This is a genomic window from Streptomyces sp. NPDC050388, assembly GCF_040655635.1.
Classification (GTDB): domain Bacteria; phylum Actinomycetota; class Actinomycetes; order Streptomycetales; family Streptomycetaceae; genus Streptomyces.
Window position 1 is genome coordinate 1 of the sequence record NZ_JBFAKH010000022.1, and the last position, 111,222, is coordinate 111,222.

The following is a 111,222-nucleotide window of genomic DNA, read 5'->3' on the forward strand; positions in this document are numbered from 1 at the left end:
TTGGGAGCGCCGGGACGACATCCATGACGCCTTCCTGCAGTTGGCTGTCTGCCTCATCCTGCACCGGCGCGTCCGAGCACTCTGTTAGGACCTCTAAGCGGTGTGCTCCACGAACCGCCTCGCCGTCTCAGCGAGGACCTCGCGGCCGTCCCGGGCCCACAGGACGTCGTTGAACAGCTCGACCTCGATGGGCCCGGTGTAGCCGGCCGCCTCCACGTACCCCTGCCACTCGCGCATGTCGATCGAGCCGTCGCCGATCTGGCCGCGGCCGTTGAGGACGCCCTCGGGCAGCGGGGTGGTCCAGTCGGCGAGCTGGAAGGTGTGGATGCGGTCCTGGGCGCCGGCCCGGGCGATCTGGGCGGGCGCCGTGTCGTCCCACCAGACGTGGTACGTGTCGACGGTGACGCCGACCTGCCGGGCCGGGAACCGTTCGGCGAGGTCGAGGGCCTGGGCGAGGGTGGAGACCACGCAGCGGTCGGAAGCGTACATGGGGTGGAGGGGCTCGATGGCCAGCCGTACGCCGTGCTGCTCCGCGTACGGGCCGAGTTCGGCGAGGGCGTCCGCGATGCGTTCACGGGCGCCGCGCAGGTCCCTGGAACCGGCCGGGAGGCCGCCGGAGACCAGGACCAGGGTGTCGGTGCCGAGCGTGGCCGCCTCGTCGACGGCGCGGCGGTTGTCGGCGAGGGCGGCGGCCCGCTCGGCGGGGTCGAGCGCGGTGAGGAAGCCGCCCCGGCACAGGGTCGTCACCGTCAGGCCGGCGTCCCGGACCAGTTTCGCGGCCGCGTCGAGCCCGTACGCCCGGACGGGCTCGCGCCACAGGCCCACGCCCGGCACGCCCAGGTCGCGGCAGGCGTCGACGAGTTCCGGCAGGGAGAGCTGCTTGACCGTCATCTGGTTGATGCTGAAGCGCGCGAGGTCGGCTGTCATGGGGTCACCCCGTACAGGTGCAGCAGGGTCCTCATCCGTTCCTCGGCGAGCTTGGGGTCGGGGAACAGGCCGAGGCCGTCGGCGAGTTCGTAGGCGCGGGCGAAGTGCGGCAGGGAGCGGGCCGACTGCAGGCCGCCGACCATGGTGAAGTGGCTCTGGTGGCCGGCCAGCCAGGCCAGGAAGACCACGCCCGTCTTGTAGAAGCGGGTGGGGGCCCGGAAGAGGTGGCGGGAGAGTTCGACGGTGGGGTCGAGGAGGGCGCGGAAGCCGTCCGTGCTGTCCGGGGTCCCCGTGTCGAGGACCCGGACCGCTTCCGCCGCCAGCGGGCCCAGCGGGTCGAAGATGCCGAGCAGGGCGTGGCTGAAGCCCTGGTCGTCACCGGCGATCAGCTCGGGGTAGTGGAAGTCGTCGCCGGTGTAGCAGCGCACCCCCTGCGGCAGGCGGCGGCGCAGGTCGACCTCGCGCCGGGCGTCCAGCAGCGAGACCTTGATGCCGTCGACCTTGTCGGGGTGCGCGGCGATGACCTCCAGGAAGGTGTCGGTGGCCGCGTCGAGGTCCGAGGAGCCCCAGTAGCCCTCCAGCGCCGGGTCGAACATGGGGCCGAGCCAGTGCAGGATCACCGGTTCGGCGGCCTGGCGCAGCAGGTGGCCGTACACCTCCAGGTAGTCCTCCGGGCCGCGGGCGGCGGCGGCCAGCGCGCGGGAGGCCATCAGGATGGCCTGCGCGCCGGACTCCTCGACGAGCGCGAGCTGTTCCTCGTAGGCCGCCCGCACCTCGGCGAGGGCGCCCGAGGCGAGCTGGTCGGTGCCGACGCCGCAGGCGATCCGGCCGCCGACGGTCTTCGCCTCGGCGGCGGAGCGGCGGATCAGTTCGGCCGCGCCCGCCCAGTCCAGGCCCATGCCGCGCTGGGCGGTGTCCATCGCCTCGGCGACGCCGAGCCCGTGCGACCACAGGTGGCGGCGGAAGGCGAGGGTGGCGTCCCAGTCGACGGCGGCGGGCGAGTCGGGGGTGGTGTCGGCGTACGGGTCGGCGACGACGTGCGCCGCGGAGAAGACCGTGCGGGAGGTGAAGGGTGCTCCGGGGGTGAGGGAGAGGGGTTCGGCGCGGGGTTCGTACGTCCGCAACGACCCGTCCGGCGCGGGGAGTCGGATGCTCACAGGGCGATCTCCGGTACGTCGAGCCGGCGTCCCTCGGCCGAGGACTTCAGTCCCAGCTCGGCGAGCTGGACGCCGCGGGCGCCGGCCGGCAGGTCCCAGTGGTAGGGGGCGTCGGCGTAGACGTGCTTGAGGAACAGCTCCCATTGGGCCTTGAAGCCGTTGTCGAACTCGCCGTTGTCCGGGACCTCCTGCCACTGGTCGCGGAAGGTCTCGGTGGTGGGGATGTCCGGGTTCCACACGGGCTTCGGGGTGGCGGAGCGGTGCTGGACGCGGCAGTTCCGCAGCCCGGCCACCGCGGAGCCCTCGGTGCCGTCGACCTGGAACTCGACGAGTTCGTCGCGGTTGACGCGGACCGCCCAGGAGGAGTTGATCTGGGCGATCACGCCGCCGTCGAGCTCGAAGACGCCGTAGGCGGCGTCGTCGGCGGTGGCGTCGTAGGGCTTGCCGTTCTCGTCCCAGCGCTGCGGGACGTGGGTGGCGGCCAGGGCCTGGACGGAGCGCACGCGGCCGAACAGCCCGTGCAGGACGTACTCCCAGTGCGGGAACATGTCGACGACGATGCCGCCGCCGTCCTCGGCGCGGTAGTTCCAGGAGGGGCGCTGCGCCTCCTGCCAGTCGCCCTCGAAGACCCAGTAGCCGAACTCGCCGCGCACGGACAGGATGCGGCCGAAGAAACCGCCGTCGATGAGGCGCTTCAGCTTGAGCAGGCCGGGGAGGAAGAGCTTGTCCTGGACGACGCCGTGCCTGATGCCGGCCGCGTTCGCCAGCCGGGCCAGCTCCAGGGCGCCGTCGAGGCCGGTGGCGGTCGGCTTCTCGGTGTAGATGTGCTTGCCGGCCGCGATCGCCTTCTTGAGGGCCTCCTCGCGGGCGGAGGTGACCTGGGCGTCGAAGTAGACGTCGACGCCCTCGTCGGCGAGCACGGCGTCCAGGTCGGTGGAGACGTGCTCCAGGCCGTGCCGTTCGGCCAGCGCCCTCAGCGCGTGCTCGCGGCGGCCGACCAGGATCGGTTCCGGCCACAGCACGGTGCCGTCACCGAGGTCGAGGCCGCCCTGCTCGCGCAGGGCCAGGATGGAGCGGACGAGGTGCTGCCGGTAGCCCATCCGCCCCGTCACACCGTTCATGGCGATACGCACCGTCTTGCGTGTCACGTCGTTCCCTTCGTACGCGGTCCCCGCGCGCCGCGTACGCCCCACCCGTCACGCGCCGGCCGCCGCCGGCCGGCAGGGGCCGACGGCGGGCGACCGATGACTGGTGAACGTCACAGCAAGCGCTTTCTATGTAGCTAGAAGCTAGCCTCTGAACGGCGGTCCGGACAAGACCATGGCGAATCCGACTTGTTCGAGGGGGCGAACAACGGAGCGTGGAGCCGTAGGGTCTGCTCGACGGGCGGCCCCGGGAACCGCGGCGCGGGGGCCCGGCGTGGACGACGACGAGACGACCTGCGCGACCGGAGGACGAGACATGACGGTGACCCTGGCGGACGTGGCGGCCCGCGCGCAGGTCTCCCCCGCGACGGTGTCGCGCGTGCTGAACGGGAACTATCCCGTCGCCGCCTCCACCCGCGAGCGGGTGCTGAGGGCCGTGGACGAACTGGACTACGTGCTCAACGGCCCCGCGAGCTCCCTGGCCGCCGCCACCTCCGACCTGGTGGGCATCCTGGTGAACGACATCGCCGACCCGTTCTTCGGGATCATGGCGAGCGCGATCCAGTCCGAGATCGGGGGTCCGGGCGGGCGTGCGGGCGGGGAGAGGCTCGCGGTCGTGTGCAACACGGGCGGCACCCCGGAGCGCGAGCTGACGTACCTGACGCTGCTGCAGCGGCAGCGGGCCGCGGCGGTGGTGCTGACCGGCGGCGCCATCGAGGACGCCCCGCACCGGGCGGCCGTGGACGCGAAGCTGCGCAAGCTGGCGGACGCCGGGACCCGGGTGGTGCTGTGCGGCCGGCCGCCGGCGCCGGACACCGGGGCGACCGCGCTGACCTTCGACAACCGCGGCGGCGGCCGTGAGCTCACCGAGCACCTGATCGGGCTCGGCCACCGCCGCCTCGGCTACATCGCCGGCCCGCGGGAGCGCACCACCACGCGCCACCGCCTCGAGGGACACCGGGCCGCGCTCGCCGCGCACGGGATCGAGGAGGACCCCCGCTGGACCGTCCACGGCCGCTACGACCGCCGGTCCGGCTACGAGGCCACTCTCGAACTCCTGCGCAGGGATCCCGGGTTGACCGCCGTGGTCGCCGCGAACGACTCCGTCGCGCTGGGCGCGTGCGCGGCGCTGCGGGACTCCGGCCGGAAGATCCCCGACGACGTCTCGGTCGCCGGTTTCGACGACCTGCCGTTCAGCATCGACGCGGTACCGGCCCTGACGACGGTACGGCTGCCGCTCGCCGAGGCGGGGGCACGGGCCGGCCGGATCGCGATGGGCCGCGAGGAGCCGCCGCCCGGGGGCATCGCGTCCGTCCGGGGCGAGCTGATGGTACGGGGGTCCTCCGGTGCCCCCAGGGGGTGAGCGGGGCGCAGGGTCACACGGCCGCTCGATACGAAGCCCCGGTCACCGCGACGCCGGCGCGCGGGGCCCGTCGGACGCGGGACGCCCAGCCATACAGGACGCGCCGGCCGCGTGAAAGCGCGTCGGCCGGACCGTGGCGGGCGCGGGACGCGTCGGGCGCGTCGGGCGCGTCGGGCACGCGGTGCTTCGGCCCCGCGGGCCGTCGGCCGCAGTGGGCGCGTCGACCGTGCGCGTCGACCGTGCGCGTCGGGCGCGTCGCGGAGTTTCCGGTGGGAGCGATGAGTTCCGTCGGCGGTGCCGGTCTGCACCTCCGTCATCGCCCGAGCGAGCAGAGCGCGCAGGACGCGCAAGAGGAGCGGCAGCAGCCATGCGTATCGTGATCACCGAGTTCATCAGTCTCGACGGTGTCGTGCAGGCCCCCGGCGGCCCCGAGGAGGACACCGACGGCGGCTTCCGGCACGGCGGGTGGTCGCACGCGTACTTCGACCCGGAGGTCCTCGGCGGCGCCTTCGACGCCTCGCTGGAGAAGGCCGACGCGCTGCTGTACGGGCGCCGCACCTGGCAGACGATGGCCGGGGCGTGGCCCCAGCAGGCCGGGGACCCCTTCGCCGACCGGATCAACAGCCTGCCGAAGTACGTCGTCTCCGGCACCCTGACCGAGTCCGACCTGACCTGGAACAACAGCCGGCTCATCCCCGCCGGGGAGGCCGTCGCCCGCGTCCGGGAGCTGCGTGCCGCCGAGGGCGGCGACCTCGCGATGATGGGCAGCCCCACCCTCGTCCGCACCCTGCTGGGTGAGGACCTGGTGGACGAGCTGCAGCTCGTCGTCATGCCGGTGGTCCTGGGCGGCGGCAAGTCGATCTTCCCCGTCGACGGTGTGAAGCGCCCGTTCGAGCTGGTCCGGACGGCCACCGCGAAGTCGGGCGCCCAGGTGTGCGTCTACCGCAGGGCCGGCGAGGCCTGACACGGACCCGCGCGGGGGATCGGGGTGCCGAGGGGGAGTCGCCGGCGGGTGTCGCGGGTAGGTCCGTGGACATGAAGCTGGCGTTCTCCACCCTCGGTGTCCCCGGCCTGCCCGTGACCGACGTGCTCCGCCTCGCGACCACGCACGGCTACCACGGCGTCGAACTGCGCGCCCACCCCGAGGAACCGGTCAACCCGGGCCTCACCCCCGACGAACGGACCGAGGTCGCCGCCCGGTTCAAGGCGGCCGGCATCGAGGTCCTGAGTGTCGCGGGGTACGCCAGGGTCGCCGCGCCGGGCGAGGACGGCCCCGTCGTCGACGAGATCCGCGCCCTCCTCGGCCTCGCCCGCGACCTCGGCGCCCCCTACGTCCGGGTCTTCCCCGGCGGCACCCCCGAGCAGACCCCCGAGGAGGCCGACGCGACGGCCGCCCGGCGCCTGGGCACGGCCGCCCGGTACGCCGGTGACGTCGGCGTCCGCATCCTGCTGGAGACCCACGACTCCCACCGCACCGGCGCCGACGCGATGAGGATCCTCGGCCTCGTGGGCCACCGTCAGGTGGGCGCCCTCTGGGACGTGATGCACACCTGGCTGGGCGGCGAGCAGCCCGCGGAGAGCTTCGCGGCCCTCTCCCCCCACCTCGGCTACGTCCAGGTCAAGGACATCGCCTCCGCCGACGACACGACGCCGCTCCCCCTCGGCGAGGGCATCCTGCCGCTGGCCGACTGCGTGGAGATCCTCTCCCGCCACGGCTGGGACGGCTGGCTCTGCTGGGAGTACGAGAAGCGCTGGTACGAGCGGGCCGCCGACCTCCCCGCCCTGCTCGGCCCCGGCCACGCCCACCTCTCCCGCCTCCTCAACGACTCGGCCTGACCGACTCCCGGTCGGCGGATCCGCTGCCCCGGCCGACGGGTTCCTCCCGTCGGCCGCCCGGCGCCCCGGCGCCCTGCTTCGCGCCCCGCCCCCGCCGTGTGACCGACGCGAGCGCCACGCCTCCCACCAGCAGCACCGCCGCGCACCACCGCAGCGGCGTCACCGCCTCGCCGAGGAACAGGGCCGCCGACGACATCCCGAAGACCGGCACCAGCAGGGAGAACGGCGCCACCGTCGAAGCGGGGTGACGGCGCAGCAGCCACCCCCAGGTCCCGAAGCCGAACACGGTGGCGACCCAGGCCACGAACAGCAGTGCGCCCGCTCCCCGCCAGTCCAGTGAGCCCAGCGCCGCCAGGTCCCGCGAGGGGCCCTCCAGGAACAGCGACAACGCCAGCAGCGGCAGCACCGGCACCGTGCTCACCCAGACCATGAAGTTCAGGGCGTCGTCGGGCGCGGCCCTGCGGGTCAGCACGTTCGAGACGCCCCAGCAGGCGGCCGCCGCGACGACCAGGGCGAACGCGCCCAGGGGTCCCGAGGCGCCCTCGTCGACGGCGGCGACGGCGATTCCGGCCAGTGCCACCGCCATGCCCACGAGCCGGACGCCCGCGGGCCGTTCGCCGAGGACCAGGAAGGCGATGACAGCGGTGAACACCGCCTGGATCTGCAGGACCAGGGAGGACAGCCCGGCCGGCATGCCCGCGTCCATGCCGACGAACAGCAGCCCGAACTTGGCCACCCCGAGGGCGAGCCCCACCCCCGCGATCCACTTCCACGCCACCTTGGGGCGCCCGACGAAGAACACGGCCGGCAGTGCCGCCGCGAGGAAGCGCAGGGCGGAGAAGAGCAGCGGCGGGAAGTGGTCCAGACCGATCTCGATGACGACGAAGTTCACGCCCCAGACGGCGGTGACGAGAACGGCGAGCAGGACGTGGGAAGGTCGCATACGTCGAGGATCACCGCCGGAACACTTCAGCACCAGCGACGATTCCTGCATGGTTGGATGAAGCACCGCTTACCGGTCGCACCGCCCGCCGACCACACCGCCCACCGGTCAGGGAGCCGTCATGCTCGACCTCCAGCGCCTGCGCGCCCTGCACGCCGTCTCCGTCCACGGCACCGTCGGAGCCGCCGCCGTGGCGCTCGGGTACACCTCCTCGGCCGTCTCCCAGCAGATCGCCAAGCTGGAGCGGGAGACCAGGACGGTGCTGCTGGAGCGGGAGGGCCGGGGGGTGCGGCTGACCGACGCGGCACACCAGCTCGTCGCCACCGCACAGGAGCTGCTGGCGATCGTGGAGCGGGCGGAGACCGAGCTGGAGGAGCGGCGCGGGGTGCCGTCCGGGCGGCTGACCGTCGCGGCCTTCCCGTCGGCGGCGCGCGGACTGATGCCGTCCGTACTGGCCGATCTGGCCGTGCGCCATCCCGCGCTCGACACCCGGCTGACCGAGGTCGACCCGCACCTGTCCGTGGACCTGGTGGCCAAGGGGGCAGTCGATCTCGTCGTCGCGCACGACTGGGACATCGCGCCGCTGCCCGCCCCGGCGGGCGTGGACCAGGCGGCCGTCGGGGACGACCTGTGCGACCTGCTGGTGCCGAGCGGGCATCCGTTCGCGGGGCGCGGCGCGGTGCGGCGGGAGGAGCTGGGCGGTGAGCGGTGGATCTGCCAGCCGCCGGGGCGGGTCTGCCACGAGTGGCTGGTGCGCACCCTCCGGGCCGCCGGGCACGAGCCGGAGATCGTGCACCAGGCGGACGAGAACCCGACCCTGGTCGCCCTGGTCGCGGCCGGGCTCGGGATCGCGCTGATCCCCCGGCTCGGGCGCGGTCCGCTGCCCGAGGGGGTGGTGGAGGTGCCGCTCGACCCGGTGCCGGTACGGCACCTGTACGCGCTGTGGCGCACCGGCGCGGCCCGCCGCCCGGCGATCGCGGAGACCGTCCGCACCCTGCGCGCCCACTGGCCCGACGTCGCGGCCCGCCGGTCCCCCGCGCCGCCCCCGTCCCCGGCGGCCCGGGCCCGTTCGGCCGTCCCTCCGTCACCGGCGGCCGCTCGCACACCGTCCTCCCCGACCTGAGATTTCCGCCCGCACCCTGGAACCCCCGACCGCTCCGTCCCGTCCAATGCTCGGACTGCCGGACGAGTCTCCGTGGTGCGGTGTCGGCCTCGTTGCTGGCTGCGATCGCCGACCTACCCTCTCCGCCGTGCCGTGGCCGGCAGCACCGCCGCCATCGGCGCGCGCCCCCTCCCAGCGCGCCGGTGGCGGCCCCTCCCTCGCAGCACCCGCTCCCCCCGTGCCGCGCACTCCCTTGACTGGCAGAAACTTCCCGGATATTGGTGGCGTCCTGGAAGTTACCTTCAGCGGATTCCGTCGCGTATCACCTCCCAAAGGAGCGCACGTGCCCGACAGCAGCACGGGAAACACGGGAAACACGGGGAACACGGGGAACACGGAGAACACGGGAAGCACAGCAGGCACGGAAAGCACGGCGGGCACCGCACGTCCGTCCAGACGTACCGTCCTCGCCGCGACCGCGGGCGTCACCACCGCCCTCGCGGCCGGCGGCACCGCGCACGCGGCCGGAGCGTCCGCCGCCTCTCCCGGTTCCCCCGCCTCCCCCGACGACAGAAAGCTCCGCGCCCTCATCTCCCGGATGACCCTGGAGGAGAAGGTCGGCCAGCTGTTCGTGATGCGCGTCTACGGCCACTCCGCCACCGACCCCGACCAGGCGGACATCGACGCCAACCTCAAGGAGATCGGCGTGCGCACGGCCGCCGAGCTGCTCGAGAAGTACCGGGTCGGCGGCATCATCTACTTCGCCTGGGCGCACAACACCCGCGATCCGCACCAGATCGCCGGACTCTCCAACGGCATCCAGAAGGCGTCCCTCGGCCTGCCTCGCGGGCTGCCGGTGCTCATCTCCACCGACCAGGAGCACGGCATCGTCGCCCGCGTCGGCGAGCCGGCGACCCTGTTCCCGGGGGCGATGGCCATCGGCGCGGGCGGTTCCCGCTCCGACGCGCGCACCCTGGGCCGGATCGCCGGGCGGGAACTGCGCGCCCTGGGCATCCGTCAGGACTACGCCCCGGTGGCCGACGTGAACGTCAACCCGGCCAACCCGGTGATCGGCGTACGGTCCTTCGGCTCCGAGCCGGGCGCGGTGGCGGCGATGGTCGCGGCCGAGGTCTCCGGGTTCCAGCAGTCGGGGGTCGCGGCGACCGCCAAGCACTTCCCCGGGCACGGCGACACCGCCGTCGACAGCCACACCGGCTTCCCGGTGATCACCCACAGCCGTGAGCAGTGGGAGCGGCTGGACGCGCCGCCGTTCCGGGCGGCGATCGCCGCGGGCATCGACTCGATCATGACGGCCCATCTGATGGTCCCGGCGCTCGACGGCTCCGAGGACCCGGCCACCCTCTCCCACCCGATCCTCACCGGCATCCTGCGCGAGGAACTGGGCTACGACGGGGTCGTGGTCACCGACTCCCTCGGCATGGAGGGCGTACGGACCAAGTACGGCGACGACCGGGTGCCGGTGCTGGCGCTGAAGGCGGGCGTGGACCAGCTGCTCAACCCGCCGTCCCTGGACGTGGCCTGGAACGCCGTCCTGAAGGCCGTCCAGGACGGCGAGCTCACCGAGGAGCGGCTCGACGAATCGATCCTGCGGGTGCTGCGGCTGAAGGCGAAGCTGGGCCTGTTCAAGGACCCGTACGTGTCCCCGGGCGGCGTCGACCGCACCGTCGGCACCCGGGCGCACCTGGCCGCGGCCGACCGGATCGCCGAGCGGACCACCACCCTGCTGGTCAACGAGGGGCGCCTGCTGCCGCTGTCCCGGCGCAGCCGGCCGAAGCTGCTGGTGGTCGGCGCCGACCCGGCCTCCCCGTCCGGTACGACGGGGCCGCCGACCGGGGTGCTCGCCCGGGCGCTGACCGAGCTGGGCTTCACGGCCACCGCCCTGTCCACCGGGACCGCACCGTCCGCGGCGACGATCGCCGGGGCCGTGGCCGCCGCGCGGGACGCGGACGCCGTGGTCGTCGGGACGTACAACGTCTCGGCGGCCAGTAGCCAGCGGACCCTGGTCGAGCAGCTCCTGGCGACCGGCCGGCCGGTGGTCGCGGTGGCGATCCGCAACCCGTACGACGTGGCCCACCTGCCCGCCGTACCGGCGTGTCTGGCGACGTACTCCTGGACCGACGTCGAACTGCGGGCGGCGGCCCGGGTGATCGCGGGCAAGGCGGAGCCGCGCGGGAAGCTGCCGGTGCCGGTGCAGCGCGCGGACGACCCGGCGACGGTGCTGTACCCCGTCGGGCACGGGCTGACGTACTGACCGGCCGGCCCGTACGGACGCGTCCGGGCGCATGGACGTAGCGCCTGTACGCCACACACCCGACACACCGTCACCGACGCGCGCAAACTATCCCGTATGTCTGGCGTGACCCGCCCCGGCGGGTCACGCTGGACGGGGTTTTTCGGGGGATGGTGACGCGCATGAGGAGTTCCCTGGGAGCGGTGTGCGCGCTCGCCGCCCTTGCCACGGTGCTGTCGACCGGATGTCAGAGCGCGCTCGGCGGTGGCGGGGAGGACGGCCGCCCGGGCGAGCGGCGGACGGCGACGGAATCGCCCACGCCGACCCGGACCTCCGGGTACGGGGCGGTGTTCCTCGACGTCGACGAGTGCAGTTCGTTCGGCCGGACCAGTTTCACCGAGGTGTCCTGCGACGGCGAACGGGCGGCGGCCCGGGTCGTCGCCCGCCACGACGGGACCGTGCGCGACGGGCCGCGCTGCCCGGCCACCACGGACTTCGTGCTGCACATCAGCGAGCAGCACCCCTCCTTCGACGAGGACGGCGACGGGGCGGTGCCGCGCGGCTACGCCTGCATGCGCAACCTCCAGCCGCCGCACCCGGGCGATCCCGGCGGCGGGGGCGGCCCGCGCACCATCGTCGGCGACTGCGTCTACGGCCTGCCCGGCGGAAAGGTCCGCGAGACGGCCTGCGACGGCGAGGGGAAGCACAAGCCGGAGTACAAGGTGACCGAGGCCGTGGACGCCAAGTCGCGGTGCCCGGCGTCCACGGTCCTCTTCGTCCGGCTCGGCGGCGCCGCACCGGTGGGCTGCGCCCGCCCGGTGTGAGCCGCCCGGTGTGAGCCGCCCGGTGTGAGCGTCCGGCGCGTCCCCTACGGGCGCAGGGCCGGCTCCCGCTCGACGTCCCGCCGGTCCAGCTTGGCGTCGAACGCCGCCAGCGGCTTCGCCTCGGCCGGGTCCTCCCGGACCGCGGCCGGCGCGACGCCCGCCCAGTCGAGGATGCGGGCCGTCGCCAGCGCCTTCTCCTCACCGGCCAGACCGGCCACGTTGGCGCCGTGGTTCATGCCGGGAGCGGTCAGCACGTAGGAGTCGCGCGCGCCGTGCCCGAGCCGGAACGGCTCGGCGCCCCACGGGTCGTTCTCGCCGTAGACGAACAGCATGTGCCGGGCGTTGTGCCGCACCCAGGTGTCGACGTCCCGCATGGCCCGGTGCTCGAACTTCATCGGGATCGAGCGGGGGACGAAGGTGCGGGGCGGCTGGTAGCCGTGACGGACGTACTTCTTCTCGATGTGCGGGAAGCGGATGGTCGGTGCACCGAGCTGCGTACCGGCCTGGTAGTAGTACGGCGTGTACGGGCTGAGGCCCTGGTCGGTGTAGAACGAGAAGCCGGAGATCGTGTCGATCGAGGTCCAGATCTCGTCGTCGGTGGCGTTCTTCGCGTCCGCCGGGATCTGCTCGCAGTCCGCCACCGTGCTGTACTGCCAGAAGCCCCAGACGTAGTCGAGGACGACCGCCTCGTAGGCGCGGTCCAGGCTGCCGACGGTGTCGAAGGTGTAGCCGTCCTCGGCGGCGAGGGCCGCGTACCTCTTCAGCAGCGGCGCCCGGCGCACCAGCGCCTCGCGCTGCACCGCGTTCAGCCGGTCGCGGCACTCCTTGGTGCCGACCTTCGCGAAGAAGCGGTCGTAGGCGGAATCCTCCTTGTCCACCACGTCGTTGGGGGCGACGTAGGCGACGACACCGTCCATGTCACGCGGGTAGAAACGCTCGTAGTAGGTGGCGGTCATGCCGCCCTTGGAGCCGCCGGTGGAGATCCACTTCTTGGAGTAGATCCCCTTCAGCGCCTCGAAGAGGCGGTGCTGGTCACTGGCGGCCTGCCAGATGTCCAGCTTGGACCAGTCGGCCGGCTCGGGACGGGACGGGGTGAAGAAACGGTACTCCAGGGAGACCTGGTTGCCGTCCACGATCTGGGTGGGCTCGCTGCGGCGGGGCGTCGGCGAGACGTTGTAGCCCCCGGTGAAGAAGACGGTCGGCCGCGCGACGTCCTTGTGCAGCACGGTGATCCGCTGCTGGAACGTGCCCCGGGAGGGCCTGCGGTGGTCGACCGGCTGGGTGTAGTTGAGGACGAAGAAGCGGTACCCGGTGTACGGCTTCTCCTCGACCAGGCTCATGCCCGGTACGGAGAGCAGTCTCTCCTTGATGTCAGTGGTGCCGGTGGCCTCCGGCTCGGCGGCGGTGGCCGCCCCGGCCGTGCTCAGCGTGCCTATGAGCACCGTGAGCGCCAGCAGCCATCTGAGCGCCTTGCGCATGCGCACTCCCCTGTGAGACAGATGTGCGCCGGAAGCTATCGGACCAACTCCCCGCAGCAACAGGGGACATAGGGATATCCCTCGGTCAGGAGTTTCCTTGGGTCAGGTATGCCCCTGGGCCAGATGTGTCCCTGGGCCGGGTGTGTCCCTGGCTCAGCACAGGATCCAGCCGGAGCTGACCGAGCCGCCGCCCACCCGTCCCTTCACCCAGACGCACCGGCGGCCGGCGTGCACGGTGACCGGGCCGGCGTAGCGCGTGTAGCGGCCCTCGTCGACGACCGGCCGGCCGCCGCGCGCCCGGATGCTCACCGACATCGTCCGCCGGGTGCCGGGCTTCGCGGCGAGGGTGACGGCGCAGAGGTAGCCGCCGCGCTTGTGGACGACCACGGTGCCGGTGGAGAACGGCAGGGTGCGCACCTTGCGTCCCGCGCAGTGCCCCGCGGCCTGCGCGCCGCCCGGTGCTGCGGCGACGAGCAGCCCCGACGCGGTCAGCACCGCCAGACCGAACGCGAGCCGCCGCCGTATCGCTCCACTGCCCACTGCCGTTCCTCCCCCGAACCGCATCGCACCTGTCGCATCCGCCGCGCACAACGGCGTATGCGGATACGGACGCCTGGCGTACCGCGGATGGTTGCGCGGTCAGCGGCCGGCGCCGACCGGCTCCTCCGGTTCGGCCTGCCCGATGAAGGTCCGCCACAGCTCGGCGTACCGCCCGTCGCGGGCCAGCAGCTCCTCGTGGGTGCCGTCCTCCGCGACCCTGCCGTGGTCCATGACGACAACCCGGTCGGCGCGGGCGGCGGTGGTCAGCCGGTGCGCGACGACCAGCGTCGTACGCCGCCCCGCCAGCCGGTCCGTCGCCTGGTTGACCTGCGCCTCGGTGGCCAGGTCGAGCGCGGCGGTGGCCTCGTCGAGCAGCAGGACGTCCGGGTCGACCAGTTCGGCGCGGGCCAGGGCGATCAGCTGGCGCTGTCCGGCGGAGAGGTTCCGGCCGCGTTCGGCGACCTCGTGCAGGTAGCCGCCCTCCAGGGTGGCGATCATCTCGTGCGCCCCGACCGCGCGGGCCGCCGCCTCCACCTCGGCGTCGGTGGCGTCCGGGCGGCCGTAGGCGATGGCGTCGCGGACGGTGCCCGGGAAGAGGTAGGCCTCCTGCGGGACCACGCCGAGCCGGTGCCGGTACGCGGTGATGTCGAGGTCCCTGAGGTCGGTGCCGTCGACGGTGACCCTGCCCCCGGTGGGGTCGTAGAACCGGGCCACCAGCTTGACCAGGGTGGACTTCCCGGCGCCGGTCTCGCCGACGAACGCGACGGTCTGCCCGGCGGGGATGCGCAGGTCGATGCCGCTGAGCGCCTCCTCCTCGTCCCCGTAGGCGAAGTGCACGTCCTCGAAGGCGATCTGCCCGCGCAGGGAGGGCACGTCGAGGGGTTTCTCGGCGTCCTCGGTGGACGTCGGCTCCCGGAGCAGTTCCTGGATGCGGCCCAGGGAGACGGTCGCCTGCTGGTAGCCGTCGAAGACCTGGGAGAGCTGCTGCACCGGGGCGAAGAACAGGTCGATGTAGAGCAGGTACGCCACCAGCGCGCCGGTCGTCAGCGTCCCGTTGTCGACCCTGGCCCCGCCCACGATCAGCACCGCCGCCGCGGCCGACGACGCCAGGAACTGCACGAACGGGAAGTACACCGAGATCAGCCACTGTCCCCGGATCCGGGCGGCGCGGTAGTCGGCGCTGCGCTCGGTGAACCGCCGGTTGCCGTGCCGCTCGCGCCCGAAGGCCTGCACGATCCGCAGCCCGGACACCGACTCCTGGAGGTCGGCGTTGACCGTCGACACCCGTTCCCGGGCCAGTTCGTACGCCTTCACGCTGGCCCGGCGGAAGTAGAACGTGGCGACGATCAGCGGGGGCAGGGTGGCGAAGACGACCAGGGCGAGCTGGATGTCGATCACCAGCAGGACGCCCATGATGCCGAAGAAGGTGACCACCGAGACGAACGCGGTGACCAGGCCCGTCTGCAGGAACGTCGACAGGGCGTCGATGTCGGTGGTCATCCGGGTCATGATCCGGCCGGTCAGCTCGCGCTCGTAGTAGTCGAGGCCGAGCCGCTGGAGCTGGGCGAAGACCTTCAGCCGCAGCGAGTACAGCACGCGTTCGCCGGTGCGTCCGGTCATCCGGATCTCACCGATCTGCGCGGCCCACTGGACGACCACGGCGAGCAGGCCGAGCAGGGCGGCCGCCCAGACCGCGCCGAGGGCGGCCCGGGTGACGCCGTCGTCGATGCCGTGCCGGATCAGCACCGGCAGCAGCAGGCCCATGGCCGCGTCCACGGCGACCAGCCCGAGGCTGATCAGCAGGGGCAGGCCGAAGCCGCGCAGCAGGCGGCGCAGGCCGTAGGACTCCTCCCGCTGGACGGCCCGGCTCTCGTCGACGTCGGGGACGTCGTTCGCCGGGGGCAGGGCCGCGACCTGGGCGAGCAGCTCGGGGGTGGCCGGGCTGTCGGCCAGGGCGGTGTCCTTGGGCTCGCGGTCGCCGGTCCACAGGTGGGGGGTGACCCCGCGTTCGGCGTCGAACTCGGCGTCCAGCTCCGCGCGGACCGAGGTGTCCTCCGGGTGGGTCTCCTGCGGCGCGGCGGACGGGGTGTGGCCCGGGGAGACGCCGCCCAGCTCGTCGGGGTCGGTGAGCAGTCGGCGGTAGCGGGCGGAGCGCCGCTGGAGCTCGTCGTGGGTGCCGATGTCGGCGAGCCGGCCGCCGTCGAGGACGGCGATGCGGTCGGCGAGGTTGAGGGTGGAGCGGCGGTGGGCGATCAGCAGGGTGGTGCGGCCGCGCATGACCTGTGCCAGCGCCTCGTGGATCTCGTGCTCGACGCGGGCGTCCACGGCGGAGGTGGCGTCGTCGAGGACCAGCAGGCGCGGGTCGGTGAGGATCGCGCGGGCGAGTGCGACGCGCTGGCGCTGGCCGCCGGAGAGGGTCAGGCCGTGCTCGCCGACCGTGGTGTCGTAGCCCTCGGGCAGTTCCGTGATGAACCCGTCGGCCTGGGCCGCGCGGGCGGCGGCCACGATCTGCTCCTCGGTCGCGTCCGGGCGTCCGTAGGCGATGTTGGCGCGGACGGTGTCGGAGAAGAGGAAGGAGTCCTCCGGGACCAGTCCGATGGCGGCGCGCAGGGACTCGGTGGTCAGCTCCCGCACGTCGTGCCCGCCGACGAGGACGGCGCCGCCGGTGACGTCGTAGAAGCGTGGCAGGAGCAGGGAGACGGTGGACTTGCCGGAGCCGGAGGCGCCGACGACGGCGAGGGTCTCGCCGGGGCGGATCGCGAAGGAGAGGCCGCTGAGGACGGGGTGCCTGGGCTCGTAGCCGAAGGAGACGTCGTCGAACTCGACGGTCGCGGGGGCGTCGGCGGGGAGCTCCTTGGTGCCGTCGGTGAGGGACGGCTCGGTGTCGATCAGCTCCAGGACGCGCTCGGTGCCGGCGCGGGCCTGCTGGCCGACGGTGAGGACGACGGCGAGCATCCTGACCGGGCCGACGAGCTGGGCGAGGTAGGTGGAGAACGCGACGAACGTGCCCAGGGTGATGCTGCCGCGCACGGCGAGCCAGCCGCCGAGCGCGAGCATCGCCACCTGGCCGAGGGCGGGGACGGCCTGGAGGGCCGGGGTGTACCTGGAGTTCAGGCGGATGGTGCGCAGCCGCCCGGCGAACAGCCGCCGGCCGACCTCGCGCAGCTTCCCCGTCTCCTGCTCCTCCTGTCCGAAGCCCTTCACCACGCGGACGCCGCCGACGGCACCGTCGACCACGCCGGCGACGGCGGCGGCCTGGGCCTGGGCGTACCAGGTGGAGGGGTGCAGCCGGGTGCGGCTGCGTTTGGCGATCCACCACAGGGCGGGCGCGACGGCGAGGGCGACGGCCGTGAGCGGCAGCGACAGCGCCGCCATGATCCCGAGGGAGATCAGGAACAGCAGGATGTTGCCGATGGTCATCGGCAACATGAAGAGCAGACCCTGGATCAGCTGGAGGTCGCTGGTCGCCCGCCCGACGACCTGCCCGGTGGACAGCTCGTCCTGGCGGCGGCCGTCGAGCCGGGTGATCGACCGGTACATCTCGGTGCGCAGGTCGTGCTGCACGTCGAGGGCGAGCCGGCCGCCGTAGTAGCGGCGGATGTAGGTGAGGACGTAGACGAGGAGCGCGGCACCGATCAGGGCGCCCGCCCAGGGGGCCATGGCGCGGCTGTGGTCGCCGATCACGTCGTCGATGATCACCTTGGTGATCAGCGGGACCAGCGCCATCACGGCCATGCCGCCGAGGGAGGCACCCAGGGCCAGGAGGACGTCCTTGGGATAGCGCCAGGCGTATCCGGTCAGTCGTCGTGCCCATCCCTGTTGCGGTGTCACGCGGGTGCCCTCCGGTTCGGTCCTACGATCCGATCGTCCTGATCTTCCGGAAGGCTCCAACGCGTTCCGCGGCGGTTTTCATCCCCGCGCCCCCGGCGTCGGGGCTACCGAAGGGCGTCACGCAATCGCCACGTCACGTACATTCCCTTGACTGCATGCCCATGTCACGATGCCCGTACCGCCATTCAACCCGCGTAGATCGGACACCCCACATGCTCGCGATACGCATGCGCGCCCGGCGTCGGAAAGCGGTGGCGTTCGCCACGGCCGCCGTCCTCACGGCCCTCGCCGCCCCCGCCCTGGCCGTCACCCCTGCCACGGCGACGACCACCGGGACGACCGTGGCGACGGCCACGGCCGGCTCAACCACGGACTACGACTCGACGTACTACAAGAACGCGATCGGCAAGACGGGGACGTCCCTCAAGTCCTCCCTGCACACGATCATCAGCAGCCAGACGAAGCTGTCCTACTCGGCCGTCTGGGACGCCCTGAAGGTCACCGACCAGGACCCGAACAACAGCAACAACGTGATCCTGCTGTACTCAGGCATCTCCCGCAGCAAGTCCCTCAACGGCGGGAACGTGGGCAACTGGAACCGCGAGCACGTGTGGGCCAAGTCGCACGGCGATTTCGGTACCGCCACGGGGCCCGGCACCGACATCCACCACCTGCGCCCCGAGGACGTCCAGGTCAACTCCATCCGCGGCAACAAGGACTTCGACAACGGCGGCAGCACCGTCACCAACGGCGGCGGCAGCCGCACCGACTCCGCCTCCTTCGAGCCGCGCGACGCCGTCAAGGGCGACGTGGCACGCATGATCCTTTACATGGCCGTCCGCTACGAGGGCACCGACGGCTGGCCCGACCTGGAGCCCAACGGCAACGTCAACAACGGCAGCGCCCCGTACCACGGCCGCCTCTCGGTCCTGAAGCAGTGGAACGAGCAGGACCCGCCGGACGCCTTCGAGAAGCGCCGCAACCAGGTCATCCACGACTCCTACCAGCACAACCGCAACCCGTTCATCGACCACCCGGAGTGGGTCGAGTCGATCTGGTGACCCACCGTTCCGGCGACCCACCGTTTCCCGTGGTGCCCGGCGACACCGCCCCGGGCACCACGGGTGCCCGCCGTCCGTGCCGACCCAGTCGCCATCACTGCTCGGCCGCGCCGGCGCGGGCACCGCGGCTCTCGGCGATGCGGCGGACGTCCGTCAGCGCCTCGTGCATGCATCCGAGCAGGTACCGGAGCTGGTCGGCGGTCGCACGCCGGTCGGCCAGCAGGTCGGCGGCGTGCTCCAGGAGGTCATCGGCCATCCCGAGCTGCACGCGCTCGATGCCGTCGGCCACGCGGGACAGCGGACCGGTCCCGTCGGTGAGGAGGTAGCAGGGCTTGCCCTCCGTCCCCGCCCAGGGCAGCAGGCGCATCTCGCCGCTCCCCCTGCTCACGCCGCCGCCTCCACCCCGTGCACGGCGAGCCACAGCACACGGCGTCGCGCCCGGCGCTCATGAGCCACGAGGTAGGGGCGGACCATGGCGTTGTCCTCGCCCCGGAGGGTGCAGGAGCCGTCATGTTCCACGGCCGGCGATGCGGTGACGGCAGCGGGTGTCCGCGGGACGGCAAGGCAGGCGGTCCGCCGGTGCCGCCCTCGGCCGGGCATCAGAAGGTGGAGCGACGGCTCGACGAGCCGGGCGATGCGGTGGTTCATGTCGTCAACACCTCGGGTTCCGTGAAGGCGTCGCCATGTGTAGCGACCCGATCACAGTGTGAGACGGATGCCGTCAGGCTCGCCAGAGGTGAGCTGGTGACAGAGCTTTTGTCACAGGGAGGCTGACGGAGCAGAGCAGCTCATCCACCTCGTGCGCCTCGCCGAGACCGGACGTATCCGCGTGCACGTGATGCCGTTCGGCGTAGGGCTTCATCCGCTGATGGACAGCATGCTCACCCTGATGTGGTTCGAGGACCAGCCGCCGATGGCATACAGCGAGGGCCTACGGATGGGGCGACTGCACGACTCCCCGTCCGCTGTCCGCGAGTTGCAGCATCGCTACGATCTCGCGCTGAGCGACGCACTGTCGCTGAAGGAATCACTCGCCCTGCTCAGGGCCACTGCGAAGGAGTGCGGACACCATGACTGACCGGACCGCGGCAGGCACCCCGACGATGAGCGGCTGGCGCAAGTCCTCCTACAGCGACCCCAATGGTGGCAGCTGCCTTGAGGTACTCGATGGTCACCGCTGCGGCGTGCCGGTGCGGGACTCCAAGGTTCCGGACGGGCCGGTGCTGGTCTTCTCCGCAGCGGGGTGGGCGTCGTTCATCACCGCACTCCAGCAGTGACCCACCCCGCGAAAACCGTGAGCACATCAGCCCCCACTGTCCAGATGTCACTCATTTGAGCGCCCAAGGGACACTTCCCTGCCAACTGCTCACGGTTTTCGGCAAGGTGGCGGCCATGAGCCCACCCTTCAGGCACGACCCCGAGCTCCACGGCACGAGGCGGGTGATCAGCACCGTACGCACTCTCATGCGCACCGAGGGCCTGAACGTCCCCCTGGCCTCCGTCGCCCGGGACTGCGGGACGACCCGCAACTTCCTCTACCAGAACTGGAAATCCGTCACCGCGCTGCACCTGCACGCGCTGCAGGCCGAGCTTGCGGACGCCTTCGTCACGGCGGACCGTGCCTGCCCGAGCGACGGCACGGTCCCGGGAATCACCCGGCACCTGGTGGAGGTGGTCCGCACCATCCGCCGTCATCCGACCACGGCTGCCCTCGCCCGGTCCTCCCCCAAGGAGTTCGCGGCTGCGCACACGGCGCTCGACGGCCCGCTGGTGGGGATCGCGACGGACCGCATCGGCGATCTGCTCCATCCCCTCTGCCCGCACGGCGGGATCTGGGGCGGCCGCGCACTGTCCTCCAGACCCTGGAAGATCCTCTGGATCGCCCGCCCCGTCGCCCTCTGCCCCGAAGCCGCCGGCGACCGGCTCCGGGAAAACACCCTGGACAACGCCTTCACCGACCTGCTCAGCGACCTGCTGGAGCCCTGGGCGTCCGAGTGAGAACCCTGTAGACCCTCTCGGCCGGGAGCCACGAGGGGCAACGGCTGCCTGGTGAGCAGCCGCTTCAGGGGGTCGGCCGATTGCCGCCACCGGGTGCCCGGCTCAGGTCGACGACGCAGAAGATGTTGTCGTCCGGGTCGGCGAGGACCACGAAGTCGGGGTCGGGCGGGTAGAGGTCCCAGTCGACGGCCTGTGCACCGAGGCCGATCAGTCGTTGGACCTCGGCTTGCTGTTCCTCCGTCGTATCGGTGAAAAGGTCCAGGTGGAGGCGGGGGTACGGCTCCGCGGGCGACGTGCTGCGAAGCAGGCCGAGAGCCTGGCCGGAGCCGTCGGCATGGTCGAGTGTCCGCCACGTCTCACTCTTCCATTCCTCAGCGACCACCAGGTCCAGGGCCTGCGTCCAGAAGGCCACTGCGCGGGGAAGGTCCGTGACACCGATGACAGGAATTCCGATCTTCAGCATGCGGGCAGCCTAAGGTCTGCCAACGCTCCATCTTCGTGCGGAAGTTCCGGGCGGGCGCCGGCAAGGTATCGGCCACACCATCCTGGAGCGGGCCGACCAGATCCGCACTCGTCTCCGGAACCTAGGAGCGGCGCGCCGCGACAACCGCCGAACTGGCCGGCGTGGTGAGTACTTCGGTGGCGTCCAGGGCTGGATGGGTGAGGTAGAACAGGCGGAGTTCGTCCACCTCGCCGCCGAAACGAGGAGGCCAATGGGGCGAGGGGGTGAAGTCGTCCAGGATGAGCAGGCCACCGGGAGCGAGTAACCCGATGACCCCCTCGGGGTCGTCACGCTTGCCTCCGCCGTCGCAGAAGAAGACGTCGAAGGGGGCCTGCTGCTCGAGCAGCCGCCAGTCCCCGGTGAGAACGCTGACACGGTCGTCGTCCGCGAAGACACCGGCCGCTCGACGGGCCAGTTCCCCGTCACGCTCCACGGTGACCAGGCGGGCACCGGCGCCGAGGCCACTGTGCAGCCAGGCGGTGCCCACTCCCGAACCGGTGCCGCTCTCGGCAATGACCCCCTGGGGCTTCGCGACAGCGGCCAGCCTGAGCAATTTGCCCACCTCGGGGATGCAACTCTTCTTGAATCCCGCCTCGGAGGCGATCCGCTCCGCGGTCACCACGCGAGGCGGAATCGGACGGACTGTCATGCGGCCACGCCCCTTCACAGTGAACAGCACGCTATCCACCGGCAGAGACCTCCGCAGCCGATCGAACGACCAACATTCTGCAGGCAGCGAAAGGTCGACCACCCGGAGTGGGGAGAGGCGATCCGGTGGCGGACGGACCGCTGATGCGGGCGGCGACGGGCACCGGCCGCCCGGCTCCGCGCAGGTGCGCCGCGGAGCGTAAGGGTCGGCACCGGCCCGTCCGGCAGCCGTTCGGAACGTCTCAGACCTTCGGCTGGGTGAAGCGGATGCGGTTGCCGAAGGGGTCACGCAGACCGCAGTCGATTCCGTACGGGCGCTCGGTGGGTTCCTCGGTGAACTCCACGCCCTTCTCCAGCAACCTCTCGTAGGTCTTGCGGCAGTCGTCCGTGGTGAGGATGAACCAACCGCCCATGGCGCCCTTGGTCACCAGCTCGCGGACCTGCTCCGCCGTCTCCTCCGACATCGCCGGAGCGCCCGGCTTCTCCAGCAGGATCTGCCGCTCGGGGTGGCCGGGGACGCCGACGGTCAGCCAGCGCATGAAGCCCATGTCGACGTCCGCGGTGACCTCCAGACCGAGCTTGCCGACGTAGAAGTCGAGGGCCTCGTCCTGGTCGAGGACGTACATCTGTGAGTGTGTGATGACGTTGAACATGACGCTCACGCTATCCAGTCGGCGGGCAGAAAACTTATCCAAAACTGCTCGGTTCCCGGGCGCCGAGCGCCTGCCGGAAGATCAGGCACTCGGCCGGGTCCACGCCATCGTGAAGCACGTCGGCACGCTCACGGCCGTCGCCTCCTTGCGGTACGTGCGCGGTGACCGGCCGACGATGTCGCGGAACGTGCGGCTGAAGGTACCCGGGCTGCCGAAGCCGACCTCGAAGCCGATGGCCGTCACGCTGCGGTCGGTCTCCCGCAGCAGGAACATCGCCCGTTCCACCCGGCGGCGCTGGAGGTAGCGGTGCGGTGTCTCACCGAACGTGGCCCGGAAGGTCCGCGTGAAGTGCGCCGGTGACACATGCGCGATGCGCGCCAGGGCGGGGACGTCCATCGGCTGCGCGTAGTCGCGGTCCATCACGTCCCGCGCCCGGAGCATGCGGCGGTTGGTCTCTTCGGTGGCACGGCTCACGCCGCCATCCCATCACGGTCCACCGCACCCTGTCCGGGCCGGCCACGGCCGGCACACCGCCGACGTGCGCCGACGCGATGCTCCGGCAACTGTCCGCGCCGTAGACGTAGATGCCCTCGTACGCCCATCGGCAGGTGTCGCCCGTGCTGCGGCTGTCGCCGCAGCCGCGCGTCCCGGTCCGCGAGCCGGATGCGGCCGGCGAGGGGAGGGATCCCTCCTTGTCGGCGGCGTCGAGAACGAACAGGCCCAGGAAGCGGGGCCGGGTCCCTGACGGACACGGCCCCGCTGATCCGACGGGGCGTCAGCCCGCCCAGACCTCGGCCTCGTCGGCCGGGACGGTGGTGACCAGGCCCAGCTCCTTGCGGGCGGCCACCGACTCGTTCGGGTCGATGTCGGTGAACGCCGGGTCGTAGGCGGTGTAGAACGCGTCGACGTCGGCGGCGTTCGCGGCCTTCTTCCAGTTCCCGGCCGCCTTCGTCAGCGTCGCGCGGAGCTTGCCGACCTCGGTGCCCTCGATGCCGCCCAGGCCCTCGACGTGCGCGTCGAGGGCAGCCGCGACGGCCTTGGCCTGCGCCTTGTAGCCGGCCAGGTCCTCCTCGACGTCCTCCTCGGGCTGGTTCGCCCACAGGGCCTCGTAGACCGCGTTCGAACCCTCGAGGTACGTGGTCTGCTCGGGCTTGAGGGACTTCGCGGTGTCCAGCGAGCCCTCGAACGTGCCCTTCTCCGCGGTGTAGGTGCAGCTCACCGCGCGGTCACCCGTCGCCCAGCTCTCCTTGGTCGGGGTGTAGTAGGAGAGGCCGACGCCCTCGGGGAGCGCCCAGGTGTCCGGGGCGTACTTCTGCGCCTCGACCGAGCAGCGCTCGTCCGCGATCGCCGAGACCTCGTCGTCGCCGGGGTACTCCTTGCCCTCGTCGATCTTGAACTCGCCGACGACCTGGCCCTCGTGCGCCTCTTCGCAGGGCACGATCTCGATGGCGTACGCCTCCCCCTCGGCCTTGCCGTTCGGGTTGTAGCAGTCGCCGACGTCCAGCGAGAACACCGAGCGCTGGCGGGCCACCTTCTTCGCGCCGTCCTTGGCGCTGTCGACGGCGTCGGAGACGTCCGAGCATCCCACCGCGCCGATCGCGAGCAGGGCGACAACGGCGGATATGCCGCGAAGGGAACGGTACGAAGCACGGATTGTCATGACGTGTACATCCTCTTATGTGATCTTTATGAGGGGCGCACGCATCGTATGCCATTCCCATGGCCCGGCCGCACGGAAGCCCTCACCTCATCGCAACGTCTCTGACTCGCGACGGGCCGCGAGGGTTGTACCCGCACTTTTCGCAGGTGGGAGCCGGGAGGGCCCTGTGAACACTTCTGGGGAGCCGGGCGCTGTCGAGCGTGGAGGGACGTGCGCGAGGGCGGGCGTACCGCGAGGTACGGATCCGTCACGAACCGCTGGAGCCGTCGGCGACCAGCTGCTGTGGCTGAGCACCACAATGGTTGATGGGGTTTCAGGGACGTCAGGTGGACCCGGTGTTGCCGTGATCAGCTGACGGCGGGGAGCTGCCGGGCGAAGCGGCGGACGGCATCGGTGAAGGCATCTGGATCGTCGAAGTTCGCGAGATGCCTGGCCCGCGGGATCAACTCGACGCGAGCGTGGGGATGCGCGCGGGCGAAGTCCGCCTCGCCGGACCGGAAGACGACGTCCTTCTCGCCGTTCAGGATCAGGACCGGAGCCTTCACGGAACGCATCGCATCCGCCTCGAAGCGCCCCAGTACCTCGCTCCAGGCTGCCGGCAGGGTATGGAAGGCGTAGCCGGATCGGATGGTCGCCTCCACCACCTCTGGCGGATAGAGCCGCCGCAGCAACCGGTCGTTCCACCGGGCCAGCCGGTCTTCCGGTACACGGGGGACCAGTCCGGCGACCCACCTGTACGGCAATGCCCTGAGGCCGCGGGTGGAGGCGCTGGCTCCCGCGAGGATCAGCCCGCGCAGTCGTTCCGGACGGCACCGCGCGAACTCCAGCGCGGCGTATCCGCCGAGCGAGTGCCCGACGACCAGAGCCGGCCCTCGGCCGAGCGAGTCGACCGCGGAAGCGATGATCTCGGTCGCACTGCTCAGGCTCCAGGGTTGAGCCGAGCGTTTCCCATGGCCGGGCAGGTCGACGGCGACCACCGGGAATTCGTCCTGGAGCGCGGCGAGCTGCACGCTCCACTGTCCCGCGCTGAAGCGCGTCCCGTGGACGAAGACCACGGGCACCGCATCTGCTGCCGTCATCGCTCTCCCGAGGTGGTACCGCCCGTCTGACTATCCCGACGCGGTGGCGGCCCACCGGGTTGCTCAGGCACACGAGTTCCCTGCCACAGGGACGGCCGGTGCTCGAGCGTGCAAGCACTCTGCCGCAACCAGGAGCGGGCGGAGAAGCATTCTTCCGGTTCCTCGTTGCCAACGGTCCACGTTCTGCGGGTGTCGGAGGGTCGGCCACCCGGAGCGGGTCGAGTCGGTCCGGTGACGCCGGGCGCCGGTGCCCCGGGCCCGCGCGCCCCCGCGCGTGCGGGTCCGCCGCTCGGCGGGGAGCACGCTGCCGGGCCTCCGGTTCACTCCATCCGGTGGTGTGGGCGGCGTCCCGGGCCGGCCGGTCCCGCCCCGCCAGGAGCATGGGATCGCCCCGGCACGTCCGCCGGGGCGATCCGGTTCCACGACGTCCTGATGGAGAGTGCTGTGAAGATTCGCTCCTGGTCCCTCGCCGCCGCCCTCGCCCTGACCGCGGTCCTGTTGCCGGCCCACGCGGCGTCCGCCGCGCCGGCCGCGCCCCCGTCCTGCCCCGACGGGTCGGTGTGCTTCTGGAGCAAGGAGGGCTTCGGCGGCGACTACTGGGAGTGGACCGCGCGCAGCGGCTACCGCGACATGCCGCCGCGCCTGCACGACCGCGTCGGCTCGTTCGTGGCCAGTACCCGGGCCTGTTTCGTGAACTGGCAGCCGGTCGAGAAGCGGAACGTCTTCAACGGCGACTGGCGCTCGCGCTACCTCGGCGACTTCGGCGGGCGGATCGACGGGGTGGGCCCGGGCGGCTGCTGATCCGCCGGACTCAGTCCAGGTGGGTCGGGGCGAACATGCGCAGGAGGGCCGGGAGGACGACCACGGACGGGCCCGGGGTCGACAGGGCCTGGGCCAGGTCGTGCTCCAGGGTCTCGGGGGTGGTGCGTACGGCCGGGACGGCGAAGGACTCGGCCAGGGCGACGTAGTCCGGGCGGGTCAGTTCCGTGGCCGTGGGCTCGCCGAAGGTGTCGGTCATGTACTCGCGCAGGATGCCGTAGCCGCCGTCGTCGACGATCAGCCAGGTGACGTCGAGGTCGTACTGGCGGGCGGTGGCCAGTTCGGCGAGGGAGTACAGGGCGCCGCCGTCCCCGGAGACCGCCAGGACCGGGCGGGTGGGGTCGGCGACCGCGGCGCCGAGGGCGGCCGGGAAGCCGTAGCCGAGGCCACCGGCGCCCTGGGCGGAGTGCAGGTGGTTGGGACCCTGGGCGTCGAAGGCGGACCAGGCCCAGTAGGCCAGGATCGTCATGTCCCAGAAGGAGGGCGAGGTGGCGGGAAGGGCGCGGCGGACCGCCGTCAACACCTTCTGTTCCAGGGTCAGTTCCTGAGCGGCGATGCGTTCGGTGACCTTCGACAGCAGGGTGCGGACGCGTTCCGGTGCCGTGGTGTCCTCGCGTGGCTCCGCCGTCTCCAGCAGGGCCTGGAGGGCGAGGCGGGCGTCCGCGTGGATGCCGAGCGCCGGGTGGTTGGACTCCAGCTTGCCGAGGTCGGCCTCGATCTGGACGATCCGGCCGCGCGGCTTGAACGTGTGGTAGTTGGAGGAGAGTTCGCCCAGGCCGGAACCCACCACCAGGAGGACGTCGGCGTCCTCCAGGAAGTCCGTCGTGTGGCGGTCCTCCAGCCAGGACTGGAGCGAGAGCGGGTGCGTCCAGGGGAAGGCTCCCTTGCCTCCGGGGGTGGTGACCACCGGCGCCTGGATCAGCTCGGCGAGCTGCCGCAGCTTGCCCGAGGCGTCCGCGCGGACCACTCCCCCGCCCGCGATGATCGCCGGGCGGACGGCGTTCGACAGCAAGTGGGCGGCCACCGCGGTCAGTTCGGGGCGCGGGGGCAGCTCGTCGGGGGTGGCGTCCATGGCCGTCACCACCGGCAGGGTCGTCTCCGCGAGCAGGACGTCCTGCGGGATCTCCACCCACACCGGGCCGTGCGGCACCGTCAGGGCCGACTTCCAGGCCGCCGTGATCGCCGACGGGATCTGGGACGCGGTGCGCACCGTGTGGACGGACTTGACCACGCCCCGGAACGAGGCCGACTGGTCGGGCAGTTCGTGCAGGTAGCCGTGGCGTCCGCCGCCGAGCCCGGCCGTCGGGATCTGGCTGCTGATCGCCAGGACGGGGGCGGAGGCGGCGGCCGCCTCCTGGAGCGCGGGCAGCGAGGTCAGCGCACCCGGGCCCGTCGAGAGCAGCAGGGGCGCCGCCTCGCCGGTGATCCGGCCGTACGCGTCCGCCGCGAAACCGGCGTTGTTCTCCACCCGCAGGCCGATGTACCTCAGGTCGGAGCGGCGCAGGGCGTCGAACATGCCGAGGGCGTGCTGGCCGGGCAGGCCGAAGACGGTGGTCGCGCCGAGCCCGGCCAGGGTCTCCACGACCAGGTCGCCGCCGTTGCGGCCGGGGGGAGGGGTGAGCGCGGCCTCCGTCTGGGCCGGCGTCGGGCGCAGCACCAGGTCGTGGTCGTGGGTCACTTGGCCGTGTCCTCCTTGCGCGCCTCGGCGATCTGGCGGGACATGATCGTGGTCAGTTCGTACGCCGTGTGGGAGGCGGCGATCGAGGTGATCTCCGCGTGGTCGTACGCGGGGGCCACCTCGACGAGGTCCGCCGAGACCAGGTTGCAGGAGGCCAGGCCGCGCAGGATCTCCAGGAGTTCGCGGGAGGTCAGTCCGCCGGCCTCGGGGGTGCCGGTGCCGGGGGCGTGGGCCGGGTCCAGGCAGTCGATGTCGATGGAGATGTACAGCGGGCGGTCGCCGATGCGCTGGCGCAGCTGGTCGGCGACCTCGTCGGCGCCGCGGCGGTAGACGTCCGCGGAGGTGACGATGCCGAAGCCCATCTTCTCGTCGTCGGTGAGGTCCTGCTTGCCGTAGAGCGGGCCGCGGATGCCGACGTGGGAGAGGGCGGAGGTGTCGAGGATGCCCTCCTCCACCGCACGGCGGAACGGGGTGCCGTGGGTGTACTCGGCGCCGAAGTAGGTGTCCCAGGTGTCCAGGTGGGCGTCGAAGTGGAGCAGGGCCACCGGGCCGTGCTTCTTGGCGACCGAGCGGAGCAGCGGCAGCGCGATGGTGTGGTCGCCGCCCAGGGTCATCAGGCGGGCGCCGGTGCCGAGGAGGTCGTCGGCGGCGGCCTCGACGGTCTCCACGGCCTCGTTGATGTTGAACGGGTTGACGGCGATGTCACCGCCGTCCGCGACCTGGGCGAGGGCGAAGGGGGAGGCGTCCTGCGCGGGGTTGTAGGGGCGCAGCAGCCGGGACGCCTCGCGGATGGCGTTGCCGCCGAAGCGGGCGCCCGGCCGGTAGGAGACGCCCGAGTCGAACGGCACGCCCACCACGGCGACATCGGTGCGGCCGACCTCGTCCAGACGGGGCAGCCGGGCGAAGGTCGCGGGGCCCGCGTACCGGGGGACGCGGGAGGAGTCGACGGGTCCGCGGGGCGTCTCGTTGCTGCTCATGGGAAGCTGCCTTCTTTCCTACGTTTCGTCGCGTATGTACCTGCCTGCCCTGTGACTCTACTGGGCGACGGGGACCTCTTCGGACACGGGTTCGGGGGTGCGGCCGGCGAGGCGTTCCCGCCAGGCGGCGAGTACGGCCTCGTCGGTGGGCCTGGTCGCCAGGGAGACGACGACGTAGACCGCGAGGGACGACAACAGGCCGTAGAGGATGGGCTCGTTGGCCAGGATGCCGTAGGTCGCCATCAGGCCGACGACCGCGAGGCCGCCGACGGTGACGGCGGCGAGGGCGCCCTGCGCGGTGCCGCGCTTCCACAGCAGTCCGCCGAGGATGGGCACGAGGAGGCCGCCGACGAGCAGGTTGTACGCCACGGTGAGCGCCTCGACGACGTTGTTCAGCGCGATCGCCGTGCCGATCACGGCGAGGCCCATGAGGAGGATGAAGGCGCGGTTGCCCTTGACCTCGTCACGCTCGGCCCCCGGGCCCGTGGTGAGCCCGCGCAGCCGCGACCAGATGTCGTTGTTGGCGACGGTGGCGCAGGCGATCAGCGCGCCGGAGGAGGTCGACATCACGGCGGCGAGCGCCGCGGCCAGCACCAGTCCGCGCACCCCCATGGGCAGTTCGTCCTTGACGATGGTGGCGAAGGCGTCGTCGGCGTTGCCGAGGTCGGGGTAGAGCACCTTGGCCGCGGTGCCGATGACGGCGCCGGCGAGGGCGTAGACGAGGCAGTAGGTGCCGGCGACGGTGCCGCCCCACCGGGCGGTGCGGTCGCCGCGGGCGGTGAACACGCGCTGCCAGATGTCCTGGCCGATCAGCATGCCGAACGTGTAGATCAGCACGTAGGTGAAGATGGTCTCGCCGCCGATGCCCAGCGGGTCGAAGTACTCGGTGGGCAGCTGCGCCTTCATCTCGCTGAAGCCGCCCGCCTTGACCACCGCGATCGGCAGCAGCAGGAGCAGCACACCGATCGTCTTGACGACGAACTGCACCATGTCGGTCAGGGTGATCGACCACATGCCGCCCAGCGTCGAGTAGGCGACCACGACGGAACCGCCGAGGACGATCGCGAGGGTGCGGTTCATGTCGAACAGGACGTCGAAGATCGTGGCGTAGGCGATGGTCGAGGTGACCGCGAGCATCAGGGTGTACGCCCACATGACGACACCGGAGATGACGCCGGCCCGGCCGCCGTAGCGCAGGTCGAGCATCTCGGAGACGGTGTAGACCTTCAGGCGGGCGATGCGGGCGGAGAAGAAGATGCTCAGGGCCAGCAGGCCGAGGCCGATGGTGAAGACCATCCAGGCGCCGGAGAGGCCGTACTTGTAGCCGAGGCCCACGCCGCCGATGGTGGAGGCGCCGCCGAGGACGATGGCGGCCATGGTGCCCGAGTACATGGCGGGGCCCAGGCGGCGGCCGGCCACCAGGAACTCGCTCTTGGACTTGGCGCGACGCATGCCCCACCAGCCCATGGCCAGCATGGCGGCCAGATAGAAGACGATGACCAGGTAGTCGACGGCCATGTGGGCCTCCTTCGCGCACTGTCGTCGGTGTGTCGTGCAGCTGGAAGTTGTCCGGTGGCTCGTCGCACGGTGCGTCGCGGGGACGTCCGCCCGTGCCCGAGGGCTGCCGGTCGGACCCGACACTAGGTGGCTGGAAAGCGACTGCGAAGTGTACGTTTCATCCATTCCGAACGAACGGGATGGAGGAAACGTCCATCATGCCGGACCCCATGGTTCCGCCCACGCCCCCGGTGTCCCTGGAGGCGCTCCTGGCCCGGGAGGACCTGGGCCTGCGCCGGGTCGCCGGGCCGTCGGACCCGGGCATCGCCGTGCACTGGGTGCACACCTCGGAGATGGCGGACCCGTACCCGTATCTGCTGGGCGGGGAGCTGCTGCTGTCGGCGGGCATGCACATCCCGGACGGGGCGGGTCCGGGGTACTTCGACGCGTACGTCTCCCGGATCGCGGCGGCGGGCGGGGTGGCCCTGGGCTTCGGTCTGGCGCCGGTGCACGACACGGTGCCGGAGGCTCTGGCCGCCGCCTGCGAGCTCCACGGGCTGCCGCTGCTGGAGGTGCCACCGCGGACCACGTTCTCCGGGGTGGCCCGCGCGGTGTGGCAGCTGATGGCGCAGGCCCGGCTGGCGGAGCTGCGCCGGGTGACGGAGGCCCACCAGAGCCTCGCGTCCGCCGCCGCCCGCCCGAACCCGGTACCGGCCGTGCTGCACCAGCTCTCCCGCCGGCTGGGCGGCCGGGCCGTGCTGTTCGGCCCGGAGGGCACGGAACTCGCCGCGGCGGGCCGTGACCAGGGCGCGGAGATCGGGGCGGCGCTGGCACGGCTGGCCCGGGTGGTACGGCCGACGGGTACGGACCGACGGCCCGCCCCGGCGCCCGGCGGCGGCCCCGGCCGCCCCGTGCCCGCCTCCGCCACCGACACGCTCGCCGGTGTCCGGCTGACCGCGTACGCGCTCGGCGCCGGTCACGGGTTCGTGCTCGGCGTCGCGGCCGGGCGGCCGGACTCGGGAGACCACACCATCGCGTCCGTGGCCGCCGTCCTGCTCGCCCTGCTCACCGGTGAGCAGCAGAGCGGTACCGGCACGGCCCGCTCCGCCGCGCTCGTACGGCTGCTGCTGGGGAGCGAGCCGGAGGACGTGGCGCCGCTGCTCGGCGGGGAGCGGTGGCGGGTCGTGCACGCGCGCCCGGAGGCGCAGGCCCCGGACGCCCTGGCGGCCTCCGCCCTGGGCGCCGCCCTCGGGTCGGCGCTGGTGGATCCGGCGGACGAGGTCGTGCGGGTGCTCGTCCCCGCCGGACGGGAGCCTCAGGCGCCGCCCGGCTGGACCCTGGGGGTCAGCGCCGCCGTCGGCCCGCGGGACTGGCCCGCGGCCGACACCCAGGCGGCCCGCGCCCTGGCCCGGGCCCGCGCCACCCGGGCGCCGCTCGTCACGCACGGCGCCCGGCCCGCGCTGGACGACCTGGTCCCCCCGGCGGACGCGGACACCCACGCCCGCCTGCTGCTCGCCCCCCTCGAAGGCACGCCCGCCCTCGTGGACACCCTGCGCACCTGGCTCTCCCTGCACGGCAGTTGGGACCGCACCGCGGTGGCCCTGTCCGTGCACCGCAACACCGTGCGGCAGCGGATCGCACGGTGCGCGGCCCTGTTGGAGACGGACCTGGACGACCCGGACGTACGCATGGAGCTGTGGTTCGCCCTGCGCCGTACCTGAGTACCCGGCACCACCGCCCCGGACCGGGCACCCTGAGTACCCGTACGGAGTCGTCCGAGTACGTGACGCACGTCCCAGGGGGCGATACCCCGAAGACGCCCGTAGGGCGCTGCTCCACAATGGAGGCATGCCGATATCCGGGACACCCAGCCGCGCCGAACTCCTCCTCCACCTCACCGCCACGCGCATCGCGGGCGAGGTCGCCACGCCGCGCGAGAACAACCTCTCCCACTACCGCAAGCTGGCGAACGGCGACCGCCATTTCTGGCTCGGCCTGGAACTCGGCGACCGCTGGAGCGACGAGCAGGACGTGCTCGCGGTGATGGCGGAACGGGCCGGGGTCAGCGACGACGCCGAGCACCGGTACGGCCAGGACACCATCGACCCGGAGCTGACCGTGGCCGCCCTGGAGCGGATGGCGGGGCGGCTGCGCAAGGCGGCGGACGGCCGGCAGCGGGTGCTGTTCGCCACCGGTCACCCCGGCGGCCTGCTCGACGTGCACCGCGCCACGGCCGCCGCGCTGCGGGCCGCCGGCTGCGAGATCGTGGTGATCCCGGACGGGCTGGCCACGGAGGAGGGGTACGTGATGCAGTTCGCGGACGTGGCGGTGCTGGAGCACGGTGCCACGCTGTGGCACACCCACTCCGGTGAGCCGATGAAGGCCATCCTCACCGCCCTGGAGCGGGAGGGCCGCCCGCTGCCCGACCTGGTCGTCGCCGACCACGGCTGGGCGGGGTACGCGGGACAGCACGGCGTCGACTCCGTCGGCTACGCCGACTGCAACGACCCGGCGCTGTTCCTCGCGGAGGCCGAGGGCACCGTCCAGGTGACGGTTCCCCTCGACGACCATGTGGTCAGCCCCCGCCACTACGACCCGATGACGGCGTACCTGCTGGCGGAGGCGGGGCTGGACCAGAACGCCCGCTAAGCACGGGGAACGCGGACCATGCCCTCCTGGACGACCGAGACCGCGAGGTGGCCGTCCCGGGTGTACATACGGGCCTGGCCGAGGCCCCGGCCGCCGTGCGCCGACGGGGAGTGCTGGTCGTACAGCAGCCACTCGTCGGCGCGGAACGGGCGGTGGAACCACATGGCGTGGTCGAGGGAGGCCCCGACCACGTCACCCACCGCCCAGCCGCCCCGGCCGTGGGCGAGCAGCACCGAGTCCAGGAGCGTCATGTCGGAGACGTACGTGGCGAGGACGACGTGCAGCAGGGGGTCGTCGGTCAGTTTGCCGTTGGTGCGGAACCACACCTGGGAGTGGGGTTCGCGGGGCTCGCCGAAGCGGCCGTAGGGCGGCTCGTCGACGTAGCGCAGGTCGACCGCGGCGCGGGCCTCCAGGAAGCGCTCGACGACGTGGGGGTCGAGGTGGCCGTAGTCGCGGAGCCGTTCCTCGGAGGTGGGCAGCGTGGCCGGGTCCGGGGCGGGCGGCATCGGCTCCTGGTGGTCCAGGCCCTCCTCGTACGTCTGGAAGGACGCGGAGAGGTGGAAGATCGGCTTGCCGTGCTGGACCGCGACCACCCGGCGGGTGGTGAAGGAGCGGCCGTCGCGGATCCGGTCGACGGTGTAGACGATGGGCGCGCCGGGGTCGCCGGGGCGCAGGAAGTACGCGTGCAGGGAGTGCGCGGGCCGGTCCGCGGGGACGGTCCGCCCCGCGGCGACCACGGCCTGCGCGGCGACCTGCCCGCCGAAGACACGGGGGACGACGACGGAGCGGGACCGGCCGCGGAAGATGTTCTCCTCGATCTGCTCGAGGTCGAGCAGATCGAGGAGTTCCTGTAGTGCCTGACTCATGGGGTCAGTAGTTGTATCCGTCGGGATGTCGCGCGTCTTACAGGCCCATGTCCTTGGCGATGATCGACTTCATGATCTCGCTGGTGCCGCCGTAGATGCGGTTGACGCGGTTGTCCGCGTACAGGCGGGCTATCGGGTACTCGTTCATGTAGCCGTAGCCGCCGTGCAGCTGGAGGCAGCGGTCGATGACGCGGTGCGCGACCTCGGTGCAGAACAGCTTGGCGGAGGCGGCCTCGGCGGGGGTCAGCTCGCCGGCGTCCAGGGCCTCCGTGGCGCGGTCGGCGACCGCCTCGGCGGCGTCCACCTCGGCCTGGCAGGCGGCCAGTTCGAACTTGGTGTTCTGGAAGTGGGCGACCGGCTTGCCGAAGACGGTGCGCTCCTGCACGTACTGCTTGGCGAACCGGACGGCCGCCTTGGCCTGCGCGTAGGCGCCGAAGGCGATGCCCCAGCGCTCGGAGGCCAGGTTGTGGCCGAGGTAGGAGAAGCCCTTGTTCTCCTCGCCGAGCAGGTCCTCGGCGGGGACCTTGACGTCGACGAACGCCAGCTCGGCGGTGTCGGAGGTCCGCAGGCCGAGCTTGTCCAGCTTGCGGCCGACGGAGTAGCCCTCGGACTTGGTGTCGACGGCGAAGAGGGAGATGCCGAAGCGGCGGTCCTCGGCGGTCGGGGCGGCGGTCCGGGCGCAGACGATGACCTTGTCGGCGTGGACGCCGCCGGTGATGAAGGTCTTGGCGCCGTTGAGGACGTAGTGGGTGCCGTCCTCGCTCAGCTTGGCGGTGGTCTTCATGCCCGCGAGGTCGGAGCCGGTGCCCGGCTCGGTCATCGCGATGGCCCACATCTCCTCGCCGGTGGCGAACTTGGGCAGGTAGCGCTTCTTCTGCTCGTCGGTGGCGAGCATCTTGATGTAGGGCAGGGCGAGCAGCACGTGCACGCCGGAACCGCCGAACTGGACGCCCGCGCGGGCGGTCTCCTCGTAGAGGACGGCCTCGAACTTGTGGCTGTCCAGGCCCGCGCCGCCGAACTCCTCGGGGACGTTGATGCCGAAAATGCCCAGCTCACCGAGCTTGTAGTAGAAGTCGCGGGGTGCCTGGCCCGCCGCGAACCACTCGTCGTAGACCGGGACGACCTCGGCCTCGATGAAGTCGCGGATGGTCTCCCGGAAAGCCTCGTGGTCCTCGTTGAACACCGTACGGCGCACCGCCGCCATCCCTTCCTGCGCCTAAGCCGGCGCCGCTCTCGCGTATGTGGTTGCTCGCCGTGGGGGTTCCTCAATGGATGGTTGCGGTCCCACGTGGCTAAGCGCTTGCTCAGACAGTGAAGATACCGGCGAGTAGTCACAGCCGTCCAGAGCGGAGGGTTCGTAACGCTCGTCACTCCGCCGGAGTCATGGGGCGCCCGCCGCCGCGAAGGCGCCGCGCGCCATCCGGTGCAGCAGGGCGGCCGTGGTGGCGCGGCCGGGCAGGGCGCCGGGGCGGCCGAGGTGCGGGGTGGAGTTGAGCAGGCCGAACACCGAGTGCACGGCCGAACGGGCGGCCGGTTCGGCCAGGTCCGGATAGAGCTCGCGCACCACCCCGACCCACAGCTCGACGTACTGCCGCTGCAGCTGCCGGACCAGCTTGCGGTCGGTGTCCCGCAGGCGGTCCAGTTCACGGTCGTGCAGGGTGATGAGGGGACGGTCGTCGAGCGCGAAGTCGATGTGGCTCTCGATCAGCGAGTCCAGGACCGCCTCGGGAGTCGTCCCCTCGACCCCGCCGACCTCGCCGACTTCCTGGAGCCGCTGTTTCGCGCCGGTCAGCAGCTGGCCGCTGATCCCCACCAGCAGTTCCGCGAGCATCGCGTCCTTGCCCGGGAAGTGCCGGTACAGGCCGGGCCCGCTGATGCCGACCGCGGCGCCTATCTCGTCGACCCCGACGCCGTGGAACCCGCGCTCGGCGAAGAGCCGCGCGGCCTCCTTGAGGATCTGCTCGCGGCGGGTCGGGGCGTCGGTTCTGGTGGCCATGGAGACGATTCTAGACAGCGGGGGTTAGCGGTCGTTAACCTGAGGGGAACGCGTTAACGCTCATTAACCAGTGAGGGGACCGCAGGATGCACGAGGCACCGGAGCTTCACAGCGCGGCCGATCCCGCGTCGGAGTCCTTTCGGGCCAACGAGGAGGCGCACCGCGCCCTCGTCGAGGAGCTGCGCGCCAAGCTGGCCGCGGCCGCGCTCGGCGGCGGCGAGCGGGCGCGGGCCAGGCACACGGCACGCGGGAAGCTGCTCCCGCGCGAGCGCGTGGACACGCTCCTCGACCCCGGTTCGCCCTTCCTGGAGCTGGCCCCGCTGGCGGCCGACGGGATGTACGAGGGGCAGGCCCCGGCGGCCGGTGTGATCGCCGGGATCGGGCGGGTCGGCGGGCGCGAGTGCGTGGTCGTCGCCAACGACGCGACCGTCAAGGGCGGCACGTACTACCCGATGACGGTGAAGAAGCACCTGCGCGCGCAGGAGGTGGCCCTGGACAACCGCCTGCCCTGTGTCTACCTGGTGGACTCCGGCGGGGCGTTCCTGCCGATGCAGGACGAGGTGTTCCCGGACCGGGACCACTTCGGGCGGATCTTCTACAACCAGGCCCGGATGTCCGGCGCCGGCATCCCGCAGATCGCGGCCGTGATGGGCTCGTGCACCGCGGGCGGGGCGTACGTCCCGGCGATGAGCGACGAGGCGGTGATCGTCCGCAACCAGGGCACGATCTTCCTCGGCGGCCCGCCCCTGGTGAAGGCGGCCACCGGCGAGGTGGTCACGGCGGAGGAGCTGGGCGGCGGCGAGGTCCACTCACGGGTGTCGGGCGTCACCGACCACCTCGCCGAGGACGACGCGCACGCGCTCAGGATCGTCCGCACCATCGTCTCCACGCTCCCGGCGCGGGGCGGGTTCCCCTGGCGGGTGGAGCAGGCCGTCGAGCCCAAGGTGGACCCCGCCGGGCTGTACGGCGCGGTGCCGGTGGACTCCCGCACGCCCTACGACGTGCGCGAGATCATCGCGCGGGTCGTGGACGGCTCCCGGTTCGCCGAGTTCAAGTCGGAGTTCGGGCAGACCCTGGTCACCGGCTTCGCCCGGATCCACGGCCACCCGGTGGGGATCGTCGCCAACAACGGCATCCTGTTCTCCGAGTCCGCCCAGAAGGGCGCCCACTTCATCGAGCTGTGCGACCAGCGCGGCATCCCGCTGGTCTTCCTGCAGAACATCTCCGGCTTCATGGTCGGCAAGGACTACGAGGCGGGCGGCATCGCCAAGCACGGCGCCAAGATGGTGACGGCGGTGGCGTGCACCCGCGTGCCGAAGCTGACGGTGGTGGTCGGCGGGTCGTACGGCGCGGGCAACTACTCGATGTGCGGACGGGCGTACTCCCCCCGCTTCCTGTGGATGTGGCCGAACGCCAAGATCTCGGTCATGGGCGGCGAGCAGGCCGCCTCCGTCCTCGCGACCGTCAAGCGGGACCAGCTGGAGGCGCGCGGGGAGAGCTGGCCCACCGAGGACGAGGACGCCTTCAAGGCCCCGATCCGCGCGCAGTACGAGCACCAGGGGAACGCCTACTACGCGACGGCCCGCCTCTGGGACGACGGGGTGATCGACCCGCTGGAGACCCGGCAGGTCCTGGGCCTGGCCCTGACCGCGTGCGCCAACGCGCCACTGGGCGAGCCCCAGTTCGGCGTCTTCCGGATGTGAGGGGACCCCTGACGATGGCAGATCAGATGTTCGAGACGGTACTGGTGGCCAACCGGGGCGAGATCGCCGTCCGGGTCATCCGCACCCTGCGGTCGATGGGCGTGCGCTCGGTGGCCGTGTACTCCGACGCGGACGCCGACGCCCGGCACGTCCGGGAGGCCGACACGGCGGTACGGATCGGTCCGGCGCCGGCCGCGGAGAGCTATCTGTCGGTGGAGCGGCTGCTGGCGGCCGCAGCCCGCACCGGCGCGCAGGCCGTCCACCCCGGATACGGGTTCCTCGCCGAGAACGCCGGTTTCGCGCGCGCCTGCGCCGAGGCGGGGCTGGTCTTCATCGGGCCGGGCGCCGACGCGATCGCCCTGATGGGCGACAAGATCCGCGCGAAGGAGACGGTGAAGGCGGCGGGCGTGCCGGTCGTGCCCGGCTCCAGCGGCAGCGGCCTCACCGACGAACAGCTCGCCGACGCGGCCCGCGGGATCGGCATGCCGGTGCTGCTGAAGCCGTCGGCGGGCGGCGGCGGCAAGGGCATGCGCCTGGTGCGGGACGCTTCGACGCTGGCCGACGAGATCGCCGCCGCGCGGCGCGAGGCCCGCGCCTCCTTCGGCGACGACACGCTGCTGGTCGAGCGGTGGATCGACCGCCCCCGGCACATCGAGATCCAGGTCCTGGCCGACGGTCACGGGGGCGTCGTCCACCTCGGCGAGCGCGAGTGCTCCCTCCAGCGCCGGCACCAGAAGATCATCGAGGAGGCGCCCAGTGTGCTCCTCGACGAGAAGACCCGGGCCGCGATGGGCGAGGCGGCCGTGCAGGCGGCCCGCTCCTGCGGCTACCGGGGTGCGGGCACGGTGGAGTTCATCGTCCCGGGCGACGACCCGGCCGCGTACTGCTTCATGGAGATGAACACCCGCCTCCAGGTGGAGCACCCGGTCACCGAGCTGGCTGTGTCCATCGGTGCGGCCGGCGCCGCGGGCGGCCTGGACCTGGTGGAGTGGCAGCTGCGGGTGGCGGCGGGCGAGCCGCTGGCGTTCGGGCAGGACGACGTCCGGCTCACCGGCCACGCGGTGGAGGCCCGCATCTGCGCCGAAGACCCCGCGCGGGGCTTCCTCCCCTCCGGCGGCACGGTCCTGACACTGCGCGAACCGCAGGGCGAGGGCGTCCGCACGGACTCCGGCCTCACCGAGGGCACGGAGGTCGGCAGCCTCTACGACCCGATGCTGTCCAAGGTGATCGCGTACGGCCCCGACCGCGCGACCGCGCTGCGCAGGCTCCGGGCGGCGCTGGCGGAGACGGTCACGCTGGGCGTGCAGACGAACGCCGGGTTCCTGCGGCGGCTGCTCGCACACCCGGCGGTGGTGTCGGGCGAGTTGGACACGGGACTGGTCGAGCGCGAGGTGGAAGGTCTCGTACCGGACGAGGTCCCCGCGGAGGCGTACGCGGCGGCGGCGCTGCTGCGCCAGGCCTCCCTCGCGCCCGCCGACGGCTCCGGCTGGGCCGATCCGTTCGCCGCCGCCGACGGCTGGCGCATGGGCGGTGAGCGGGCGTGGACGGCGCACCACCTGCGCGTGCCGGGCCACGACCCGGTGACCGTGCGCGTGCGCAGCACCCCGGACGGAGGCACGGAACTGCTGCTGCCGGGGACGGACACGCCCCTGCGGGGGTCCGGGGGCGTGCCCCCGCGGCCGGGGGACGGGCACCGGTTCACGTTCCTGCTCGACGGCGTCGCCCACACCTTCGCCGCCCTGCCGGACGGCACCTGGCTCGGCCGGGACGGCGACGCCTGGCACGTGCGCGACCACGACCCGGTGGCCGCGTCACTGAACCGCGCGGCGCGTTCCGGCGCCGACTCGCTGACCGCGCCGATGCCCGGCACGGTGACGGTGGTGAAGGTCGCCGTCGGCGACGAGGTGAGCGCGGGCCAGAGCCTGCTGGTGGTGGAGGCGATGAAGATGGAGCACGTCATCTCCGCCCCGCACGCCGGCACGGTCACCGAGCTGGACGTGGTCCCGGGCACGACGGTCGCGATGGACCAGGTGCTGGCGGTCATCGCGCCCGCGGAGACACCCGTGGAGGCACCCACGGGGGAGGAGGCGGCATGAACGCCCCGGAACTGGGCCTGCCCATGGCCGTACCGGCCGAGGGACTGCCCGCCCGCGTGCGGATCCACGAGGTCGGCGCACGCGACGGACTGCAGAACGAGAAGGCGACCGTCCCGACGGTGGTGAAGGCGGAGTTCATCCGCCGCCTGGCCGGCACGGGCCTGACCACGATCGAGGCGACGAGCTTCGTCCACCCCGAGTGGGTGCCCCAGTTGGCGGACGCCGAGGAGCTGTTCCCGGCGGTCGCCGACCTGCCGGTGTCGCTGCCGGTCCTGGTGCCGAACGAGCGGGGCCTGGACCGCGCGCTGGCGCTGGGCGCCCGCCGGGTGGCGGTGTTCGCCAGTGCCACGGAGTCCTTCGCCCGGGCCAACCTCAACCGCACGGTGGACGAGGCGCTGACGATGTTCGAGCCGGTGGTGAGCCGGGCCAAGGCCGAGGGCGTCCACGTCCGCGGCTACCTGTCGATGTGCTTCGGCGACCCCTGGGAGGGCGCCGTACCCGTCCACCAAGTGGTGCGGGTCTGCCGGGCCCTGCTCGACATGGGCTGCGACGAACTGAGCCTGGGCGACACCATCGGGGTGGCGACCCCGGGCCATGTGACGGCCCTGATCACCGCGCTCACCGGAGCGGCCGTACCCGTGTCCTCCCTGGGCGTCCACTTCCACGACACCTACGGCCAGGCCCTGTCCAACACGCTGGCCGCGCTCCAGCAGGGCGTCACCACGGTCGACGCCTCCGCCGGCGGGCTGGGCGGCTGCCCGTACGCGAAGTCCGCCACCGGCAACCTCGCCACCGAAGACCTCGTATGGATGCTGCGGGGTCTCGGCATCGAGACCGGGGTCGATCTCGGCCGTCTCGTCGCCACAAGCGTCTGGATGGCCGCCCACCTGGGCCGACAGAGCCCGTCCCGCACCGTCCGAGCCCTCTCCCACCAGGAGCAGTGAACGACCATGGACCACAAGCTCTCCCCCGAACTGGAAGAACTCCGCCGCACGGTCGAGGAGTTCGCGCACGACGTCGTCGCACCGAAGATCGGCGACTTCTACGAGCGGCACGAGTTCCCGTACGAGATCGTCCGGGAGATGGGCCGCATGGGCCTGTTCGGCCTGCCCTTCCCGGAGGAGTACGGCGGGATGGGCGGCGACTACCTGGCGCTGGGCCTGGCCCTGGAGGAACTGGCCCGGGTGGACTCGTCGGTGGCGATCACGCTCGAGGCCGGTGTCTCGCTGGGCGCGATGCCGATCCACCTCTTCGGCACCGAGGAGCAGAAGCGCGAGTGGCTGCCCCGGCTGTGCTCGGGCGAGATCCTGGGCGCGTTCGGTCTGACGGAGCCGGACGGCGGCAGCGACGCGGGCGCGACCCGCACGACGGCCCGCCTGGACGAGGCGACGGACGAGTGGGTGATCAACGGCACCAAGTGCTTCATCACCAACTCGGGCACGGACGTCACGGGCCTGGTCACGGTCACCGCGGTCACCGGCCGCAAGCCGGACGGCGGGCCGCTGATCTCGGCGATCATCGTCCCGTCGGGCACCCCGGGCTTCACGGTGGCGGCCCCGTACTCGAAGGTCGGCTGGAACGCGTCGGACACGCGGGAACTCTCCTTCGCCGACGTCCGCGTCCCGGCGGCGAACCTGCTGGGCGAACCGGGCCGGGGCTACGCCCAGTTCCTGCGCATCCTCGACGAGGGCCGGATCGCCATCGCGGCGCTGGGCACGGGTCTTGCGCAGGGCTGTGTGGACGAGTCGGTGAAGTACGCCAAGGAACGGCACGCGTTCGGCCGTCCGATCGGCGCCAACCAGGCCATCCAGTTCAAGATTGCCGACATGGAGATGAAGGCCCACACGGCCCGCCTGGCGTGGCGGGACGCGGCGAGCCGTCTGGTGGCCGGTGAGCCCTTCAAGAAGGAGGCGGCTCTGGCCAAGCTGTACTCCTCCACGGTCGCGGTGGACAACGCCCGCGACGCCACCCAGATCCACGGCGGCTACGGCTTCATGAACGAGTACCCGGTGGCCCGCATGTGGCGCGACTCCAAGATCCTGGAGATCGGCGAGGGCACGAGCGAGGTCCAGCGCATGCTGATCGCCCGGGAGTTGGGGCTGGCGTCGGGCTGACGGCGTGGGGCGGGCGGCCCGCACCCCTGGACAAACTCTGAGGTTAGGCTAACCTAAGCCTGGCTCCAGCCAGGGGCCCGCGGGCCCGCCCGCACCCACCTGCTCCGCACGCACGAAAGCAGACCCAGTCATGTCGAACGCCAGAACCGCCCGTTTCTCCCGTCGCGGCCTCCTCGCCGCCGGTGGCGCTCTCGGACTCGGTGCCGCGCTCGCGGCCTGCGGCGACGGGGACGCGAAGAGCGGCGGCTCGGACGCGCAGGGGGCCGCCGAGCCCAAGTCCGGCCCCTGGTCCTTCAAGGACGACCGCGGCACCACCGTGAAGCTGGACAAGGTCCCCGCGAACATCGTCGCGTTCACCGGTGTCGCCGCGGCCCTGTACGACTACGGCGTCCAGGTCAAGGGCGTCTTCGGCCCGACGAAGACCAAGGACGGCAAGGCCGACGTCCAGGCCGGCGACATGGACGTCAGCAAGGTGACCGTCCTCGGCAACGTCTGGGACCAGTTCAACGTCGAGAAGTACGCGACCCTCGCCCCCGAGGTCCTCATCTCCACCACCTTCGACGACGCGGGCACCCTCTGGTACGTCCCCGAGGCGTCCAAGGACAAGATCGCCAAGCTCGCGCCGAGCGTCGCCGTCTCCGTCTACGACCGTCAGTTGACCTCGTCGCTCGAGCGCGTGTGGGAGCTGGCCGAGTCGCTGGGCGGCGACATGAAGGCCGCCGAGGTCACCGATGCGAAGAAGCGCTTCGAGGCGGCGTCCGAGCGGCTACGCAAGGCCGCGAAGGCGCACCCCGACATCAAGGTGATGGCCGGCTCGGCGAGCCCGGAGCTGTTCTACGTCTCCGGTACCGACCTCTCCGCCGACCTGGAGTACTTCAAGGCGCTCGGCGTGAACTTCGTCGAGCCGACCGAGGAGGCCAAGAAGCCGACCGGCGGCTGGTTCGAGAGCCTCAGCTGGGAGAACGTCGACAAGCACAAGGCCGACGTCATCATCATGGACGACCGCAGCTCGGCCATCCAGCCCGCCGACATCACCGAGGCGACCTGGAAGAAGCTCCCCGCGGTCAAGGCCGGTCAGGTCATCGCGCGTTCCGCCGAGCCGATCCTGTCCTACGACAAGTGCGCCCCGCTGCTCGACAACCTCGCCGAGGCCATCGAGAAGGCGAAGAAGGTCAGCTGACCGCCCCTGCCGGAACCCTCCCCGGGAGCCGTACATGACCACCGCCGCAGCCGCCCCGTTCCGCTCCCCCTCCCTCCAGGCCGACGGAACGAGGCGGCTCGGTCCGTTTCCGACGCCGACCGGGCCCGGAGGGGGCGGGGGCGCCGAAGCCCGGCAAAGGAACAGTTGCGCGAACAGCGTTGACCACGGCGCCAGTTGAGTGCCCCGCACACCTCGCGACGGAGTGATCACGGTCACGGCCGGAGCAGGAACAGAGCCCCCCTACTTAGGCTAGGCTCACCTAAGTAAAAGTGGGCCGCACCGCGGCGCGCGCCCCGCTCCCTCCCCGCACCGGACCATCCCCACCGGAGGCCCCCACATGCGCTCGCACCTGCTCAACGACACCACCGCGGAGCACTACCGCCGCTCCGTGACCGAAGGAGTCGAGCGGGTGGCAGCCAAACTCGCCACCACCGAACGTCCGTTCACCGGCGTCACGGTCGACGCCCTCGCCCCCGTCATCGAGCGGATCGACCTCGACCGGCCGCTGCACGACACCACCGCAGCGCTGGACGAACTGGAGGACGTCTACCTCCGGGACGCGGTCTACTTCCACCACCCCCGCTACCTCGCCCACCTCAACTGCCCGGTCGTCATCCCGGCCGTGCTCGGCGAGGCGGTGCTCTGTGCCGTCAACTCCTCCCTGGACACCTGGGACCAGTCGGCCGGCGGCACCCTCATCGAGCGGAAACTGATCGCCTGGACGGCCGCCCGCATCGGCCTCGGGCCGTCCGCCGACGGGGTGTTCACCTCCGGCGGCACCCAGTCCAACCTCCAGGCGCTGCTGCTGGCCCGTGAGGAGGCCAAGACCGGCGACCTCGCGAAACTGCGCGTCCTCGCCTCCGAGATCAGCCACTTCAGCGTGCAGAAGTCCGCGAAACTGCTCGGCCTCGGCCCGGACGCGGTGGTGCCGGTCCCCGTCGACCACGACAAGCGACTGCAGACCGTCGCCCTCGCCCGCGAGCTGGCGCGCTGCACCGAGGACGGCCTCGTCCCCATGGCCGTCGTCGCCACCGCCGGAAGCACCGACTTCGGCTCCATCGACCCGCTGCCCGAGATCGCCGAACTGTGCGCCCAGTACGGCGTCTGGATGCACGTGGACGCCGCCTACGGCTGCGGACTGCTCGCCTCGCTGAAGCACCGGGACCGGATCGACGGCATCGAACGCGCCGACTCGGTCACCGTCGATTACCACAAGTCCTTCTTCCAGCCGGTGAGTTCGTCGGCCGTACTGGTCCGCGATGCGGCCACGCTGCGGCACGCCACCTACCACGCGGAGTACCTCAACCCGCGCCGCATGGTGACCGAGCGCATCCCCAACCAGGTCGACAAGTCCCTGCAGACCACCCGCCGCTTCGACGCGCTGAAACTGTGGATGACGCTGCGCGTGATGGGCGCCGACGGCATCGGCGGGCTCTTCGACGAGGTCTGCGACCTGGCCCACGAGGGCTGGAAGCTGCTCGTCGCCGACCCGCGCTTCGACGTGGTCGTCGAACCGTCGCTGTCCACGCTCGTCTTCCGCTACGTCCCGGCCGCCGTCACCGACCCCGCCGAGATCGACCGGGCCAACCTCCACGCCCGCAAAGCCCTGTTCGCCTCCGGTGACGCGGTCGTCGCGGGCACCAAGGTGGCGGGACGCCACTACCTGAAGTTCACCCTGCTGAACCCCGAGACCACGACCGCCGACATCACCGCCGTCCTCGATCTGATCGCCGGCCACGCCGAGCAGTACCTGGGAGAGCCCCTTGACCGCGCTTCCTGAAGCCCCCGACACCGCCTACGACTTCGTGGGGATCGGGCTGGGCCCCTTCAACCTCGGCCTCGCCTGCCTCACCGAGCCCATCGGCGACCTGAACGGCGTCTTCCTGGAGTCCAAGCCGGACTTCGAGTGGCACGCCGGGATGTTCCTCGACGGCGCCCACCTCCAGACGCCGTTCATGTCGGACCTGGTCACGCTCGCCGACCCGACCTCCCCCTACTCCTTCCTCAACTACCTGAAGGAGAAGGGCCGGCTGTACTCGTTCTACATCCGGGAGAACTTCTACCCGCTGCGCGTCGAGTACGACGACTACTGCCGCTGGGCCGCCGGCCGGCTGAGCAGCATCCGCTTCGACGCGACCGTCACCGAGGTGACGTACGACGAGAGCACCGAGCTGTACGCCGTACGGACCGGGGCCGGTGACACCTACCGCGCCCGGCGGCTGGTGCTCGGCACCGGCACCGTGCCGTTCGTGCCCGAGCCGTGCCGCGGCCTGGGCGGAGACCTGCTGCACACCTCCGAGTACGCGCACCGCAGGGCGGAGCTGCGGCAGAAGGAGTCGATCACGGTCGTCGGCAGCGGGCAGAGCGCCGCCGAGATCTACTACGAGCTGCTGTCCGAGATCGACGTCCACGGCTACTCGCTCAACTGGGTCACCCGCTCCCCGCGGTTCTTCCCGCTGGAGTACACCAAGCTGACCCTGGAGATGACCTCCCCGGACTACATCGACTACTTCCGCGCGCTGCCCGAGGAGACCCGCTACCGGCTGGAGAAGCAGCAGAAGGGTCTGTTCAAGGGCATCAACTCCGACCTCGTCGACGCCATCTTCGACCTGCTGTACCAGAAGAACATCGAGAGCGGCGACCGCCCGGTCCCCACCCGGCTGCTCACCAACTCCTCGCTCGTCGGCGCCCGTCACGAGAACGGCGGGTACGCGCTCGGCTTCCACCAGGACGAGCAGGACAAGGACTTCGAGCTGCGCACCGAGGGCCTGGTGCTGGCCACCGGCTATCACTACGAACCGCCGGCCTTCCTCGACCCCGTCCGCGACCGGCTCCGCTTCGACGGCCGCGGCCGGTTCGACGTGGCCCGCAACTACGCCGTCGACGTGACCGGCCGGAGCGTGTTCCTGCAGAACGCCGGTGTCCACACGCACAGCGTCACCAGCCCGGACCTGGGCATGGGCCCGTACCGCAACAGCTGCATCATCCGCGAGATGCTCGGCTCCGAGTACTACCCCGTGGAGAAGTCCATCGCCTTCCAGGAATTCGCCGTTTGACTTCCTCCCCCGCCTAAAGGCGGGGGATTCCAGCGGTCGCCCGCTGGGGTTCCTGCTTCACCGACGACCGCCCCGTCCGGGAGGACTCCCGTTGAGGTCTTACACCGTCTCCACAGGCAGACGCCGCCAGCCCGGCGGCCAGAATGTTGCGTGCCGCGTTCACGTCGCGGTCATGCACGGCGCCACAGTCACACGTCCACTCGCGGACGTTCAACGGCAGCTTCTCGCGGACCGTGCCGCAGGCGCCACACAGCTTGCTGCTGGGGAAGAAGCGGTCGATCACCACGAGGTCGCGCCCGTACCAGGCGCACTTGTACTCCAGCATCGACCGGAGTTCCGTCCAGGAGGCGTCGGAGATGGCGCGCGCCAGCTTGCGGTTCTTCAGCAGGTTGCGGACGGTGAGGTCCTCGATCACGACCGTTTGGTTCTCACGGACGAGTCGAGTGGACAGCTTGTGGAGGAAGTCGCGGCGCCGGTCGGCGATCCGCGCGTGGACGCGGGCCACCTTCCGGCGGGCCTTCTCCCGGTTCGCCGAACCCTTGGCCTTCCGCGACAGCTCGCGCTGCGCGCGGGCCAGGCGGGCGCGGTCGCGGCGCTCATGCTTCGGCTTGGTGATCTTCTCTCCGGTGGACAGCGTCACGAGGGAGGTGATCCCGGCGTCGATGCCCACGGCCGCCGTGGTGGCAGGCGCGGGGGTGATGGTTTCCTCGCACAGCAAGGACACGAACCAGCGACCCGCCGCGTCTCGGGAAACCGTCACCGTCGTCGGCTCTGCCCCTTCGGGCAGAGGACGCGACCAGCGGATGTCCAGCGGGTCCGCCATCTTGGCCAGGGTCAGCTTCCCGTCGCGCCACTTGAAGGCACTACGGGTGTACTCGGCCGACGCCCGGGACTTCTTCCGGCTCTTGTACCGGGGGTACTTGGCCCGCTTGGCGAAGAAGTTCCCGAACGCCGTCTGGAGATGGCGCAGTGCCTGCTGGAGCGGGACGGAGGACACCTCGGTCAGGAAGGCGAGTTCCTCGGTCTTCTTCCACTCCGTCAGGCGTGCGGAGGACTGGACGTAGGAGATGCGGCGCTGCTCGCCGTACCAGGCCCGCGTGCGCTCCTCCAGCGCCTTGTTGTAGACGAGGCGGACGCAGCCGAACGTGCGCGACAGCTCAGCCGCCTGCTCGTCCGTGGGGTAGAAGCGGTACTTGAAAGCCCGCTTGACCTGCTGCGTCATACCTCACGTTCTATCAGTTTCCCTGTGATCGAGGTCCGTTGCTGGGACGACGGAACGATCCCCGCCGCTGCGCCGCTCCGCTCCGAGGATGCGTTTCCTCCCCGCCCTGAAGGACGGGATTTCCACGCAAGGAGACTTCGATGAACATCACCGACACCGGCGGCTACCGGTGCGCACTGGGCACCTTCACCGTTCGCCCGCTCGACCCGCTCCGGGACGCCGGACTGCTGCACTCCTGGGTCACCGATCCCAAGGCCGCGTTCTGGATGATGCAGGGCGCGAGGCTCCAGGACGTCGAGCGCGCGTACATGAGGATCGCCGCCGACGAACACCACCACGCCCACCTGGGGCTGCACGACGGTCGGCCCGCCTTCCTGATGGAGACGTACGACCCCGCCCACCGCGAGCTGGCCGGCCTGTACGAGCCGGAGCCGGGGGACGTCGGCATGCACTTCCTGGTCGCGCCCACCGACACCCCGGTGCACGGTTTCACCCGGTCCGTCATCACCGCCGTGATGGCGCACCTCTTCCGCGACCCGGCGGTCCGGCGCGTCGTCGTCGAACCGGACGTGTCCAACAAGGCGGTGCACGCCCTGAACGAGGCCGTGGGCTTCGTCCCCGTACGCGAGATCGACAAGCCGGAGAAGAGGGCCTTGCTGAGCTTCTGCACCCGCGAACGGTTCACCACGGCCACGGGGGTGGGCATATGAGCCCCGCCGACGCCGTGGACCACCTCACCCCCGAACGCTGGGAGACGGCCAACCGCCTGCTGATCCGCAAGGCGCTCGCCGAGTTCGCGCACGAGCGGCTGATCCACCCCGAGGAGACGGGCGGGGGCGGCTACGTCGTGCGCAGCGACGACGGCCTGACCGAGTACCGCTTCACCGCCGTCCGCCGCGCCCTGGACCACTGGCAGGTGGCCGCCGACTCCATCAGCCGGCACCGCGACGGGTCCGAACTCCCCCTGGTCGCCCTGGACTTCTTCATCGAGCTGCACAAGTCGCTCGGGCTGAGCGACGAGGTCCTGCCGGTGTACCTGGAGGAGATCTCCTCCACCCTCTCCGGCACCTGCTACAAGCTCGCCAAGCCGCCGGTCACCTCGGCCGAGCTGGTCGGCGCCGACTTCCAGGCCATCGAGACCGGCATGACCGAGGGCCACCCCTGCTTCGTCGCCAACAACGGGCGGCTCGGCTTCGGCATCCGGGAGTACCGCGCCTACGCGCCGGAGACGGCGAACCCGGTACGGCTGGTGTGGCTGGCGGCGCACCGCTCGCGGGCGGCGTTCACGGCCGGCGTCGGCATCGAGTACGAGTCGTTCCTGCGGCAGGAGCTGGGCGAGGACACCGTCGAGCGCTTCCACCGGACGCTCACCGACCAGGGCCTCGACCCGGCCGACTACCTCCTCATCCCCGTCCACCCCTGGCAGTGGTGGAACAAGCTCGCCGTCACCTTCGCCGCCGAGGTCGCCCGCCGCCACCTGGTGTGCCTCGGCGAGGGCGGTGACGAGTACCTGGCCCAGCAGTCCGTCCGGACCTTCTTCAACCGGTCGAACCCCGAGAAGCACTACGTGAAGACGGCTCTGTCCGTCCTCAACATGGGCTTCATGCGCGGTCTTTCGGCCGCCTACATGGAGGCCACCCCGGCGATCAACGACTGGCTGGCGCGGATCGTCGAGAACGACCCGGTACTGCGCTCCACGGGGCTGACGATCATCCGGGAGCGGGCGGCGGTCGGCTACCGGCACCTGGAGTACGAGCAGGCCACCGACCGCCACTCGCCGTACCGCAAGATGCTGGCCGCGCTGTGGCGGGAGAGCCCGGTGCCCTCGCTGCGAGACGGCGAGTCCCTCGCCACCATGGCCTCCCTGCTCCACGTGGACCACGAGGGGACGTCCTTCGCGGGCGCGCTGATCGAGCGGTCCCGGCTCGCCCCCACCGAGTGGCTGCGGCACTACCTGCGCGCCTACTACACCCCGCTGCTGCACAGTTTCTACGCCTACGACCTGGTGTTCATGCCGCACGGCGAGAACGTGGTCCTGGTGCTGGAGGACGGGGTGGTGCGGCGCGCGGTCTACAAGGACATCGCCGAGGAGATCGCGGTGCTGGACCCGGACGCGGTGCTGCCGCCGGAGGTCTCCCGCATCCGCGTGGAGGTGCCGGAGGACCAGAAGCTGCTGTCGGTCTTCACGGACGTCTTCGACTGCTTCTTCCGCTTCCTCGCCTCCGACCTCGCCTCCGCGGGCGTCCTGACCGAGGACGACTTCTGGCGGACGGTCGCGGAGACCACCCGCGAGTACCAGGCGTCGGTGCCCGAACTCGCCGACGAGTTCGCCCGGTACGACATGTTCGCCCCCGAGTTCGCACTGTCCTGCCTCAACCGGCTCCAGCTGCGCGACAACCGGCAGATGGTCGACCTCACGGACCCGTCCGGCGCGCTCCAACTGGTCGGCACCCTGAAGAACCCGATCGCGGGATTCTGACCCACCCGGCCGGGAACCGGGTCGGTGCGGACCGCCCTCCCCCGATCCGGTGAAACAATCCCCCATGGCGGAAATCATCCAGAAGGACGGAACCTGGGCCTTCGACGGGAACGCCCTGCGGCTGACTCCCGGACGGGACAAGAACGCCGGGCTGCTCCGCCGGACGCTGGGCGAACTGCTGGTCCCGCTCGGCGCGCTGGCGGGGATCTCGTTCGAGCAGGGCAGAAAGGCGGGGCGGCTCAGGCTGCGGCTGCGCGAGGGCGCCGACCCTCCCCCACTGCCTGAACGGCGTGGGGGGACCCCCAGCTGCAGGCGACCGGCGGCCGGCTCACCGAGCCGCACGATCCGTACCAGCTGGTCGTGGAGTCCGACCGGTACGGCGTCGCCGAGTACTTCACGGACGAGGTGCGAGGTGCCCTGCTGCTGGACCAGGTCCCCTCCGAGCCGGTCCAGGAGTACCTGCTGCCCGGCCCGTCCATACCGCTGTCCGCCTCCGCCGGGGACGGCTCGGTGAGCTTCGACGGGGAGCGGATCCGTCTGGAGTGGAACTGGAAGACGGAGGACGCCAAGTCCGCCGCCGGCACCCGCACCCTCGCGCTGACCGACATAGATGCCGTGGAATGGGTGCCGGCGACCGGACTGGAGAACGGCCACCTGCGTTTCGTCGTGCGCCACGCGCCCACCGAGGCCCCGGCCAAGTACGACCCCAACGCGGTGGAGCTGTGGGGCTTCAAGAAGGACCCCCTGATGGCGCTCGTCGCCGCCGCCGTCCAGGCCCGCCTGCCCCACCCGGCCGCCAGGGACTCCCCGCTCGCCCTCGGGGGCGACACCGCCCGGGACCGTTCCGGGCACGAACGCCCGGCAGAACCGGAGACCGCCCCCGGCACCTCCGCCGCCTCCGAGGACGAGCACGACGCGCTGCTGCGCCGGCTGCGCGAGCTGGGCGAACTGCACCGCTCCGGCGTCCTGACGGACGAGGAGTTCACCTTGGCCAAACAGGCCGTCCTGAAGCGGCTGTGAGTGCGCTCCGCGTCGCCGACGCGGGATGCGGTTCTCCCCGGCGTGAACGCCGGGACCTCCTCGCAGGAAACCGGTGAACGTCCACCGTCTACGGCTGCCGTCCACGAATGCCGACGCCCCGCACACTTTCCTGCCCGAAATCGGGCAGGATTCTTGCACGAGCCTCCCCGTTACCTCAGGATCGTCGGGTGCACGACGAACTGGTCGATCATCTGACGCGCTCCACGCCCCTCAGCCGGGGCGAGGCGCTGCGCGTGGTCCAGGACGTGCTCGCCTACTTCGACGAGACGACCGAGGAGTACGTCCGTCGCCGCCACCGTGAGCTCCAGGCCCAGGGCCTGGTGAACGCGACGATCTTCGAACGGATCGAGGCGGATCTCAGATATCGCGCGGTGGCCCCGCCGGAGCTCTCGCTCCGGCAGCTGCGGCGCATCGTCTACGGCTAGGAACACACCCATATGTGCGGAATCGTCGGATACATCGGCAGGCGTGATGTCGCCCCTCTGCTGCTCGAAGGCCTGCAGCGCCTGGAGTACCGGGGCTACGACTCGGCGGGCATCGCCATCACGTCGCCGAAGGCCGCCGGACTGAGGACGGTCAAGGCCAAGGGCCGGGTGCGCGAGCTGGAGGCGAAGGTCCCGGCCCGTTTCAAGGGCACCACCGGCATCGCCCACACCCGCTGGGCCACCCACGGCGCCCCCTCCGACGTGAACGCCCACCCGCACCTGGACGCCGAGGGCCGGGTCGCCGTCGTCCACAACGGCATCATCGACAACGCCGCCGACCTGCGCCGCAAGCTGGAGGCGGACGGCGTCGAGTTCCTCTCGGAGACGGACACCGAGGTCCTCACCCACCTGATCGCCCGCTCGCAGGCCGAGAAGCTGGAGGACAAGGTCCGCGAGACGGTGCGGGTCATCGAGGGCACCTACGGCATCGCCGTGCTGCACGCCGACTTCCCGGACCGCATCGTGGTGGCCCGCAACGGTTCGCCCGTGGTGCTCGGCATCGGCGAGAAGGAGATGTTCGTCGCCTCGGACATAGCCGCCCTGGTCACCCACACCCGGCAGATCGTCACCCTCGACGACGGCGAGATGGCCACCCTCAAGGCCGACGACTTCCGCACCTACACCACCGAGGGCACCCGTACGACGACCGAGCCGACCACCGTGGAGTGGGAGGCCGCCTCGTACGACATGGGTGGCCACGACACCTACATGCACAAGGAGATCCACGAGCAGGCCGAGGCCGTGGACCGGGTGCTGCGGGGCCGTATCGACGACCGCTTCTCCACGGTGCGCCTCGGCGGCCTGAACCTGGACGCCCGTGAGGCGCGCCGGATCCGCCGGGTGAAGATCCTCGGCTGCGGCACCTCGTACCATGCGGGGCTGATCGGCGCCCAGATGATCGAGGAGCTCGCCCGTATCCCGGCCGACGCCGAGCCGGCCTCCGAGTTCCGTTACCGCAACGCGGTCGTCGACCCCGACGCGCTGTACGTCGCGGTGTCCCAGTCGGGTGAGACGTACGACGTGCTGGCGGCGGTGCAGGAGCTGAAGCGCAAGGGCGCGCGGGTGCTGGGCGTGGTGAACGTCGTCGGTTCCGCGATCGCCCGCGAGGCGGACGGCGGCATGTACGTGCACGCCGGTCCCGAGGTCTGCGTGGTGTCCACGAAGTGCTTCACCAACACCACGGTCGCCTTCGCCCTCCTCGCCCTGCACCTGGGCCGCACCCGCGACCTGTCCGTGAGCGACGGCAAGCGGATCATCGAGGGGCTGCGCAGGCTGCCGGGGCAGATCACCGAGATCCTGGAGCAGGAGGAGGAGATCAGGAAGCTGGCCCTGCAGTACGCGGAGGCCCGCTCGATGCTCTTCATCGGCCGGGTCCGGGGCTACCCGGTGGCCCGTGAGGCGTCCCTGAAGCTCAAGGAGGTCTCCTACATCCACGCGGAGGCCTACCCGGCGTCCGAGCTCAAGCACGGCCCGCTGGCCCTGATCGAGCCCGCGCTGCCCACGGTGGCGATCGTCCCCGACGACGACCTGCTGGAGAAGAACCGCGCGGCCCTGGAGGAGATCAAGGCCCGCAGCGGACCGATCATGGCGGTCGCCCACCAGGAGCAGGAGAAGGCCGACCACACCGTCGTCGTCCCGAAGAACGAGGACGAACTGGACCCCATCCTCATGGGCATCCCGCTCCAACTCCTCGCCTACCACACGGCGTTGGCCCTGGGCAGGGACATCGACAAGCCGAGGAACCTCGCCAAGTCGGTCACGGTCGAGTAGGCCTGTCCGACGGGCCCGCGCCTCAGGGGATGACCACCACGGGGCGCTGGGCCCGCTTGGCGAGCCGACCGGCGACGGAGCCGAAGAGCCGGCCCACCAGACCGTGGGTGGAGCCGACGACGATCGCGTCGGCCTCGTACTCCCGGCCGACCTCCTCGAGTTCGTGGCAGATGTCGCCGCCGCGCTCGACCAGGATCCAGGGCACCTCGGTGAGGTGGTCCGCGCAGGCCAGCTCGAGGCCGAGGACCTCGGTGCGGTGGTCCGGGACGTCGACGAAGACCGGCGGCTCGCAGCCCGCCCACACCGTGGTGGGCAGCCGGTTGGCGACATGGACGATGATCAGCGCGGAGCCGAAGCGCCGGGCCATGCCGATCGCGTAGGCGAGGGCCCGCTCACTGGAGGTGGAGCCGTCGAAGCCGACGACCACACCGTGCCGGAACGCGGGATCGCACGGACGGCGCGACTTTTCCGCGCCCAGGGGGTCGGCCCCGAGCGGCTCGGCCGCCGTGGGGTCGGCGAGGGGTCGCTTACGGTCCGCGGGTTCGAAGAATTCGTGACCGGCCATGGCTGTCTCGGCGTTGTGATCCTTGTGATGGGTGACGACAGGGTGCGTCGGAGCTGTGTCCGGGAATCATCTTCCCAACCCCATACCCCCAAGGGTACGGCGGTACGCGTTATCGGCCCAGACCCCCGACCGAGCCGGCCGACGGGTTTTCCGGAGCATGCCCGAGGAAGCGCCCGTCACGCAATGGTCGCTGCGCCCTACAGGCGGTTTGCACGGGGTGGGCCGAGCCCCGAGAGTGTCCCCGTGTGCCGTGTGGTGACCGGCACCCCGCCCGCGCGTCGACCCCGTGGGCCACGCCACAGGGAGCCCCTCACGTCCGGTCCCCGCCCCGCCGCCGGGGCGGACCGCGCACCGGCCTCTTCCGGGGAGCCTTCGCGCCGGGACTCCTCCCGGGGTCCGATCACCGACGTGGTCCGCCCTGCGGCGTTCAGCCGTCCGCCGGCGCCGGTCGCCCTGTTCCGGTGCGGCTCCGAGCGGGCGGCGCGGGATGGCGGGGATACACCGGTCGCATGACCGGTTTCCGCGCCCACGGGCATATGTTTTCAGCCAACTTCCGCAACCTGTGCATCTCCTGCCGTGGCCACCCCCCAACCCTCGTTCGACCTGCACAAAAAGGGGTCGGCAGCCCCTGCGCACCCTACGGGGATTAGCCACCACGACAAGGCGCACTTCCCTGCACGGCCCACGAGTGCGACCCTTCGTGATCGAATGCTTCACGCCAAGTTGCCAAGTCGACAATGCGCCGGGACCGAACTGGCCACCCGGGCACGACGGGACACAGTAGATTCGATCTTGACTGTCTTACGGCGGGGGACTCGTGCAGGACCGAGGGGAAACGTGTTGGAGCGACAGACCCGAAAGGATCAGGGCGCCGCGACCACCGAGGGGGGCTTAGCAGTATGAGCCACGACTCCACTGCCGCGCCGGAGATCGCGGCCCGGAAACTCGCCGGGCGACGCCGCAAGGAGATCGTCGCCGTGCTGCTGTTCAGCGGCGGTCCCATCTTCGAGAGTTCCATACCGCTGTCGGTGTTCGGGGTTGACCGCCAGGACGCCGGCGTACCGCGCTACCGACTGCTGGTGAGCGCCGGAGAGGGGGGCCCGCTGCGGACCACGGGGGGCCTCGAACTCACCGCGCCGCACGGCCTGGAGGCGATCGCCCGCGCGGGCACCGTCGTCGTGCCCGCCTGGCGTTCGATCACCTCGCCGCCGCCGGACGACGCGCTCGAAGCGCTGCGCCGCGCCCACGAGGAGGGCGCCCGCATCGTCGGGCTGTGCACCGGCGCCTTCGTGCTCGCGGCGGCCGGCCTGCTGGACGGCCGTCCGGCGACCACCCACTGGATGTACGCGCCGACGCTGGCGAAACGCTATCCGTCGGTGCACGTCGATCCGCGCGAACTCTTCGTGGACGACGGCGACGTGCTGACGTCGGCGGGTACGGCGGCCGGAATCGATCTGTGCCTGCACATCGTGCGCACGGATCACGGCAACGAGGCGGCGGGGGCACTCGCCCGGCGCCTCGTCGTCCCACCGCGCCGGACGGGTGGTCAGGAGCGCTATCTCGACAGGTCTTTACCCGAGGAGATCGGCGCCGACCCGCTCGCCGAGGTCGTCGCCTGGGCGCTGGAGCACCTCCACGAACAGTTCGACGTGGAGACGCTGGCGGCACGCGCGTACATGAGCCGTCGTACGTTCGACCGCCGCTTCCGCTCGCTGACCGGCAGCGCGCCGCTGCAGTGGCTGATCACGCAGCGGGTGCTGCAGGCCCAGCGCCTGCTGGAGACGTCCGACTACTCGGTGGACGAGGTCGCGGGCCGCTGCGGCTTCCGCTCACCGGTCGCGCTGCGGGGCCACTTCCGGCGCCAGCTGGGTTCGTCCCCGGCCGCCTACCGGGCCGCGTACCGCGCGCGACGCCCCCAGGCCGAGCGGAACCAGGGCGCCGACGGCATCCCGAACACCCCGGGAGCCGTCCCGTCCGGCCCGGCGCACCAGCACGGGCACCCGGGACAGGCCGGCCCGGCGTCCGCCGCACCGCACCCGGACAACTCCGTCCCGCACCAGTCCCGGCGTGCGGCGGCCGCGAGCACCCTGGGCGGGCCGTCCCTGACGGCCTCGGCGGACCTCGGCCGCGAGGCGTACGTCCCCACGCGGGCGAGCGTGCCGGGACAGCGCAGCGCGCCGTGAGGCGGACCTGAGACAGGAGCGCGACGGGAACACGGTAATCAGCCGACGGGCCGGGTCGGGGACGGAAGTCTCCGGCCCGGCCCGCCTCTCCGTCCGCATCACTCACCCGGTCCCCGACGGGTCACCTGCGCTCCCGCGCGCCGTAAGGTTAGACATATGAACGATCGCATGGTGTGGATCGACTGCGAGATGACCGGCCTCTCGCTGTCCGACGACGCGCTCATCGAGGTGGCCGCCCTCGTCACCGACTCCGAGCTGAACGTGCTCGGCGACGGTGTGGACATCGTCATCCGCCCGCCGGAAGGGGCCCTGGAGACGATGCCGGAGGTGGTGCGTGAGATGCACACCGCGTCCGGGCTGCTCGCCGAGCTGGCGGACGGCACGACGCTCGAGGACGCCGAGCGGCGCGTCCTCGCGTACGTGAAGGAACACGTCAAGGAGCCCGGCAAGGCGCCCCTGTGCGGCAACTCCGTCGGCACGGACCGCGGATTCCTGCTGCGGGACATGCCGACGCTGGAGGACTACCTGCACTACCGCATCGTGGACGTGTCGAGCATCAAGGAGCTGGCGCGCCGCTGGTACCCGAGGGCTTATTTCAACAGCCCCGAGAAGAACGGCAACCACCGCGCGCTGGCCGACATCCGCGAGTCCATCGCGGAGCTGCGCTACTACCGCGAGGCCGTCTTCGTGCCGCAGCCCGGCCCCGACTCCGACACCGCGAAGAAGATCGCCGCCAAGCACGTCCTGCCTGCTCAGTAGGCGTGTGAGGCGGTCGTCCGAAGGGCGCCGCGAAACCCTGGCGCGAGCACCCCTTCGGACCAGGTACACTTTTTCTCGGCCGGTCGGGGAAGACACCGATCTTCACCGGTACCGGCCGTGGTGGGTGTAGCTCAGCTGGTAGAGCACCTGGTTGTGGTCCAGGATGTCGCGGGTTCAAGTCCCGTCACTCACCCTGAAGGATCAAGGGCCGGCCCGTGAGAACGGGTCGGCCCTTGATCTGTTTCACAGGGCTCGGGAACAGTCGGCCTCCCGCCGGCCCGGGGCCCACCTGCCCCGGGCCCCGCGACCCACGTCAGGACGAGGCGCGCTCCACCAGTTCCGTGGCCAGGACCACCTGACGTCGTTCCAGCCCGCGTGAGGCGGGCGGGCGGCGGTCGGCGATCTCGGCGAGGAGGAGGTCGATCATCCGGTGGCCCATCTCCTCTATGGGCTGGCGCACGCTGGTCAGCGGCGGGTCCATGTGGCGGGCGATGGCGGAGTCGTCGTAGCCGACCAGGGCCACGTCGTCGGGGATGCGGCGGCCCGCCTCGCGCAGCGCGTGCCGGGCACCGGCGGCGGTCACGTCGGAGGCGGCGAAGACCGCGTCCAGGTCGGGGCGGCGCTCCAGCAGGGCCGCCATCGCGTGCCGGCCGCCCTCCTCGGAGAAGTCGCCCGCCTCGATCAGCAGGTCGTCCACCGCGTGGCCCGCGTCCCGCAGGGCGTCACGGTAGCCGTCGACGCGCCGCTGGGCGCCGTACACGTCGAGGCGGCCGGTGATGTGGGCGATACGGTGCCGGCCCCGGCCGATGAGGTGCTCGACTGCCTGACGGGCGCCGTCGTAGTTGTCCGAGTCGACCGAGGTCAGGGTCTCCGCGGCCGACCGGGGGCCGCTGATCACGGCCGGGATCTCCAGCCGGGCGAGCATGTCGGGCAGCGGGTCGTCGGCGTGCACGGAGACCAGCAGCACGCCGTCCACGCGGTGCGCGGCCAGATAGTCGGCGAGCCGCTGCCGCTCCCGGTCGCTGCCCGCGAAGATCAGCAGCAGCTGCATCTCGGTGTCGGAGAGCGCCGCCCCCACGCCGCGCAGCATGTCCGAGAAGTACGGTTCGGCGAAGAACCGGGTCTCCGGTTCGGGCACGACCAGCGCGATCGCGTCGGTGCGGTTGGCGGCCAGCGCGCGGGCGGCCGTGTTCGGGACGTAACCGAGCTCGGCGACGGCGGCCTCCACGGCGGCCCGGGTGGCGTCGCTCACCCGGGGTGACCCGTTGATCACCCGGGAGACCGTGCCCCGGCCGACACCGGCGCGCGCCGCCACCTCTTCGAGGGTGGGCCGGCCACCGCTGCGGCCCCGCGCTCCGTGGCTCGCCATCTGCGCCCCGCCTTCCGTCCTGTGCCCTGCCGGCCTGCTGGCCTGGAATCTAACAGCCCCGCCGGCAGTGGCGACCACCGTCCGACCCTCGGGACATCCCCGGTGAGGCCCGGGCGCCGACTAACGGCCTTATAACTGAAGGCAGTTCTCCGCGTCCGGTCCCTTGACACCCTCGCCCGGACCCGCAACCCTTCAACACATCACTTGTGGGAGCGCTCCCACGGTACCTGACACATACACAACCCGCACGTTCCCCGCCCGAGCCGCAGCACGCAACAGACGGGCCCAACAAAGCCGTTGGCCGGGGGGTCGGCACGTCAGGGCAACAGGAGGACGCAATGCGAGCACGTACCCTCCCCCTCTCTCGGCAGCGCACGGGCGGGGGGAAGCCCTTCACCCGCAAGGCGCTGGCCGTCGCGGCCGTGGTGTCGCTGGGCACCGGGCTGCTGGCCGGCTGTGCCGACGACGGCGGAGACGGCGACTCCGACTCCTCGTCGGGCGGCAAGGGCAAGACCACGATCACGCTGGGCCTGTTCGGCACCTTCGGCTTCAAGGAAGCCGGTCTCTACGCCGAGTACGAGAAGCTGAACCCGGACATCAAGATCGCCGAGAACGTCGTCGAGCGCAACGAGAACTACTACCCGGCGCTGCTCAACCACCTCACCACCAACAGCGGTCTGCAGGACGTCCAGGCCGTCGAAGTCGGCAACATCGCCGAGATCGTGGAGACCCAGGCCGGCAAGCTCGAGGACCTCTCCAAGGCCGAGGGCGTGAACAAGAGCGACTGGCTCGAGTGGAAGTGGGAGCAGGCCACCACCAAGGACGGCCAGACCGTCGGCCTGGGCACCGACATCGGCCCGATGGCGATCTGCTACCGCAAGGACCTGTTCGAGAAGGCGGGCCTGCCGACCGACCGCGAAGAACTCGGCAAGCTGTGGGCCGGCGACTGGGCCAAGCTGATCGAGGTCGGTGAGGACTACCAGAAGAAGGCGCCCAAGGGCACCACCTTCATGGACTCCCCCGGCGGTCTGATGAGCGCCATCCTCAGCAGTGAGGAGAAGCGCTTCTACGACTCCTCCGGCGAGGTCATCTACAAGACCAACCCCGCCGTCAAGAAGGCCTTCGACATGACCGCGAAGGCCGCCGAGGACGGGCTGGTCGGCGCCCAGACGCAGTTCCAGCCCTCGTGGGACCAGACGATCGCCAACAACAAGTTCGCCGCGATGTCCTGCCCGCCCTGGATGCTCGGCTACATCAAGGGCAAGTCCCAGCCGGACGCCGCGGGCAAGTGGGACGTGGCCCTGCCCCCCAAGGCCGGCAACTGGGGCGGCTCCTTCCTGACCGTGCCCAAGAGCGCCAAGAACGTCGAGGAGGCCAAGAAGCTCGTCGCCTGGCTGACCGCGCCCGAACAGCAGGCGAAGCTGTTCGAGGTGCAGGGCAGCTTCCCGAGTGCCCAGACCATCTTCGACAGCCCCGAAGTGACCGGTGCGGTGAACGAGATGACCGGCGACGCCCCGATCGGTGAGGTCTTCGCCGAGGCCGCCAAGCAGATCCCGGTCCAGGTCATCGGCCCGAAGGACCAGATCATCTCGCAGGGCCTGGGCGACAACGGCGTCATTCTGGTGACCAAGGGCAAGTCGCCGAAGGAAGCCTGGGAGACGGCCGTCAAGACCATCGACAACAACCTGGACAAGTGACCCGGATGTCCACCCGCCACGACACCGCCGCGTCCCCCGTCAAGGGGGGCGCGGCCCCGGGCCGCCCGTCCGGGGGCACCGCGTCCGAGAGTTCCGGGGACAAGGAGGAGCGGCGCCGGCGCAAGCTGTCCCGCCGCTGGCAGCGGGACGTGCGCTGGAGCCCGTACGCCTTCGTCGCGCCGTTCTTCCTGCTGTTCCTCGCCTTCGGCCTGTTCCCGCTGGTCTACACCGGCTGGGCCTCGCTGCACCAGGTGGAGCTGACCGCCCCGACCGACATGAACTGGGTCGGGCTGAAGAACTACACCCGGATCTTCGACGACGACTTCTTCTGGAACGCGGCGAAGAACACGCTGACCATCGGCATCATCTCGACCGTTCCGCAGTTGCTGATGGCGATGGGCATCGCCCACATCCTCAACTACAAGCTGCGTGCCTCGACCTTCTACCGGGTCGCGATGCTCGCCCCGTACGCCACCTCGATCGCCGCCGCCTCCCTGGTGTTCGTGCTGCTCTTCGGGCGTGACTACGGGATGATCAACTGGGCGCTGGACTTCGTCGGGATCGACCCGATCGCCTGGCAGGACGACAAGTGGCCCGGGCAGTTCGCCGTCTCGACGATCATCATCTGGCGCTGGACCGGTTACAACGCGCTGATCTACCTGGCCGCGATGCAGGCGATCCCACAGGACCTGTACGAGTCGGCGGCGCTGGACGGCGCCAGCCGCTGGCAGCAGTTCCTGCACGTGACGCTGCCGTCGCTGCGCCCGACGATCCTGTTCACGGTGGTCGTCTCCACGATCGGCGCCAGCCAGGTCTTCGGCGAGCCGCTGCTGTTCGACCCCAACAAGGGCGCGTCCGGCGGTGCGGAGCACCAGTTCCAGACGCTCGGCCTGTACCTGTACGAACAGGGCTGGATCAACCAGCACCTGGGCCGTGCCTCGGCGATCGCCTGGGTGATGTTCCTGATCCTGATCGTCATCGGCATCATCAACTACGTCATCTCGCGCCGGCTGCGCGCCAGCAGTTAAGGAGTTGTGGCCGTGACGACGACTGTGACGCCCCCGCCACCCGAGACCACGTCCGCCAAGGAGCAGAGGCGCTCCCGTCTGCCGAAGTCCGCGCGGGCCGGCGGCACCCTGCACGGCGGCCCGATCGCGTACGCGATCCTGATCGTGTTCACGATCGTCTCGTTGTTCCCGCTGGTGTGGACCGCGATCGCCGCCTCCCGGGACACCCAGCGCCTCGCGCAGACCCCGCCGCCGTTCTGGTTCGGCTCGAACCTGTTCAAGAACCTGGAGATCGCCTGGACCGAAGCCAACCTCGGTGAGGCGTTCCTCAACACCACGATCGTGGCGGGCATTTCGGCGGTGACCGTCGTCATCCTGTCGACGATCGCCGGATTCGCCTTCGCCAAGCTGCGCTTCCGGGGCCGGGGCGCGCTGATGCTGCTCGTGATCGGCACCATGATGGTCCCGCCGCAACTGAGCATCATCCCGCTGTACATGATGGTCGCCAAACTGGACTGGACCGACCAGCTGCAGGCCGTGATCTTCCCGTCGCTGGTGAGCGCGTTCGGCGTGTTCTTCATGCGGCAGTACCTGCTCCAGGCGCTGCCGGACGAGGTCATCGAGGCCGCCCGGGTCGACGGCGCGAGCAGCTGGCGCGTGGTGTGGCACGTGGTGTTCCCGGCGGCGCGGCCGGCGATGGCCGTGCTGGGCATGCTGATGTTCGTGCAGACCTGGAACGACTTCCTGTGGCCGTTCCTCGTCCTGACCCAGTCCGGCAACCCGACCGTGCAGGTCGCGGTCGCGGGCCTCGGCCGCGGATTCACCCCCGACCAGTCCCTGATCATGGCGGGTGCCCTGCTGGGCACACTGCCGCTGCTGCTGGTCTTCGCCGTCTTCGGCAAGCAGATCGTGGGCGGCATCATGCAGGGGGCGGTCAAGGGCTGACTCCGTCTGCCGATCTCTCCCACCAGGGGGCCGGGTCACCGACGCCTCGGCCCCTGCTCGTCCCCGCGCCGTCCCCTCCCGCCCTTCCCCCTTCCCCTCCTTCTCTCCCTCCCCCTCCCTCCCCCTCCCTCCCTCTCTTCTCCTCTTCTCACCTCTGATCCTGACTCGCAGGTCCCTCCACGACCGCCTATGGGAGCGCTTCCATGACTGACTCCACCACGCCGGTGACCCCGGCGGCCTTCCCCCCCGCCTTCCTCTGGGGCGCCGCGACCTCCGCCTACCAGATCGAGGGCGCGGTGCGGGAGGACGGTCGTACGCCGTCCATCTGGGACACCTTCAGCCACACGCCGGGCAAGACCGCCGGCGGCGACACCGGTGACATCGCTGTCGACCACTACCACCGCTACCGCGACGACGTGGCGTTGATGGCGGAACTGGGCCTGGGTGCCTACCGCTTCTCCGTCTCCTGGCCCCGGGTGCAGCCGACCGGCCGCGGCCCGGCCGTACAGCGCGGCCTGGACTTCTACCGCCGGCTGGTCGACGAGCTGTTGGCTCACGGCATCAAACCGGCCGTCACCCTCTACCACTGGGACCTGCCGCAGGAGCTGGAGGACGCGGGCGGCTGGCCGGAGCGCGACACCGCGTACCGCTTCGCCGAGTACGCGCAGATCGTCGGTGAGGCGCTCGGCGACCGGGTGGAGCAGTGGATCACGCTCAACGAGCCCTGGTGCAGCGCGTTCCTGGGCTACGCCTCCGGCGTGCACGCGCCGGGGCGTACCGACCCGGTGGCCTCGCTGCGGGCCGCCCACCACCTGAACCTGGCCCACGGACTGGGCGCCAAGGCGCTGCGGTCCGTGATGCCGGCCCGCAACTCGATCGCGATCAGCCTCAACTCCGCGGTGGTCCGGCCCCTCTCCCCCGGCGACCCGGCGGACCTGGCGGCGGCGCGCAAGATCGACGACCTGGCCAACGGCATCTTCCACGGCCCGATCCTGAAGGGCGCCTACCCCGAGTCGCTGTTGACGGCGACCTCGTCGCTGACGGACTGGTCGTGCATCCAGGACGGCGACCTGGACCTGATCCACCAGCCGCTGGACGCACTGGGCCTCAACTACTACACGCCCACCCTGGTCTCGGCTGCGGACCCGGACGCGGAGGGATCGCGGGCCGACGGTCACGGGGCGAGCGAGCACTCGCCGTGGCCGGCCGCGGACGACGTGGCCTTCCACCAGGCGCCCGGGGAGCGCACCGAGATGGGCTGGTCCGTCGACCCGACCGGGCTGCACGAGTTGATCATGCGGTACACCCGGGACGCGCCCGGCCTGCCGCTCCACGTCACCGAGAACGGCGCCGCCTACGACGACAAGCCCGGCGCCGACGGCACGGTGCACGACCCGGAGCGGATCGCCTACCTGCACGGCCATCTCGCCGCGGTCCGCCGGGCCATCACCGACGGCGCGGACGTGCGCGGCTACTACCTGTGGTCCCTGCTGGACAACTTCGAGTGGGCGTACGGCTACGAGAAGCGCTTCGGCGCGGTCTACGTCGACTACGCCTCCCAGGAACGCACTCCGAAGGCCAGCGCCCTCTGGTACAGCCGGGCGGCCAAATCGGGCGCCCTGCCGGGGCCGGAAGCCGTCTGACCCTCCCGGGAACGGGGGGCGGGAGAGCGGGGGAACCGGGGGAAGCGGGGCGCGGCGCTCTGGGGAGGGCCGCGCCCCGTCGGCCGGTCCGGCCCGTGGATCAAGAGTGGATCAAGCGTGGATCAGGAGCGGATCAGGACCTGAAGGTCGGTGTCAGCCGGCCGGGACGGCGGCGGCGCACGGTCCCCCGGTGGCCGCGGCCCCGTCCGTACTGCCTCCGGGGAGCCCCCTCCCGGCCGTCGAGCTGGATCCAGACGCGCACCTCGGTCCCGCCGAGCATCGACGAGCCGATCCGTACGTCCCCGCCGGTGGCCTCCGCGAGTCGGCGCACGATGTCCAGGCCGAGGCCGGTGGAGCCGTCGCTGCCGGAGCCCCGGCCGCGGGCCATCGCCGCCTCCGGGTCGGGTATGCCGGGGCCCGCGTCGGAGACGAGCACGATCACCGCGTCCTCGCCGTTGTGCAGGTCGACGGCGAAGGCGGTGCCCTCGGCGGTGTGCCGGAACACATTGCCGAGCAGGGCGTCGAGGGCGGCGGCCAGGTCGGCGCGGGCCACGGGGATGCGGACCGGGGCGTCCGCTCCGGCCACCCGCCATGTGCGGCCCTCGTCCTCGGCGAGCGCCGACCAGAACGCCATCCGTTCCCGGACCACCTCGGCCGCGTCGCAGCCGGCGCCGGGGCCGGCTGCGGCCGTCTGCGGTTTGGCGTCCCGCGCGGTGCGGATGATGGTGTCGACCTCGCGCTCCAGTTGCTCGACCGCCGCGCGGGTCTGCTCGGCGGCCGGTCCGTCGCCGAGGGAGGCGGCGTTCAGCCGCAGCACGGTCAGCGGGGTGCGCAGCCGGTGGGACAGGTCGGCGGCCAGTTCCCGTTCGTTGGCGAGGAGTTGGACGACCTGGTCGGCCATGGAGTTGAACGCCACGGCGGCCAGCCGCAGTTCGGTCGGCCCCTTCTCGGGCACCCGTGCGCCCAGCTTGCCCTCCCCCAGTTCGTGCGCCCCCTCGACCAGTCGCCGCGCGGGCCGCACCATCCGCACCCCCAGTCGGTCGGCGACCGCGACCGAGCCGAGGATGAGGGCGACGCCGACCCCCGCGAGCACCGCCCAGGCCGTGCCCACCCCGTTGCTGACCTCGGCCTCGGGGACGAACACCTCGACCACGGCGATCTCGCCGCTGCTGAGCGCGACCGGCTGGAGCAGCGTCGAGCCGCCGGACACCTTGGAGGTGGAGGCCCGCCCCAGTTTCCGTACCGCCTCGATGTCCTCGGCGGTGGCGCGGCGGCGCCCGATGTCGAGGGGCTCGGCATCGGCGCCGACGGGTATGTGCACGGCCATCGCGGCGTCGGACCCGGCAGAGGCGACGACGCGTTCGAGCTGGTCGCGGTCGGTGGTGATGGACAACGCGGGAGCGACCGCCGCGGCTTCCCGTTCGGCGTTGGAGAAGGCGCGGTCGCGGGCCATCTCGCGGATGACGAGGCCGAGCGGCACCGCGAAGGCGACCACGACCATCGCGGTCACCGCCACCGACACCTTCACCAGGGCCCATCTCATCGCGGTGACTCCGCCGCGGGCAGTCCCGCGGCCGGGGGTTCCAGTTTCACGCCGACGCCCCGCAGGGTGTGCAGATAGCGCGGCCGGGCGGCGGTTTCGCCCAACTTCCGCCGCAGCCAGGACAGATGGACGTCTATGGTCTGGTCGTCACCGTAGGACTGCTGCCACACCTCGGCGAGGAGTTCCCTGCGGGGGACGACGACTCCGGGCCGCCCGGCCAGGAAGGCGAGCAGGTCGAACTCCCGCCGGGTGAGGTCCAGTCGGGCACCGTCCAGTTCGGCCTGGCGGCGCAGCGGGTCGACGGTCAGCCCGCCGACCCGGAGCACCGGGGACGGCTCCGGCTCTCCCGCGCGGGAACGGGCCCGGCGCAGCACGGCCGCCATCCGGGCCGACAGGTGCTCCACCGAGAAGGGCTTGGTCAGGTAGTCGTCCGCACCGGCGTTCAACAGCCGTACGATCTCCGCCTCGTCGTCCCGCGCGGTGGCGATGATCACCGGCACGTCCGTGATCCCGCGCAGCATCTTCAGCGCCTCGGAGCCGTCGAGATCGGGCAGACCGAGGTCCAGGACGACGACGTCGAAACGGAAATGGGCGACCTCGCGCAGCGCCTCCAGCGCCGTCCCGACGCTGCGCACCAGGTGTGCGGCGTCGGCCAGTTGCCGGATGAGCGCCGAGCGTACGAAGGGGTCGTCCTCGACTACGAGAACACGTGCCATGGGCGGCACCGTACGCCATGCCGGGCGGCTCGGTGCGGGCCTGTGGACAACTCCGGACACCGCTGCGGGCGCGACACGTGCGGGGCGGGTGGGGCAGTATGGGCCGACGATGCGCAGAGGACTCGTACACGTACTGGCCTGGCTGCTCGCCACGGGCGCGGCGGTCACGCTGTCGTGGTGGGGTGTGCACACGGTGATGGCGGGCACGGCCTACGACCCGCCCCGCGCGCTGCCCATCACGGCGGCCGACGCGACGACACAGGAGTCGAGGCCGGTGTCGTCCTCGACCCGGCGCCCGACCGACGCGAAGGCGCCGGAAGCCGCCGACGACGCGGCGGACGCCGGGGACTCGAAGGACGTGCGGGACCCGAAGGGCTCCAAGGACTCCAAGGACTCCAAGGACTCGAAAGACCAGCAGAGTTCCCAGGGCTCCGGGGACGCCGCCGCGGACGCGCGGGAGCGGGAGTCGTCGGGGCGGTCGGCGGGCGAGCCCGACGGGGGGTCCCCCGACCCCGCCCGGGGCGGGGCCGACCCCACTCCGGCCGGCCCCGCCCCGGTCACCTCGGGCGAGGTCAAGGCGTACGACACCGACGGCGGCCGGGCGGTCTTCGACCTCGGCGAGACCTCCGCGTCCCTGGTGTCGGCGACGCCCGGGGCGGGCTGGTCGATGCAGGTGTGGAAGACGGAGTCGTGGATCCGGGTGGAGTTCGCGGCGGACGCGGACCGGGTGTCGGTCTTCTGCACCTGGCACGACGGCCCGCCGCGCGTGGAGATCAACGACTACTGACCGGGCGGCCCGGCCCCCTCGCCCGTCACCGGAACACCGACGGTGGTGGCGCCGGGGAGTCGACCGCCGCCAGGTCGCTGACCGGGGCGGCACCGCCGGTGAAGTCCCTGAGTTCCCGCCCGTGCGGGACGCGCCCGGGGTGCGGGTCGGAGGCGGCGCGGCGGGTCAGCTCGGCGATCGGCAGGGGCGCGTCGGAGGCGACCAGCACGGAGTTGCCGAAGCGTCTGCCGCGCAGCACCGCCGGGTCGGCGATCAGCGCGAGTTCGGCGAACCGGGCGGCGGCGGTGGCGATCTGGCCGCGCAGGTGGGCCAGCGGCGGCCCGTCGGCGAGGTTGGCGACGTAGACCCCGCCGGGGGCGAGGGCCCTGCGGACGTCGTCCAGGAACTCGGTCGAGGTCAGGTGGGCGGGGGTGCGGGCTCCGCTGAACACGTCGGCGACGACGAGGTCGGCCCATCCGTCCCGTACCTTCGCGAGCCCTTCCCGGGCGTCCACCGAGCGCACCCTGATCCGCGCCCCGGGGTCCGGCGGCAGTTCCCGGCGGACCAGTCGCACCAGCCGCGCGTCCCGTTCGACGACCTGTTGGGTGGAGCGGGGCCGGGTGGCGGCGACGTACCGGGCGAGGGTGAACGCGCCGCCGCCGAGATGCACCGCCCGCACGGGCCGGCCGGCCGGCACGGCGGTGTCGATGACGTGTCCGATCCGCCGCTGGTACTCGAAGGAGAGGTACGCCGGATCGTCCAGGTCGACGTGCGACTGCGGGGCGTCGTCGATCAGCAGCGTCCAGGCCCTCGGCCGTTCCCGGTCGGGGACGAGCCGGGCGAGCCCTCCGTCGACGCTCTCGACGACGGCTTCGACGGCGGCCCGCCCGCGTCCGGAGTTCCTGGACCTTCCCATGGGGCCATTGTCGCAACCCGCCCCGGACCGGCCCCGGCCGCCCCGAGCACCGCGCGCGTCCCGGCCCGGCAGACTCAGCGGCAGCCGTCCACCGCGTCGAGCAGGCGTCGTGCCGCCCCCAGCGCCTCCCGCAGGACCGCGGGATCGGTGGCGAGGCCGGCGTCGTCCTCGGGCGGCAGCAACCAGTCCGAGCCCTCCACCGGCGGCTCCTCGGACGCCGGGCTCAGCCCGCGGCCGTCGGTCTCCGTACAGGTGCTGCCCGGCACGTCCCACGCCGCGGCGGTCCCCGGCGGCACCAGGAACCCGAGTGTGCTCCCGCCGCCGTCGTGCAGTACGGGCCCCACCGCGTCCCCCGTCCCGGCCGCGCCGCGCCGGAGGATGTCCACCGCCTCCAGGCCCTGCCGGGCCGGAACCGTCACCACGTCGCAGCAGCCCGGCGGCCCGCCCGGCGGTCTGCCCGGCGGTCTGCCCGGCGGTCTGCCCGGCGGCGTTCGGGGTTCACTGTTCCGGCTGGTCACCATCCCGGCCTCCACGTTCCGGCTCCACCACACACGGGGTTCAACGCGACGGACCGTCATGGGCTACGGCGAAACCCAATAGCACAGAATGGCAGTTCATGGCGGATCACGGACGAGATATCCGGTTTGTGGCCAAACTTTGCGTGGCGACTCCGTCACAGCAGGTACGTTCTTGCCCGCCGGCAACAGAGCGGAGCGACGGATGGACCGCTCTGCCTCCGGCATGGTTCGACGGTTCGCAGAGAGGACCCGGCCATGGCGTCGTCAACGGTGCCCTCGTCCCAGCCCGACCGGCCACCACGGCCGAACCTCGTCTTCCGGCAACTGCGCGGAACGCGCTCGCCGGCCGAGTTCGCCGCGTCGGTCCGCAGGGCCGCTCGCGAGATAGGCGAGCGGGTCAGCTGTGACGCGCGGTACGTGCACCGGGTGGAGGCAGGCGAGATCCGCTGCCCCAACTACGCCTATGAACGGGTGTTCCTGCACATGTTTCCCGGCCGCACGCTGACCGATCTGGGCTTCGCGCCCCGCGCGTCGGTCCGCGGGCGCCGGGCGCGGGACGACGGGGAGACTCCCCCGGCGCCCGACGCGGCCCCGGCACCCGCCACGAGTGAGACCGGCGGGGGCCCTGAGCCGTATGACACGCAGAACCCGTACGACCCGCACCACCCGTACCACCCGTACCACACGCACCACAACTACGAGGAGAGCGACGTGCTGCGTCGCGCATTCATGACCGGCGGGGGCGCCACGGTGGCCGCCGCCTCACTGGGCCCGCTCGCCCTGGCCCCGGACGCCTCGGCGGCACAGCGCGCCGTACGCCGTCCCGGGGCGAGCGACGCGGGTGCCCTGGAAGACGCCGTCCGCCGGATCAGGCTGCTCGACGACCGGCACGGGGCCGACGGCCTCTACCGAAGGGCGGCGGCACCGCTGCGCGCCGCCTACGCCCTGCTCGACGCCGGGGCGACCCGGCAGCGGACGGCGGACCGGCTGTACGCGGGCGCCGGTGAACTGGCCATCTCGGTGGGCTGGCTGGCGCACGACTCGGGCCGGTTCGACGACGCCCGCTCGCACTACGCGGAAGCGCTGGCGACCGCGCGGGTGACCGGGGATCCCGGGCTGGAGGCGCACGCCTTCTGCAACACGGCGTTCCTCGCCCGCGACTCCGGCCGGCCCCGGGAGGCGGTGCGGGCGGCGCAGGCCGCGCAGCGGGCCGCGCGCCCGCTCGGCTCCGCCCGGCTGATGTCGCTGCTGGCGCTGCGCGAGGCGGGCGGCTGGGCCGGGCTCGCCGACCGGTCCGGCTGCGAGCAGGCGCTGGCCCGCGCGCAGGCCTACTTCGACCGCGGCCCCGCGCCGGCCGACCCCGAGTGGATGTCCTTCTACGGGGAGGCCGAGCTGGAGGGCCTGGAGGCGCAGTGCTGGTCGGCCCTGGGCGACTGGCCGCGGGCCGCCCGGCACGCGCGGCGGGCCGCCGAGCTCCAGAACCCGCACTTCACCCGCAACATCGCGCTGTACACGGCGGAGCTGGCGGACGACCTGGCCCGCGGCGGGCGCCCGGACGAGGCGGCGGCCGCGGGGATGCGGGTGCTGGACCTGCTGCCCGAGGTCCAGTCGTCCCGGGTCCGCACGATGCTGGCGGGCACGGCCCGCGTGCTCCTCCCGCACCGCCGCACCTCGGACGTGTCGGCCTTCCTGGACCGCCACGACTCCCTCCCCCGCACGACGTGACCGCCCCGAGCCGACCTCAGGCCCGGGCCGACCTCAGGCCCGGGCCGACCTCAGGCCCGGGCCGACGTCAGGTCCGGGCCGACGTCAGGTCCGGGCCGGCGTCAGGTCCGGGCCGACGTCAGGTCCGGGCCGGCGTCAGGTCCGGGCCGGCACCGGGTCGGCTCACCCCGCCAGGTGACCCAGGTCGTTCCAGCTCTCGAGGGCCGGCTCCCCGTACGCCCAGCCCAGGACCGACAGTGACGTCGGGTTGAGGCGGATGCGGGCCGCGAAGTCGAGCGGCAGCCCCAGCCAGCGGGCGCCGATCGAGCGCAGGATGTGTCCGTGGGCGAAGACCAGCACGTCCCGGTCGGCGGAGCGCGCCCAGGCGACCACCTCGTCCGCGCGGGCCGTCACCTCGGCGAGGGTCTCCCCCTCGGGCACGCCGTCGCGCCAGATCAGCCAGTCGGGGCGGTCCGCCCGTATCTCGTCGGGGGTCATGCCCTCGTACGCCCCGTAGTGCCACTCCATGAGGGTGTCCCAGGTCTGCGCGCGCTCGCCGAACCCGGCGAGCGCGCAGGTCTCCCGGGCGCGTACCAGCGGACTGGTGCGCACCTCGACGCCCGGCAGCCCGTCGTACGGCGGCCGGTGCAGGCGCTCACCGAGCAGCTTGGCGCCCTGCCGGCCCTCGTCCAGGAGCGGCACGTCGGTCCTGCCGGTGTGCTTGCCGGACAACGACCATGCGGTCTGTCCGTGCCGGGCCAGCAGGATGCGCGGTGCCATGAGAGACCTTCCGGGAGAAATCGGGGGCGGAACCCCTCCATCATCGCGCACCCTGGGGAGGGGCAACCCGGCGGGCGATCTCAGCGTCTATCAGGGCCGAAGGCACCCCATGGGGGGCGCGAGTACGCCTAGAGTGGCTGATTCGGATCGCCGTGGGGCGGGAGTGAGCGTGAAGGGGGAGGGCGATCGGATGCCGCACACCGAGACACCGGGTACCGAAGGGGCCCCGGCGATCCGGCTGCGCTGGTGGACCGAGCTGCCGCTGATCCTCCTCGTGTACGCCTGTTACTCGGCGGGGCGCCTGTTGGTCCGGGGCGACGTCACCGACGCCGTGGACCACGGACTGGCGATCCTGCGCATCGAGCAGGCGCTCCACCTCAACGCCGAGCACCCGCTCAACCGGCTGTTCACGCGCGAGCCGTGGCTGGGCATACCGGCCGACTTCTGGTACGCGTCGCTGCACTACCTGGTGACGCCCGCGCTCCTGGTCTGGCTGTTCCGTTCCCACGCGGTGCGCTACCGCGCCGCCCGCACCTGGCTGATGACGTCCACCTTCATCGGGCTGATCGGCTTCACCCTGCTGCCCACCTGCCCGCCCAGGCTGCTCGACGCGAGCCACGGTTTCGTCGACACCATGGCCCAGTACAGCTCGTACGGCTGGTGGGCCGGTGAGGCCAGCGCCCCGCGGGGCCTGGGCGGGCTGACCAACCAGTACGCGGCGATGCCGAGCCTGCACGTGGGCTGGGCCCTGTGGTGCGGTGTGATCCTGTGGCGGATCGGCGGAACCCGGACGGCGCAGACCACGAGGGCGGCACGGGCGGCGAGGACGGCCGCCGTCGGCTATCCGCTGGTGACGGTCGTCGTGGTGATGGGCACCGCCAACCACTACTTCCTGGACGCGGTCGCGGGTGCCGCCGTGATGGGCGCCGGGCTGCTGCTCGCCCCCGTCGTGACGCGGTACACGGACCGGGTGAGGGCCCGTCTGCTGCCGCGCCCGGCGCCGACCCCGGCGGCCTCTCCCGTCCCGGGTTCCCCGATTGTCAGTGCCGGATGCCAGACTTCCGCGGGTGAGCAATTTCCACGACAGCGGCCACGGCAGCGGCAGTTCGAGCCACGGTCCGCCCCGGAAACCGAGCCGGGCGGCGCTCCCCCCTCCGACCAGGGGGAAGGAGCCCCGGCCGCTCCGGCACCGGCTCGCTGAGCTGCGCGGTCCGGACGTGTCGGCGAAGGCGCTGGACGCACGCGCCCTGGCCGCCCTGGCCGCCAACCCGGGCTGCGCGCGCCGCGCGATCCTCGACGGCGCGGGCGTGGACAAGGCGAGACTGGCGGGCGCGCTGGGCTCGCCCTCGGTCTTCGGCCAGTCCCAGTTCGCGTTCGTCCGGGGCAACGCGTTCGAGGCCCGGGTCAAGGCGGACGGCGGTACGGAGCTGCTGCGGCTCGTCCACGAGAAACTGGACCGCTCCGCGGAACCGCCCGCCGGCGCGCGGGTGCCGGACCTGACCGCGTCCGGCCCCCGGGGGCGCGCCGCGCGCACGGAGTTGGCGCTGGGCGAGGCCGCGCGGGCGCGGGACGGGTGGACACTGCTCGACCACCCCCTGCTCGCGCTGGACGTCGCGGGCTCGCCGGCCTTCCTGGAACCGGACGCGGTGGTGGTGCACCCGGACGGCAGCTGGACGGTCGTGGAGATCAAGTCCTTCCCCATGCTGGACGGGGCGGCGGATCCGGCGAAGGTCGGCGCGGCGGCCCGGCAGGCGGCGGTGTACGTGCTGGCGCTGGAGGAGGTCGCCGCCCGCCTCACCACCGTCCCGGCCCCCCGCGTGCGGCACAGGATCCTGCTGGTGTGCCCGAAGGACTTCTCCAACCTGCCGACCGCGTCCGCCGTGGACGTGCGCAAGCAGCGCGCGGTGACCGCCCGCCAGCTGGCCCGGCTCACCCGGATCGAGGACATCGCCGGTGCGCTCCCCGAGGGCACCTGTTTCGCGCCCGAGCTGCCCCGCGAGCGGCTCACGGCGGCCGTGGAGTCGGTCCCGGCGAGCTACGCGCCGGAGTGCCTGTCCGCGTGCGAGCTGGCCTTCCACTGCCGGGACCGTTCCCGCGCGCAGGGCGCGGTGACCTCTCTGGGCCGCCCGGTCCGTGCCGAACTGGGCGGTCTGACGACGGTCGAGGACGTGCTGGCGGCGGCCCGCGGCGAGGCCGGCGATCCCGACGACCCGACGGTGGCCGCCCTGCGCAGGGCGGCGGCGCTGCGGGCGGAGGCCCTCGCCGACGCACAGGCCCCCGTCGGCGCACAGGCCCTCACCGGCCGCCCGGAGGTGGCCCCTTGTCGCTGATCGCCACCCTGGCCCGCCTCGAGGCCGTCAGCACCGGTCGCGCCCAGCCCGCCGCCACCGTCCGGCACCGGCATCTGTCCGAGCGGCCGCTGGTGTTCGTGCCGCTGATCACCGCCGGTGAGGCGGGTGCCCCGCTCGGCGCGCTGGTGGGCACCGACCGGGACGCGCCGCGGCTGCTGGCCGTGCCGCAGCCGCGCGACCGGGACCTCAGGTTCGCGTTCCTGGCCGAACTGGCCGACGTGGTCCTGCCGTACGTGGACGGCTGCGCCGAGGCGGTGGAGGCCGCGGAACGCAGCGAGACCGACCCGGAGACCGGAAAGCGGGTCAAGGTCGAGGTGGAGCTGTGCGCGGACGCGCCGCAGCTGATCGTGCCGAGCCGGGCCGGCGTCGACCTCGTACGGCTCCTCGGCCGCTCCACCCGGTTCCGGCGCACGGCGGAGCAGGACCCGGAGGCGCCCTTCCCGGCACCGCCCCGGGTGCCGTTGCTGGGGCGGTGGCTGACGCACTTCGGGGAGCGGGCCCGGGTACCCGGCTCGTCGCTCCTGACGGCCATGACGGATCTGCTGGGCCGGCACTGGGCGACCGGTCAGTCCACGCTGGAGGACCAGCACCTGGGGGCGCTGCTCGCCTGGATCGACCCGCCCGAGGGACGCTCCGGGGCCGAGGCGGCGCGGGAGGCGGAGCTGGCGCGGGACGCCGGCGGGCAGCTGCTGTGTCCGCCCGCGGGCCCGGCGACCGACCCCGCGTTCGACAACAAGCTGCTCGCCCCGGCCGTCGAGCGGTACGACCGCGCCCGCAGCGCGCTCGCCGCCGCGGAGGACGGTCTGGAGGCCGACGACCGGCTCGGCGCGCTGACCGCCGCCGAGCGGGAGATCCGCGCGCTGGTCCTGAGCCGTACGCGGCCCACCTGGGACGCGGTGTGGCGGGGCCTGGACCTGCTGCGCGCGCTGCCGGAGGGAGCGCGCGTCGAGGAGCGGTGGACGCGCGACCGCTGGTCGTTCACCGGTCACCGGGAGCGGGTGCTGGCCGGTGAGCCGCCGCAGCCGCGCCGCGACGACGCGGTGACGGCGGCCGGCAAGCTCGCCACGCGCGAGCGGGAGCAGGCCCGGCTGGAGGCCCAGGAGGCCCTGGACGACCCGTTGGTGATGGCGGGCCGGCGGCTGTCCGGGGAGGCGTTCGCGGGCGAGGTCGTCGAGGTCGTCATGGCGTACAGCGAGAGCAAGCGGCCGAGCCCTCGCCCGCTGGTCACCGTCCGGACGGACGACCGCCCGTACCTGGGCGAGCGGGCCAGGGTGTACCGCTCGCTGGGCGGGAAGCCGCAGACGGCCGAGTTCGTCGCCGTGGAGGCCACGGAAGCCGGAGAAGCTGAGAAAGCGGACGGATCCCTGCTCGTCCTGCGGATCCTGGACAAGATGGGCCGCGGCAAGGAGCCCGAGGCGGGTTCGGTGCCGGAGAAGGGCGACCGGCTCTGCTTCACGCTGTTCGAGCACGAGCCGCGCGGCGGGGCGAAGCTCCCCGACCCGGAGGAGACCCCGTGGACCCACGGCGGCCCGCCCGGTGCCGCGGCCGCCGCACCGGAGGCCGCCGACCCGGTGACCGAGGAGGACCTCCTTTGAACCCTCCCCCTCGCGAACGAGGAGGATTCCTGGCTCACGCTGCCCCGTCGCTCAGCGAACGACCAGGTCTTACGCGATCAGCACCAGCCGGGTTGGAACCAGCCCGGTTTCCCCAGAGATCGGAGGTTGTCGTGCCGGCTTGGCTCTCGCTCAGCACACCGCGACACTGCCATCCGCCAACGGACTGGAACTCTCAGTGACCACCCTTGTCCAAGAGGCCGCCTTCGACCCCGGCGCGGCGGCCACCCGTGCCACCGACGCGATCCTGGGCGACACGCTGCACGGCACCGCGCGCGGTGTGGTCGTCGACTCCCCGCCCGGCGCCGGAAAGTCCACGCTGGTGGTCCGCGCGGCCCTGGAACTGGCCGCGGCGGGGCGCCCGTTGATGGTGGTGGCACAGACCAACGCGCAGGTCGACGACCTGGTCCTGCGGCTCGCCGAGAAGAACCCGGACCTGCCGGTCGGCCGGCTGCACAGCAGCGACACCGACCCGTACGACAAGGCGCTGGACCGGTTGGAGAACGTCCGCAAGTCGGCGAAGGCGGCCGATCTCGCCGGGCTCGACGTGGTCATCTCCACGGCCGCCAAGTGGGCGCACGTCAAGGGCGTCGAACCGTGGACGCACGCGATCGTCGACGAGGCGTACCAGATGCGCTCGGACGCGCTGCTCGCCGTGGCGGGGCTGTTCGAGCGGGCGCTGTTCGTGGGCGACCCGGGGCAGTTGGACCCGTTCTCGATCGTGGGCGGCGAGCAGTGGGCGGGCCTTTCCTACGACCCGTCCGCGTCCGCCGTGACGACCCTGCTCGCCCACAATCCCGAACTGCCGCAGCACCGTCTGCCGGTGTCGTGGCGGCTGCCCGCCTCGGCGGCGCCCCTGGTGTCGGACGCGTTCTACCCGTACACGCCGTTCCGCAGCGGCACCGGCCCCGGTGACCGGCGGCTCACCCTCGGTGTCCCGTCGGACGGCTCGGGTCCGGACCGGGTGATCGACGAGGCCGCCGAGTCCGGCTGGGGCCTGCTGGAGCTGCCCGCCCGGCACACCCCGCGCACCGACCCGGAGGCGGTCCGGGCGGTGGCCCTGGTCGTCCGCCGGCTGCTGGACCGGGAGGGCGCCACGACCTCCGAGCGCCCCGCCCCCGACCCGGTTCCGCTCACCGCCGACCGGATCGCCGTCGGCACCGCCCACCGGGACCAGGCGGCGGCGGTCCGGGCGGCGCTGGCCGAGCTGGGCGCGGCGGACGTCACCGTCGACACGGCGAACCGGCTCCAGGGTCGGGAGTTCGACGTCACGGTGGTGCTGCACCCGCTGTCCGGCCGCCCCGACGCCACCGCCTTCCACCTGGAGACCGGCAGGCTGTGCGTGCTGGCCTCCCGGCACCGGCACGCCTGCATCGTGGTGTGCAGGGCGGGCGTGGGCGAGCTGCTGGACGCCTACCCGTCGACGGAACCGGTCCAGCTGGGCACCCTCGTGAAGTTTCCAGATGGCTGGGAGGCGAACCACTCGGTCCTGGCCCACCTCGCGGAACACCGGGTCTCATGGCAACCCTGACACCACTCCGATGCCTGCCCGGCAGGCGATCAGCACGACGCCGCCCCATCCGCCGGACGGAGTCCGGCACGCCGCCGGAGGCGGCCGACGGCTACAGCCCGGACGGCTGGGAGGCGAACCACTCGGTCCTGGCCCACCTCGCGGAACACCGGGTCGCATGGCGACCCTGACCGTCGCGGGCCCGGTCGTGCCTGCCCCGAGGCCCTCTTGCCAGGGCGCGGGACAATGGACGGTGGCCCACTCATCGGCGGGCCGACGTGACGTACGCGTACGACCGGCATGACGAGCACGACGTGTCCGACGTGTCCGACGTGTACGGCGAGAAGGCCAAGCAAGAGGGAGATGACATGGCGGAGCCCACGCCGCACCGGGACCGACCGCGGCTACGCCCCGCGCCCCTGCTGTTCGAGCCCGCGGAGGCGGCCGCCGACCCGGAGCACTTCTTCGACCTGGAGTCGATCGACGACCCGCGCGCGCTGCTGGAGCGGGCGACGGAGCTGACGCTCGCGTTCCGCGCGGCGACGGACCGGGCGGTGGAGTTCCAGGCGGTGGCGGCGGCACAGCTGGCCGACCCTCGGCGCTTCGACCGGCTGACGCCGGCCGCCATCGCCGAGCGGGCAGAGTGGACCGAGGACTACGCGAAGAAGATGATCGAGTTCGGTCGGGACCTGCTGCACGGGAGTGAGGGCCGGGGGCACGCCGACCCGGTGTGAGCGGCGTGCACACGGTCACGCGCGCCCCCGCGCGACCGGCCGCCACCCTCGCCCCTCGAACAGGCGCGGCATATGCCAGGTGGGCAAGATACCGCCTCCCCGCCCCGGTGTCCTCGATTCCCGCAACTCTGGGAAACCGTTCCCTCACCGCGGGTAGACAGGCTCCATGAGCAGCGCACGCAGTGCACGCAAGGTATCCGACGTCAGCGGCGTCACCCCGGACGGCGCCGCTTGGCTCGCCTCCGCAGGAACGTATCCGCGCAGCACCCTCTCGCTCTGGGAGGAGCGGCCGCACGCGCCCGTCGTGCTGCCCTGCGGCTCCGCCTTCGACGTGGTGAGCGCCCCCTCGACCTTCGGGCGCCGGATGCTGGACCGGATGTGGGACGAGGGGCCGGGTTCCGGCCCGGTGGCCGAGTTCCGCGGCCGGATGCTGCTGTTCTCGGCACCCGGCACCGCCCAGCGGCTGCCGGCGCTGCTGGAGTGGGAGGAGTGGGACGCCCGCGGCAGGACGGCCGGGGAGGCGGGCCGTACGGGCGCCGTCCCGCCCCTGCTGTGCCACGGCACCGGCGACGCGGTGACCGTTCCGGCCCCGGATCCCGGCGACCGGGCGGACCGCTCCGGCTCGCGCTGGCTGGTCGCCCCGGACACGCGTCACCCCTGGTTACCGGGCCCGGAGGTGCTGCTCTGGGCGGCCGTACGGGCGGCGTGCGCGGCCGTGCGGATATCGATTTTTCCTCCTGCCGACCAGGGTGCTAATGTCTACGACGTCAGCAGGCGCCGCTAGCTCAGTTGGTTAGAGCAGCTGACTCTTAATCAGCGGGTCCGGGGTTCGAGTCCCTGGCGGCGCACGACACGTGAAAGGCCCCTTGCGAAAGCAAGGGGCCTTTCACGTGTCTTCCCTCCCCTCCCCGGGCCCGATGCTGATCTGCACCGTCCACGCCCCCGAAGCCGTACGCTCCAGTACCTCCACCCGCACCCCCTCCCCCGGCACCGTGAAGCTCTCGCCGAGGGCGACCGGGGCGTCCGCGAGGGACGGGTAGACCGAGTCCCCCCGGCAGGCCTCCGTGTGCGGGTGGGCGTCGACGACCTCGATCGGCCCCTCACCGGACCGGGTGGTGCCGCGCACCTTGTAGACCAGCACCCCCGACCGGCAGGCGCCCGCGTCGTCGCCGACGGGACCGCGCGCCTCGAAGGCGAGCACGCTGTCCGGGCCGGTGCGCACCACGGCGAGCTTGACGCCCCGGCCCAGCCCGAAGGACGGCGCCCCGGCGGCACCGGTCACCGGCACGCCGGGCCCCGCCCCGAGCGGCTCCAGCGTCAGCCGCACGGGCCCCGCGTCCTGCACGCACCGCACCTGGCGGGGCGCCAGCCAGCCCAGCTTCCACTTGTGCCAGCCGAACAGGTCCGGGGCGAGGGCGAACTGGCTTCCCATCAGGTCCCAGTCGCCGACGTGGGTGTCCCAGTCGCCCTTGCCGTCCACGGGCCGGTTGTAGAGGTCGGGGAGGTCGAAGACATGGCCGGTCTCATGGGCGAGGACCAGCCGGTCCGGCGGCTGGTCCTCGAACACGGTGACGACCCGGCGGATGTCGGTGCCGTCCGCCCGCATCGGGGTCTCCAGGTTGACGACCTTGGTGGCGTCGGAGTCCACCCCGGGCGCGTCCGGGTCGGCGACGAAGTACACGACGTCGTAGCGCGAGAAGTCGACCTTCGGGTCGGCGGCGGCGAGCGCGTCGCGCAGGTAGGCGGACCGGTCCCGCACGGTCCAGTCACGCTGTATGGCGTACGCGGTGGACGGGCGCGGCATCGGGATCCAGCCACGCAGGATGTGCGGGCGCAGGGTGAACCTGCCGTAGGAGGCCCGGTGGAAGAAGTCGCTGGTGGCGGGGAAGTGGTCGGCGGCGATGTCGTCGGGAGTGGCCAGGGGGTGCGAGTCCGGGAAGGACAGGAACACCATGACGGCGTCCAGCCGGCCGGTCGGCCGGGGGTAGGCGGCGTTCCAGGTGTCCAGGCCCTCCGAGTGGTGCGCGTCGGTGCGGGTCAGGGCGCAGGGGGCCGCGGAGAAGGTCTCGGCGTCGGAGGGCCCCGCCACCAGGGACGTGGCCGCGAGCGCCGACAGGGTGGTGAGCACGGCCGCCGCGCTGCGCAGCCAGGGGCGGCCGCGTGCACCACCCTGTCGGCCCAATCCCCTGAGAGCCTCATGACCGAGTCGCCTCAGGGGGAGCTGGCGCGGCACAAAGACCTCCGGGAGACGGTTCGCGGGACACCGCACCCAGAATGTGGTTGATTGTCATACTGCGCCCTGTTTATCTGCACCGGACGGGTGAGAGGCCGAGAAATCCGTTCACGTTCGACGCCTCGAACCACTTACGGAACGTCACAACCGGTCCCAGGCCTGAAGAAGCCGTCCACCTCCGAGCGGAAACGATCTGGCAGAGATGCGGGACCGTGCTGGACACTGGACAGTGACTGGAAGGGCTCCGGGTCGGCCTCTATGATCGGCACACTTTCCTGAGACATTCCTGAGGCTTTCCGGCACGGACAGCGATCGAGTGCACGGCGGGAGCGAGCGGTGAGCGGAACGTCCGAAGGGCCGACGCCCACAGCAGACCTCAACCGGCCGAGCGTCACGGAGAGTGACACCTCTGCCCCGCCCCGTGCCGAACGTGAAGAGCCGACCTCACCCCCGGCGCCCTCGTCGCCTTCCCCCCAGGCGCTCCCCCCGTCGTACCGTTCCGTCTTCACGGCCGCTCCGCTCGCCATGGCGGTGGTCGACCGCGAGGGCAGGGTGGTCAGCGCCAACAGCACCCTCGCCACCCTGCTGGGCCGCGCCCCGGACACCCTGGTCGGGGCCGTCGCCGCCGACCTGGTGGACCTCTCCTCGGATGCGCGCGCCTGGCACTCCTACCGCGAGGTGCTGTGCGGCCGGCAGGCGAAGCTGCGCTGCACCCGCCGGCTCAAGCACCCCGAGGGGCACTCGCTGTGGGTGCAGGTGTCGGTCGCGCCACTCCCCCCTGAGGCGGCGGACGCGGGGGACGCGCACGAGGGGCCCGGCGTCCTGCTGTCCGTCGCCGACGTCAGCGCCCGCCGCGAACTCCAGGCCCGGCTCCACTACTTGCAGATGCACGATCCGGTGACCCGGCTGCCCAACCGCGCCCTGTTCTTCGAACGGCTGACGGCCGCCCTGGAGGCGGAGTCCTACGAGCAGAGCGGCACCGGCCGGATCGGGCTCTGCTCCCTGGACCTCGACGGGTTCAAGGCCATCAACGACGCCCTGGGCCACCGCGTCGGCGACCGGCTGCTGGCCGCCGTCGCCGAACGGCTGGCGCTGTGCGCCGAGGAGGCGGGCCGGTCCAGGACCGGCACCCCGCTGGTGGCCCGGCTCGGCGGGGACGAGTTCGCACTGCTGGTCGAGGACTCCACGGGCACCGAACAGCTCGCCGACCTCGCCGAGTCGGTGCTCGGGGCGCTCCAGGACCCCTTCGACGTGGACGGCCGGCGGCTGTCGGTCTCGGCGTCCATCGGGGTGGTCGAACGGCACGCGGCCGGGACCACGCCCACCGCGCTGATGCAGGCCGCCGACACGACGCTCTACTGGGCGAAGGCCGACGGCAAGTCCCGCTGGACGCTGTTCGACCCGGAACGCAACGCGCACCGCATGACCCGCCAGGCCCTCGCCTCCGCGCTGCGCCCCGCCGTCGACCGGGGCGAGTTCACGCTGGAGTACCAGCCGCTGGTCGGCATGGAGGACGACCGGGTGCACGGTGTGGAGGCCCTGGTCCGCTGGAACCACCCGCAGTTCGGCACCCTGACACCGAACCGGTTCATCTCCATCGCCGAGGAGGACGGCTCGATCGTCCAGCTCGGGCGCTGGGTGCTGCGCACCGCCTGCCGGCAGGCCCGCCGCTGGCAGGTCGAGCACCCCACCGAGCCGCCGATCTTCGTCAGCGTCAATGTGGCGGTCCGGCAGGTCTGGGACTCCGACCTGGTCGCGGACGTCGCCGAGACCCTGACGGAGACGGGCCTCGCCCCGCAGCTGCTCCAGCTGGAGCTGACCGAGTCGGCGGTGATGGGCTCCTCGGGCCGGCCCCTCCAGGCACTGAAGGCGCTCAGCGACATGGGCGTACGCATCGCCATCGACGACTTCGGCACCGGCTACTCGAACCTGGCCTACCTCAGCCGGCTGCCGGTGTCGGTGCTGAAACTGGACGGCGCCTTCGTCCGGGGCTTCCCCTACGAGGACCGGGACGAGACGCCCAGCCCGGCGGACGAGGCCATCGTCGAGGCGATGGTCCAGCTCGCCCACCGGCTGGGGCTGACGGTCACCGCGGAGTGCGTGGAGACCACGGCGCAGGCCACCCGGCTGCGCCGGATGGGGTGCGACACCGGCCAGGGCTGGCTGTACTCCCGTCCGGTGTCACCGGACCGCATCTCCGAACTGCTGGGCACGCCCGGGGTTCAGGCGGACGTCGTCGGCAACCCGTAGGCGTCGGCGATGAGTTCGTAGGAACGCAGGCGTACGTCACCGCTGTGCGCGTTGGCCGTGATCATCAGCTCGTCGGCGCCGGTGCGCTTGTGCAGCTCGTCCAGGCCTGCGCGGACCTCGTCCGGGGTGCCGTGCACGACGTTGGCGTTCCAGGACTCGACGAAGTCCTGCTCCATCGGTGAGAACGGGTACGCCTCCGCCTCCTCGGGGGTGGGCACCAGGCCGGGGCGGCCGGTGCGCAGCCGGACCATGTTGAGCGCGGCGGCCAGGACCTGGCGCCGGGCCTCCTTCTCGTCGTCGGTCGCGAGCGCGGAGACCCCGATCAGGGCGTAGGGCTCGTCGAGGACGTCGCTCGGGGTGAACGACTCGCGGTAGAGGTCCAACGCGGGGACGGTGTTCTGCGCGGAGAAGTGGTGGGCGAAGGCGAACGGCAGGCCGAGCAGGCCGGCCAGCCGGGCGCTGAAGCCGGAGGAGCCGAGCAGCCAGATCGGCGGCCGGTGCGTCGACTGCACCCCGCCGGGCGAGGTCGCCTGGACCGGACCGGGGACGGCGTGGATGCGGCGGTAGCGGTGGCCGTCGGGGAAATCGTCGTCCAGGAAGCGGGTCAGCTCGGCGAGCTGCTGGGGGAAGTCGTCGGCGCCCTCGTTCAGCCGCTCGGTGCGGCGCAGGGCGGCGGCGGTGGCGCCGTCGGTGCCGGGGGCGCGGCCGAGGCCGAGGTCGATCCGGCCGGGGGCCATGGCCTCGAGCGTGCCGAACTGCTCGGCGATGACGAGCGGGGCGTGGTTGGGCAGCATGACCCCGCCCGAGCCGAGCCGGATGCGGTCGGTGTGTGCGGCGAGGTGGGCCAGGATCACCGCCGGGGAGGAGGACGCCACACCCGGCATGGAGTGGTGCTCGGCGACCCAGAACCGGTGGAAGCCGCGCGCCTCGGCGAGACGGGCGAGGTCGACACCGGTGCGCAGCGCCTCGGTGGCGGTGTGGCCGGCGCCGACGGTGACCAGGTCGAGGACGGACAGGGGCACGGGGGCGGTGCCCTGTGCCGTGCCTCGGATCTCGTCGGCTGCGGTGTCGTCTGCGGCCACGGTGGGGTGCCTCCTGTTTCGGGTGACGTCTCACCGGTCCACCAACAGGAGGGTGTCCCTGTTTGTTCCCCGCCCCGCCCTCGCTGCCCGCTCCGTGCACGCCCGCCCGCGCCGCTCACACCTGCACGATCGGCTCCCGGGTGAACAGGGCGCCCAGGGAGGGGGCGTTCACCCTGCGGTCGGCCAGGCGCAGGGCCTCCCAGACGGTGACCTGGTTGGCGGTGAGGACCGGTTTGCCGAGGTCCTTCTCCAGCGCCGCGAGGTGGGCGACCGTGTGCAGGGCCGTGTCGGGGAGGAGGACGGCCTGGGCGTCCGGGTGGTCGGCCGCGCGGGCCAGGGCGAACACCTCGGCCTCGCCCCAGGTGGCGACCTCCGCCGCCGTGATGATCCCGGAACTGGTCACCCCGGTCACCGACACCGAGCCGGTGCCCAGGAACCCGGCGAAGAGCGCGGCCACGTCGTCCGGGTAGGTCGCGCCGACGGCGACCCGCCGCACCCCGATCTCCCGTGCCGCGTGCACGAAGGCGAACGACGTGGAGGACGCGGGCGTGCCCGCCGCCCGGGCGAGGGCGCGCACCTGCTCCTGCGCGCCCTCCCAGCCGCGTACGAAGCTGCCGCTGGTGCAGGCCCACACCACCGCGTCGACGCCCGCGCGCCGCAGCTCCCCGACGCCGGCCGCGAGCCGACCGGCGTCACCCATCTCGAGCAGCGCGTCGACCCGGTGCGCGTCCTCACCGATGTCGGTGTGCACCAGGTCCACCCGGATGTCACTGCCCAGCAGCTGCTCGGCGCGCGGATAGTCGTCCTCGGCGGAGTGTCCCGGATAGAGGAATCCCAGTGCGGTCATGTCCAGCCTTCCTGCTGCTTCTCGTCCGGCACTCCCGGCACGCCCTGCGCACCCGGAACGCCCTGGGCACCCTGCACGCCCGGCGCCTCCGGTCCGTCCGGCAGTACCGGAGCGGGCGGCGGCACCGGACTCCGCGGCAGCACCGCGCCGGACGTCCGGTCCGGCAGTACGGCCTCGGCGCCGGTCCCGGTCTCGGTCCCGGTCCCGGGCGTGACGCGCGCCGACGTGTCGATCAGCGCCTGATACGGTCCCACCGCCTGAGTACCCAATCGGCGCAACGCCGCCCACATGGTCACCTGGTTGGCCGAGATGACCGGTATGCGCAGTTCCGCCTCCAGTTGCGGGATCACGTCGTACGTCGGCAGGTTGGTGCAGGAGAGGAACAGCGCCTCCGCCGCGCCGAGCCGGCCGCGCGCCGTCGCCCGCCGGGCCATGTCCACCACCTCGCGGTAGGCGACCCGCCAGATCTGCCGGGTCAGGCCCATGTACGCGCAGCCGGTGACCGTCACCCCGGCCTGCGCCACGTACTGCTCCAGCGACCGGGTCACCGACACGGTGTACGGCGTCACCAGCGCCACCCGCCGCACGTCCAGTTCCACCAGCGCCTCCAGCAACGCGCCGGAGGTGGTGACCGCCGGGACCGCGCCGGTCCTGCTCATCGCCTCGCACATGGCGCGCTCCCCCAGGACCCCGCCGACGAAGCTGCCGGACGTGCAGGCGTAGGCGACGACCTCGGGGCCGACCGCGGTGAGCGTGCTCACCGCGTTGCCGAGGGTCTCGTGTTCACTGATCAACCGGGCGAGGTCCAGGCTGACCTCGACCGGCACGTACGGCGTTCGGGTGAGATGCAGGGACACGTCGTCCGGCATCCAGCGCCAGAGTTCGCGGTCCAGCGCGAAGTCGAAGGGGGCGACCACGCCGACACCGCGCTGCGGGCCGGGTCCGCCGATGAAGGAGACGTCCATGTCAGCACCGGCCTCACGGTGAGAGACGAGCACGCAACGGTTCGCCGAAACGCCCGTGTTGACGACGGTAGGTTCGGGGTGCCAGCGTGGTCAATCCGTACATCTCAGACTTCCGGTCATCCGGGGAAACGGCGGCCCATGTCCACCCCCTCGACCCCCGCGGCCACTGCCTCGACCACCTCTTCGCCCACGCCGGGGGCCGTCCCCACGCTGCTCGTCCTGGACGCCGATCCGCCGCCCCGGCTGGGCGGGCTGACCGGCAGGGTCCGGGTCGAGCACGCGGACGCCTCGACGCTCGCCGAGCGGCTCCCGCACGCCGACGTGCTGCTGGTCTGGGACTTCACCTCGCACGCGGTGCGTTCCGCCTGGCCGGGCGGGGGGCCGCGGCCGCGCTGGGTGCACACCGCGAGCGCCGGAGTGGATCACCTTCTCTGTCCGGAACTCGCCGCCTCCGACACGGTGGTCACCAACGCGCGGGGCGTCTTCGACCGGCCCATCGCCGAGTACGTCGCCGCTCTCGTACTGGCGTTGGCCAAGGATCTGCCGCGGACGCTGGAGTTCCAGCGGGAACGGACCTGGCTCCACCGCGAGTCGCGCAAGGTCGCCGGGACCCGCGCCTGCGTCGTCGGGTCGGGGCCGATCGGCCGGGCCGTCGCCGGCACGCTCGAGGCGCTCGGCGTCACCACCGCGCTGGTCGGCCGCACCCCGCGCGCGGGGGTGCACGGCTCCGAGGACCTGGACCGGCTGATCGCCCGCGCGGACTGGGTGATCGCCGCCGCGCCGCTGACCGAGCAGACCCGGGGCATGTTCGACGCCCGCCGCTTCGGGATGATGCAGCCGTCCGCCCATTTCGTCAACGTCGGGCGCGGGCCGCTGGTCGTCGAGGACGCGCTCGCCGAGGCGCTCGGGCAGCACCGGCTCGCGGGCGCCGCCCTGGACGTCTTCGAGGCCGAGCCGCTCGCCCCGGACAGCCCGCTGTGGCGGGCCCCCGGACTGATCGTGTCGCCGCACATGAGCGGGGACACGATCGGCTGGCGGGACGAACTCGCCGCCCAGTTCGTGGAGTTGTACGAGCTGTGGGAAGCGGGCAAACCGCTGGTGAACGTGGTCGACAAGCGGCTCGGGTACGTACCCGGGCACTGATGTGGCGGGAGAGCGGATGTCTGACCTCACCGGGTCCACCGGGTCCACCGGGTCCACCGGGCTCACCGAACTGACCGCCGTACGGCTCCTCGACGGCTACCGCCGGGGCGAGTTCGGCCCCGTGGCGGTGACCCGCGCGGCGCTGGAGCGGGCCGAGGCGAGCCGGCCGGAGGTGAACGCGTTCGTCCGGCTGTTCCCCGAGGAGGCGCTGGAGCGGGCCGCCGCCTCCGAGGAGCGGTGGCGGCGCGGCGAGCCGCGCGGGCTGCTGGACGGGGTGCCGGTCACGGTGAAGGACATCCTGCTGCTGCGCGGCGCCCCGACCCTGCGCGGCTCGCGCGCCGTCGACCCGGCGGGCCGCTGGGACGAGGACGCGCCGTCGGTGGCGCGGCTGCGGGAGCACGGCGCCGTCTTCCTCGGCAAGACGACGACCCCCGAGTTCGGCTGGAAGGGGGTGACGGACTCTCCGCTCAGCGGTGTCACCCGCAACCCGCACGACCCCTCGCGGACCGCGGGCGGTTCCAGCGGGGGCGCGGCGGCGGCGGTGGCGCTGGGCGCGGGACCGCTGGCCCTGGGGACGGACGGCGGCGGCAGTGTCCGCATCCCTGCGGCGTTCTGCGGGATCTTCGCGCTGAAGCCGACGTACGGGAGGGTGCCGCTGTATCCGGCGAGCGCGTACGGCACGCTGGCGCACGTCGGCCCGATGACGCGGGACGCGGCGGACGCGGCCCTGCTGATGGACGTGATCTGCGGGCCGGACTCCCGCGACTGGTCGGCGCTCGCGCCGGCCCCCGGTTCCTTCCGGGAGGGGCTGGACGGCGGGGTGCGGGGTCTGCGGGTGGCGTACTCGCCGTCGCTGGGCGGCCAGGTGGCGGTGGAGCCCGAGGTAGCGGCGGCGGTACGGCGGACGGTGGAGCGGCTGGCCGCGCTCGGCGCCTACGTGGAGGAGACCGACCCGGACTTCACCGACCCGGTGGACGCCTTCCACACCCTGTGGTTCACCGGGGCCGCCCGGGTGGTGCAGCACCTCACCCGTGAGCAGCGGGAACTGCTGGACCCCGGGCTGCGGGAGGTCTGCGGCGAGGGCGCCCGCCGTTCGGCGCTGGACTACCTGGCGGCGGTGGACGTCCGGATGGACCTGGGCCGGCGCATGGGGCTCTTCCACGACACCTACGACCTCCTCGTCACCCCGGCCGTGCCGCGTACGGCGTTCGAGGCGGGCGTGGAGGTGCCGAAGGGTTCCGGCCACCGGCGCTGGACGGGCTGGACCCCGTTCACCTATCCGTTCAACCTGACCCAGCAGCCCGCGGCGAGCGTCCCCGTGGGCACCGACGCGGCCGGTCTGCCGATCGGGGTCCAGCTCGTGGGCGCCCGCCACGCCGACACGCTGGTGTTGCGGGCGGCCCACGCGCTCTTCGAGACCGGGGCGGCCCGGGCGTCCGGGGTCACGCCCGCCGGAAGCTGAGCGCCTCCCCCTCCGCGCCGCCGCGCCACAGGTCGTTGCACCCGTCGGCCATCTCCGCCAGGCCCTCCACGACCTGGCCCCAGACGATGCCGGGAACCCAGCCCACGTCGCCGTTCAGGAGCAGGTTGTTCCGCTCGTAGAACAGGGCCAGGTCGACGACCGTGGTGCCCGGACCGACCTCGCGGTCGTAGCCGTAGGCCCTGGTGCCCAGCTCCGCGCCCGCGAAGGAGAAGTAGCAGAGGTCTCCCGGGACGGGCGTGACGGTCGGGTTCTCCAGCGGTGGCTCCGCTTGTGCGAAGGGCGGGAACAGGGCGTAGATCTCGTTGCGCGCGTATTTGGCGTGGTAGACGTCGCCGGACAGGGGCAGGGCGTCCCAGACGGCCGCGCAGGTGATCGGCGCACGGTCGTCGAGCAACCGGGCCGTACAGGTGATGCCGCGTTTGACCAGCGAGACCTCTACATATCGGTCCATCATGAGACCCATCGTCCCGCACCGGTCAAGGCCGCCCGACCGCCGAACGGGGCCGAAACTGGCGGGAATAATCGGCGTCTTCTCGGGTAGCCGCGCCGCCATGGCTCCACCACTGGCAAAACCACTGAGACGACCGGGACGACACGGAGACACCCCCGGCCCTGCCGGGCCCTCACGCCGGTCGCTGCTCGCGGGGGTCGCGGCGCTCGGCGCACTCGGCGCGGCGGGCTGCTCGCGCGTGCCCACCGAGACCAGTACGCACGGCGGTGACCTGCTGTCCCGGCTCAGGACGGCGGGCGTGGTCCGGCTGGGCATCGCCGGAGAGATCCCCTTCGGTTACATCGACAAGAACGGCGAGCTGACCGGCGAGGCGCCGGAACTGGCCAAGGTCATCTTCAAACGGCTCGGGGTGGACCGGGTCCAGCCCGTGCCCACCGAGTTCGGCTCGCTGATCCCGGGGCTGAACTCGCAGCAGTTCGATGTCGTGGCCGCCGGGATGTACATCAACCCCGCGCGCTGCGAGCAGGTCATATTCTCCGACCCCGATTACCAGATGCTCGATTCGTTCATCGTGCGCAAGGGCAACCCGAAGGGGCTGACCGACTACAAGGACGTCGTCGAGAAGAAGGCGAAGTTCGCCACCGGCACCGGGTACGCGGAGATCGCGTACGCGGTCGAGGCCGGGTACCCGAAGAGCGACATCCTGATCGTCCCCGACCAGGTCGCCGGGCTGAACGCGGTGGAGGCCGGGCGGGTCGACGTCTTCGCCGGCACGGCGCTCACCACCCGCGAGGTGGTGAAGAAGTCGGCCAAGGCGGAGGTCACGGAGCCCTTCAAGCCGATCGTCAACGGCAAGCCGCACGTCGACGGGGGCGGCTTCGCCTTCCGGCCGACCGAGACGAGGCTGCGGGATGCGTTCAACGTCGAGCTGGGCAAGCTGAAGGAGAGCGGCGAGCTGCTGCGCATCCTCAAGCCGTTCGGCTTCACCGAGGACGAGATGACGGATCTGACCGCGAAGGAGCTGTGCGGCGGATGACCTCAGGACTCTGGGACCTCGTACTCAAGGGCGTCTGGGTCACGATCCAGCTGCTGGTCCTCAGCGCGCTGCTGGCGACGGCGGTCTCCTTCGTGGTGGGCATCGCGCGCACCCACCGGCTGAAGTTCGTCCGCTTCCTCGCGGGCTTCTACACCGAGGTGTTCCGCGGCACCTCGGCACTGGTGATGATCTTCTGGGTGTTCTTCGTGCTGCCCCCGGCCTTCGGCTGGCAGCTGGTGCCGCTGTGGGCGGGCACGCTGGCCCTGGGCCTGACCTACGGCGCCTACGGTTCGGAGATCGTGCGCGGTGCGCTGGCCGCCGTCGATCCCGCCCAGCGCGAGGGCGGGATCGCGCTCAGCTTCACGCCCACCCAGCGGCTGCGGCTGATCCTGCTGCCCCAGGCGGTGCCGGAGATGATCCCGCCGTTCTCCAACCTGCTGATCGAGCTGCTCAAGGGCACCGCACTGGTGTCGATCATGGGGATGGGCGACCTGGCGTTCAGCGGCAACCTGGTGCGCCTCGCGCTGCAGGAGAGCGCTGAGATCTACACGTACATCCTGGTGATCTACTTCGTGATCGCCTTCCTGCTCACCCGGGTCATGCGCGGTCTGGAGAAGAAGCTGAAGGCCGGGGTCGGCAAGACGCCGAAGCACGACCCGGACGTGGAGCTGAAGCGGGCCGAGACCACCAACGTGGGAGGTGCGGTCTGATGAAGTGGGACTGGAACGCGGTCTCCGAGTTCATGCCGTACTTCTGGGACGGTCTGCTGGTCACTCTGCAGATCCTGGTGCTCGGCTCACTGATCTCGTTCGTCCTCGGTCTGGTGTGGGCCCTGCTGATGCGGGTGCCGAGCCGCTGGGTGACCTGGCCGGTCGGCGCGGTGACGGAGTTCGTCCGCAATACCCCGCTGCTGGTGCAGTTGTTCTTCCTGTTCTACGTGCTGCCCGAGTGGGGACTGACCTTCTCGGCGCTGACCACGGGTGTCTTCGCCATCGGTCTGCACTACTCGACGTACACGATGCAGGTCTACCGCGCGGGCATCGAGGCCGTGCCGGTGGGCCAGTGGGAGGCGGCGACGGCACTGAACCTGCCGCTGCGCCGGACGTGGACCGCGGTGATCCTGCCGCAGGCCGTGCGCAGGGTCGTGCCCGCGCTCGGCAACTACGTCATCTCGATGCTGAAGGACACGCCCCTGCTGATGGCGATCACCGTGCTGGAGATGCTCGGTGAGGCGCGCCTGTTCGCCCAGCAGCACTTCCAGTTCACCGAGCCCCTGACGGTGATCGGCATCGCCTTCATCGTCATCTCCTACCTGGCCTCCCTTGCCCTGCGAGCCCTGGAGCGACGCCTTGTCCACTGAATACACCCCCATGTCCGACGCCGGTGCCGATGCCGGCACCGGTACCGAGAAGACTCCCGCGGGCGGCAGCCGGGCCGGGGGCAGCGAGCTGATCCGGCTGGAGGGGGTCACCAAGCGGTTCGGGAACCACACGGTCCTCGACAACCTGGACTTCTCCGTGGACGCCGGCAGGCACGTCACCCTGATCGGGCCGTCCGGATCGGGCAAGACCACGATCCTGCGCCTGCTGATGACCCTGCTGAAGCCCGACGAGGGCACGGTCACCGTCGACGGGGACCAGCTGTACCCCGCGCCGGAGAAGCAGGTCCGCGAGGTCCGCAAGAAGATCGGGATGGTGTTCCAGCAGTTCAACCTGTTCCCGAACATGACGGTGCTGCGGAACATCACCGAGGCCCCGGTCACCGTGCTCGGCATGTCGAAGGACGCGGCCGAGGAACGGGCGCGGGAGCTGCTGGAGATGGTCGGGCTGACCGAGCACGTCGACAAGCACCCCGCGCAGCTGTCCGGCGGCCAGCAGCAGCGGGTGGCGATCGCGCGGGCGCTGGCCATGCGGCCGCAGGTGCTGCTGCTGGACGAGGTGACCTCGGCGCTGGACCCGGAGCTGGTCGCGGGCGTCCTGGACGTGCTGCGGGACATCGCCCGCTCCACCGACATCACCATGCTCTGCGTCACCCACGAGATGAACTTCGCCCGGGACATCTCCGACCGCGTCCTGATGTTCGACTCGGGCCGGATCATCGAGGCCGGCGCCCCGGAGAAGATCTTCAGCGAGCCGGAGCACGACCGCACCCGGGAGTTCCTCAGCGCGGTCCTGTGATGACGGGGCGTGTCCGGGGCGGGCCGGCCCGGAACGTCCGAGGTCGACACCCCGGGGCATTCCTCTGGCATATGCCCGGGGACCGGCGCCGCAGTTGGGAGGGCCGCGATCTCGTCAACACCCGCTCCGGGAGAGCCGCTTGACGGTTATCGTGGAGAGGATTCGCTGACCGGATTGCGGCCCCAGGTCCTGTCGTCACATTCCCGTCGTCCGCCCGCCGGGCAGGCGGGAATGTGACGACAGGGCCTACGAGCGAGCGCAGGGGGAAACCGTGGCGCTGAAGCACAAGCCGACCGCTCCGTACCACTCGGTCCAGGACGCCCTGCGCGTCCTGGACACGGTGGCGCGGCACACCACCGGAATCACCGACACCGAACTCGCCCGCGAGAGCGGCCTGGGCCGGGAGCGACTGACCACGCTCCTGCCGATGCTGTGCCGCGAGGCCTACGTCGAACAGGGCGCCGACGGCGCGTACGTCGCCGGTGAGGCGTTCGCCCGCCTCGGCTCGGCCCAGGAGCACGAGGAGGCCCTGCGCGACAAGCTCCAGCGCACCCTGGACCGGCTCCGCGACTCCGTCGGCGCCGCCGTCTACATGAGCCGGTACGTGGACGGCGAGGTCGAGGTCACCCAGTACGCCGACGGGCCGGCCACCCCGAAGGTCAACGAGTGGGTCGACTTCCGTGACGCGGCGCACGCCACCGCGCTCGGCAAGAGCCTGCTGACCCAGCTCGACCACGACGGCCGGCGCGAGCACCTCGCCCGGCACCGGACGGTGCGGCTCACCTCGCGCACCGTCACCAGCGACAGGCTGCTGCTCTCCCAGCTGGCGGCACACCCGCCCACGGTGCCGGTGCTGGACCTCCAGGAGTACGCGATCGGCACGGTCTGCGCGGCCGTCCCGATCACCGCCGGCTCCTCGGTGGGCTGCCTGGCCCTGTCCCTGCCCGTCGAGCACGCCCACCGCCTGCGCCACGCCGCCGACACCCTCAACCACAACGCGGCGCCGGTGCTGCTGTCGCTGACGATCTGAGGCCTCTCCTCCTGATCACACCGACACCACACCGACATCACTCCGACCGCGGCGGTCGCCGCCGCGGTCGGAGCACACCCCGGGACCGGGTATTATTTTCCAGTCGCCGACCGCGGGAAGCGGACGGCGGGAGTCATGCGCCGCTAGCTCAGTTGGTTAGAGCAGCTGACTCTTAATCAGCGGGTCCGGGGTTCGAGTCCCTGGCGGCGCACGGTGAAGGGCCTCTCGTGGAAGCGGGAGGCCCTTCGACGTGTCCGGCACCGGACCCCGGAAGGTGACGTCAGAAGGTGACGTCCGAGCAGGCGTAGAACGCGTTGCTCGTGTCGGCGACCGTCCACACCGCGAGGATGACGTGGTGCCCGCTCAGCCCGGACGGCAGGGTGCCGCTGTGCGAGAGGGTCTGCGGCGGGCGCTGCCCGTTGTAGGGCACCTTCAGGAACGGGGTGAGGTTGAGGTCGGACCGGGCCAGGTTGTGGTTCTGGTTCCAGCCCGGCTTGGTGATGTAGTACGAGAAGTCACTGGTGGCGTGCATGGCCGTGAACTGCCACCGGAAGGTGTAGTTCTGGCCGCCCGTCACCCTGGTCGTCGGCCAGGCGCCGCCCGAGGGCGTCTTCGGGCTGTCGAGCTGGGCGAACGGCGTGTTGTTGGCCGAACAGAGCCGGCCGTCGGCGGGGCCGGAGGCGGGGAAGCCCTTGGGGCCCTCGACGCTCTGCGGCTCCCACTGGATGGCGCCGCAGTTGGTCACACTGCCGTTCTGGCAGAGCTTCTGCCTGCTGATGGGCAGATCGGTGTAGCCGTGGCCGCTGGCACCGCCGGAGGAGAGCACGAGCGCTCCGGTCGTGGCCAGTCCCACCGCGGCTGCGTACAGCTTGGTCCGTGTGCGCATGCTGCCGCTCCTGGAGAACGTGGGGGAGTTTCACTGAGCCGTGCAAGTAGGTCTAGACCAAGGCTCAGATTATGGCCACGAGTTGAACATGTCCATACCAATAGCGGAACCGGTTCCGCTTCCCCGGCACACGGGCCCGCCGGCCGCCGACCACCGGCCTGCCCGCCGGTCTACGGCCCCGTCTCCCCCCGTCCCGCGCAGAACGCCACCGTCAGGTCCTTCACCAGCATCTTGCGTTCGTAGTCGTCCAGATCCACCAGCCCCCGCGTGGTCAGCCGGGTCACCGTGTCCTCCACCGAGTCCACGACCGAGGTGAGCACGCTCGCCCGGTGCTGGGCGTCCAGCACGGCGATCCGGCGCCGGTGCATCACGGCGGCCACCTCGGGGGCGTACTCCACCCGGACCGGCCGCACCGAGAACACCTCGATCCCGACGGGCGCGGCGTCCGTCGCCACCAACCGGGTCAGCGCGTCCTGCACCGTGTCCGGCGCGCCCCGCACCGCGCCCGGCGCCTCCATCGGGACCCGGAGCAGCGCCGCCTCGACGCACTCTCGTACGTACGTCTCGTGGTCCTCGACGCCCAGCGTCGCCCGCACGGTGTCCCGCACCCGCCACACCACCAGGACCACCACCCGCAGCGCCACCCCGCTGTGGTCGGCCGCCTGCATCGGCTCGCTGCGCCAGTGCCGCAGCCGCACGTCGACCCGGCGGCGCAGCAGCAGCGGGTTCACCCACAGCAGACCGGTCCGCCGGACGCTCCCCCGGTAGCGGCCGAACAGACCGAGCACCCAGGCCCGCCCGGTCCGGCCGCGCGCCAGCCCGCCGAACCCGAACAGGCCGAGGGCCCCGGCAGTCGCGTACCCCGCCCACTGGGCGGGCCCGAGCCCTGCGGCTCCCGGGTACTCCGGGAGCCCGAGGGCACCGGCCGCCAGGGGCGGCAGTACGCCCGCCCACCAGGACGTGGCCACGCACCCGGCCGCCCCGCACACCCCGGCGAGCACCCCCGCACCGCCGGGCAGCACCCGGGCGGGCCGCTCCACCAGCTCGGGGTCGACCGGCGGCAGGGGCCGTTCGGCGACCGGACGGCCGAGCCGCGGCTGCTCCCCCGTCCCCTGCCGGCGCCCCACCACCACGGGCCGCAGCGGTACCGGCACCGGGTCGGGCCCGTCGCGGAAGAGCAGATGGACGGGGATCTCGGTGGTGGCCTCGTTGCGGATGACCCGCGCGGACCGGCCCCCCGCCAAGCCCCCGGCTCCAGGGGTCGGTGGTCCGGGGGTCGGTGGTTCGGGGACGGGTGGTCCGGGAACGGGCGATTCAGGGGTGTGGGAAGTGATCGTGGTCATGCGTGTCTCCAGCCTCCGCGCCAGATGCGTCAGATCGAAGAACCCTCCGGACCGTGACGGAGCCGCAGGGGTCGGTCGCGGCGAGCGACCCTCGGGCTATGAGAAGAGCCGCCGCCAGGTCTCCGGCCCCGGCAGGCCGTCCGCGGCGCCGCCGCGCCAGCCCTGGGCGCGTTGGAACTCCTCGACGTTGCGCCGGTCCGCCTCGCCCCAGCGCGGGCCCGGCCCCGTGACGTAGTGGCGGCCGAACCCCTTCCGCACCAGTTGCTGCCCCAGCCGGGTGACGTGGCCGTTGACCGCGCCCGGCCGGAACGCCGCCTGACCCGGGTAGCCCGGCACCCCGTGCGGGTCCTCGACGGCCGGGATGTCCCTGCCCCCGCCGGTCAGCAGCAGTTCCCAGGTCAGCGGCCCCGGCAGACCGTCCGCCGCGGCCCCCTGCCAGCCCTGGGCCTGCTGGAACGCCAGGACCGCCGCGCGGTCCGCGTCCGTCCAGCGCGGTCCGGGGCCGGTGGCGTAGAAACGGGCGCCACCGCGGCCGACGAGCAGACGGCCGAGTTCGGTGACGTGCGGGTTGTTCGCGCCGGGGCCGAAACGGGCCGTTCCGGGAAACGGCTTCGGGGCCTGGGTGGCCTCGCTCACGCCCTTGGCCACCGCCGTACCGCCGGTCACGCCCTTGTACCGGTACGGGACGTAGCTCGCGGAGTTGTTCCAGTAGGCGTACGGGGTGGTCCGCTGGAGGGTGTGCGGAGGAGTCTGCTCGTAGGCCGCATAAGTGGTACGCGCGCCGTCCGTCCAGCCGCCGAAGAGGACGACGTGGGAGCCGCCGTAGGGATCGGACGCGTTGTGGAAGAGCAGCATGTCCCCCGGCTGGAGTTCGTCCTTGCTGATTCTCTCCGCGTACTGCCCGAGGCTGCCGGTCCATTCGTTTCCGGGCAGGTTCCAGGCCATCGAGACATAGCCCGAACAGTCCTGCCGGTATCCGTCGGACCAGAACGCGGTCATGTCGTACGGGACTTTCCGGGCGACCCATCTCCTGGCCCGTTCGATGATGTCCGCGCGGGTGATCGCGCGCGTCGTCGCCGGGATCGAGGGGTCCGCGGGATCGTCCGGCCGGCCGACGGGGCCGTACAGCGGAGCCCTCGGTCCCTGCGGGGTGGCGGGCTCGTCACCCGCGGGGACACCCGGGACGCCGGGCCGCTCGGCGGTGTGGGGGGCGGCCAGGGCGGGGGCGGCCTGCGCGGCGACCACCGCCGAGGCCGCGGCGGCCACCACGAGGGGGCGGAACGCCGCCGGGCGGGCGACCGAGCCGCCGGCCGGCGCACACGCGAGGACGCGCCGCCGGTGCACACAGCCGGGGCAGCCGCAGTCGCCCGCGGGCTCGAACTCCTCGAACACCGGGGGTTCCATGCGATTCCCCTCACACGTCCCGTCACACATCCGGCCACACGTCCGGTGAAATGCCTCACGTCTGTGCACGAAGGTCAGCTTCTCAACTGTGCCCGGGACGCGCATTCTGACGGCCCGAAGGATGTACGCGTCATGGTCCAGGTGGCGGATCCCGCCGGGCACGGGCCCCGGGCCGGGGCTTCGCAGGACCGCACCGGCCACGCCGGGGCGGAGGCGGCGGTCGGGAGCACCCCGTCCGGTCCGGTAGAGTTGTCGCGTCAGTGAGCGCCGCTAGCTCAGTTGGTTAGAGCAGCTGACTCTTAATCAGCGGGTCCGGGGTTCGAGTCCCTGGCGGCGCACCGACACAACGGGCTCCTCGTGATCGAGGGGCCCGTTGCCTTTGGCCGGACACCCTCTCGCGCACGCCGGGGGGCATGTCTTGAACGGAACGCCCTCACCACACGTATGGAGCCACTGGAACCACGTGGGGAACAGGCCCCCCGCCGGACCACCTCAGGGGCCACCATGGGCGCGTATGACCGGCGTACACCTGTTTTCACACCTTGCGATCATGATGGACACGGTACAACCTGGGTTCTTCATCATGCCGCGCATTCGCGGCTGTTGGAGGGCGGGGTACCGGTTGCGGACGGTACGGGGTGAGAGGTCCCGTTTCACGGAGCGCCGCCGACGAGAGCATCATGCAACCGAAAGAACGCCGCGCCGTGTCTATATGGTGTGGGTGACGTGGTGACGGCGAGCCACCATTGACACGCCTGGGACGGTCGAGGGGGACCGGACGCGGGCGGCAGCAAGCGACGAAACACACGGCGGGGCCGTGTGTGGGGGGATGATTCATGACGTCGACGCCGACAGGCGCCCAAGGGGACAACGACCCGTCCCAGACCACCCAGCTCAGGGTGCCTGCGCACCGGACCGGAAACACGGGCGCGTTCCGGCGGATCAAGAAGACGCTGCCGAGATACGACTACGAGCACTACAGCCGGCTCTCGGGCCCCCTCACCCAGCCCGATCCGAACAAACCCTACAAAGTGCAGTACCGCTCGCTGATCTCGCAGGAGCCGCACCGCATCCGCATCGCGCTGATGCTGGCCGCGGCCCCGCTGCTGTCGCTGGTGCTGCTGGTGTGGCTGCTGCAGCCCGCGCACTGGACGGAGCGGGACTACCCGGCGTTCGACTGGCTGCCCGCCCTCGACATGGTGATGCTCGTCTCGATCGGGCTGATCGAGTTCTTCCGCTGCATGAACGTGCTGTCGAACGCGCACGCCACCCTGGTCGCCCGCGACCCGGTCCCGGTGGTGCCGGAGACCGGCACCCGGGTCGCCTTCCTCACCTCCTTCGTGCCCGGCAAGGAGCCGCTGGAGATGGTGACGAAGACCCTGGAGGCGGCAGTGAAGATCCGCCACCGGGGCGTCATGCACGTCTGGCTTCTCGACGAGGGCGACGATCCCGAGGTGAAGGAGGTGTGCGCGCGTCTGGGCGTGCACCACTTCTCCCGCAAGGGCGTCGCGAAGTGGAACCAGAAGAAGGGCCCGCACCGCGCCAAGACCAAGCACGGCAACTACAACGCCTGGCTGGACGCGCACGGCGACGACTACGACTTCTTCGCCTCGGTGGACACCGACCACGTGCCGCTGCCGAACTACCTGGAGCGGATGCTCGGCTTCTTCCGCGACCCGGACGTCGGCTTCGTCATCGGCCCGCAGGTCTACGGCAACTACGACAACTTCGTCACCAAGGCCGCCGAGTCGCAGCAGTTCCTCTTCCACGCGCTGATCCAGCGGGCCGGCAACCGCTACGGCTCACCGATGTTCGTGGGCACCTCGAACGCCGTGCGCATCAAGGCGCTCAAGCAGATCGGCGGTCTGTACGACTCGATCACCGAGGACATGGCGACCGGCTTCGAGATGCACCGCGCCAAGAACCCGGCGACGGGGAGGAAGTGGCGCTCGGTCTACACCCCGGACGTGCTCGCGGTCGGTGAGGGCCCCAACGCCTGGACGGACTTCTTCACCCAGCAGATGCGCTGGTCGCGAGGGACGTACGAGACGATCCTCAAGCAGTACTGGAAGGGCTGGTACTCGCTCCCGCCGAGCAAGCTCTTCAACTACACCATGATGATCATCTTCTACCCGATGTCGGCCCTGAACTGGATCCTGGCGGCGCTGAGCTGTGCGCTGTTCCTGGGCCTGGGCGCCTCGGGTGTGAACATCGACCCCGCGGTCTGGCTGATGCTCTACGGCAACGCCTCCGCGCTGCAGATCGGCCTCTACGTCTGGAACCGCCGCCACAACGTCTCCCCGCACGAGCCGGAGGGCTCCGGCGGTGTGGCCGGCATGGTGATGTCCGCGCTGTCGGCACCGCTCTACGCGAAGGCACTGATCGACTCCGTGCTGCGCAAGAAGAGCAAGTTCGTGGTCACCCCGAAGGGCGACTCGGCCAGCCCGGACACCTGGTTCGGCACCTTCCGGTACCACTGGTACTTCATCCTGATCTTCGGTGGCTCCATCGCCGCCGGATTCGTCTACGGACACTCGCACCCGGCCATGATCATCTGGGCGACGTTCGCCCTGCTCATCACGGCCGCGCCCATGTTCGCCTGGCGCCACGGCATGCGCCAGGACAGGAAGAAGCCCGGAGCGCACGCCGCGGGCCGGGCACAGGACTCCGTACCGGAGCCCCGGACACAGCAGCTGCCGCAGGTGCCGCAGCAGCACCACGGGCACCACGCGCCCCACGCCCCGCAGGACCGGCCCAGCTGGGCCGGCGCCCACGGCGGACCGGGAGGGCAGGGGGGACCGGGGGGACCGGGCGGGCCAGGAGGTACCGGGGGCTACCACCCCGGTGACGACCAGACGATGCAGATCGCCCTTGGTGGACTTGGGGGACGTAAGGAATGAACGACCGTGCAGGCCGCCGTCGCGCCCGTCGGATCGCGATAGGCACGGCGGTGGTGCTCGCGCTGGCCGGAATGAACGGGCCGTGGCTGTACCGCTTCGGGACCGAGAAATACCACCAGTACAAGATCAACAAGCCGGAGTACAAGGCGGAGAACGGCCGCTGGGAGATCGTCGAGTTCCCGGAGGAGTACCGCCAGAACACCATCCACGCGGCGCTGCTGCACACCGGCAAGGTGCTGCTCGTCGCGGGCTCCGGCAACAACAAGGACAACTTCGACGCCAAGAAGTACGACACGCGGATCTGGGACCCGGTCAAGAAGACCATCAAGAAGGTGCCGACGCCGAGCGACCTGTTCTGCACCGGCCACACCCAGCTCGCCAACGGCAACCTGCTGATCGCCGGCGGCACCAAGCGGTACGAGAAGCTCAAGGGTGACGTGACGAAGGCGGGCGGCCTGATGGTCGTCCACAACGAGAACCCGGACAAGCCGATCACCCTGCCGGCGGGCACCAGGTTCGTCGGCAAGGAGAACGGCAAGACCTTCGTCTCGAAGGACCCGGTGCTCGTCCCGCGCGCCAAGAAGAACTTCGACAAGGAGACCGGCGAGTTCCTGGGCAACACCCCGGGCTACGGCCGCACCTACGTCGAGGCGCAGAAGGAGGGTGCCAAGTACGAGACCGGCACCCAGGACAACTACACCGTGCAGGGTCTGACCGGCGAGGACGCGCAGAACACGTACGGCATCGCCGAGAAGCTCGCCCTGGACAAGAAGGACTTCCAGGGCATCGACGACGCCTTCGAGTTCGACCCGGTGGCGGAGAAGTACATCAAGGTCGACCCGATGAAGGAGGCCCGCTGGTACCCGACGCTCACCACCCTGAGCGACGGCAAGATCCTCAGCGTCTCCGGCCTCGACGACATCGGCCAGCTGGTCCCGGGCAAGAACGAGATCTACGACCCCGAGACCAAGAAGTGGACCTACACGGACAAGATCCGTCAGTTCCCGACCTACCCGGCGCTGTTCCTGATGCAGAACGGCAAGGTCTTCTACTCGGGTTCGAACGCGGGCTACGGACCGGCCGACGAGGGCCGTGAGCCGGGCGTCTGGGACGTGGAGACCAACAAGTTCGACAAGATCCCCGGGCTGAGCGACCCCGACATGATGGAGACGTCCGGCACGGTGCTGCTGCCGCCGGCGCAGGACGAGAAGTACATGGTGATCGGCGGCGGCGGCGTCGGCGAGTCCAGGAAGGCCAGCGAGAAGACCCGGATCGTCGACCTCAAGGCCGACGAACCGCGCTTCGTGGACGGCCCCTCCCTGGACAAGGGAACCCGCTACCCGCAGTACTCGATCCTGCCCGACGACAACATCCTGGTCTCGGGCGGCTCGGAGGACTACCGGGGCCGCAGCGACTCCAACATCCTCGAGGCGCGGATCTACGAGACGGCGGAGAACGAGTTCAAGCGCGTCGCCGATCCGCTGGTGGGCCGCAACTACCACGCCGGCTCGATCCTGCTGCCCGACGGCCGCGTGATGTTCTTCGGCTCGGACTCGCTCTACGGCGACAAGGCCAACACCAAGCCCGGCAAGTTCGAACAGCGCATCGAGATCTACACACCGCCGTACCTGTACGGCGAGACCGGGCAGCCCGAGCTGACGGGCGGTCCGAAGACCGTCGAGCGCGGCGGCTCCGCCACGTTCACCTCGAAGGACGCCGGGTCGATCAAGAACGTCCGGTTGATCCGGCCGAGCGCCTCGACCCACGTCACCGACATCGATCAGCGCTCCATCGCCCTGGACTTCGAGGCCGACGGCGACAAGCTGGAGGTGACGGTTCCCAAGAGCCGGAACCTGGTCCAGGCGGGCTGGTACATGCTGTTCGCCACCGATGCGGACGGCACGCCCAGCAAGGCGCAGTGGGTGCAGGTGCCCTGACGCCAGGCAGGTGGCAGAAGGGGGTGTCCTCCACGGTGGAGGACACCCCCTTCTGCTGTCTCCTGTTCGTCGCCGCGTGCGCCGCGGCGCGGTCAGTCGCGGTCGCCGGCCTCGGCGAGCTTCACCGCGTAGTCCTCCCACCACTCGCCGGCCTTCGGACCGCCCTTGCACTCGCCGTCCGACTCGCCGGGCCGCTTCACCCACAGGTACGCGTCCACCAGCGGGTCCGCGGTCTCGGTCGTCGGGGTCTCGCCGAGGGCGCGGCCGGGCGGGTTGCACCAGCGCTCGTCCGCGTCGCCCTGTGTGTAGGGGCCGTTGCCGTTGCGGCTGGTGTCGATGACGAAGGGCTTGTCGCCGACCTTGGCGGAGAGCTTCTTGCCGTAGGCGATGGAGTCCTCGGTGGAGTAGAAGTTGGAGACGTTCACCGAGAAGCCGTCGGCCTTGTCGAGGCCCGCCCACTTGAGCGGCTCGTGGATCTGGTCGGGGCTGCCCCAGCCGGCGTTGCCCGCGTCCAGGTACACCGTGGTGTTCTTCAGGCCCGTGAGCTTGTCGACGGCGCCGCTGAGGAGGTCGTAGCGCTCCTCGTGGAACTTCTCCGGTGTGCAGCCGTCCACCAGGTGGAGCACCGCGTCGGGCTCCAGGATCACGGTCGCCGCGCGGTCCCCGATGCCCTTGGCCACGCCGTCGATGAAGGAGCGGTAGGCGTCGCCGTCGGCGGCACCGCCCTGCGAGTACTGGCCGCAGTCCCGGTGCGGGATGTTGTAGAGGACGAGCAGCGCGGTGCGGCCCGCCTCGTCGGCGGCCTCGGTGAAGCCGCGGGTCTGCTCCTCCGGGTTCTCCGGGCTGATCCATTCGGCGGTGGGCTGCTCCGCGATCTTGCGGACCTGCTCGGCCTCCGCCTTCTTGCCGTCCTTCTCCAGGTCGGCCATCTGCTGTGCGGCGTTGCCCTGCGGGTTGACCCAGAAGGGGCTGGCGCCCTTCGGCTGCTGCGTGATCGCCGCGTCGGCCCCCTTGCCGGATCCGCCCCCCTCGTCATCACCGGAGGAACAGCCCGTGATCAGCAGCACCGCCCCCAGTACCGCTGCCGACGCCCGCCTCCCGGCGAACGCCCCGACCCCCCTGCTGCCGTACATCCAACCCCCCTTGGGTGCACTCGTTCCGAGCCTTCCGAGCCCCAATCCTGGCATACGCCCCGCGGCACCCATGAGGCCGAGCCCGTCTTGTCCGCGACCTGTTACAGCCCCTGCGGTACGGCCGGGTGGACGGGTGGGGAGCCGGCGTCAGGCGGTGGTGGTGTCCGTCGGGTACGCCGAGACGATCACGTTGGCCGTGTGGCGGTGGCGTGCCTCGTCGAAGCTGCCGCCGCGGGTGACGAGGCGCAGTTCGGCCCGGCCGGAGCGGCGGGGCCCGTAGGCCCGCCGGGCGTCGAAGCCGTCCCGGGGGAGGACCTGGATGTCCTCGACGCTCCCCGACGAGTACGCCGTCGGCGACGGTGAGCCGGGCCTCGGAGACGAACGCCGAGGACACCGCGACCGCGGTCCGCTCGGCGCACTCCGCCACTTCGAGGGTGACGTCGGCGCCGGGGGCAGGTGTCGCCGGTGTCACCGACACCCCGTCCGCGCCGTCCGCCGCGTACGCCGCCGGGGTGAGCGCGGTGGCCGCCAGGACGCCGGTACAGAGAGCGCGTCGCACAGAACCCATCGGGGCACCTCCAGACACCGGGAGCGTGCCCTGCCGGGCAGGCAGACGCATCCACAGGGGTGCGGTGCTGCGCCGTACGAGTGGCATCGGGGCACGCGGGGTTTTACGTGTGTCAGACGGGGGCGCGGGTCAGACGAGGTCGACGAGGTCCGCGATGGAGTCCAGGACCTGGGACGGCCGGTACGGGAAGTTCTCGACCTGCTCGGGCCGGGTCAGGCCGGTGAGCACCAGGAACGTCTGCATCCCGGCCTCGATGCCGGCCAGGACGTCGGTGTCCATCCGGTCGCCGATCATGGCGCTGCTCTCGGAGTGCGCGCCGAGGGTGTTCAGACCGGTGCGCATCATCAGCGGGTTCGGCTTGCCCGCGAAGTACGGCTGCCGGCCCGTCGCCTTGGTGATCAGCGCCGCCACCGCGCCGGTCGCCGGGAGCGGGCCCTCGGCGGAGGGGCCGGTCTCGTCGGGGTTCGTCCCGATGAAGCGGGCGCCGTCGTTGATCAGCCGTACCGCCTTCGTCATGGCCTCGAAGGAGTAGGTTCGAGTTTCTCCGAGGACGACGTAGTCCGGTTCGTGGTCGGTGAGGACGTAGCCGATGTCGTGCAGCGCGGTGGTCAGGCCGGCCTCGCCGATGACGTACGCCGAGCCGTTCGGGCGCTGGTCGTCCAGGAACTTGGCGGTGGCGAGCGCCGAGGTCCAGATGTTCTCGATCGGGACGTCCAGGCCCATGCGGCGGAGCCGGGCGTGCAGGTCGCGCGGGGTGTAGATCGAGTTGTTGGTGAGCACCAGGAAGGGTTTTCCGGACTCACGCAGCTTCCTGATGAAGGCGTCGGCCCCCGGGATCGGCACACCCTCGTGGATGAGCACCCCGTCCATGTCGGTGAGCCACGATTCGATCGGCTTGCGGTCTGCCATGTGCGAGATCTCCTGCCGTACGCGGTCCTTCCTGCGCCCCAGCCTAGACATGCCCGGATCTTGGGGGAACGCCCGGTGTGGTGCGGCTCGAGAACACCCGGGGTGCTCCGTCGCTCCCCGGCCGGCCGGGTTCAGCGCCGCCGACGGGCCCGCGCCCCCGCCAGTCCCCCGGCGAGCAGGGCCACCGCGGCGACGGTCAGGAGCGGCCCGGCGGGGCCGGCGCCGGTACGGGCGAGCTCTTCGGGGCCGGTGGCACCGGCCCCCTTGCCGGGCGCCGGCTCGATCCGGAACCGGTAGTCGTCCGACTGCCCGACCCAGTCGCCGTCGTCCTCGCGCCGCTGGACGACGGCGGCCTTGGCGACGACCTCGCCCGCCGCGGCGTCGGACGTGAGCGCGAGCCGTACCTGCACGGTGAGGGTCCGGCCGGGCTCGACGGTGAACCCCGCGAAGCCCGCGTGCTCGTCGACGAAGGCGCCGACGAGTTCGTCCTCGTCGGTGGTCTCGAAGCGGACGGGGTGCGGCTGTTCCCGGTCCGGCGCGTAGAACTCCAGCACCGGCTGCGAGGCCCGCAACTCCCGCTTCTCGTCGACGAGTACGACGACCGGATGGATGCCGCCGCAGGAGCGGTCGGTGGTGTTGGTGAGCTGGAGGTACCAGGTGCCGTAGCCGCCGCCGGCCGTGTAGGTGTCCGGGCCGCCGTGGATACGGGCGGTGAGGGGGAAGTCGGCGTCGTCCCCGGTGGCGCAGGCGGGCGGCGGTGCTTCCGTCCGGGCCTGGGCCTCGGTGGGAAGAACGGCGGCCAGCACCGCCAGGAAGAGGGACGCGGGTGTGCGGAGTCGCATGCCGTATGACCTTGCCGATCGGCGGGCGGACACCACGGCGACACGCCCGAACACCCCCGCACGGCCCCACGATTCCCCCCGCTCGGAGCAGCGCACCCCCTCCGTCCCCTGCTTTCCGGCTACCCGTCCCCCCGTCCGAACACCGGCGCCAGTACCGACTGGGCCGCCCCTTCCGCGACCCCGCCCCCGCCCCCGGAGGCGACCCGTACCGGCACGGCCGTGTCCCCCGTGCGCCGGGCCCGGGTGTCCAGCACCGCACGAACGCCCCGCGTGAACGCCTCCGGGGCGGCCTCGATCGTGCGACCGCCGAGCAGGACGCGGTCGATGTCGAGCAGGCCCACCAGGTTCGCCGCGCCGACGCCCAGCACCCGCGCCGCCTCGTCCGTGTCGCCCCGCGCCACGGCGGCCAGGCACAGCGCCTCGACGCAGCCGCGGTCGCCGCAACCGCAGCGCGGCCCGTCCAACTGGACGACCTGGTGTCCGAACTCCCCCGCCCCGGTCCGCGGCCCCCGGTGCACGCTGCCGCCGATCACCAGCCCGGCCCCGAGCCCCGTACCGAGGTGCAGATAGGCGAAGGAGCCGCCCTCGCCGTCGACGGCCAGACCCAGCGCCGCCGCGTTGGTGTCCTTGTCGACGACGACCGGCACGCCGAGCCGTTCCGACAGCGCGTCCCGCAGCGGGTACCCGTCCCACTCGGGGAACCCGGTCACCCGGTGCAGCACGCCCCGGGCGTGGTCGAGCGGCCCGGGCAGGGCGACCCCGGCGCCCAGCAGGGCGGGCCGGGGCGGCACCCGGACGTCGGTGCCGGCTCCGTCCCCGGCGACCCCGTCTCCGCCGGTCCCGTCCCCGGCGGCCCACAGCCCCTCGACGACTCCCGCCACCCCCGCCAGTACCGCCTCCGCCCCCGCCCCCAGGTCCAGGGGGGCGCTCCGCTCCCCCACGACCGTCCCGTCGAGGTCGACCAGGACGGCCCGCAGTTCGTCCCGGTCCAGGTGCACGCCCACCGCGTGCCCCGCCTCCGGCACCAGCCGCAGCACCGTCCGGGGCTTGCCCCCGGTGGAGGCCCGGCGTCCCGCGTCCGCCGCGAGCCCCTCCGCCCGCAGCCGGGCGGTGATCTTGCTGACCGCCTGCGGGGTGAGACCGGTCCGCTCGGCGAGCTCCAGCCGGCTGATGCCCTCCGCCCCGGCGGTCCGCAGCAGGTCGAGCACGAGCGCGGTGTTGTGGCTGCGCAGGGCGAACAGATTGACCCCACTCGTCACGCCCGTCCCACCCGTCACGCCCGCTGTGCCGGTCGCCCCCGTCCCGCCCCGCATACCGCCGTACGTCCTGTTCACCCGCCCATTCTCTCCCGTGCTTGCACTTTGGCAACAGCGTTGCGAAAGTAGGGGCATGACTGGCACTCCCCTCCGCGTCGGCCTCGTCGGCTACGGCCTCGCGGGCTCCGTGTTCCACGCCCCGCTGATCGCCGCGACCGAGGGCCTCGCGCTCGACACGGTGGTCACCTCGAACCCCGAGCGGCAGCAGCAGGCCCGCGCCGAGTTCCCGGACGTCCGCCTCGCGGCGACGCAGGACGAGCTGTTCGAGCGCGCCGCCGAGCTGGACCTGCTCGTCGTCGCGTCGCCGAACAGGACGCACGTCCCGCTCGCCACCACCGCCCTGAAGGCCGGCCTGCCGGTCGTCGTCGACAAGCCCGTCGCCGGCACGGCCGCCGAGGCCCGCGGGCTGGCGGCGCTCGCCGAGGAGAGCGGCCTGCTCCTGTCCGTCTTCCAGAACCGCCGCTGGGACAACGACTTCCTCACCCTGCGCAAACTGGTGTCCGAGGGCACACTCGGCGATGTGTACCGGTTCGAGTCCCGCTTCGAGCGCTGGCGGCCGCAGCTCAAGGGCGGCTGGCGCGAGTCCGGCGACCCCGCGGAGATCGGCGGCCTGCTCTACGACCTCGGCAGCCATGTCGTCGACCAGGCCCTGGTCCTCTTCGGCCCGGTGACCTCCGTCCACGCCGAGGTGGACATCCGCCGCGAGGGCGCGCGCACCGACGACGACACCTTCATCGCCCTCACCCACGCGAACGGCGTCCGCTCCCACCTCTACGTCTCCGCGACCACGGCCCAGCTCGGCCCGCGCTTCCGCGTCCTGGGCTCGAAGGCGGGCTACGTCAAGCACGGCCTCGACCCCCAGGAGGCCGCCCTGCGCGACGGCCTGCGCCCCGGCGCCGGTTCCGGCTGGGGCACCGAGCCGGAGGAGCTGTGGGGCCGCGTCGGTTCCGGGGAGTCCCCGGTGACCGGCGGCGGGCGCCCCGAGCCGACGCTCCCCGGCGACTACCCCGCCTACTACACGGCCGTGGCGAAGGCCCTCCGGGAGGGCGGCCCCAACCCGGTGACCGCGCGCGAGGCCGCCGCCGCCCTGGACGTCCTGGAGGCGGCCCGGCGCTCGGCCGACGAGAAAGTGACGGTGACGCTGTGACCCGACCCGAACCCGCCGCCCGCGAGGGAGAGGCGACTGTGGGAGCACCGAGTACGGAAGGGCCGAGCCTGGAAGAACTGGAGGCGCAGGAACGCCGCCTGGTCTTCCAGCGGTTCAGCCACGAGGACGCCTGGGAACTGGGCTCGTTCCTCGTCGACCTGGCCCGGGTGCGCGACGCCCCCGTCGCCATCGACATCCACCGCGCGGGCCAGCAGCTCTTCCACGCCGCCCTCCCCGGCTCCACCCCCGACAACGACGCCTGGATCGCCCGCAAGCGCCGGGTCGTCGAACGGTACGGCTCCGCGTCGTACCTGGTGGGCGCCCGGCACCGGGCCAAGGGCACGACGTTCGAGGAGTCCTCGCGCCTGGACCCCGACACCTACGCGGCCCACGGGGGTTCGTTCCCGATCACCGTCGAGGGCGTCGGCGTGATCGGCGCGGTGACCGTCTCCGGGCTTCCCCAACTCCAGGACCATCAGCTCGTGGTGGAAGCGCTGGAGCACTTCCTGGCCGACTGATGCCCGCCCTCGCCGGCGAGGCGGTCGTCGGTCTTCGTGCGGGGTGGGAAACGGTGAAGTCCGACCAGTTCATCGGGTTGGCGGCACCGAGCCGTTTTCGGCCTTCGTTCGGGCAGGTCAGGTGAAGAATGAGGACGACTCATGGATTTCGAGGAGTCCGCCCGCTCCGCACCAACCGCATCACCGACATCGTGAAGACCGCTCCCGTTCTGCTCCACGCGTCAACGTGAGGGTGAAAAGCGCTCACTTCCTGCCGGACTTCCCCATCATCCACACAATGAGGAACCCCGCGAACAACATGACGCCGAAGAACACATACACAAGAGTCATGGCTTCATCCCCTTTCATGCCTCCGAAGCGGAACCGCTTCGTGTGTACACGCCCGATGCCAGGCCTGTCGCCGGCCAAAACAAATGTGAGGAAGTCTGGCCTCGACCTTGCATGACGGTCTGTCGAAGGAGTCGGCGGACCGTTTTGCTTTCTTTGGCTGATGGCGGGAAGGCCGGCGGCCCGGTTGTCGCATCGAACGGGCGCCGGGTTCCACTTCTCCGGGTCGGGTGGTGCTGTCGTCGGGACGGAGAAGGTGTTGTCAGGTTGAGCCGGTGGCCTTGGGGCCGGAATGACCGTCGGGTTCGTCGATCACCAGCGGGGCGGCCGCCCTGCGGAGTGTGCTCCGCCGCGCCCTCGACCAGATCGGTCTTCGGGACCCGGCGTGGCAGGCCGGAGGCGGTAACCCCGCCGGCCTTCGGCCGCTTGAGCCGCTCCGCCCGCTCCTGGCGCTCGTCGTCGGCCGAGCGCAGGTCGTTCTCTTCCTCACCGAGAAGGGAGTCGTGGCCTGCGCGCGCCGGCTCCTACCGGCCCCCTCGATGGGCGGCATCGTCGGGCCCTGCCGCGCTGTTCCGGCGAGGAAGGCCGACGTCGGTCACCTCGTGGACGGTGCCCGGGACAGCCGGAGGCGGGAACCCTGCGTGTCCCGCGGCCGGTTCGGCTCCTCCCGGACCGGTTGCCGCTTCCGTGCCGGACGTGGGCATGTACGCGTCACCGTAGCCGCTCGAGTCCTGCCACTCGCCCCGATGCGACGGTTCGCCCCGACCGGCGTAGGCGTCCGGCATGGGAGGCCGCTGTTCCTGGTAGCCGGCGGCCGGGTAGCCGTCGCCGTGGTGGCCGTTCTGTACGGGGACGTACTGACCATTGTGGGCGAGCCGTCCCTCATGGCCGGTGCGGTCGCCATGGCCGCCGGCCCCTTCGTGGCTTTCCCTGTCGCCGTAGTCGGCCGCACTGCCGTCATGGGCAGACTGATCGCCGTACGCACCCGCCTGGGCGGCGAACACGGGGGCAGGGTGACCGGGCTGCCGGTCCTGATACGGATCGGGCTCCTGGTACACGGAGGGCTGCCTGGCCTCGTCGCGGAACGCCGGACGGTCTCCGCCCCTCTGGTTCTGCGTCGCCTCGAGAGCCGCACGCAGTTCCTCGCGCAGCGACGAACGTCCGACCCGGTCGAGTTCCCGGAGGTCCTGCGGCCCCTCGGCGGTGTAGCGGCTGTCGTCGAAGCCGAGTTCGGCCGCCGTCCGCTGGGGAGGAGCCTCGTGGGACTGCTGTTCCGGGATGATGGAGGCGACGGTGAATTCCGCGCCCCCCATGACCTGATCGCCGCCGCCACCATGAGTGATCGCCTCCGGCAGCATGACCAGCGACGTCGTGCCGGCCTGCTCGCCGGAGGGGCGCAACTGGACGCGAATCCCGTGACGGCCGGAGAGCCGGCTGACGACGTACAGTCCCATGTGCTGCGAGATCTCCGCGTCCACGGTCGGCGGTTTCGCCAAACGGTGGTTGATGTCCGCGAAGTCCTCAGGGGTGAGGCCGATGCCCTTGTCGTGTATCTCGATCATGATCCGGCCGTCGGGCAGGCGCGTCGCGGCGACGAGGACCTTGTTCTGGGGCGAGGAGAACGTGGTGGCGTTCTCCATCAGCTCGGCGAGCAGGTGCACGAGGTCCGACACGGCGCGGCCGTGGATCTCCGCCTCCGGCACACCCACGAGTTCGACGCGCTCGTACCGTTCCACCTCGGAGGCGGCGGCGCGGAGGACGTCGACCAGCGGGATCGGCTGGTCCCAGCGGCGGCCGGGCTCCTCGCCCGCGAGGACGAGGAGGTTCTCTCCGTTGCGGCGCATACGGGTCGCGAGGTGGTCCAGCTTGAAGAGGTGTTCCAGCTGGTCCGGATCGGCCTCGTTGTTCTCCAGATCCGTGATGAGGGTCAACTGCCCCTCGATCAGGGACTGGTTGCGGCGCGACAGATTGGTGAAGATCGCGTTGACGTTGCCCCGCAGCAGTGCCTGCTCGGCAGCGAGGCGGACCGCCTCGCGGTGCACCTGGTCGAACGCGCGGGCGACCTCGCCGATTTCGTCGGTCGTCGTGATCGGGATGGGCTCGACCCGGGTGTCGACCCGGCCCGGATCCGTGCGGGAGAGCTGGTCGACGAGCATCGGCAGCCGCTGCTCCGCGACGTCGAGGGCGGCCGACCGCAGCCGGAGCATGGAGCGGCTCATCTGCCGGGCCATGAGTCCGGCGAGGAGTGAGGTGACGAGCAGACCGACCAGGACGACGGTCGCCGTGACGATGGCCTCACGATTTGCCTCGCCGTCGAGGTCGGAGGTCCTTTTCACGGCATTGTCGATGAGCTCCGTCTCGATGGTCCTGTAAGCCTCGAACTCGGCAGTGGTGGTGGCCCACCACGACTCGGGGGTGACAGCCCGCGCGGCCAGTGTCGCCCTGGTGGCGTCCGGCGCGGCCAGGAGCGCGAGGGCCTTGTCGGGGGCCGGCGGGGCCACGAACTCCTCACCGTTCGCCTTCGCTTCGGCCGCGGCTTCCTCGGCCCTGGCCCCGGCCTCGGCCTCGACCTGCCTCTGCACCTCCTCCAGCGCGGTGATGTCCTTCTCGCTGCCGCCCGAGAGGTACTCGTGGGTGGCGATCCCCTCGAGATAGGCGTACGAGGTCAGGGCGCCGCGTTGCTCGGCGGCATCCGCGGCGTCCGGACCGTTGACCAGAAGGTGCATACCGATGGCGCGCTGAAGGGAGATCGCGCTCTTGGACATCGAGATGGCGTAGAGGGTGCGGCCGTACCCGGTGACGTCGGTGGTGCCCGGACCGAGTTCGTTGGAGAGCTCCAGCAGGGGGTGCTGAATGGCGAGGTATCCCTCCTCGGTCTCGACGCCCTTGAGAGCGCCGGTGTAAGCGGCGGCGCGGAGGTCGTCGAGCTTCGATTCCTGCTCGAGGAAGGCGTCGAGGCGGCGGTTGAGGGTTTCCGTTTCCGGCGCGTCCTCCACCACGGCGTGGAATTCCTCGGCCGCCTTGTCGGTGGCCCCACGGGCTTCGACGACGCGCTGGTCGTCCTTGGCATCGCGCAGCAGGGGTTCGACGGACACGTCGCGCTCTTCCTGCAGACGGTGGCCGTAGACGAAAGCCGCCTGGACCACGCGGGCGGTCTTCCCCGCGGTGACCGCCGCCTGCCAGTCGCGGAACGATCCCTGGATCTGGACCGTCCCCATCACCAGACAGACCACTACCGGCAGGAACAGGATCGCGTTGAGCCGGGTGGGCATGAGCCAGTTCCCGGGGGTGAATCGGCTTGTGCTGCCCTTGGGTGTGTCCTCGCCGGCGACCTGCGTGGGCGATTCCGCGGCCCGCGGTGGAGGGGTGAATTGTCCCCCCGACCGCGATGCGCGGCTCGTCGTGTTCCGCCTCACTCGACCAACAACCTCTCGATGGCAGCACATGACGTATGCCGTTGATGTTTCCAGGCCCGCACAGCAGGGCAGTTCGGCGCATTCCAGCACGTCGGTCCGCGCTCTTTCAAACAAGGCGTCGACCGGTTACTCCGACATTAACGCCCGAGGTATTCCGGGCGTAAAGAAGGTGTCGTCAAATTGTCTATCAGCCACCCTGCCCCATGGACAGCTCGACAACACCTTCCTAGGTGTTCTCCCAGCATCCTCCGCGATTCGCCACGATGCGCAGCGATTTATCACCCAATGCACGTAGGCAAAGTTCTCCGAGGGTACTGCCAACCGCCTTGTGATTCCGCGATGATCGCCTCTGCATCCGGCGGCGAAAGTGACCCGCCGGTACCCCACGCCACGTCAACTCCCCTCCCCAGCACGGCCCGAAAAGGCCGTCCGGGAAGACGTGCGTCACTGGAGGAAGAAAAGGTATGCGCACCACTTTCGCGGGCGTGTCCGTACGGGCCGCCGTGGTCGGCACGGCGACCGCCGTCGCCCTCGGTCTGACCGGCACCACCCCGGCACAGGCCGCCTACCCGAGCAGCTACAGCGTCAAGGGCATCGACACCAGCCGTTGGAACCACGGCTCGGCGATCAACTGGAACAGCGTCGCCGCCTCGGGCCAGAAGTTCGTGTTCCACAAGGCGTCCCAGAGCACCGGCTGGGTCGACCCCTACTTCAACCAGGATTTCAAGGCCTCCGCCGCCGCGGGGCTGATGAACTCCGGTTACCACTTCTACGCGGAAGGCACCGGCAGCGCCCAGGCCGACCACTTCATCAGAACCTTGCGCACCGCCGGCTACACCGGCAAGGCCGCCGGCCAGCTGCCCCCGGTCATCGACCTGGAGCACCACAACGGCGCGTGCCCGGCCTACGCCACCACCACGCACATCAGCACCTTCATCAACAAGATCAAGTCGTCCTTCGGGGTCGCCCCGATCGTCTACACCTCCAAGTGGTTCGTCGACGACTGCCTGAAGGGCAACGGCAGCGTCTTCTCCACCACTCCGCTGTGGCAGCCGCGCTACCAGAGCGGTTCCAACGAGCCGGCCGCCCTCCCCGGCGCGAACCGCTCCTGGTCGTTCTGGCAGCACAGCGAGACCGGTGCGGTCTCCGGCATCAGCGGCAACGTCGACCTCAACGTCTACCGCGGCACGCTCACCCAGCTGCGCGCCATGGCCAACATCGGCACCGGCACCACCCCGGCTCCCGCCCCGCTGCCGTCCTGGCCGGTCCTGAAGTACGGCGCCACCGGAGTGGACGTCAGGGCACTGCAGTACCTGCTCAACGCCCGCGGCTACGCCACCACCGTGGACAGCAGCTACGGCCCGGCCACGCAGAACCAGGTCACCGCCTTCCAGCGTGCCAACGGGCTGGCCGCCGACGGCATCACCGGACCGGCCACCTGGTCCAAGCTGATCGTCACCGTCCAGAGCGGCGCCACGGGCAACGCGGTCAAGGCCGTCCAGACGGAGCTGAACTCCAAGGGCTACTCGCTGACCGTCGACGGCAGCTTCGGCCCGGCGACCCTCTCCGCGGTGAAGTCGTTCCAGTCCTCCAAGGGCCTCGCCGTCGACGGAAGCGTCGGCCCGGCCACCTGGCAGACCCTCGTAGGCAGCTGACCGCCCGACGGGCAGGGCCACGGCCCTCGCACCCGTCGGCCGGGGATAACGGCCCGCACCCTCACCGGTGCGGGCCGTCTTCCCTCCGGGCGACTGCGCCGCGGTGGTGGATCACCGGTACAGGACGGCCCGCTCCACCACGCCCCACGCCGTACTGGTGACCATGTACAGCGCGGCGGCCAGGGGCACCACGGCCACGGTGACCAGCGTGAAGAACGACATGAACGGCATCACCCTGATCACCGCGCCCACCGCACC

At 71.7% G+C, this 111,222-nt stretch carries 91 protein-coding genes, 4 tRNA genes and 4 pseudogenes; 56 read left to right on the top strand and 43 right to left on the bottom strand.

What is annotated here, in order from left to right:
* Positions 1–93 precede the first annotated feature (93 nt).
* From AB0I73_RS14965 to AB0I73_RS14975, 3 genes are read right to left on the bottom strand one after another with little or no spacing between them, the layout of a single operon-like run.
* Positions 94–927: a sugar phosphate isomerase/epimerase family protein gene (locus AB0I73_RS14965; protein ID WP_363037345.1), complete on the bottom strand. Its 834-nt coding sequence runs from the start codon at positions 925–927 to the stop codon at positions 94–96.
* Positions 924–2,084 (bottom strand): dihydrodipicolinate synthase family protein, encoded by a 1,161-nt coding sequence (locus AB0I73_RS14970; protein ID WP_363037347.1) that lies wholly within the window; start codon positions 2,082–2,084, stop codon positions 924–926. Before AB0I73_RS14970 ends, AB0I73_RS14965 begins: the two co-directional genes overlap by 4 nt.
* A complete protein-coding gene (locus tag AB0I73_RS14975; protein ID WP_363037349.1) occupies positions 2,081–3,232 on the bottom strand; it encodes a Gfo/Idh/MocA family oxidoreductase in 1,152 nt (383 codons plus the stop codon). The genes AB0I73_RS14970 and AB0I73_RS14975 overlap by 4 nt, the downstream gene beginning before the upstream one ends.
* Before the next feature lie 313 nt (positions 3,233–3,545).
* On the opposite strand from AB0I73_RS14975, the gene AB0I73_RS14980 reads away from it, so the two are divergent.
* The 3 genes from AB0I73_RS14980 (at position 3,546) to AB0I73_RS14990 (ending at position 6,428) form a co-directional block, all read left to right on the top strand.
* On the top strand, positions 3,546–4,592 hold the full coding sequence (locus AB0I73_RS14980; RefSeq protein ID WP_363037351.1) for a LacI family DNA-binding transcriptional regulator: 1,047 nt from the start codon (positions 3,546–3,548) through the stop codon (positions 4,590–4,592).
* 367 nt (positions 4,593–4,959) lie between these two features.
* Complete coding sequence (locus AB0I73_RS14985; RefSeq protein WP_363037353.1) at positions 4,960–5,556, top strand: dihydrofolate reductase family protein; 597 nt, start codon at positions 4,960–4,962, stop codon at positions 5,554–5,556.
* Positions 5,557–5,627: 71 nt separating this feature from the next.
* Positions 5,628–6,428, top strand: a complete 801-nt coding sequence (locus tag AB0I73_RS14990) for a sugar phosphate isomerase/epimerase family protein (RefSeq protein WP_363037355.1) — start codon at positions 5,628–5,630, stop codon at positions 6,426–6,428.
* Here AB0I73_RS14990 and AB0I73_RS14995 read toward each other — a convergent pair.
* Entirely contained in the window at positions 6,412–7,371 is a 960-nt protein-coding gene (locus AB0I73_RS14995; RefSeq protein WP_363037357.1) for an EamA family transporter, read from the bottom strand. The two genes, AB0I73_RS14990 and AB0I73_RS14995, sit on opposite strands and share 17 nt — an antisense overlap.
* Positions 7,372–7,492: 121 nt before the next feature.
* Here AB0I73_RS14995 and AB0I73_RS15000 point away from each other — a divergent pair, with 121 nt between their 5' ends.
* The 3 genes from AB0I73_RS15000 to AB0I73_RS15010 all read left to right on the top strand — a co-directional run bounded on the left by AB0I73_RS15000 (position 7,493) and on the right by AB0I73_RS15010 (position 11,548).
* Complete coding sequence (locus AB0I73_RS15000; RefSeq protein ID WP_363037359.1) at positions 7,493–8,494, top strand: LysR family transcriptional regulator; 1,002 nt, start codon at positions 7,493–7,495, stop codon at positions 8,492–8,494.
* A gap of 322 nt (positions 8,495–8,816) precedes the next feature.
* Entirely contained in the window at positions 8,817–10,745 is a 1,929-nt protein-coding gene (locus tag AB0I73_RS15005) for a glycoside hydrolase family 3 protein (protein WP_363037361.1), read from the top strand.
* 161 nt (positions 10,746–10,906) lie between these two features.
* Positions 10,907–11,548, top strand: a complete 642-nt coding sequence (locus AB0I73_RS15010) for a hypothetical protein (protein ID WP_363037363.1) — start codon at positions 10,907–10,909, stop codon at positions 11,546–11,548.
* A 44-nt stretch (positions 11,549–11,592) separates the two neighbouring features.
* Here the strand turns inward: AB0I73_RS15010 and AB0I73_RS15015 are convergent, their stop codons facing one another.
* From AB0I73_RS15015 to AB0I73_RS15025, 3 genes are all read right to left on the bottom strand, one after another.
* Positions 11,593–13,026 (bottom strand): S28 family serine protease, encoded by a 1,434-nt coding sequence (locus AB0I73_RS15015; protein WP_363037365.1) that lies wholly within the window; start codon positions 13,024–13,026, stop codon positions 11,593–11,595.
* 153 nt (positions 13,027–13,179) lie between these two features.
* Positions 13,180–13,566: a hypothetical protein gene (locus AB0I73_RS15020; protein WP_363037367.1), complete on the bottom strand. Its 387-nt coding sequence runs from the start codon at positions 13,564–13,566 to the stop codon at positions 13,180–13,182.
* Between the two features lie 99 nt (positions 13,567–13,665).
* Entirely contained in the window at positions 13,666–17,397 is a 3,732-nt protein-coding gene (locus tag AB0I73_RS15025) for an ABC transporter ATP-binding protein (protein ID WP_363037369.1), read from the bottom strand.
* 212 nt (positions 17,398–17,609) lie between these two features.
* On the opposite strand from AB0I73_RS15025, the gene AB0I73_RS15030 reads away from it, so the two are divergent.
* Positions 17,610–18,458: an endonuclease gene (locus AB0I73_RS15030; protein ID WP_363037371.1), complete on the top strand. Its 849-nt coding sequence runs from the start codon at positions 17,610–17,612 to the stop codon at positions 18,456–18,458.
* 94 nt (positions 18,459–18,552) lie between these two features.
* On the opposite strand, the gene AB0I73_RS15035 is transcribed toward AB0I73_RS15030, so the two are convergent.
* Positions 18,553–18,825 (bottom strand): hypothetical protein, encoded by a 273-nt coding sequence (locus AB0I73_RS15035; protein WP_363037500.1) that lies wholly within the window; start codon positions 18,823–18,825, stop codon positions 18,553–18,555.
* Positions 18,826–18,842: 17 nt separating this feature from the next.
* Positions 18,843–19,106 carry a hypothetical protein gene (locus tag AB0I73_RS15040; protein ID WP_363037373.1) on the bottom strand — a complete coding sequence of 88 codons (264 nt, stop codon included), beginning with the start codon at positions 19,104–19,106 and terminating at the stop codon, positions 18,843–18,845.
* A gap of 130 nt (positions 19,107–19,236) precedes the next feature.
* On the opposite strand from AB0I73_RS15040, the pseudogene AB0I73_RS15045 reads away from it, so the two are divergent.
* The 3 genes and pseudogenes from AB0I73_RS15045 to AB0I73_RS15055 form a co-directional block, all read left to right on the top strand.
* A pseudogene (locus AB0I73_RS15045) lies at positions 19,237–19,536 on the top strand (Scr1 family TA system antitoxin-like transcriptional regulator); the annotation flags it as partial.
* A complete protein-coding gene (locus AB0I73_RS15050) occupies positions 19,529–19,735 on the top strand; it encodes a DUF397 domain-containing protein (protein ID WP_363037375.1) in 207 nt (68 codons plus the stop codon). The pseudogene AB0I73_RS15045 and the gene AB0I73_RS15050, both read left to right, overlap by 8 nt.
* Positions 19,736–19,850: 115 nt before the next feature.
* On the top strand, positions 19,851–20,456 hold the full coding sequence (locus AB0I73_RS15055) for a hypothetical protein (protein WP_363037377.1): 606 nt from the start codon (positions 19,851–19,853) through the stop codon (positions 20,454–20,456).
* A gap of 64 nt (positions 20,457–20,520) precedes the next feature.
* Here the strand turns inward: AB0I73_RS15055 and AB0I73_RS15060 are convergent, their stop codons facing one another.
* From AB0I73_RS15060 to AB0I73_RS15085, 6 genes are all read right to left on the bottom strand, one after another.
* Positions 20,521–20,919: a VOC family protein gene (locus tag AB0I73_RS15060; protein ID WP_363037379.1), complete on the bottom strand. Its 399-nt coding sequence runs from the start codon at positions 20,917–20,919 to the stop codon at positions 20,521–20,523.
* Positions 20,920–21,040: 121 nt separating this feature from the next.
* Positions 21,041–21,607: a class I SAM-dependent methyltransferase gene (locus AB0I73_RS15065; RefSeq protein ID WP_363037381.1), complete on the bottom strand. Its 567-nt coding sequence runs from the start codon at positions 21,605–21,607 to the stop codon at positions 21,041–21,043.
* Between the two features lie 241 nt (positions 21,608–21,848).
* Entirely contained in the window at positions 21,849–22,259 is a 411-nt protein-coding gene (locus AB0I73_RS15070) for a VOC family protein (RefSeq protein WP_363037383.1), read from the bottom strand.
* Between the two features lie 81 nt (positions 22,260–22,340).
* Complete coding sequence (locus tag AB0I73_RS15075; protein WP_363037385.1) at positions 22,341–22,733, bottom strand: AraC family transcriptional regulator; 393 nt, start codon at positions 22,731–22,733, stop codon at positions 22,341–22,343.
* Positions 22,734–23,034: 301 nt separating this feature from the next.
* Positions 23,035–23,919 (bottom strand): septum formation family protein, encoded by an 885-nt coding sequence (locus AB0I73_RS15080; RefSeq protein WP_363037387.1) that lies wholly within the window; start codon positions 23,917–23,919, stop codon positions 23,035–23,037.
* A gap of 347 nt (positions 23,920–24,266) precedes the next feature.
* Complete coding sequence (locus tag AB0I73_RS15085) at positions 24,267–24,998, bottom strand: alpha/beta hydrolase (protein WP_363037389.1); 732 nt, start codon at positions 24,996–24,998, stop codon at positions 24,267–24,269.
* A 444-nt stretch (positions 24,999–25,442) separates the two neighbouring features.
* Here AB0I73_RS15085 and AB0I73_RS15090 point away from each other — a divergent pair, with 444 nt between their 5' ends.
* Positions 25,443–25,799, top strand: coding sequence for a peptidase inhibitor family I36 protein (locus tag AB0I73_RS15090; protein WP_363037391.1), 357 nt, complete (start codon positions 25,443–25,445; stop codon positions 25,797–25,799).
* Between the two features lie 10 nt (positions 25,800–25,809).
* Here the strand turns inward: AB0I73_RS15090 and AB0I73_RS15095 are convergent, their stop codons facing one another.
* The 3 genes from AB0I73_RS15095 to AB0I73_RS15105 are packed head-to-tail and all read right to left on the bottom strand — an operon-like array spanning position 25,810 to position 29,990.
* Positions 25,810–27,495: a thiamine pyrophosphate-binding protein gene (locus AB0I73_RS15095; protein ID WP_363037393.1), complete on the bottom strand. Its 1,686-nt coding sequence runs from the start codon at positions 27,493–27,495 to the stop codon at positions 25,810–25,812.
* The gene (gene speB / locus AB0I73_RS15100; protein ID WP_109380855.1) at positions 27,492–28,472 is read right to left on the bottom strand and encodes an agmatinase; all 981 of its coding nucleotides are present in this window, start codon (positions 28,470–28,472) and stop codon (positions 27,492–27,494) included. Before speB ends, AB0I73_RS15095 begins: the two co-directional genes overlap by 4 nt.
* Before the next feature lie 57 nt (positions 28,473–28,529).
* The gene (locus AB0I73_RS15105; protein WP_363037395.1) at positions 28,530–29,990 is read right to left on the bottom strand and encodes a sodium:solute symporter; all 1,461 of its coding nucleotides are present in this window, start codon (positions 29,988–29,990) and stop codon (positions 28,530–28,532) included.
* Between the two features lie 197 nt (positions 29,991–30,187).
* Between AB0I73_RS15105 and AB0I73_RS15110 the strand changes: the two genes are divergently transcribed.
* Both AB0I73_RS15110 and AB0I73_RS15115 read left to right on the top strand, forming a co-directional pair.
* Positions 30,188–31,690: a PucR family transcriptional regulator gene (locus AB0I73_RS15110; RefSeq protein ID WP_363037397.1), complete on the top strand. Its 1,503-nt coding sequence runs from the start codon at positions 30,188–30,190 to the stop codon at positions 31,688–31,690.
* 127 nt (positions 31,691–31,817) lie between these two features.
* Positions 31,818–32,618, top strand: coding sequence for a phosphatase (locus AB0I73_RS15115; protein ID WP_109380852.1), 801 nt, complete (start codon positions 31,818–31,820; stop codon positions 32,616–32,618).
* Here the strand turns inward: AB0I73_RS15115 and AB0I73_RS15120 are convergent.
* The 3 genes from AB0I73_RS15120 to AB0I73_RS15130 all read right to left on the bottom strand — a co-directional run bounded on the left by AB0I73_RS15120 (position 32,615) and on the right by AB0I73_RS15130 (position 35,480).
* Positions 32,615–33,484: an acyl-CoA thioesterase II gene (locus AB0I73_RS15120; RefSeq protein ID WP_363037399.1), complete on the bottom strand. Its 870-nt coding sequence runs from the start codon at positions 33,482–33,484 to the stop codon at positions 32,615–32,617. The two genes, AB0I73_RS15115 and AB0I73_RS15120, sit on opposite strands and share 4 nt — an antisense overlap.
* A 37-nt stretch (positions 33,485–33,521) precedes the next feature.
* Positions 33,522–34,679, bottom strand: a complete 1,158-nt coding sequence (locus tag AB0I73_RS15125) for an acyl-CoA dehydrogenase family protein (RefSeq protein ID WP_363037401.1) — start codon at positions 34,677–34,679, stop codon at positions 33,522–33,524.
* A 186-nt stretch (positions 34,680–34,865) separates the two neighbouring features.
* Entirely contained in the window at positions 34,866–35,480 is a 615-nt protein-coding gene (locus AB0I73_RS15130) for a TetR/AcrR family transcriptional regulator (RefSeq protein ID WP_363037403.1), read from the bottom strand.
* An 86-nt stretch (positions 35,481–35,566) separates the two neighbouring features.
* On the opposite strand from AB0I73_RS15130, the gene AB0I73_RS15135 reads away from it, so the two are divergent.
* From AB0I73_RS15135 to AB0I73_RS15165, 7 genes are all read left to right on the top strand, one after another.
* On the top strand, positions 35,567–37,183 hold the full coding sequence (locus AB0I73_RS15135) for a carboxyl transferase domain-containing protein (RefSeq protein ID WP_363037405.1): 1,617 nt from the start codon (positions 35,567–35,569) through the stop codon (positions 37,181–37,183).
* A 26-nt stretch (positions 37,184–37,209) separates the two neighbouring features.
* Positions 37,210–39,279: a biotin carboxylase N-terminal domain-containing protein gene (locus AB0I73_RS15140; protein ID WP_363037502.1), complete on the top strand. Its 2,070-nt coding sequence runs from the start codon at positions 37,210–37,212 to the stop codon at positions 39,277–39,279.
* Positions 39,276–40,223, top strand: a complete 948-nt coding sequence (locus AB0I73_RS15145) for a hydroxymethylglutaryl-CoA lyase (RefSeq protein ID WP_363037407.1) — start codon at positions 39,276–39,278, stop codon at positions 40,221–40,223. The genes AB0I73_RS15140 and AB0I73_RS15145 overlap by 4 nt, the downstream gene beginning before the upstream one ends.
* Before the next feature lie 6 nt (positions 40,224–40,229).
* Entirely contained in the window at positions 40,230–41,393 is a 1,164-nt protein-coding gene (locus tag AB0I73_RS15150) for an acyl-CoA dehydrogenase family protein (RefSeq protein ID WP_363037409.1), read from the top strand.
* Positions 41,394–41,523: 130 nt separating this feature from the next.
* Positions 41,524–42,573: an ABC transporter substrate-binding protein gene (locus AB0I73_RS15155; protein WP_363037411.1), complete on the top strand. Its 1,050-nt coding sequence runs from the start codon at positions 41,524–41,526 to the stop codon at positions 42,571–42,573.
* A gap of 358 nt (positions 42,574–42,931) precedes the next feature.
* A complete protein-coding gene (gene desA / locus AB0I73_RS15160; protein WP_363037413.1) occupies positions 42,932–44,374 on the top strand; it encodes a lysine decarboxylase DesA in 1,443 nt (480 codons plus the stop codon).
* On the top strand, positions 44,358–45,650 hold the full coding sequence (locus tag AB0I73_RS15165) for a lysine N(6)-hydroxylase/L-ornithine N(5)-oxygenase family protein (RefSeq protein ID WP_363037415.1): 1,293 nt from the start codon (positions 44,358–44,360) through the stop codon (positions 45,648–45,650). Before desA ends, AB0I73_RS15165 begins: the two co-directional genes overlap by 17 nt.
* Before the next feature lie 13 nt (positions 45,651–45,663).
* On the opposite strand, the gene AB0I73_RS15170 is transcribed toward AB0I73_RS15165, so the two are convergent.
* Positions 45,664–46,872: an RNA-guided endonuclease TnpB family protein gene (locus AB0I73_RS15170; RefSeq protein ID WP_363037417.1), complete on the bottom strand. Its 1,209-nt coding sequence runs from the start codon at positions 46,870–46,872 to the stop codon at positions 45,664–45,666.
* Positions 46,873–47,012: 140 nt separating this feature from the next.
* Here AB0I73_RS15170 and AB0I73_RS15175 point away from each other — a divergent pair, with 140 nt between their 5' ends.
* The 5 genes and pseudogenes from AB0I73_RS15175 to glmS all read left to right on the top strand — a co-directional run bounded on the left by AB0I73_RS15175 (position 47,013) and on the right by glmS (position 52,647).
* On the top strand, positions 47,013–47,582 hold the full coding sequence (locus AB0I73_RS15175) for a GNAT family N-acetyltransferase (protein WP_363037419.1): 570 nt from the start codon (positions 47,013–47,015) through the stop codon (positions 47,580–47,582).
* A complete protein-coding gene (locus AB0I73_RS15180) occupies positions 47,579–49,351 on the top strand; it encodes an IucA/IucC family siderophore biosynthesis protein (RefSeq protein ID WP_363037420.1) in 1,773 nt (590 codons plus the stop codon). The genes AB0I73_RS15175 and AB0I73_RS15180 overlap by 4 nt, the downstream gene beginning before the upstream one ends.
* 64 nt (positions 49,352–49,415) lie before the next feature.
* Positions 49,416–50,371 (top strand): annotated as a pseudogene (locus AB0I73_RS15185) (DUF4429 domain-containing protein).
* A gap of 188 nt (positions 50,372–50,559) precedes the next feature.
* Positions 50,560–50,817 (top strand): hypothetical protein, encoded by a 258-nt coding sequence (locus AB0I73_RS15190; RefSeq protein ID WP_030217181.1) that lies wholly within the window; start codon positions 50,560–50,562, stop codon positions 50,815–50,817.
* Positions 50,818–50,829: 12 nt separating this feature from the next.
* Positions 50,830–52,647: a glutamine--fructose-6-phosphate transaminase (isomerizing) gene (gene glmS, locus AB0I73_RS15195; protein WP_363037422.1), complete on the top strand. Its 1,818-nt coding sequence runs from the start codon at positions 50,830–50,832 to the stop codon at positions 52,645–52,647.
* Between the two features lie 22 nt (positions 52,648–52,669).
* Here the strand turns inward: glmS and AB0I73_RS15200 are convergent, their stop codons facing one another.
* Positions 52,670–53,212, bottom strand: a complete 543-nt coding sequence (locus AB0I73_RS15200) for a universal stress protein (RefSeq protein ID WP_363037423.1) — start codon at positions 53,210–53,212, stop codon at positions 52,670–52,672.
* Between the two features lie 899 nt (positions 53,213–54,111).
* Here AB0I73_RS15200 and AB0I73_RS15205 point away from each other — a divergent pair.
* From AB0I73_RS15205 to AB0I73_RS15215, 3 genes are all read left to right on the top strand, one after another.
* A complete protein-coding gene (locus tag AB0I73_RS15205; RefSeq protein WP_363037425.1) occupies positions 54,112–55,395 on the top strand; it encodes a helix-turn-helix domain-containing protein in 1,284 nt (427 codons plus the stop codon).
* 156 nt (positions 55,396–55,551) lie between these two features.
* Entirely contained in the window at positions 55,552–56,154 is a 603-nt protein-coding gene (orn, locus tag AB0I73_RS15210; RefSeq protein WP_363037427.1) for an oligoribonuclease, read from the top strand.
* A 120-nt stretch (positions 56,155–56,274) separates the two neighbouring features.
* Positions 56,275–56,347: transfer RNA gene (locus AB0I73_RS15215), tRNA-His, on the top strand.
* A 120-nt stretch (positions 56,348–56,467) separates the two neighbouring features.
* Here the strand turns inward: AB0I73_RS15215 and AB0I73_RS15220 are convergent.
* Positions 56,468–57,523 carry a LacI family DNA-binding transcriptional regulator gene (locus AB0I73_RS15220; RefSeq protein ID WP_363037429.1) on the bottom strand — a complete coding sequence of 352 codons (1,056 nt, stop codon included), beginning with the start codon at positions 57,521–57,523 and terminating at the stop codon, positions 56,468–56,470.
* A gap of 338 nt (positions 57,524–57,861) precedes the next feature.
* Between AB0I73_RS15220 and AB0I73_RS15225 the strand changes: the two genes are divergently transcribed.
* The 4 genes from AB0I73_RS15225 to AB0I73_RS15240 all read left to right on the top strand — a co-directional run bounded on the left by AB0I73_RS15225 (position 57,862) and on the right by AB0I73_RS15240 (position 62,815).
* The gene (locus AB0I73_RS15225) at positions 57,862–59,220 is read left to right on the top strand and encodes an extracellular solute-binding protein (protein WP_363037431.1); all 1,359 of its coding nucleotides are present in this window, start codon (positions 57,862–57,864) and stop codon (positions 59,218–59,220) included.
* Positions 59,221–59,225: 5 nt separating this feature from the next.
* Positions 59,226–60,248, top strand: a complete 1,023-nt coding sequence (locus AB0I73_RS15230; protein WP_363037504.1) for a sugar ABC transporter permease — start codon at positions 59,226–59,228, stop codon at positions 60,246–60,248.
* Positions 60,249–60,260: 12 nt separating this feature from the next.
* Positions 60,261–61,172, top strand: coding sequence for a carbohydrate ABC transporter permease (locus tag AB0I73_RS15235; RefSeq protein ID WP_363037433.1), 912 nt, complete (start codon positions 60,261–60,263; stop codon positions 61,170–61,172).
* A gap of 203 nt (positions 61,173–61,375) precedes the next feature.
* Positions 61,376–62,815, top strand: a complete 1,440-nt coding sequence (locus AB0I73_RS15240) for a GH1 family beta-glucosidase (protein ID WP_363037435.1) — start codon at positions 61,376–61,378, stop codon at positions 62,813–62,815.
* Between the two features lie 133 nt (positions 62,816–62,948).
* Here AB0I73_RS15240 and AB0I73_RS15245 read toward each other — a convergent pair whose 3' ends face one another.
* Together AB0I73_RS15245 and AB0I73_RS15250 are read right to left on the bottom strand one after the other, a co-directional pair.
* Positions 62,949–64,358, bottom strand: a complete 1,410-nt coding sequence (locus AB0I73_RS15245; RefSeq protein ID WP_363037437.1) for a HAMP domain-containing sensor histidine kinase — start codon at positions 64,356–64,358, stop codon at positions 62,949–62,951.
* Positions 64,355–65,074 carry a response regulator transcription factor gene (locus tag AB0I73_RS15250; protein WP_363037439.1) on the bottom strand — a complete coding sequence of 240 codons (720 nt, stop codon included), beginning with the start codon at positions 65,072–65,074 and terminating at the stop codon, positions 64,355–64,357. The genes AB0I73_RS15245 and AB0I73_RS15250 overlap by 4 nt, the downstream gene beginning before the upstream one ends.
* A gap of 109 nt (positions 65,075–65,183) precedes the next feature.
* Here AB0I73_RS15250 and AB0I73_RS15255 point away from each other — a divergent pair, with 109 nt between their 5' ends.
* A complete protein-coding gene (locus AB0I73_RS15255; protein ID WP_363037441.1) occupies positions 65,184–65,861 on the top strand; it encodes a hypothetical protein in 678 nt (225 codons plus the stop codon).
* Positions 65,862–65,886: 25 nt separating this feature from the next.
* On the opposite strand, the gene AB0I73_RS15260 is transcribed toward AB0I73_RS15255, so the two are convergent.
* Positions 65,887–66,756 carry a fused MFS/spermidine synthase gene (locus AB0I73_RS15260; protein ID WP_363037443.1) on the bottom strand — a complete coding sequence of 290 codons (870 nt, stop codon included), beginning with the start codon at positions 66,754–66,756 and terminating at the stop codon, positions 65,887–65,889.
* 74 nt (positions 66,757–66,830) lie between these two features.
* The gene (locus AB0I73_RS15265; RefSeq protein WP_363037445.1) at positions 66,831–67,277 is read right to left on the bottom strand and encodes a hypothetical protein; all 447 of its coding nucleotides are present in this window, start codon (positions 67,275–67,277) and stop codon (positions 66,831–66,833) included.
* Between the two features lie 252 nt (positions 67,278–67,529).
* Here AB0I73_RS15265 and AB0I73_RS15270 point away from each other — a divergent pair, with 252 nt between their 5' ends.
* The gene (locus tag AB0I73_RS15270; protein WP_363037447.1) at positions 67,530–68,999 is read left to right on the top strand and encodes a hypothetical protein; all 1,470 of its coding nucleotides are present in this window, start codon (positions 67,530–67,532) and stop codon (positions 68,997–68,999) included.
* Positions 69,000–69,161: 162 nt separating this feature from the next.
* On the opposite strand, the gene AB0I73_RS15275 is transcribed toward AB0I73_RS15270, so the two are convergent.
* Positions 69,162–69,758, bottom strand: a complete 597-nt coding sequence (locus AB0I73_RS15275) for a histidine phosphatase family protein (protein WP_363037449.1) — start codon at positions 69,756–69,758, stop codon at positions 69,162–69,164.
* 190 nt (positions 69,759–69,948) lie between these two features.
* On the opposite strand from AB0I73_RS15275, the gene AB0I73_RS15280 reads away from it, so the two are divergent.
* From AB0I73_RS15280 to AB0I73_RS15310, 7 genes are all read left to right on the top strand, one after another.
* Positions 69,949–70,959 carry a phosphatase PAP2 family protein gene (locus AB0I73_RS15280; RefSeq protein ID WP_363037451.1) on the top strand — a complete coding sequence of 337 codons (1,011 nt, stop codon included), beginning with the start codon at positions 69,949–69,951 and terminating at the stop codon, positions 70,957–70,959.
* Position 70,960: 1 nt separating this feature from the next.
* Positions 70,961–72,088, top strand: coding sequence for a hypothetical protein (locus AB0I73_RS15285; protein WP_363037506.1), 1,128 nt, complete (start codon positions 70,961–70,963; stop codon positions 72,086–72,088).
* Positions 72,079–73,704, top strand: coding sequence for a hypothetical protein (locus AB0I73_RS15290; protein WP_363037453.1), 1,626 nt, complete (start codon positions 72,079–72,081; stop codon positions 73,702–73,704). Before AB0I73_RS15285 ends, AB0I73_RS15290 begins: the two co-directional genes overlap by 10 nt.
* Positions 73,705–73,900: 196 nt before the next feature.
* Positions 73,901–75,253, top strand: coding sequence for an AAA domain-containing protein (locus AB0I73_RS15295; protein ID WP_363037455.1), 1,353 nt, complete (start codon positions 73,901–73,903; stop codon positions 75,251–75,253).
* A gap of 347 nt (positions 75,254–75,600) precedes the next feature.
* Positions 75,601–75,966 carry a hypothetical protein gene (locus tag AB0I73_RS15300; protein ID WP_109380878.1) on the top strand — a complete coding sequence of 122 codons (366 nt, stop codon included), beginning with the start codon at positions 75,601–75,603 and terminating at the stop codon, positions 75,964–75,966.
* A 166-nt stretch (positions 75,967–76,132) separates the two neighbouring features.
* Entirely contained in the window at positions 76,133–76,750 is a 618-nt protein-coding gene (locus tag AB0I73_RS15305) for a bifunctional DNA primase/polymerase (protein ID WP_363037457.1), read from the top strand.
* A tRNA-Lys gene (locus AB0I73_RS15310) sits at positions 76,741–76,814 on the top strand. Before AB0I73_RS15305 ends, AB0I73_RS15310 begins: the two co-directional genes overlap by 10 nt.
* Before the next feature lie 38 nt (positions 76,815–76,852).
* Here AB0I73_RS15310 and AB0I73_RS15315 read toward each other — a convergent pair.
* The gene (locus AB0I73_RS15315; protein ID WP_363037459.1) at positions 76,853–78,148 is read right to left on the bottom strand and encodes a M6 family metalloprotease domain-containing protein; all 1,296 of its coding nucleotides are present in this window, start codon (positions 78,146–78,148) and stop codon (positions 76,853–76,855) included.
* A 387-nt stretch (positions 78,149–78,535) separates the two neighbouring features.
* Between AB0I73_RS15315 and AB0I73_RS15320 the strand changes: the two genes are divergently transcribed.
* Positions 78,536–80,449: a bifunctional diguanylate cyclase/phosphodiesterase gene (locus AB0I73_RS15320; RefSeq protein WP_363037461.1), complete on the top strand. Its 1,914-nt coding sequence runs from the start codon at positions 78,536–78,538 to the stop codon at positions 80,447–80,449.
* On the opposite strand, the gene AB0I73_RS15325 is transcribed toward AB0I73_RS15320, so the two are convergent.
* The 3 genes from AB0I73_RS15325 to AB0I73_RS15335 form a co-directional block, all read right to left on the bottom strand.
* Complete coding sequence (locus AB0I73_RS15325) at positions 80,422–81,531, bottom strand: LLM class flavin-dependent oxidoreductase (protein WP_363037463.1); 1,110 nt, start codon at positions 81,529–81,531, stop codon at positions 80,422–80,424. The genes AB0I73_RS15320 and AB0I73_RS15325 overlap by 28 nt on opposite strands.
* Before the next feature lie 115 nt (positions 81,532–81,646).
* Entirely contained in the window at positions 81,647–82,378 is a 732-nt protein-coding gene (locus AB0I73_RS15330; RefSeq protein ID WP_363037465.1) for a decarboxylase, read from the bottom strand.
* A complete protein-coding gene (locus AB0I73_RS15335) occupies positions 82,375–83,343 on the bottom strand; it encodes an aspartate/glutamate racemase family protein (RefSeq protein ID WP_363037467.1) in 969 nt (322 codons plus the stop codon). Before AB0I73_RS15335 ends, AB0I73_RS15330 begins: the two co-directional genes overlap by 4 nt.
* Before the next feature lie 138 nt (positions 83,344–83,481).
* Between AB0I73_RS15335 and AB0I73_RS15340 the strand changes: the two genes are divergently transcribed.
* On the top strand, positions 83,482–84,486 hold the full coding sequence (locus AB0I73_RS15340) for a D-2-hydroxyacid dehydrogenase (RefSeq protein ID WP_363037469.1): 1,005 nt from the start codon (positions 83,482–83,484) through the stop codon (positions 84,484–84,486).
* Between the two features lie 16 nt (positions 84,487–84,502).
* The gene (locus tag AB0I73_RS15345) at positions 84,503–85,948 is read left to right on the top strand and encodes an amidase (RefSeq protein WP_363037471.1); all 1,446 of its coding nucleotides are present in this window, start codon (positions 84,503–84,505) and stop codon (positions 85,946–85,948) included.
* Here the strand turns inward: AB0I73_RS15345 and AB0I73_RS15350 are convergent.
* Entirely contained in the window at positions 85,929–86,423 is a 495-nt protein-coding gene (locus tag AB0I73_RS15350; RefSeq protein WP_363037473.1) for a DUF3830 family protein, read from the bottom strand. The genes AB0I73_RS15345 and AB0I73_RS15350 overlap by 20 nt on opposite strands.
* A gap of 97 nt (positions 86,424–86,520) precedes the next feature.
* Between AB0I73_RS15350 and ehuB the strand changes: the two genes are divergently transcribed.
* From ehuB to AB0I73_RS15380, 6 genes are all read left to right on the top strand, one after another.
* Positions 86,521–87,456: an ectoine/hydroxyectoine ABC transporter substrate-binding protein EhuB gene (gene ehuB / locus AB0I73_RS15355; RefSeq protein WP_363037475.1), complete on the top strand. Its 936-nt coding sequence runs from the start codon at positions 86,521–86,523 to the stop codon at positions 87,454–87,456.
* Positions 87,453–88,166 carry an ectoine/hydroxyectoine ABC transporter permease subunit EhuC gene (gene ehuC, locus AB0I73_RS15360; protein ID WP_363037477.1) on the top strand — a complete coding sequence of 238 codons (714 nt, stop codon included), beginning with the start codon at positions 87,453–87,455 and terminating at the stop codon, positions 88,164–88,166. Before ehuB ends, ehuC begins: the two co-directional genes overlap by 4 nt.
* Positions 88,166–88,816 (top strand): ectoine/hydroxyectoine ABC transporter permease subunit EhuD, encoded by a 651-nt coding sequence (gene ehuD / locus AB0I73_RS15365; RefSeq protein ID WP_363037479.1) that lies wholly within the window; start codon positions 88,166–88,168, stop codon positions 88,814–88,816. The genes ehuC and ehuD overlap by 1 nt, the downstream gene beginning before the upstream one ends.
* A gap of 10 nt (positions 88,817–88,826) precedes the next feature.
* Positions 88,827–89,633 carry an ectoine/hydroxyectoine ABC transporter ATP-binding protein EhuA gene (gene ehuA, locus AB0I73_RS15370; RefSeq protein ID WP_363037508.1) on the top strand — a complete coding sequence of 269 codons (807 nt, stop codon included), beginning with the start codon at positions 88,827–88,829 and terminating at the stop codon, positions 89,631–89,633.
* A gap of 271 nt (positions 89,634–89,904) precedes the next feature.
* Positions 89,905–90,663 carry an IclR family transcriptional regulator C-terminal domain-containing protein gene (locus AB0I73_RS15375; RefSeq protein ID WP_363037481.1) on the top strand — a complete coding sequence of 253 codons (759 nt, stop codon included), beginning with the start codon at positions 89,905–89,907 and terminating at the stop codon, positions 90,661–90,663.
* A 137-nt stretch (positions 90,664–90,800) separates the two neighbouring features.
* Positions 90,801–90,874: transfer RNA gene (locus AB0I73_RS15380), tRNA-Lys, on the top strand.
* A gap of 69 nt (positions 90,875–90,943) precedes the next feature.
* Here the strand turns inward: AB0I73_RS15380 and AB0I73_RS15385 are convergent.
* The 3 genes from AB0I73_RS15385 to AB0I73_RS15395 form a co-directional block, all read right to left on the bottom strand.
* Positions 90,944–91,549, bottom strand: a complete 606-nt coding sequence (locus tag AB0I73_RS15385; protein WP_363037483.1) for a lytic polysaccharide monooxygenase — start codon at positions 91,547–91,549, stop codon at positions 90,944–90,946.
* A gap of 170 nt (positions 91,550–91,719) precedes the next feature.
* A complete protein-coding gene (locus tag AB0I73_RS15390) occupies positions 91,720–92,892 on the bottom strand; it encodes an SPFH domain-containing protein (RefSeq protein WP_363037485.1) in 1,173 nt (390 codons plus the stop codon).
* Between the two features lie 96 nt (positions 92,893–92,988).
* Positions 92,989–94,296: a peptidoglycan-binding protein gene (locus AB0I73_RS15395; RefSeq protein WP_363037487.1), complete on the bottom strand. Its 1,308-nt coding sequence runs from the start codon at positions 94,294–94,296 to the stop codon at positions 92,989–92,991.
* Between the two features lie 264 nt (positions 94,297–94,560).
* Between AB0I73_RS15395 and AB0I73_RS15400 the strand changes: the two genes are divergently transcribed.
* The 3 genes from AB0I73_RS15400 (at position 94,561) to AB0I73_RS15410 (ending at position 99,133) form a co-directional block, all read left to right on the top strand.
* Positions 94,561–94,634 (top strand) — tRNA-Lys (locus AB0I73_RS15400).
* Between the two features lie 498 nt (positions 94,635–95,132).
* Positions 95,133–97,196 carry a glycosyltransferase family 2 protein gene (locus tag AB0I73_RS15405; RefSeq protein WP_363037488.1) on the top strand — a complete coding sequence of 688 codons (2,064 nt, stop codon included), beginning with the start codon at positions 95,133–95,135 and terminating at the stop codon, positions 97,194–97,196.
* Complete coding sequence (locus AB0I73_RS15410; protein ID WP_363037490.1) at positions 97,193–99,133, top strand: kelch motif-containing protein; 1,941 nt, start codon at positions 97,193–97,195, stop codon at positions 99,131–99,133. Before AB0I73_RS15405 ends, AB0I73_RS15410 begins: the two co-directional genes overlap by 4 nt.
* A gap of 92 nt (positions 99,134–99,225) precedes the next feature.
* On the opposite strand, the gene AB0I73_RS15415 is transcribed toward AB0I73_RS15410, so the two are convergent.
* The 5 genes and pseudogenes from AB0I73_RS15415 to AB0I73_RS15435 all read right to left on the bottom strand — a co-directional run bounded on the left by AB0I73_RS15415 (position 99,226) and on the right by AB0I73_RS15435 (position 103,898).
* Positions 99,226–100,266, bottom strand: a complete 1,041-nt coding sequence (locus tag AB0I73_RS15415) for a glycoside hydrolase family 6 protein (RefSeq protein WP_363037492.1) — start codon at positions 100,264–100,266, stop codon at positions 99,226–99,228.
* Between the two features lie 147 nt (positions 100,267–100,413).
* Positions 100,414–100,599, bottom strand: a pseudogene (locus tag AB0I73_RS15420) (class F sortase); the annotation flags it as partial.
* 364 nt (positions 100,600–100,963) lie between these two features.
* Positions 100,964–101,743: an HAD-IIA family hydrolase gene (locus AB0I73_RS15425; RefSeq protein WP_363037510.1), complete on the bottom strand. Its 780-nt coding sequence runs from the start codon at positions 101,741–101,743 to the stop codon at positions 100,964–100,966.
* Positions 101,744–101,874: 131 nt separating this feature from the next.
* Positions 101,875–102,585 (bottom strand): hypothetical protein, encoded by a 711-nt coding sequence (locus tag AB0I73_RS15430; RefSeq protein WP_363037494.1) that lies wholly within the window; start codon positions 102,583–102,585, stop codon positions 101,875–101,877.
* A 119-nt stretch (positions 102,586–102,704) separates the two neighbouring features.
* Complete coding sequence (locus tag AB0I73_RS15435; protein ID WP_363037512.1) at positions 102,705–103,898, bottom strand: ROK family transcriptional regulator; 1,194 nt, start codon at positions 103,896–103,898, stop codon at positions 102,705–102,707.
* 76 nt (positions 103,899–103,974) lie between these two features.
* Here AB0I73_RS15435 and AB0I73_RS15440 point away from each other — a divergent pair, with 76 nt between their 5' ends.
* Positions 103,975–105,048 carry a Gfo/Idh/MocA family oxidoreductase gene (locus AB0I73_RS15440; RefSeq protein ID WP_363037496.1) on the top strand — a complete coding sequence of 358 codons (1,074 nt, stop codon included), beginning with the start codon at positions 103,975–103,977 and terminating at the stop codon, positions 105,046–105,048.
* 38 nt (positions 105,049–105,086) lie between these two features.
* The gene (locus AB0I73_RS15445) at positions 105,087–105,566 is read left to right on the top strand and encodes a heme-degrading domain-containing protein (protein WP_363037514.1); all 480 of its coding nucleotides are present in this window, start codon (positions 105,087–105,089) and stop codon (positions 105,564–105,566) included.
* A gap of 653 nt (positions 105,567–106,219) precedes the next feature.
* On the opposite strand, the pseudogene AB0I73_RS15450 reads toward AB0I73_RS15445, so the two are convergent.
* Positions 106,220–109,126 (bottom strand): annotated as a pseudogene (locus tag AB0I73_RS15450) (nitrate- and nitrite sensing domain-containing protein); the annotation flags it as partial.
* 647 nt (positions 109,127–109,773) lie between these two features.
* Between AB0I73_RS15450 and AB0I73_RS15455 the strand changes: the two are divergent.
* Positions 109,774–110,964, top strand: coding sequence for a peptidoglycan-binding protein (locus AB0I73_RS15455; RefSeq protein WP_363037498.1), 1,191 nt, complete (start codon positions 109,774–109,776; stop codon positions 110,962–110,964).
* The last annotated feature ends 258 nt before the right edge of the window (positions 110,965–111,222 follow it).

Coding starts and splice junctions, on each gene's coding strand:
- AB0I73_RS15170 (WP_363037417.1), bottom strand. CDS start 46,872: ATGACGCAGCAGGTCAAGCGGGCTTTCAAGTACCGCTTCTACCCCACG.
- AB0I73_RS15390 (WP_363037485.1), bottom strand. CDS start 92,892: ATGACCACGATCACTTCCCACACCCCTGAATCGCCCGTTCCCGGACCA.
- AB0I73_RS15300 (WP_109380878.1), top strand. CDS start 75,601: ATGGCGGAGCCCACGCCGCACCGGGACCGACCGCGGCTACGCCCCGCG.
- ehuB (WP_363037475.1), top strand. CDS start 86,521: ATGGCTCCACCACTGGCAAAACCACTGAGACGACCGGGACGACACGGA.
- glmS (WP_363037422.1), top strand. CDS start 50,830: ATGTGCGGAATCGTCGGATACATCGGCAGGCGTGATGTCGCCCCTCTG.
- AB0I73_RS15415 (WP_363037492.1), bottom strand. CDS start 100,266: ATGTACGGCAGCAGGGGGGTCGGGGCGTTCGCCGGGAGGCGGGCGTCG.
- AB0I73_RS15410 (WP_363037490.1), top strand. CDS start 97,193: ATGAACGACCGTGCAGGCCGCCGTCGCGCCCGTCGGATCGCGATAGGC.
- AB0I73_RS15440 (WP_363037496.1), top strand. CDS start 103,975: ATGACTGGCACTCCCCTCCGCGTCGGCCTCGTCGGCTACGGCCTCGCG.
- AB0I73_RS15220 (WP_363037429.1), bottom strand. CDS start 57,523: ATGGCGAGCCACGGAGCGCGGGGCCGCAGCGGTGGCCGGCCCACCCTC.
- ehuA (WP_363037508.1), top strand. CDS start 88,827: ATGTCCGACGCCGGTGCCGATGCCGGCACCGGTACCGAGAAGACTCCC.
- AB0I73_RS15455 (WP_363037498.1), top strand. CDS start 109,774: ATGCGCACCACTTTCGCGGGCGTGTCCGTACGGGCCGCCGTGGTCGGC.
- AB0I73_RS15330 (WP_363037465.1), bottom strand. CDS start 82,378: ATGACCGCACTGGGATTCCTCTATCCGGGACACTCCGCCGAGGACGAC.
- AB0I73_RS15255 (WP_363037441.1), top strand. CDS start 65,184: ATGCGCAGAGGACTCGTACACGTACTGGCCTGGCTGCTCGCCACGGGC.
- AB0I73_RS15180 (WP_363037420.1), top strand. CDS start 47,579: ATGAGCCCCGCCGACGCCGTGGACCACCTCACCCCCGAACGCTGGGAG.
- AB0I73_RS15280 (WP_363037451.1), top strand. CDS start 69,949: ATGCCGCACACCGAGACACCGGGTACCGAAGGGGCCCCGGCGATCCGG.
- AB0I73_RS15200 (WP_363037423.1), bottom strand. CDS start 53,212: ATGGCCGGTCACGAATTCTTCGAACCCGCGGACCGTAAGCGACCCCTC.
- AB0I73_RS15070 (WP_363037383.1), bottom strand. CDS start 22,259: ATGTTCAACGTCATCACACACTCACAGATGTACGTCCTCGACCAGGAC.
- AB0I73_RS15000 (WP_363037359.1), top strand. CDS start 7,493: ATGCTCGACCTCCAGCGCCTGCGCGCCCTGCACGCCGTCTCCGTCCAC.
- AB0I73_RS15275 (WP_363037449.1), bottom strand. CDS start 69,758: ATGGCACCGCGCATCCTGCTGGCCCGGCACGGACAGACCGCATGGTCG.
- AB0I73_RS15250 (WP_363037439.1), bottom strand. CDS start 65,074: ATGGCACGTGTTCTCGTAGTCGAGGACGACCCCTTCGTACGCTCGGCG.
- AB0I73_RS14995 (WP_363037357.1), bottom strand. CDS start 7,371: ATGCGACCTTCCCACGTCCTGCTCGCCGTTCTCGTCACCGCCGTCTGG.
- AB0I73_RS15305 (WP_363037457.1), top strand. CDS start 76,133: ATGAGCAGCGCACGCAGTGCACGCAAGGTATCCGACGTCAGCGGCGTC.
- AB0I73_RS15230 (WP_363037504.1), top strand. CDS start 59,226: ATGTCCACCCGCCACGACACCGCCGCGTCCCCCGTCAAGGGGGGCGCG.
- AB0I73_RS15225 (WP_363037431.1), top strand. CDS start 57,862: ATGCGAGCACGTACCCTCCCCCTCTCTCGGCAGCGCACGGGCGGGGGG.
- AB0I73_RS15060 (WP_363037379.1), bottom strand. CDS start 20,919: ATGCTGAAGATCGGAATTCCTGTCATCGGTGTCACGGACCTTCCCCGC.
- AB0I73_RS14985 (WP_363037353.1), top strand. CDS start 4,960: ATGCGTATCGTGATCACCGAGTTCATCAGTCTCGACGGTGTCGTGCAG.
- AB0I73_RS15265 (WP_363037445.1), bottom strand. CDS start 67,277: ATGGTGACCAGCCGGAACAGTGAACCCCGAACGCCGCCGGGCAGACCG.
- AB0I73_RS15155 (WP_363037411.1), top strand. CDS start 41,524: ATGTCGAACGCCAGAACCGCCCGTTTCTCCCGTCGCGGCCTCCTCGCC.
- AB0I73_RS15435 (WP_363037512.1), bottom strand. CDS start 103,898: ATGCGGGGCGGGACGGGGGCGACCGGCACAGCGGGCGTGACGGGTGGG.
- AB0I73_RS15135 (WP_363037405.1), top strand. CDS start 35,567: ATGCACGAGGCACCGGAGCTTCACAGCGCGGCCGATCCCGCGTCGGAG.
- AB0I73_RS15270 (WP_363037447.1), top strand. CDS start 67,530: ATGGCGTCGTCAACGGTGCCCTCGTCCCAGCCCGACCGGCCACCACGG.
- AB0I73_RS15030 (WP_363037371.1), top strand. CDS start 17,610: ATGCTCGCGATACGCATGCGCGCCCGGCGTCGGAAAGCGGTGGCGTTC.
- speB (WP_109380855.1), bottom strand. CDS start 28,472: ATGAGCAGCAACGAGACGCCCCGCGGACCCGTCGACTCCTCCCGCGTC.
- AB0I73_RS15085 (WP_363037389.1), bottom strand. CDS start 24,998: ATGACGGCAGCAGATGCGGTGCCCGTGGTCTTCGTCCACGGGACGCGC.
- AB0I73_RS15260 (WP_363037443.1), bottom strand. CDS start 66,756: ATGGGAAGGTCCAGGAACTCCGGACGCGGGCGGGCCGCCGTCGAAGCC.
- AB0I73_RS15120 (WP_363037399.1), bottom strand. CDS start 33,484: ATGAGTCAGGCACTACAGGAACTCCTCGATCTGCTCGACCTCGAGCAG.
- AB0I73_RS15240 (WP_363037435.1), top strand. CDS start 61,376: ATGACTGACTCCACCACGCCGGTGACCCCGGCGGCCTTCCCCCCCGCC.
- AB0I73_RS14965 (WP_363037345.1), bottom strand. CDS start 927: ATGACAGCCGACCTCGCGCGCTTCAGCATCAACCAGATGACGGTCAAG.
- AB0I73_RS15140 (WP_363037502.1), top strand. CDS start 37,210: ATGTTCGAGACGGTACTGGTGGCCAACCGGGGCGAGATCGCCGTCCGG.
- AB0I73_RS15065 (WP_363037381.1), bottom strand. CDS start 21,607: ATGACAGTCCGTCCGATTCCGCCTCGCGTGGTGACCGCGGAGCGGATC.
- AB0I73_RS15205 (WP_363037425.1), top strand. CDS start 54,112: ATGAGCCACGACTCCACTGCCGCGCCGGAGATCGCGGCCCGGAAACTC.
- AB0I73_RS15015 (WP_363037365.1), bottom strand. CDS start 13,026: ATGCGCAAGGCGCTCAGATGGCTGCTGGCGCTCACGGTGCTCATAGGC.
- AB0I73_RS15245 (WP_363037437.1), bottom strand. CDS start 64,358: ATGAGATGGGCCCTGGTGAAGGTGTCGGTGGCGGTGACCGCGATGGTC.
- AB0I73_RS15110 (WP_363037397.1), top strand. CDS start 30,188: ATGCCGGACCCCATGGTTCCGCCCACGCCCCCGGTGTCCCTGGAGGCG.
- AB0I73_RS15010 (WP_363037363.1), top strand. CDS start 10,907: ATGAGGAGTTCCCTGGGAGCGGTGTGCGCGCTCGCCGCCCTTGCCACG.
- AB0I73_RS15425 (WP_363037510.1), bottom strand. CDS start 101,743: ATGGCAGACCGCAAGCCGATCGAATCGTGGCTCACCGACATGGACGGG.
- AB0I73_RS15035 (WP_363037500.1), bottom strand. CDS start 18,825: ATGCGCCTGCTGCCCTGGGCGGGGACGGAGGGCAAGCCCTGCTACCTC.
- AB0I73_RS15130 (WP_363037403.1), bottom strand. CDS start 35,480: ATGGCCACCAGAACCGACGCCCCGACCCGCCGCGAGCAGATCCTCAAG.
- ehuD (WP_363037479.1), top strand. CDS start 88,166: ATGAAGTGGGACTGGAACGCGGTCTCCGAGTTCATGCCGTACTTCTGG.
- AB0I73_RS15430 (WP_363037494.1), bottom strand. CDS start 102,585: ATGCGACTCCGCACACCCGCGTCCCTCTTCCTGGCGGTGCTGGCCGCC.
- AB0I73_RS15080 (WP_363037387.1), bottom strand. CDS start 23,919: ATGACAATCCGTGCTTCGTACCGTTCCCTTCGCGGCATATCCGCCGTT.
- AB0I73_RS15055 (WP_363037377.1), top strand. CDS start 19,851: ATGAGCCCACCCTTCAGGCACGACCCCGAGCTCCACGGCACGAGGCGG.
- AB0I73_RS15150 (WP_363037409.1), top strand. CDS start 40,230: ATGGACCACAAGCTCTCCCCCGAACTGGAAGAACTCCGCCGCACGGTC.
- AB0I73_RS15105 (WP_363037395.1), bottom strand. CDS start 29,990: ATGGCCGTCGACTACCTGGTCATCGTCTTCTATCTGGCCGCCATGCTG.
- AB0I73_RS15115 (WP_109380852.1), top strand. CDS start 31,818: ATGCCGATATCCGGGACACCCAGCCGCGCCGAACTCCTCCTCCACCTC.
- AB0I73_RS15405 (WP_363037488.1), top strand. CDS start 95,133: ATGACGTCGACGCCGACAGGCGCCCAAGGGGACAACGACCCGTCCCAG.
- AB0I73_RS15050 (WP_363037375.1), top strand. CDS start 19,529: ATGACTGACCGGACCGCGGCAGGCACCCCGACGATGAGCGGCTGGCGC.
- AB0I73_RS15395 (WP_363037487.1), bottom strand. CDS start 94,296: ATGGAACCCCCGGTGTTCGAGGAGTTCGAGCCCGCGGGCGACTGCGGC.
- AB0I73_RS15340 (WP_363037469.1), top strand. CDS start 83,482: ATGTCCACCCCCTCGACCCCCGCGGCCACTGCCTCGACCACCTCTTCG.
- AB0I73_RS15385 (WP_363037483.1), bottom strand. CDS start 91,549: ATGCGCACACGGACCAAGCTGTACGCAGCCGCGGTGGGACTGGCCACG.
- AB0I73_RS15145 (WP_363037407.1), top strand. CDS start 39,276: ATGAACGCCCCGGAACTGGGCCTGCCCATGGCCGTACCGGCCGAGGGA.
- AB0I73_RS15040 (WP_363037373.1), bottom strand. CDS start 19,106: ATGAACCACCGCATCGCCCGGCTCGTCGAGCCGTCGCTCCACCTTCTG.
- AB0I73_RS15350 (WP_363037473.1), bottom strand. CDS start 86,423: ATGATGGACCGATATGTAGAGGTCTCGCTGGTCAAACGCGGCATCACC.
- orn (WP_363037427.1), top strand. CDS start 55,552: ATGAACGATCGCATGGTGTGGATCGACTGCGAGATGACCGGCCTCTCG.
- AB0I73_RS15175 (WP_363037419.1), top strand. CDS start 47,013: ATGAACATCACCGACACCGGCGGCTACCGGTGCGCACTGGGCACCTTC.
- AB0I73_RS15345 (WP_363037471.1), top strand. CDS start 84,503: ATGTCTGACCTCACCGGGTCCACCGGGTCCACCGGGTCCACCGGGCTC.
- AB0I73_RS14990 (WP_363037355.1), top strand. CDS start 5,628: ATGAAGCTGGCGTTCTCCACCCTCGGTGTCCCCGGCCTGCCCGTGACC.
- desA (WP_363037413.1), top strand. CDS start 42,932: ATGCGCTCGCACCTGCTCAACGACACCACCGCGGAGCACTACCGCCGC.
- ehuC (WP_363037477.1), top strand. CDS start 87,453: ATGACCTCAGGACTCTGGGACCTCGTACTCAAGGGCGTCTGGGTCACG.
- AB0I73_RS15335 (WP_363037467.1), bottom strand. CDS start 83,343: ATGGACGTCTCCTTCATCGGCGGACCCGGCCCGCAGCGCGGTGTCGGC.
- AB0I73_RS14980 (WP_363037351.1), top strand. CDS start 3,546: ATGACGGTGACCCTGGCGGACGTGGCGGCCCGCGCGCAGGTCTCCCCC.